This window comes from Advenella sp. RU8 (assembly GCF_048381675.1).
Classification (GTDB): Bacteria; Pseudomonadota; Gammaproteobacteria; order Burkholderiales; family Burkholderiaceae_B; genus Advenella.
In genome coordinates, this window is the sequence record NZ_JBLWIS010000003.1 from 114,219 (window position 1) to 229,561 (window position 115,343).

Annotated in this window: 102 protein-coding genes, 7 tRNA genes and 1 pseudogene (2 of these 110 cut by a window edge); 63 read left to right on the forward strand and 47 right to left on the reverse strand. The window is 48.5% G+C overall.

Annotated features, from left to right (window positions below; genetic code table 11):
- The 3 genes from dnaX to recR form a co-directional block, all read left to right on the forward strand.
- On the forward strand, positions 1-428 hold the final stretch of the coding sequence (gene dnaX / locus ACM5Q9_RS05520; RefSeq protein WP_418143738.1) for a DNA polymerase III subunit gamma/tau. Its footprint begins 1,600 nt before the window's first position; 428 of the gene's 2,028 nt are visible here — the last part of the coding sequence; its start codon lies off the left edge, out of view; it ends in the stop codon at positions 426-428.
- A gap of 77 nt (positions 429-505) precedes the next feature.
- Positions 506-832, forward strand: a complete 327-nt coding sequence (locus tag ACM5Q9_RS05525) for a YbaB/EbfC family nucleoid-associated protein (protein ID WP_418143739.1) — start codon at positions 506-508, stop codon at positions 830-832.
- Positions 832-1,440 (forward strand): recombination mediator RecR, encoded by a 609-nt coding sequence (gene recR, locus ACM5Q9_RS05530; protein ID WP_418143740.1) that lies wholly within the window; start codon positions 832-834, stop codon positions 1,438-1,440. Before ACM5Q9_RS05525 ends, recR begins: the two co-directional genes overlap by 1 nt.
- A 48-nt stretch (positions 1,441-1,488) precedes the next feature.
- Here the strand turns inward: recR and tal are convergent, their stop codons facing one another.
- On the reverse strand, positions 1,489-2,445 hold the full coding sequence (gene tal / locus ACM5Q9_RS05535; RefSeq protein WP_418143741.1) for a transaldolase: 957 nt from the start codon (positions 2,443-2,445) through the stop codon (positions 1,489-1,491).
- Positions 2,446-2,832: 387 nt separating this feature from the next.
- Here tal and ACM5Q9_RS05540 point away from each other — a divergent pair, with 387 nt between their 5' ends.
- From ACM5Q9_RS05540 to bfr, 4 genes are all read left to right on the forward strand, one after another.
- On the forward strand, positions 2,833-3,687 hold the full coding sequence (locus ACM5Q9_RS05540; RefSeq protein WP_418143742.1) for a hypothetical protein: 855 nt from the start codon (positions 2,833-2,835) through the stop codon (positions 3,685-3,687).
- A gap of 115 nt (positions 3,688-3,802) precedes the next feature.
- The gene (gene carA / locus ACM5Q9_RS05545; RefSeq protein WP_418143743.1) at positions 3,803-4,960 is read left to right on the forward strand and encodes a glutamine-hydrolyzing carbamoyl-phosphate synthase small subunit; all 1,158 of its coding nucleotides are present in this window, start codon (positions 3,803-3,805) and stop codon (positions 4,958-4,960) included.
- Between the two features lie 6 nt (positions 4,961-4,966).
- Positions 4,967-8,209: a carbamoyl-phosphate synthase large subunit gene (gene carB / locus ACM5Q9_RS05550; RefSeq protein ID WP_418143744.1), complete on the forward strand. Its 3,243-nt coding sequence runs from the start codon at positions 4,967-4,969 to the stop codon at positions 8,207-8,209.
- A gap of 137 nt (positions 8,210-8,346) precedes the next feature.
- Positions 8,347-8,811, forward strand: coding sequence for a bacterioferritin (gene bfr, locus ACM5Q9_RS05555; RefSeq protein WP_418143745.1), 465 nt, complete (start codon positions 8,347-8,349; stop codon positions 8,809-8,811).
- A 113-nt stretch (positions 8,812-8,924) separates the two neighbouring features.
- On the opposite strand, the gene ACM5Q9_RS05560 is transcribed toward bfr, so the two are convergent.
- The 3 genes from ACM5Q9_RS05560 to ACM5Q9_RS05570 form a co-directional block, all read right to left on the reverse strand.
- Positions 8,925-9,686 carry an SDR family oxidoreductase gene (locus ACM5Q9_RS05560; RefSeq protein WP_418143746.1) on the reverse strand — a complete coding sequence of 254 codons (762 nt, stop codon included), beginning with the start codon at positions 9,684-9,686 and terminating at the stop codon, positions 8,925-8,927.
- 63 nt (positions 9,687-9,749) lie between these two features.
- Positions 9,750-10,166, reverse strand: a complete 417-nt coding sequence (locus ACM5Q9_RS05565; RefSeq protein ID WP_418143747.1) for a YchJ family protein — start codon at positions 10,164-10,166, stop codon at positions 9,750-9,752.
- Between the two features lie 52 nt (positions 10,167-10,218).
- Positions 10,219-10,863, reverse strand: coding sequence for a histidine phosphatase family protein (locus tag ACM5Q9_RS05570; protein WP_418143748.1), 645 nt, complete (start codon positions 10,861-10,863; stop codon positions 10,219-10,221).
- 250 nt (positions 10,864-11,113) lie between these two features.
- Between ACM5Q9_RS05570 and ACM5Q9_RS05575 the strand changes: the two genes are divergently transcribed.
- Complete coding sequence (locus ACM5Q9_RS05575) at positions 11,114-12,433, forward strand: solute carrier family 23 protein (RefSeq protein WP_418143749.1); 1,320 nt, start codon at positions 11,114-11,116, stop codon at positions 12,431-12,433.
- A gap of 230 nt (positions 12,434-12,663) precedes the next feature.
- On the forward strand, positions 12,664-13,140 hold the full coding sequence (gene greA, locus ACM5Q9_RS05580) for a transcription elongation factor GreA (protein WP_418143750.1): 477 nt from the start codon (positions 12,664-12,666) through the stop codon (positions 13,138-13,140).
- A 198-nt stretch (positions 13,141-13,338) separates the two neighbouring features.
- Here the strand turns inward: greA and ACM5Q9_RS05585 are convergent, their stop codons facing one another.
- Positions 13,339-13,914, reverse strand: coding sequence for a YhbY family RNA-binding protein (locus tag ACM5Q9_RS05585; RefSeq protein WP_418143751.1), 576 nt, complete (start codon positions 13,912-13,914; stop codon positions 13,339-13,341).
- Positions 13,915-13,932: 18 nt separating this feature from the next.
- Between ACM5Q9_RS05585 and ACM5Q9_RS05590 the strand changes: the two genes are divergently transcribed.
- From ACM5Q9_RS05590 to ACM5Q9_RS05610, 5 genes are all read left to right on the forward strand, one after another.
- Positions 13,933-14,583: an RlmE family RNA methyltransferase gene (locus ACM5Q9_RS05590; protein WP_418143752.1), complete on the forward strand. Its 651-nt coding sequence runs from the start codon at positions 13,933-13,935 to the stop codon at positions 14,581-14,583.
- 204 nt (positions 14,584-14,787) lie between these two features.
- Positions 14,788-16,689: an ATP-dependent zinc metalloprotease FtsH gene (gene ftsH / locus ACM5Q9_RS05595; protein ID WP_418143753.1), complete on the forward strand. Its 1,902-nt coding sequence runs from the start codon at positions 14,788-14,790 to the stop codon at positions 16,687-16,689.
- A 19-nt stretch (positions 16,690-16,708) separates the two neighbouring features.
- Positions 16,709-17,557 (forward strand): dihydropteroate synthase, encoded by an 849-nt coding sequence (gene folP, locus ACM5Q9_RS05600; protein WP_418143754.1) that lies wholly within the window; start codon positions 16,709-16,711, stop codon positions 17,555-17,557.
- On the forward strand, positions 17,554-18,891 hold the full coding sequence (gene glmM, locus ACM5Q9_RS05605; protein ID WP_418143755.1) for a phosphoglucosamine mutase: 1,338 nt from the start codon (positions 17,554-17,556) through the stop codon (positions 18,889-18,891). Before folP ends, glmM begins: the two co-directional genes overlap by 4 nt.
- Before the next feature lie 137 nt (positions 18,892-19,028).
- Complete coding sequence (locus ACM5Q9_RS05610) at positions 19,029-19,793, forward strand: GNAT family N-acetyltransferase (RefSeq protein ID WP_418143756.1); 765 nt, start codon at positions 19,029-19,031, stop codon at positions 19,791-19,793.
- Positions 19,794-19,847: 54 nt separating this feature from the next.
- Here ACM5Q9_RS05610 and ppx read toward each other — a convergent pair whose 3' ends face one another.
- Positions 19,848-21,347 (reverse strand): exopolyphosphatase, encoded by a 1,500-nt coding sequence (ppx, locus tag ACM5Q9_RS05615; protein WP_418143757.1) that lies wholly within the window; start codon positions 21,345-21,347, stop codon positions 19,848-19,850.
- Positions 21,348-21,601: 254 nt separating this feature from the next.
- On the opposite strand from ppx, the gene ppk1 reads away from it, so the two are divergent.
- The 5 genes from ppk1 to pstB all read left to right on the forward strand — a co-directional run bounded on the left by ppk1 (position 21,602) and on the right by pstB (position 27,834).
- Complete coding sequence (ppk1, locus tag ACM5Q9_RS05620; RefSeq protein ID WP_418143758.1) at positions 21,602-23,686, forward strand: polyphosphate kinase 1; 2,085 nt, start codon at positions 21,602-21,604, stop codon at positions 23,684-23,686.
- Between the two features lie 267 nt (positions 23,687-23,953).
- Positions 23,954-25,000: a phosphate ABC transporter substrate-binding protein PstS gene (gene pstS, locus ACM5Q9_RS05625; RefSeq protein WP_418143759.1), complete on the forward strand. Its 1,047-nt coding sequence runs from the start codon at positions 23,954-23,956 to the stop codon at positions 24,998-25,000.
- A gap of 99 nt (positions 25,001-25,099) precedes the next feature.
- Entirely contained in the window at positions 25,100-26,116 is a 1,017-nt protein-coding gene (pstC, locus tag ACM5Q9_RS05630; RefSeq protein WP_418143760.1) for a phosphate ABC transporter permease subunit PstC, read from the forward strand.
- An 18-nt stretch (positions 26,117-26,134) separates the two neighbouring features.
- On the forward strand, positions 26,135-27,022 hold the full coding sequence (gene pstA, locus ACM5Q9_RS05635; protein WP_418143761.1) for a phosphate ABC transporter permease PstA: 888 nt from the start codon (positions 26,135-26,137) through the stop codon (positions 27,020-27,022).
- Between the two features lie 35 nt (positions 27,023-27,057).
- Positions 27,058-27,834, forward strand: a complete 777-nt coding sequence (gene pstB / locus ACM5Q9_RS05640; protein WP_418143762.1) for a phosphate ABC transporter ATP-binding protein PstB — start codon at positions 27,058-27,060, stop codon at positions 27,832-27,834.
- A gap of 5 nt (positions 27,835-27,839) precedes the next feature.
- Here pstB and cadR read toward each other — a convergent pair whose 3' ends face one another.
- Positions 27,840-28,268 carry a Cd(II)/Pb(II)-responsive transcriptional regulator gene (gene cadR / locus ACM5Q9_RS05645; RefSeq protein ID WP_418143763.1) on the reverse strand — a complete coding sequence of 143 codons (429 nt, stop codon included), beginning with the start codon at positions 28,266-28,268 and terminating at the stop codon, positions 27,840-27,842.
- An 85-nt stretch (positions 28,269-28,353) separates the two neighbouring features.
- On the opposite strand from cadR, the gene ACM5Q9_RS05650 reads away from it, so the two are divergent.
- Positions 28,354-30,618 (forward strand): heavy metal translocating P-type ATPase, encoded by a 2,265-nt coding sequence (locus ACM5Q9_RS05650; protein ID WP_418143764.1) that lies wholly within the window; start codon positions 28,354-28,356, stop codon positions 30,616-30,618.
- Positions 30,619-30,632: 14 nt separating this feature from the next.
- Positions 30,633-32,228, forward strand: a complete 1,596-nt coding sequence (locus ACM5Q9_RS05655) for an AAA family ATPase (RefSeq protein WP_418143765.1) — start codon at positions 30,633-30,635, stop codon at positions 32,226-32,228.
- A 169-nt stretch (positions 32,229-32,397) separates the two neighbouring features.
- Here the strand turns inward: ACM5Q9_RS05655 and ACM5Q9_RS05660 are convergent, their stop codons facing one another.
- From ACM5Q9_RS05660 to ACM5Q9_RS05675, 4 genes are all read right to left on the reverse strand, one after another.
- Positions 32,398-33,339 (reverse strand): tripartite tricarboxylate transporter substrate binding protein BugD, encoded by a 942-nt coding sequence (locus tag ACM5Q9_RS05660; RefSeq protein WP_418143917.1) that lies wholly within the window; start codon positions 33,337-33,339, stop codon positions 32,398-32,400.
- Positions 33,340-33,881: 542 nt separating this feature from the next.
- Positions 33,882-33,958, reverse strand: a tRNA-Pro gene (locus ACM5Q9_RS05665).
- A 198-nt stretch (positions 33,959-34,156) separates the two neighbouring features.
- The gene (locus ACM5Q9_RS05670; protein ID WP_418143766.1) at positions 34,157-34,447 is read right to left on the reverse strand and encodes a hypothetical protein; all 291 of its coding nucleotides are present in this window, start codon (positions 34,445-34,447) and stop codon (positions 34,157-34,159) included.
- Between the two features lie 51 nt (positions 34,448-34,498).
- Positions 34,499-35,011, reverse strand: a complete 513-nt coding sequence (locus ACM5Q9_RS05675; RefSeq protein ID WP_418143767.1) for a lipoprotein — start codon at positions 35,009-35,011, stop codon at positions 34,499-34,501.
- A 320-nt stretch (positions 35,012-35,331) separates the two neighbouring features.
- On the opposite strand from ACM5Q9_RS05675, the gene ACM5Q9_RS05680 reads away from it, so the two are divergent.
- From ACM5Q9_RS05680 to ACM5Q9_RS05720, 9 genes are all read left to right on the forward strand, one after another.
- Positions 35,332-35,419 (forward strand) — tRNA-Leu (locus ACM5Q9_RS05680).
- A 10-nt stretch (positions 35,420-35,429) separates the two neighbouring features.
- Positions 35,430-35,519 (forward strand) — tRNA-Ser (locus ACM5Q9_RS05685).
- A 220-nt stretch (positions 35,520-35,739) separates the two neighbouring features.
- Complete coding sequence (locus ACM5Q9_RS05690) at positions 35,740-37,164, forward strand: aspartate ammonia-lyase (RefSeq protein WP_418143768.1); 1,425 nt, start codon at positions 35,740-35,742, stop codon at positions 37,162-37,164.
- Between the two features lie 184 nt (positions 37,165-37,348).
- Entirely contained in the window at positions 37,349-38,332 is a 984-nt protein-coding gene (locus tag ACM5Q9_RS05695) for an NAD(P)H-quinone oxidoreductase (protein ID WP_418143769.1), read from the forward strand.
- Between the two features lie 77 nt (positions 38,333-38,409).
- On the forward strand, positions 38,410-39,168 hold the full coding sequence (gene tpiA / locus ACM5Q9_RS05700; RefSeq protein WP_418143770.1) for a triose-phosphate isomerase: 759 nt from the start codon (positions 38,410-38,412) through the stop codon (positions 39,166-39,168).
- Positions 39,169-39,189: 21 nt separating this feature from the next.
- On the forward strand, positions 39,190-39,708 hold the full coding sequence (gene secG, locus ACM5Q9_RS05705; protein WP_418143771.1) for a preprotein translocase subunit SecG: 519 nt from the start codon (positions 39,190-39,192) through the stop codon (positions 39,706-39,708).
- A 54-nt stretch (positions 39,709-39,762) separates the two neighbouring features.
- Positions 39,763-39,847, forward strand: a tRNA-Leu gene (locus tag ACM5Q9_RS05710).
- A 273-nt stretch (positions 39,848-40,120) separates the two neighbouring features.
- The gene (gene azu, locus ACM5Q9_RS05715) at positions 40,121-40,573 is read left to right on the forward strand and encodes an azurin (protein ID WP_418143772.1); all 453 of its coding nucleotides are present in this window, start codon (positions 40,121-40,123) and stop codon (positions 40,571-40,573) included.
- 538 nt (positions 40,574-41,111) lie between these two features.
- Positions 41,112-45,344 carry an ESPR-type extended signal peptide-containing protein gene (locus ACM5Q9_RS05720; protein ID WP_418143773.1) on the forward strand — a complete coding sequence of 1,411 codons (4,233 nt, stop codon included), beginning with the start codon at positions 41,112-41,114 and terminating at the stop codon, positions 45,342-45,344.
- Positions 45,345-45,488: 144 nt separating this feature from the next.
- Here the strand turns inward: ACM5Q9_RS05720 and ACM5Q9_RS05725 are convergent, their stop codons facing one another.
- Together ACM5Q9_RS05725 and cls are read right to left on the reverse strand one after the other, a co-directional pair.
- Complete coding sequence (locus ACM5Q9_RS05725) at positions 45,489-46,691, reverse strand: MFS transporter (protein WP_418143774.1); 1,203 nt, start codon at positions 46,689-46,691, stop codon at positions 45,489-45,491.
- A 27-nt stretch (positions 46,692-46,718) separates the two neighbouring features.
- Positions 46,719-48,173, reverse strand: a complete 1,455-nt coding sequence (gene cls, locus ACM5Q9_RS05730; protein WP_418143775.1) for a cardiolipin synthase — start codon at positions 48,171-48,173, stop codon at positions 46,719-46,721.
- A 100-nt stretch (positions 48,174-48,273) separates the two neighbouring features.
- On the opposite strand from cls, the gene ACM5Q9_RS05735 reads away from it, so the two are divergent.
- Positions 48,274-48,349: transfer RNA gene (locus tag ACM5Q9_RS05735), tRNA-His, on the forward strand.
- Between the two features lie 132 nt (positions 48,350-48,481).
- Here the strand turns inward: ACM5Q9_RS05735 and ACM5Q9_RS05740 are convergent.
- The 8 genes from ACM5Q9_RS05740 to ACM5Q9_RS05775 form a co-directional block, all read right to left on the reverse strand.
- Positions 48,482-48,766, reverse strand: a complete 285-nt coding sequence (locus ACM5Q9_RS05740) for a formate dehydrogenase subunit delta (RefSeq protein ID WP_418143776.1) — start codon at positions 48,764-48,766, stop codon at positions 48,482-48,484.
- Entirely contained in the window at positions 48,759-51,629 is a 2,871-nt protein-coding gene (fdhF, locus tag ACM5Q9_RS05745; protein WP_418143777.1) for a formate dehydrogenase subunit alpha, read from the reverse strand. The genes ACM5Q9_RS05740 and fdhF overlap by 8 nt, the downstream gene beginning before the upstream one ends.
- A 31-nt stretch (positions 51,630-51,660) precedes the next feature.
- Positions 51,661-53,211 (reverse strand): formate dehydrogenase beta subunit, encoded by a 1,551-nt coding sequence (locus ACM5Q9_RS05750; protein ID WP_418143778.1) that lies wholly within the window; start codon positions 53,209-53,211, stop codon positions 51,661-51,663.
- Entirely contained in the window at positions 53,199-53,678 is a 480-nt protein-coding gene (locus ACM5Q9_RS05755; protein WP_418143779.1) for an NAD(P)H-dependent oxidoreductase subunit E, read from the reverse strand. The genes ACM5Q9_RS05750 and ACM5Q9_RS05755 overlap by 13 nt, the downstream gene beginning before the upstream one ends.
- A 342-nt stretch (positions 53,679-54,020) precedes the next feature.
- Entirely contained in the window at positions 54,021-56,672 is a 2,652-nt protein-coding gene (gene mutS / locus ACM5Q9_RS05760) for a DNA mismatch repair protein MutS (RefSeq protein ID WP_418143780.1), read from the reverse strand.
- A 6-nt stretch (positions 56,673-56,678) separates the two neighbouring features.
- Positions 56,679-57,614 (reverse strand): AEC family transporter, encoded by a 936-nt coding sequence (locus ACM5Q9_RS05765; RefSeq protein ID WP_418143781.1) that lies wholly within the window; start codon positions 57,612-57,614, stop codon positions 56,679-56,681.
- 16 nt (positions 57,615-57,630) lie between these two features.
- Positions 57,631-59,127: an AMP nucleosidase gene (locus ACM5Q9_RS05770; protein WP_418143782.1), complete on the reverse strand. Its 1,497-nt coding sequence runs from the start codon at positions 59,125-59,127 to the stop codon at positions 57,631-57,633.
- A gap of 90 nt (positions 59,128-59,217) precedes the next feature.
- Positions 59,218-59,982, reverse strand: a complete 765-nt coding sequence (locus ACM5Q9_RS05775; protein ID WP_418143783.1) for an RNA methyltransferase — start codon at positions 59,980-59,982, stop codon at positions 59,218-59,220.
- Between the two features lie 113 nt (positions 59,983-60,095).
- Here ACM5Q9_RS05775 and ACM5Q9_RS05780 point away from each other — a divergent pair, with 113 nt between their 5' ends.
- Both ACM5Q9_RS05780 and ACM5Q9_RS05785 read left to right on the forward strand, forming a co-directional pair.
- Entirely contained in the window at positions 60,096-60,884 is a 789-nt protein-coding gene (locus ACM5Q9_RS05780; RefSeq protein ID WP_418143784.1) for an inositol monophosphatase family protein, read from the forward strand.
- Between the two features lie 17 nt (positions 60,885-60,901).
- Complete coding sequence (locus ACM5Q9_RS05785) at positions 60,902-61,750, forward strand: undecaprenyl-diphosphate phosphatase (protein WP_418143785.1); 849 nt, start codon at positions 60,902-60,904, stop codon at positions 61,748-61,750.
- A gap of 170 nt (positions 61,751-61,920) precedes the next feature.
- Here the strand turns inward: ACM5Q9_RS05785 and ACM5Q9_RS05790 are convergent, their stop codons facing one another.
- From ACM5Q9_RS05790 to ACM5Q9_RS05800, 3 genes are all read right to left on the reverse strand, one after another.
- Positions 61,921-63,132 (reverse strand): CaiB/BaiF CoA transferase family protein, encoded by a 1,212-nt coding sequence (locus ACM5Q9_RS05790; RefSeq protein ID WP_418143786.1) that lies wholly within the window; start codon positions 63,130-63,132, stop codon positions 61,921-61,923.
- On the reverse strand, positions 63,133-63,990 hold the full coding sequence (locus ACM5Q9_RS05795; protein WP_418143787.1) for a MaoC/PaaZ C-terminal domain-containing protein: 858 nt from the start codon (positions 63,988-63,990) through the stop codon (positions 63,133-63,135). It abuts the gene before it with no gap.
- A gap of 88 nt (positions 63,991-64,078) precedes the next feature.
- Positions 64,079-64,993, reverse strand: a complete 915-nt coding sequence (locus ACM5Q9_RS05800) for an SDR family NAD(P)-dependent oxidoreductase (RefSeq protein ID WP_418143788.1) — start codon at positions 64,991-64,993, stop codon at positions 64,079-64,081.
- A gap of 155 nt (positions 64,994-65,148) precedes the next feature.
- Here ACM5Q9_RS05800 and ACM5Q9_RS05805 point away from each other — a divergent pair, with 155 nt between their 5' ends.
- Positions 65,149-66,057 carry a LysR substrate-binding domain-containing protein gene (locus ACM5Q9_RS05805; protein ID WP_418143789.1) on the forward strand — a complete coding sequence of 303 codons (909 nt, stop codon included), beginning with the start codon at positions 65,149-65,151 and terminating at the stop codon, positions 66,055-66,057.
- 102 nt (positions 66,058-66,159) lie between these two features.
- A complete protein-coding gene (locus ACM5Q9_RS05810; RefSeq protein WP_418143790.1) occupies positions 66,160-67,158 on the forward strand; it encodes a Bug family tripartite tricarboxylate transporter substrate binding protein in 999 nt (332 codons plus the stop codon).
- 310 nt (positions 67,159-67,468) lie between these two features.
- Here ACM5Q9_RS05810 and ACM5Q9_RS05815 read toward each other — a convergent pair whose 3' ends face one another.
- The 7 genes from ACM5Q9_RS05815 to ACM5Q9_RS05845 all read right to left on the reverse strand — a co-directional run bounded on the left by ACM5Q9_RS05815 (position 67,469) and on the right by ACM5Q9_RS05845 (position 72,776).
- Positions 67,469-68,446 carry a Bug family tripartite tricarboxylate transporter substrate binding protein gene (locus tag ACM5Q9_RS05815; RefSeq protein ID WP_418143791.1) on the reverse strand — a complete coding sequence of 326 codons (978 nt, stop codon included), beginning with the start codon at positions 68,444-68,446 and terminating at the stop codon, positions 67,469-67,471.
- 76 nt (positions 68,447-68,522) lie between these two features.
- Positions 68,523-68,717, reverse strand: a complete 195-nt coding sequence (locus ACM5Q9_RS05820; RefSeq protein WP_418143792.1) for a hypothetical protein — start codon at positions 68,715-68,717, stop codon at positions 68,523-68,525.
- Between the two features lie 90 nt (positions 68,718-68,807).
- Complete coding sequence (locus ACM5Q9_RS05825) at positions 68,808-69,509, reverse strand: 3-oxoacid CoA-transferase subunit B (RefSeq protein ID WP_418143793.1); 702 nt, start codon at positions 69,507-69,509, stop codon at positions 68,808-68,810.
- Positions 69,502-70,176: a 3-oxoacid CoA-transferase subunit A gene (locus ACM5Q9_RS05830; protein ID WP_418143794.1), complete on the reverse strand. Its 675-nt coding sequence runs from the start codon at positions 70,174-70,176 to the stop codon at positions 69,502-69,504. The genes ACM5Q9_RS05825 and ACM5Q9_RS05830 overlap by 8 nt, the downstream gene beginning before the upstream one ends.
- A gap of 8 nt (positions 70,177-70,184) precedes the next feature.
- The gene (locus tag ACM5Q9_RS05835) at positions 70,185-71,147 is read right to left on the reverse strand and encodes a Bug family tripartite tricarboxylate transporter substrate binding protein (RefSeq protein WP_418143795.1); all 963 of its coding nucleotides are present in this window, start codon (positions 71,145-71,147) and stop codon (positions 70,185-70,187) included.
- A gap of 64 nt (positions 71,148-71,211) precedes the next feature.
- Complete coding sequence (locus ACM5Q9_RS05840; protein ID WP_418143796.1) at positions 71,212-72,384, reverse strand: thiolase; 1,173 nt, start codon at positions 72,382-72,384, stop codon at positions 71,212-71,214.
- 2 nt (positions 72,385-72,386) lie between these two features.
- On the reverse strand, positions 72,387-72,776 hold the full coding sequence (locus tag ACM5Q9_RS05845) for a Zn-ribbon domain-containing OB-fold protein (RefSeq protein WP_418143797.1): 390 nt from the start codon (positions 72,774-72,776) through the stop codon (positions 72,387-72,389).
- A 248-nt stretch (positions 72,777-73,024) separates the two neighbouring features.
- Between ACM5Q9_RS05845 and ACM5Q9_RS05850 the strand changes: the two genes are divergently transcribed.
- The 3 genes from ACM5Q9_RS05850 to paaG are packed head-to-tail and all read left to right on the forward strand — an operon-like array spanning position 73,025 to position 76,172.
- A complete protein-coding gene (locus tag ACM5Q9_RS05850; RefSeq protein ID WP_418143798.1) occupies positions 73,025-74,215 on the forward strand; it encodes an acyl-CoA dehydrogenase family protein in 1,191 nt (396 codons plus the stop codon).
- A 47-nt stretch (positions 74,216-74,262) separates the two neighbouring features.
- Positions 74,263-75,375, forward strand: coding sequence for an acyl-CoA dehydrogenase family protein (locus ACM5Q9_RS05855; RefSeq protein WP_418143799.1), 1,113 nt, complete (start codon positions 74,263-74,265; stop codon positions 75,373-75,375).
- Complete coding sequence (gene paaG / locus ACM5Q9_RS05860) at positions 75,372-76,172, forward strand: 2-(1,2-epoxy-1,2-dihydrophenyl)acetyl-CoA isomerase PaaG (protein ID WP_418143800.1); 801 nt, start codon at positions 75,372-75,374, stop codon at positions 76,170-76,172. Before ACM5Q9_RS05855 ends, paaG begins: the two co-directional genes overlap by 4 nt.
- A 20-nt stretch (positions 76,173-76,192) precedes the next feature.
- Here paaG and ACM5Q9_RS05865 read toward each other — a convergent pair whose 3' ends face one another.
- From ACM5Q9_RS05865 to ACM5Q9_RS05875, 3 genes are all read right to left on the reverse strand, one after another.
- Entirely contained in the window at positions 76,193-77,005 is an 813-nt protein-coding gene (locus ACM5Q9_RS05865; RefSeq protein ID WP_418143801.1) for a UDP-2,3-diacylglucosamine diphosphatase, read from the reverse strand.
- Positions 76,968-77,477: a peptidylprolyl isomerase gene (locus ACM5Q9_RS05870; protein ID WP_418143918.1), complete on the reverse strand. Its 510-nt coding sequence runs from the start codon at positions 77,475-77,477 to the stop codon at positions 76,968-76,970. Before ACM5Q9_RS05870 ends, ACM5Q9_RS05865 begins: the two co-directional genes overlap by 38 nt.
- A 119-nt stretch (positions 77,478-77,596) precedes the next feature.
- Positions 77,597-78,172: a hypothetical protein gene (locus tag ACM5Q9_RS05875; RefSeq protein ID WP_418143802.1), complete on the reverse strand. Its 576-nt coding sequence runs from the start codon at positions 78,170-78,172 to the stop codon at positions 77,597-77,599.
- Positions 78,173-78,424: 252 nt separating this feature from the next.
- Here ACM5Q9_RS05875 and cysS point away from each other — a divergent pair, with 252 nt between their 5' ends.
- From cysS to ACM5Q9_RS05900, 5 genes are all read left to right on the forward strand, one after another.
- Positions 78,425-79,879 (forward strand): cysteine--tRNA ligase, encoded by a 1,455-nt coding sequence (gene cysS / locus ACM5Q9_RS05880; RefSeq protein ID WP_418143803.1) that lies wholly within the window; start codon positions 78,425-78,427, stop codon positions 79,877-79,879.
- Positions 79,880-79,888: 9 nt separating this feature from the next.
- Positions 79,889-80,533, forward strand: coding sequence for a DNA-3-methyladenine glycosylase family protein (locus ACM5Q9_RS05885; protein ID WP_418143804.1), 645 nt, complete (start codon positions 79,889-79,891; stop codon positions 80,531-80,533).
- Positions 80,534-80,571: 38 nt separating this feature from the next.
- A complete protein-coding gene (locus tag ACM5Q9_RS05890) occupies positions 80,572-81,528 on the forward strand; it encodes an acetyl-CoA carboxylase carboxyltransferase subunit alpha (protein WP_418143805.1) in 957 nt (318 codons plus the stop codon).
- A 73-nt stretch (positions 81,529-81,601) separates the two neighbouring features.
- Complete coding sequence (gene tilS / locus ACM5Q9_RS05895; protein ID WP_418143806.1) at positions 81,602-82,570, forward strand: tRNA lysidine(34) synthetase TilS; 969 nt, start codon at positions 81,602-81,604, stop codon at positions 82,568-82,570.
- Positions 82,571-82,616: 46 nt separating this feature from the next.
- Complete coding sequence (locus ACM5Q9_RS05900; RefSeq protein WP_418143807.1) at positions 82,617-83,312, forward strand: metallophosphoesterase; 696 nt, start codon at positions 82,617-82,619, stop codon at positions 83,310-83,312.
- Between the two features lie 70 nt (positions 83,313-83,382).
- On the opposite strand, the gene ACM5Q9_RS05905 is transcribed toward ACM5Q9_RS05900, so the two are convergent.
- Positions 83,383-83,460: transfer RNA gene (locus ACM5Q9_RS05905), tRNA-Arg, on the reverse strand.
- A 14-nt stretch (positions 83,461-83,474) separates the two neighbouring features.
- Positions 83,475-83,552: transfer RNA gene (locus tag ACM5Q9_RS05910), tRNA-Arg, on the reverse strand.
- A 319-nt stretch (positions 83,553-83,871) separates the two neighbouring features.
- Here ACM5Q9_RS05910 and ACM5Q9_RS05915 point away from each other — a divergent pair.
- The 8 genes from ACM5Q9_RS05915 to ACM5Q9_RS05950 all read left to right on the forward strand — a co-directional run bounded on the left by ACM5Q9_RS05915 (position 83,872) and on the right by ACM5Q9_RS05950 (position 92,501).
- Positions 83,872-85,071 (forward strand): MFS transporter, encoded by a 1,200-nt coding sequence (locus tag ACM5Q9_RS05915; protein WP_418143808.1) that lies wholly within the window; start codon positions 83,872-83,874, stop codon positions 85,069-85,071.
- Between the two features lie 48 nt (positions 85,072-85,119).
- Positions 85,120-85,998: a LysR substrate-binding domain-containing protein gene (locus ACM5Q9_RS05920; protein WP_418143809.1), complete on the forward strand. Its 879-nt coding sequence runs from the start codon at positions 85,120-85,122 to the stop codon at positions 85,996-85,998.
- A gap of 273 nt (positions 85,999-86,271) precedes the next feature.
- Positions 86,272-87,495, forward strand: coding sequence for an aromatic ring-hydroxylating oxygenase subunit alpha (locus tag ACM5Q9_RS05925; protein WP_418143810.1), 1,224 nt, complete (start codon positions 86,272-86,274; stop codon positions 87,493-87,495).
- A 17-nt stretch (positions 87,496-87,512) separates the two neighbouring features.
- Positions 87,513-88,478: a PDR/VanB family oxidoreductase gene (locus ACM5Q9_RS05930; protein WP_418143811.1), complete on the forward strand. Its 966-nt coding sequence runs from the start codon at positions 87,513-87,515 to the stop codon at positions 88,476-88,478.
- A 21-nt stretch (positions 88,479-88,499) separates the two neighbouring features.
- The gene (locus ACM5Q9_RS05935; protein ID WP_418143812.1) at positions 88,500-89,372 is read left to right on the forward strand and encodes an NAD-dependent epimerase/dehydratase family protein; all 873 of its coding nucleotides are present in this window, start codon (positions 88,500-88,502) and stop codon (positions 89,370-89,372) included.
- A 40-nt stretch (positions 89,373-89,412) separates the two neighbouring features.
- On the forward strand, positions 89,413-90,027 hold the full coding sequence (locus ACM5Q9_RS05940; RefSeq protein WP_418143813.1) for an NAD-dependent dehydratase: 615 nt from the start codon (positions 89,413-89,415) through the stop codon (positions 90,025-90,027).
- Between the two features lie 10 nt (positions 90,028-90,037).
- Entirely contained in the window at positions 90,038-91,213 is a 1,176-nt protein-coding gene (locus ACM5Q9_RS05945) for a DUF1116 domain-containing protein (RefSeq protein ID WP_418143814.1), read from the forward strand.
- On the forward strand, positions 91,194-92,501 hold the full coding sequence (locus ACM5Q9_RS05950; RefSeq protein ID WP_418143815.1) for an amidase: 1,308 nt from the start codon (positions 91,194-91,196) through the stop codon (positions 92,499-92,501). The genes ACM5Q9_RS05945 and ACM5Q9_RS05950 overlap by 20 nt, the downstream gene beginning before the upstream one ends.
- A 117-nt stretch (positions 92,502-92,618) precedes the next feature.
- Here the strand turns inward: ACM5Q9_RS05950 and ACM5Q9_RS05955 are convergent, their stop codons facing one another.
- Entirely contained in the window at positions 92,619-93,053 is a 435-nt protein-coding gene (locus tag ACM5Q9_RS05955) for a hypothetical protein (RefSeq protein ID WP_418143816.1), read from the reverse strand.
- 311 nt (positions 93,054-93,364) lie between these two features.
- A complete protein-coding gene (locus ACM5Q9_RS05960; RefSeq protein ID WP_418143817.1) occupies positions 93,365-94,744 on the reverse strand; it encodes an MFS transporter in 1,380 nt (459 codons plus the stop codon).
- A gap of 318 nt (positions 94,745-95,062) precedes the next feature.
- On the opposite strand from ACM5Q9_RS05960, the gene ACM5Q9_RS05965 reads away from it, so the two are divergent.
- Both ACM5Q9_RS05965 and gloA read left to right on the forward strand, forming a co-directional pair.
- Positions 95,063-95,995 (forward strand): LysR family transcriptional regulator, encoded by a 933-nt coding sequence (locus ACM5Q9_RS05965; RefSeq protein WP_418143818.1) that lies wholly within the window; start codon positions 95,063-95,065, stop codon positions 95,993-95,995.
- Positions 95,996-96,082: 87 nt separating this feature from the next.
- Positions 96,083-96,487 (forward strand): lactoylglutathione lyase, encoded by a 405-nt coding sequence (gene gloA, locus ACM5Q9_RS05970; RefSeq protein WP_418143819.1) that lies wholly within the window; start codon positions 96,083-96,085, stop codon positions 96,485-96,487.
- Here the strand turns inward: gloA and ACM5Q9_RS05975 are convergent.
- The 3 genes from ACM5Q9_RS05975 to ACM5Q9_RS05985 form a co-directional block, all read right to left on the reverse strand.
- Complete coding sequence (locus ACM5Q9_RS05975; RefSeq protein WP_189384152.1) at positions 96,484-96,681, reverse strand: hypothetical protein; 198 nt, start codon at positions 96,679-96,681, stop codon at positions 96,484-96,486. The two genes, gloA and ACM5Q9_RS05975, sit on opposite strands and share 4 nt — an antisense overlap.
- Before the next feature lie 195 nt (positions 96,682-96,876).
- Positions 96,877-97,695, reverse strand: a complete 819-nt coding sequence (locus tag ACM5Q9_RS05980) for an enoyl-CoA hydratase/isomerase family protein (RefSeq protein ID WP_418143820.1) — start codon at positions 97,693-97,695, stop codon at positions 96,877-96,879.
- 106 nt (positions 97,696-97,801) lie between these two features.
- Entirely contained in the window at positions 97,802-98,809 is a 1,008-nt protein-coding gene (locus ACM5Q9_RS05985) for an AraC family transcriptional regulator (RefSeq protein ID WP_418143821.1), read from the reverse strand.
- Positions 98,810-99,110: 301 nt separating this feature from the next.
- Between ACM5Q9_RS05985 and ACM5Q9_RS05990 the strand changes: the two genes are divergently transcribed.
- The 8 genes from ACM5Q9_RS05990 to ACM5Q9_RS06025 all read left to right on the forward strand — a co-directional run bounded on the left by ACM5Q9_RS05990 (position 99,111) and on the right by ACM5Q9_RS06025 (position 108,168).
- Complete coding sequence (locus ACM5Q9_RS05990) at positions 99,111-99,938, forward strand: ABC transporter ATP-binding protein (RefSeq protein WP_418143822.1); 828 nt, start codon at positions 99,111-99,113, stop codon at positions 99,936-99,938.
- Positions 99,939-99,946: 8 nt separating this feature from the next.
- Positions 99,947-100,831: a branched-chain amino acid ABC transporter permease gene (locus ACM5Q9_RS05995; RefSeq protein ID WP_418143823.1), complete on the forward strand. Its 885-nt coding sequence runs from the start codon at positions 99,947-99,949 to the stop codon at positions 100,829-100,831.
- Positions 100,831-101,871 (forward strand): branched-chain amino acid ABC transporter permease, encoded by a 1,041-nt coding sequence (locus ACM5Q9_RS06000; protein ID WP_418143824.1) that lies wholly within the window; start codon positions 100,831-100,833, stop codon positions 101,869-101,871. The genes ACM5Q9_RS05995 and ACM5Q9_RS06000 overlap by 1 nt, the downstream gene beginning before the upstream one ends.
- A gap of 38 nt (positions 101,872-101,909) precedes the next feature.
- Entirely contained in the window at positions 101,910-103,067 is a 1,158-nt protein-coding gene (locus ACM5Q9_RS06005; RefSeq protein WP_418143919.1) for an ABC transporter substrate-binding protein, read from the forward strand.
- Positions 103,068-103,071: 4 nt separating this feature from the next.
- Positions 103,072-103,884, forward strand: coding sequence for an ABC transporter ATP-binding protein (locus ACM5Q9_RS06010; RefSeq protein ID WP_418143825.1), 813 nt, complete (start codon positions 103,072-103,074; stop codon positions 103,882-103,884).
- A gap of 2 nt (positions 103,885-103,886) precedes the next feature.
- Positions 103,887-105,704, forward strand: coding sequence for an AMP-dependent synthetase/ligase (locus ACM5Q9_RS06015; protein ID WP_418143826.1), 1,818 nt, complete (start codon positions 103,887-103,889; stop codon positions 105,702-105,704).
- Between the two features lie 116 nt (positions 105,705-105,820).
- Entirely contained in the window at positions 105,821-106,951 is a 1,131-nt protein-coding gene (locus ACM5Q9_RS06020; protein WP_418143827.1) for an acyl-CoA dehydrogenase family protein, read from the forward strand.
- Positions 106,952-106,974: 23 nt separating this feature from the next.
- Positions 106,975-108,168: a thiolase family protein gene (locus tag ACM5Q9_RS06025; RefSeq protein ID WP_418143828.1), complete on the forward strand. Its 1,194-nt coding sequence runs from the start codon at positions 106,975-106,977 to the stop codon at positions 108,166-108,168.
- A gap of 317 nt (positions 108,169-108,485) precedes the next feature.
- Here the strand turns inward: ACM5Q9_RS06025 and ACM5Q9_RS06030 are convergent.
- The 5 genes and pseudogenes from ACM5Q9_RS06030 to msuE form a co-directional block, all read right to left on the reverse strand.
- A pseudogene (locus tag ACM5Q9_RS06030) lies at positions 108,486-109,693 on the reverse strand (IS256 family transposase).
- A gap of 93 nt (positions 109,694-109,786) precedes the next feature.
- On the reverse strand, positions 109,787-109,984 hold the full coding sequence (locus ACM5Q9_RS06035; RefSeq protein ID WP_418143829.1) for a hypothetical protein: 198 nt from the start codon (positions 109,982-109,984) through the stop codon (positions 109,787-109,789).
- 143 nt (positions 109,985-110,127) lie between these two features.
- Positions 110,128-111,153: a methionine synthase gene (locus tag ACM5Q9_RS06040; RefSeq protein ID WP_418143830.1), complete on the reverse strand. Its 1,026-nt coding sequence runs from the start codon at positions 111,151-111,153 to the stop codon at positions 110,128-110,130.
- A 157-nt stretch (positions 111,154-111,310) separates the two neighbouring features.
- A complete protein-coding gene (locus ACM5Q9_RS06045) occupies positions 111,311-112,294 on the reverse strand; it encodes a DUF1852 domain-containing protein (RefSeq protein ID WP_418143831.1) in 984 nt (327 codons plus the stop codon).
- Between the two features lie 44 nt (positions 112,295-112,338).
- Entirely contained in the window at positions 112,339-112,920 is a 582-nt protein-coding gene (msuE, locus tag ACM5Q9_RS06050; RefSeq protein WP_418143832.1) for an FMN reductase, read from the reverse strand.
- Between the two features lie 404 nt (positions 112,921-113,324).
- On the opposite strand from msuE, the gene ACM5Q9_RS06055 reads away from it, so the two are divergent.
- Entirely contained in the window at positions 113,325-114,236 is a 912-nt protein-coding gene (locus ACM5Q9_RS06055) for a LysR family transcriptional regulator (RefSeq protein ID WP_418143833.1), read from the forward strand.
- A gap of 105 nt (positions 114,237-114,341) precedes the next feature.
- On the opposite strand, the gene ACM5Q9_RS06060 is transcribed toward ACM5Q9_RS06055, so the two are convergent.
- Positions 114,342-114,989, reverse strand: coding sequence for a TetR/AcrR family transcriptional regulator (locus tag ACM5Q9_RS06060; RefSeq protein ID WP_418143834.1), 648 nt, complete (start codon positions 114,987-114,989; stop codon positions 114,342-114,344).
- A gap of 119 nt (positions 114,990-115,108) precedes the next feature.
- On the opposite strand from ACM5Q9_RS06060, the gene ACM5Q9_RS06065 reads away from it, so the two are divergent.
- Positions 115,109-115,343 carry the 5' end (the start) of an alpha/beta fold hydrolase gene (locus tag ACM5Q9_RS06065; protein ID WP_418143835.1) on the forward strand. The gene runs 578 nt beyond the window's last position, so 235 of the gene's 813 nt are visible here — the first part of the coding sequence; the start codon lies at positions 115,109-115,111; its stop codon lies off the right edge, out of view.

A 115,343-nucleotide genomic window follows, 5' to 3' on the forward strand; every position in this document is an offset into this window, starting at 1 on the left:
TTTCATGGGTGCCCAGCCATCAGGATTCTTTGTCTGGGCATAGCCTGCAGCAAATGACACCGCATGACTGGACGGTTTTGTCGCAAAAACTGCCCTTAAGTGGCGTAGCGGCTGAATTTGCCAAACAAAGCGAATGGCTGGGTGTTGAAGATAATGAAATTCATTTGCGAATCCCGGTTAAAAATACTAACGAGTTGGGTGCTAAAGCAAAACTGAATACAGTGCTTACCGAATATTTCAGGCAAGTGGTAAAAGTCTCTTTCGAATATGCTGAAAATGTCGAGGAAACCGCTTACGCGTCGATTCGTGCCGAGCAGGCTGCCCGTCAGGAAAAGGCAGAGCGGGCAGTGCATGAAAGCGAGTTCATTAATGCCCTGATTGAAGAGTTTGATGCCAAGGTCATTCCTGAAAGTATCAAACCCTGCTGATCACCATGAATTTTACGTATTAATCTACTAAAATACGGGCTAATCCTATTAATCAATGAATCAGGAAATCATCCATTATGATGAAAAATCAATTGGCAGGCTTGATGAAGCAAGCCCAGCAAATGCAAGAAAACATGAAAAAAGCCCAGGAATCTCTGGCTGACATTACGGTTGAGGGTTCTTCTGGTGGTGGCCTGGTCAAGGTAACCATGACTTGCCGCAATGATGTAAAACGTGTGGTTATTGATCCTTCCCTGTTGGAAGATGAGAAAGACATGCTGGAAGATTTGGTGGCTGCCGCTTTTAATGACGCCTTGCGTAAGGCCGAAAACACGGCCCAGGAAAAAATGTCTTCCGTAACGGCTGGCATGCCATTGCCACCGGGAATGAAGTTTCCATTCTGATGCGTGATCATTTGCCCGAGCCGGAGCCGTTATCTGCGCTGGTAGATGCCTTGCGCAGATTACCCGGTGTGGGTGTAAGAAGTGCCCGGCGCATGGCTTATCATTTGTTGCAACATGATCGTAAAGGGGCGCAGCAGCTATCGCTCGCCCTGTTGCATGCAGTCAATCATCTGGGGCATTGCAAACGGTGCCACTCTTTTTCCCAAGATGAAATATGTGAAACCTGTCTTAATCCCAAACGGGACGAGAGCTTGCTTTGCATAGTGGAAACTCCCGCAGACCAGAATATGATAGAGGCCAGTCATGGCTATCGGGGCTTGTATTTTGTCCTGATGGGCAGTTTAAAACCCCTTGAGGGGGTCGGGCCTGATGACCTGGGTTTTGATAAATTGCTGGAGCGCGTTGGCGATGGCAAGGTACAAGAGGTAATTCTGGCTACCAATTTTACGGCCGAGGGTGAAACAACCGCCCATTACCTGGCTGAGATCCTTAAAGGCAGGGGACTGAAAGTATCAAGAATTGCCAGGGGCATCCCTACCGGCAGCGAACTTGAGTACGTAGATGCCGGCACCATTGCCTGGGCATTCATGGAGCGGCGAAGCTCCTGAATTTGTGCCCGGGCAAATCAAGACGCGCTTTAATTCAATAATAATGCCTTAGGCGCGGGCTTGTTCAATAATGCGGTCAAGCTTTATGGAATCGGCCACGAAGGCACGAATGCCTTCTGCCAGTTTTTCGGTGCCCATGGCATCTTCATTTAGCATGAAGCGAAATGAAGGTTCATTGGCTACGATGGGTTCAATGTCCAGCTTGCCTGACTCTTCTGCGTTTAGCACAGGCTGTACCGTTTCGGTGTTTTCAGCCAGGCTTGCCAGTAATTCGGGGCTGATGGTTAGCAGGTCGCAGCCGGCAAGGGCAATAATTTGCCCCTTGTTGCGAAAGCTTGCGCCCATGATTTCAGTTTTGATATCGTATTTCTTGAAATAATTGAAAATACGGGTAACTGATTTGACCCCCGGATCATTGACACCGGCGTTATCTGCTTCTACCCATTCGTTGCCGGCATTTTTTTTGTACCAGTCGTAAATCCGGCCTACAAAGGGTGAAATCAACTGTACTTGGGCATCTGCGCAGGCAATCGCCTGGGCCATTGAGAATAGCAGCGTCATATTGCATTTGATGCCTTCCTTTTGTAGAATCCTTGCTGCATTGATGCCTTCCCAGGTAGAGGCAATCTTGATAAGAATGCGATCACGTGAAATGCCCTCTTTTTCGTAAAGGCCAATAAGGTGCCGGGCACGCTGAATGGTAGCATCGGTATCAAATGAGAGTCGGGCATCCACTTCGGTAGAAACCCGGCCAGGAACGATATCCAGTATTTGTTTGCCAAATTTTACCAGCAGGTGGTCCAGTGTTTGGGATGTGCTCGCGTTGGGATGGTCCTGGATGGTTTGCTCAAGAAGGGGGCGGTATACTTCTTTTTGAATCGCCTTCAGGATAAGTGAAGGGTTGGTTGTGGCATCGGTAGGGCGATGCTCACGCATGCTCTGGAAGTCTCCGGTGTCTGCAACAACAGTAGTGAATTTGCGTAGTTCATCTAATTGATTACTCATATATACTTGTATCCAGAATAGAAATTATAATGGCAAGGGCAGGAGAAATTATTCTTTAGGTTCCTCACAACAATATAGCCTGAATTTGTGTCAGGATTAAAGTTTGATGAATATGATGTCGTATATATGTTTCAGGTTTGACAGGGTAATGGGTTGAATGTAGGCTTTTGCCTCTAAAAACATATTGTTTTGGATATGTGGAAGCCTTGTAATTTTTTTTACGTTTTGGATAATGTATTTTTACAGGAATAGAGATATATAGTGTCTATTTGTGTATAGATTGATATGATCTCGTCGTGTACATTTTATTTTTATTAATAAGGTTGTAAGTGAATGCTACTTAAGGTGGGTGGGCTATTATCTGTATATTTTAGCCTGCTCTTTTCCATGGGATCGGTATACGCGCAATTCGATCGCACCCTGTCAAGGGCAGGCGTCGGGTTGCCGTTTGCGTTTCAGGAAATTGCCCTTAATCCCTGTATCCCCGAATCGGTCATAAAAAGCCGCTTTGGACAAAGTGGTGTTGATTTGTTGCGGGTAGCCCAACAGCAATGGCCTGCCAATATGTGTGAAAACACCCAGGTGGCAAGCATGCTATTCGAGTGGTTTTATATCAGTGCGGCGCTTCAGGCGCAAACCGATCGTCCGGTTCTCATTAGTCGTTTAATCAAGACCCGTAATAATGGCCTGGCCTTATGCCAGACGGTTGCCTGCCTGACCGAGCGTTTGCCAAGAATGATAGAGTGGGCTAAAACCAACCTTGATCGTACAGCGGTATACCGGGAAAGCGATCGCATGCCGGTAAAATCAGAATTGTTGTCTCATCCGCGGATTTCCCTGCGCGAGCTGGTTTTGCCCTTGCCAGGGCAGTTGGAGTGGTGCCGCAGCTCCACCTTTGATTCACTTGATTTTTATACGGTAAATATAAAGGTTTCCGGCAAGGCGCTTGTCATGGTGCAGTGTAAATCCAGTACTCCCCAAAGCCCGGCCTGGATTATAGAAAACGCCGCCAATGCCAAAGTTTGGGTGCCTATCATGTTCAGCCAGTCGCTAAGTGACCTGGATATCATGCCCAACAGTCGCTATACTTATCCTACCCTTTACAGCAAGAAAAATGTGCCTCACGGTATTCGCATCACTTTCTTCGAGTACGGTGAAGACCTCTACCAGCAAAAACTTGAGTTCACAATTAATGTGGATGCTTCGGGTGAGGCACTGGCTTTTGAAGTGCAGGCACCCTGAAAAAAGTAGTAAAAACCAGGGTTTTTTCGCATAAAAATCGTAAAATTCCTAATTAAAAATCAATAAAACGGTATAATAACAAGGTTTACTTATTGATTTTAGAACTTGGGGTTTTATGACGCTGCCGTCACATATTTTCGGGGAAAATACAGAATTCCCTACCGCAATTCTGGCTTTGGCCGATGGAACTGTATTTAAAGGGATCTCCATTGGTGCCAACGGTCATACCGTAGCCGAACTGGTTTTCAACACCTCAATGACTGGTTACCAGGAAATCCTGACCGATCCCAGTTATTCCCAGCAAATTGTCAGCCTCACTTACCCGCACGTTGGCAATACCGGTGTTAATAATGAAGATGTAGAGTCTTCCAAGGTGCATGCCGCCGGTTTGGTTATTCGCAATTGCCCAAGCCGTATTTCAAATTTCCGTGCCACTCAGTCACTGCCAGCCTATCTCAAAGAGAATGGCATTGTAGCTATTTCAGAAATTGATACCCGTAAAGTTACCCGTCTTTTGCGTGAAAAAGGTGCGCAGGGCGCATGTATCCTGGTCGGAGACGATGTAGAAAAGGCCATTGAGCTGGCCCGTAGTTATAAAGGCATGCAAGGGCAAGATCTGGCCAGCCAGGTTAGCCGCCAGCAATCTGAAAACTGGTCGGAAGGCATCTGGGAATTGGGCAAAGGCTATACACAGCCCGATCAATCCGCCTATCACGTGGTTGCATATGATTTTGGTGTTAAATCAAACATCCTGCGTATTTTGGCAGATAAAGGTTGCCGTCTGACAGTCGTGCCAGCAACAACACCAGTGGCCGATGTCCTGGCTCTTGAGCCCGATGGCATTTTCCTGGCTAATGGTCCCGGCGATCCAAGCGCTTGCGGATATGCCGTTGAAGCAATCAAAACCATCCTCGATAAAAAAATTCCGCTGTTTGGCATTTGTCTTGGACATCAAATCTTGGCGCAAGCCATTGGTGCCAAAACCCTGAAAATGAAAACCGGCCATCATGGTGGCAACCATCCGGTCAAAGACGTGCAAACTGGTCACGTATATATTACCGCCCAAAATCACGGCTTTGCGGTCGATGCAGAAACCTTGCCAGCTAATACACGCGTTACCCATATTTCACTGTTCGACGGCACATTGCAGGGCTTCGAGCTTACCGATCGTCCTGCCTTCTGCTTCCAGGGGCACCCTGAAGCCAGCCCCGGCCCTCATGACATTATTGTCCTGTTTGATAAATTCATTAGCCAAATGGCACAGCAAAAGTAGAGTATTATGCCCAAGCGTACCGACATAAAAAGCATTCTTATTATTGGGGCAGGCCCCATCATTATTGGTCAGGCATGTGAGTTTGACTATTCCGGTGCCCAGGCTTGTAAAGCCCTGAAGGCAGAAGGTTACCGTACTATCCTGGTTAACAGTAATCCGGCCACCATCATGACAGACCCAGAAACGGCTGATGTTACTTATATCGAGCCTATCACCTGGCAGTGTGTCGAAAAAATCATTGAAGTTGAAAAGCCTGATGCCCTGTTGCCAACCATGGGTGGTCAAACCGCCCTTAACTGTGCGCTGGACTTGGCCCACAATGGGGTATTGGCAAAGCATAATGTTGAGCTCATTGGCGCTAACGAGCACGCGATTGAAAAGGCGGAAGACCGTCTTAAGTTCAAGCAGGCCATGGAGTCCATTGGTCTTGAGTCTGCCAAGTCTGGCGTGGCTCACAGCATGGAAGAAGCCTGGGAAGTACAGAAAAACATTGCCGCTGAAATTGGTACAGCCGGTTTCCCGGTCGTTATTCGCCCCAGCTTTACATTGGGTGGCAGCGGTGGTGGCATTGCCTATAACCCTGAAGAGTTCGAGACTATTTGCCGTCGCGGCCTTGAAGCCTCTCCTACCAAAGAGTTGTTGATTGAAGAATCACTGCTGGGCTGGAAAGAATTTGAAATGGAAGTGGTTCGCGATAAGGCGGACAATTGCATTATCATTTGTTCTATCGAGAACCTGGATCCAATGGGCGTACATACCGGTGACTCCATCACGGTAGCACCTGCCCAAACCTTGACTGATAAAGAATATCAAATCATGCGTAACGCCTCTATTGCGGTGTTGCGTGAAATTGGCGTGGATACCGGTGGTTCCAACGTGCAGTTTGCAGTCAATCCCGATAACGGCCGCATGATCGTTATTGAAATGAACCCGCGCGTGTCTCGTTCTTCCGCATTGGCTTCCAAGGCAACCGGTTTCCCGATCGCCAAAGTGGCAGCCCGCCTTGCGGTTGGCTATACACTTGATGAGCTGCAAAATGAAATTACAGGCGGTGCAACGCCAGCTTCTTTTGAGCCCACCATTGACTACGTGGTTACCAAGATCCCGCGTTTTGCATTTGAAAAATTCCCTCAGGCTGATTCTCACCTGACTACCCAGATGAAATCCGTTGGTGAAGTCATGGCCATGGGCCGTACCTTCCAGGAGTCTTTCCAGAAAGCCTTGCGCGGCCTGGAAGTGGGTGTAGACGGCTTGAACCAGAAAACCCTTGATCGTGAAAAATTGCAGGTTGAGCTGGCTGAACCCGGCCCAGAGCGTATCTGGTATGTTGGCGATGCCTTTGCCCAGGGTTTCAGCCTTGAAGAAGTGCAGGCACTGACCAAGATTGATCCTTGGTTCCTGCATCAAATCCAGGAAATCGTTGAAATCGAACTGGCTCTTGAGCAAAAAACATTGGCTGACCTGGATGAAAACGCCATGCGCCAGCTGAAGCGCCGTGGCTTCTCAGACCGTCGCCTGGCTTTCTTGCTGGATGTTTCCGAATCTGAAGTACGTAAAGTGCGTCACCAGCTAGGTGTGCGTCCGGTCTATAAACGGGTGGATACCTGCGCTGCCGAATTCGCCACCAAAACCGCGTATATGTACTCTACCTACGAGGACGAGTGCGAGGCTGAACCTACCGACAAGAAGAAAATCATTGTCTTGGGTGGTGGTCCCAACCGTATTGGCCAGGGTATCGAGTTTGATTACTGCTGCGTGCATGCTTCCTTGGCATTGCGTGAAGATGGTTACGAAACCATCATGATCAACTGCAACCCTGAAACCGTTTCTACCGATTACGATACTTCCGATCGACTGTACTTTGAGCCCTTAACGCTTGAAGATGTCCTGGAAATTGTCAATATCGAAAAACCTGAAGGCATGATTGTCCAGTATGGTGGCCAAACCCCATTGAAACTGGCCCGTGCCCTTGAGGCTAATGGCGTGCCTATCATTGGGACCAGCCCCGAATCCATCGACGTGGCAGAAGACCGTGAGCGCTTCCAGAAACTGTTGCAAAAACTGGACCTGCGCCAGCCGCCAAACCGTACTGCCCGTACCGAAGCGGAAGCCATTGCCCATGCAGCAGAAATTGGTTACCCGCTAGTGGTTCGTCCAAGCTATGTGCTGGGTGGCCGCGCTATGGAAATCGTGCATGAACAAAACGACCTCGAGCGCTATATGCGTGAAGCGGTCAAGGTCAGCAATGATTCTCCGGTGCTGCTGGATCGCTTCCTGAACAATGCAACCGAGGTCGATGTTGACTGTCTGGCCGATGGTGAAACCGTGTTTATTGGTGGCGTAATGGAACACATTGAGCAGGCAGGGGTGCACTCTGGTGACTCTGCATGCAGCTTGCCGCCGTATTCGCTGTCCAACGAAGTCATTGAAGAAATCAAGCGCCAAACCGGCTTGATGGCCAAGGCCCTTAATGTCAAAGGTTTGATGAACGTACAGTTTGCCATTCAGAATGGCGATGTGTACGTGCTTGAAGTCAATCCACGTGCATCTCGCACGGTTCCTTATGTGTCCAAGGTTACCGGCCTGCAACTGGCTAAAATCGCGGCTCGTGCAATGGCAGGAAAAACTCTGGCTGAACAGCAAATTGGCAAGGAAATACGTCCTTCTTATTACTCAGTAAAAGAAGCGGTATTCCCGTTTGTTAAATTCCCGGGTGTCGATACCATTCTTGGTCCTGAAATGAAGTCTACCGGTGAAGTCATGGGGGTTGGTGAAACCTTTGGCGAGGCTTTCGTCAAGTCACAGTTGGCCGCCGGGGTTGTGCTGCCAGAAAGTGGTACCGTTTTCATCAGTGTCAAAGACCAGGATAAAGCCAAGGCGGTTGAAATTGCCAAAGGCCTGAATGATCTGGGCTTCAAGCTGGTTGCTACCCGTGGAACGGCTACTGCGCTTGAAGAAGCCGGCTTGCCGGTACAGGCCGTCAATAAGGTTACTGAAGGTCGCCCACATATTGTCGACATGATTAAAAACGGTGAAATTGCAATGGTGATTAATACGGTTGAAGAGCGTCGTAACGCAATTCATGATTCCCGTACGATCCGTACTCAGGCGTTGGCTGCCCGTGTTACGTTCTTCACCACGATTGCCGGTGCCAGTGCCGCAGTGGAAGGTATGCAATACCTGCGTGATTCGCAAGGCATGAAGGTATACTCGCTGCAATCGTTGCATGCTTCCATCAAGGCCGCATAATCTTGCCAAATAACAGGCGAAACTGGTTTCAGTTTATGCCTGTTGTCTGTATTTCAAACAAACTGCCCACTTTAAGTGGGCAGTTTGCTTATTGGTTATAATCAATTTACACCTTCATAAAACAGGAAATTATTATCATGAAAGGACATCACGAAGTAGTTGCTTTTTTAAATCAATTGCTCACTGGTGAGTTGGCTGCCCGCGATCAATATTTCATCCATTCCCGCATGTACGATGAATGGGGCTATACCAAATTGGGGGCACGCATTGGTCACGAGATGGAAGATGAAACCGCTCATGCTGATGACCTGATCCGCCGCATTTTGATGCTGGAAGGTAAGCCAGTAATGGTGCCCGCTAAAATCAATGTGGGTAAAGATGTGCCAGAAATGCTTCAGTTTGACCTGAATACCGAATATGAAGTGCGAGAAAACCTGAAAAAAGGCATGGCGCTGTGCGAACAGCATGGCGATTATGTATCACGTGATTTATTGCTAAAGCAGCTTGATGATACCGAACAAGATCATGCCCATTGGCTTGAGCAGCAACTGCGCCTGATTAAACATCTGGGGCTTGAAAACTACTTGCAGTCTCAACTGTAAGCAGTTTTTGGGCAAGCCTTTGGGTATTTTTGTAAATGTAAAACGTAGTATGTAGATTAAAAAAAAGGACTGAACCGCTCATGCATCCGGATTCAGTCTTTTTTGTTGGTCCCTCAGGTGGGCGAGTTGTTTCTTGGTTTTCTGCCCGACCTGAATGCAAAATAATCATAGAGCGGGTTTGGAACCCATTTAAGCAGTTTTGCCACCACTCCCATTTGCCATGGGATGACTGTATAGCTGTTGCCATTTTCTATGTATTTGATGGCAGCCTTCGCAAAAGCCTCGGGCTGCATCAGGAAGGGCATTTTATAAGGGTTGTGCTGTGTCATAGGGGTATCAATAAAGCCGGGCGCAATGGTCACAACCTTCAGGCGGGTATCGTGCAAGTCAACCCGCAGGCTTTCCAGATAGGTAGTGGTGGCTGCCTTAGACGCTGAATAGGCGCTGGAACCGGGCAGGCCACGTACCCCGGCAACACTGCTGATGCCTACCAGGGTACCGCTATCGCGTGCTTTCATGGCTTTGATAAACGGCTCAAAAGTTGCTACCATGGCCAGCAGGTTAGTGTTAATCACTTTTTGAAACTGGACGAAGTCTTCCTCATATTCGGTAAGCGTGCCGATGCTAATGCCGGCACAGGCAATCACGATATCAACCGTTCCTGCTTCAAGAAAATCACGGGCCGCCCTATGCAGGGCATTCCGGTCTAAAATATCCAGGGCATAAACCTGGTGTTCTCCAGGCAGGCTGGCAGCAAGCTCCTTTAGTGCCTGTTGATTGCGTCCAACCAGTCCCAGGCTGGCTCCTTGTTGGGCATAGGCCGTTGCCAGGGCTTTGCCAAGCCCGCTACTGGCTCCGGTAATAAAAATGCGCATGTAAATCCTTTCGGGATAAAAAGTGATTGGGTTTATGCCTGATTTCAGGGTGTAGCTTGTTGATTACTCAACTACATCGCCATCAAAATAAAACCATTTGCCATCTTCTTTAATGAATCGGCTGTTTTCATGCATTTTAAAGGCTTTGCCGTTTTCTTTGTATTTGGCCGTGAATGAAACCTCTTGATGGTCGGCATCAATTTCATGAAACTCGTGAACGGTCAGGCCAAGCCATTGTGAGGGGGAATCTTGCAGGTCCAGGGTAGAGGGACGCGTAGTTGGATGCCAGGTGTTAAGCAGGTAGTGTTCATTGCTATGCACGTAGGCAGAATAGCGTGAGCGCATCAGGCGCTCGGCATCAGGGGCCAGTTCCCTGCCTGATATATAGGGTTCGCAACATTGGCCAAACGGTGTTTTTGCCTGAATCCCGCCACAGGGGCAGGGCTTGTTTTCAGGGTTTGGGGTTTTCTTTTTGCTCATGTTTGTGCTCCTTCATCCTTTTGCGTTGCCGGTAGGGCGCAGGTTTAATTAATCAGCTTGTCTGTTTAAGCCGTTCTTCAAGATGGCTGTCATCGGCCCATGAGATGACAGACCATTTCTTTTCATGGGAGATTTGCAGCCGGTTAATTGCTGTATTGCGCTGGGTAAACTCACGTGGTGCATTCGGTGCCAGTTGATTGGCTACACGCCACATCATGTCGATGGCGCCACCGTGGGAAATCAGCAGCAGGGTTTCATTCAGGTGCAGCCCAGCCAGTTCGAGCAGGGTGTTTTGGATACGATCGTAGAAAGTTTGCAGGGATTCTGCTTGATGCTCTTCCTGACTCAGTTCCAGTGCCAGGTTTTCTTGGCGGGTGGCATTGTATTCTTTCAGGATAGACCAGTGCTTGCCTTCAAGAATGCCGTAATTACGCTCACGCAAGCCTGGCAAGGTCTTTATGTTCAATTGATTGGCGCGTGCAAAGGGCAAGGCGGTATGGTAGGCCCGTTGCAGGTCGCTGGTGTAAACATGATCGGGCATAACCTGGAAAAAATTGTTGTTCAGGTGTTTGCTCAGGTTTTCCGCCTGTGCAAGACCCGCGTCATTCAGTGGAATATCTTTCCAGCCTTGTAAACGGCGTTCACTATTCCAGTCGGTTTCACCGTGGCGAATAATCCAGATATCGGTATGTGGCATGGTTGGTATTAAGCAATTTGCTTGTTGAATTCAATAATTCCCCATTGTATTACTTTACCCTGGGGTGGTGGGAGGCACCGTTAGCAAGGGTTTTTGTAACTGCCCAAATAAATATCACTATCCGGTTGATTGATGGAATGCCTGATGATGGTTCTTCCTGGTTTTCCTGCTATATTTGCTTGCCACAAAAGCCCTTCCGGACGTACACTTTGGTTCCAGCATTTGTACAAAATAATTTAAAGGGAAAGAAATGTCTGGATCTTATTTTCCAATCTGGCGCAAGGTTGATGAACTGGAGCCTGGCCAGGTCGTCGCACCTGATGAATACCTGCCCGCCGGGCAAACCGTGGCAATGGGTGTGCAACACGTGGTTGCCATGTTTGGTTCAACAGTGCTGGCGCCATTATTAATGGGTTTTGATGCCAACCTGGCTATTTTGATGTCGGGTATAGGTACCCTGTTGTTTTTCCTGTTTGTGGGTGGAAGGGTACCCAGTTATCTGGGATCCAGTTTTGCATTTATTGGTGGTGTAGTAGCAGTTACCGGTTATGCCGGCTCGGGGCCTAATCCAAATATTGGGCTGGCCTTGGGTGCAATTATTGCCTGCGGAGCGGTATATACCTTAATTGGCTTGATTGTTTGGTATGCGAACGCTCGTGGCAATGGGTCGGCGTGGATAGAAAAACTGATGCCGCCTGTGGTTACCGGGGCGATTGTTGCCGTGATTGGCCTGAATCTGGCCCCTATTGCCGCCAAAGGTGCGATGGGAAGTGGCAGTAATTTTGAGGCTGCCATGTCAATCATGACCATTTTATGCGTGGGTATTATTGCCGTCTTTACTTCAGGGACTATTCAGCGCCTGCTGATTTTGGTTGGGCTGATTCTGGCCAGTGTCCTGTATTGGGTATTTGCCAATGTGATGGGGCTCGGGCAACCGATTGATTTTTCTGGCATCCAGAACGCGGCCTGGTTTGGTTTGCCTTCCCTGTCAGCGCCTCAATTCAACCTTTCAGCCATTTCAGTGATTGTACCCGTAGCGGTTATTCTGGTCGCTGAAAACCTGGGTCATATCCGCGCAGTCAGTGCCATGACTGGACAAGACCTCGACAAATACCTCGGACGTGCTTTTGTGGGTGACGGGGTTGCCACGATGCTTTCAGGTTCGGTGGGTGGAACAGGTGTGACGACTTATGCTGAAAACATTGGCGTGATGGCCGTTACCCGCATTTATTCAACCATTGTATTTGTGGTGGCGGCACTGTTTGCCATTTTACTGGGCTTTTCTCCCAAGTTCGGTGCGCTCATTCATAGTATTCCCGCGCCTGTGCTGGGTGGCGTCGCGGTAGTGGTTTTTGGTCTTATTGTTATTGCCGGTGCGCGCATTTGGGTGGTTAACCAGGTTGATTTCAGTGACAATAAAAACCTGATCGTGGCGGCAGTAACCATGATTTTGGGGGCCGGTGACTTCAAGGTTTCTATGGGTGTTTTTGAGCTTAACGGGATTGGTACAGCCACTTTTGGCGCTATTTTGCTTTATGCCTTGTTGAATTGCCGGAAAAGCACTGATTGATATTTGCACGGTTTTATGAATGTTCGTGCTTTTTGGCGACATAAAAAAGTCTTTTAATTAAATGACTTGCAATTTTAATCAAATTTAAGCACAATTGTAATCAGTTCCCCGGTTCAGCGTGAACCGGGGAAAATTTTTTGTCTTTCAAAAAGACGCGTGTTTATTTGTAACGCTCTGTATTTATCTAAAAATAATGCGGGGCGTTTAGTTTTTTATGAGTGTGTGAAATTATGGCAGCTATTCCATTAACGGCGCGTGGTGCAAAGCGCTTAGAAGAAGAATTGCACCGCTTGAAAACCATCGAACGGCCTAATGTCATTGAAGCAATCTCTGAGGCACGCGCCCAGGGTGATTTATCCGAAAATGCCGAGTATGATGCCGCACGTGAGCGTCAGGGATTTATCGAAGGCCGTATTAAAGAACTGGAAGGTACTTTGGCCAATGCTCATATCATTGACCCGGCTGCGTTGGAAGTAGATGATCGTATTGTGTTTGGTGCAACGGTTACGATCGAAGATCTGGACTCCAGTGAAACCGTGACTTATCAGATTGTGGGTGATCTCGAGGCGGATATTCGCCAAAACCTGATTTCCGTTTCCAGCCCGGTTGCCCGTGCGCTGATTGGCAAGTCAGAGGGTGATGTGGTGATGGTTAATGTGCCTGCCGGCGAAAAAGAGTTCGAAATTATCGAGATCGAATACAATTAAACAAACCGTTGTTCCAGGGTTTTGTGCTTGTTATTGCATAAAACTGTATGCCACGCTTTATCAAAAGGCTGGCATTTTTGTTTTTCTGGCATCAAAAAAGCCAGCTTGAAGGCTGGCTAATGTCAATCAAGTTATCCCTTTGCAGGGATAATCCTGTCCAACAGTGGCTGGCAGTTTTTGCCAGCTAAAATATTGGCCTTAACGGGAACCGCGGCGTACTGTACTGCTGCGGCGTCCGGCCCGTAAGGATAGGGCACTGCCTGCCCGGCGTGGAATATTATGGGCCGGGCGACTGGCAGACGCTTTGGCCAAGGGTTTGCGTGCCGGTTTTGGGCTGTCTGAGACCAATGCGTCGTTGCCCTTGATGGCTGTTTTACGGCGCTTGTCTTTAATACTTTTGCCAGCGGCCGCCAGTTTTTTGGGCGTGTAAGGTTCTGAAGGCTTACGATAGCTGGCCTGTTGTGGTTCTGCTTCGTTTTCTTCAAAAGCACGGTTGGCCGAGCCATGACGATATAAAATAAGTGTTTTGCCCAAATGGTGAACATTGGCACAGGAAAGTGTGTCGCAAATTTGATTCAGCATATCAATACGGGCTTGCCGGTCGTCTCCTGCGACGCGGACTTTGATCAGGCCATGAACAGTCAGGCTGATGTCGATTTCTTTCAGAACTGCTTCGGTCAGTCCGTTATCGCCAATCAGGACAACCGGTTTCAGTGGGTGGGCGGCAGAGCGTAAGGCGCTGCGTTCTTTAGATGTTAATTCAAGTGTAGGCATAAGTTAGGAAATACGGCAATGGCCAAAAAGAAATTCTCAAAAGAGTGGATCCATCAGCACATTAATGATCCATATGTGAAAATGGCTCAGCAAAAAGGTTACCGGGCACGTGCTGCATTTAAGCTGATCGAGATCCTGGATTCAGAAAAGCTCATGCGTCGAGGAGATATTATAGTCGACTTGGGCTCTGCTCCGGGAAGTTGGTCGCAAGTTGCACGCGAAAGATTGGTTGGACCAGGCGGGGTACTTGACGGCCGGGTCATTGCACTTGATATTTTACCCATGGAACCGATTGCCGGGGTGGAATTTCTTCAAGGTGATTTTCGTGAAGATGAAGTTTTGAATCGCCTGCATGAACAGGTGGGCAACCAGCAGGTTGATCTGGTTGTTTCTGATATGGCACCCAATCTTTCGGGCGTAAGTTCGGCTGATTCGGCGCGTATCCAGCATGTCTGCGAGCTGGCCATGGATTTTGCCCTTAATCATCTCAAGCCTGATGGGGCATTGGTTGTCAAGGCTTTTCATGGCAGCGGTTTTTCACAAATCGTCGAGATGTTCAAGCAGCATTTCAAAAGGGTGGTTGAACGCAAACCTAAAGCCTCGCGTGATAAATCATCGGAAACTTTTCTGGTTGCCCGTGGTCTGAAAAAACCGCTGGTAAGAGATTGAGCGGGTCTTGCAATTGCGTTGTTTGCCCCAATGTGTTTTGTGTCGGCGTATTTCGATACACTTTAATTCATTCGAAATACACACTAGTTCAATCTTTTTCATTTCTATGATATAGAATGTAATCAGGTTCAATCTTAGTTTTTTTTGTAGTTTTTATGAGTCATAAAAATTGCAGCTCTAAATTTCATGCGGGAGAGCTGATCTTTGAATAATTCCTTTTCCAAATTCGCCATGTGGGCCATTGTTGCCTTGGTGCTGTTTACTGTATTCAAGCAGTATGACGGCCCTGCGCGTACCAATGATGGTGTCAGTTACAGCCAATTCATGGCTGATTCCAAACAGGGCAAGATTTCCAGTGTGGAAATACAGGGTGATACCCTTTACGTGACCCCTAGTGCTGGTCGTCCCTATACGCTAACCTCCCCAGGAGATCTCTGGATGGTTGGGGATCTGGTGCGTGACGGTGTTAAGGTTAGCGCCAAACCACCCGAGCAGCCTTCGTTCCTGTTAAGTGCCATTATTTCATGGTTCCCGATGCTGTTGCTTATTGGCGTCTGGTTCTTTTTCATGCGCCAAATGCAGGGCGGTGGCAAGGGTGGTGCGTTCAGTTTTGGCAAATCCCGTGCCCGCATGCTAGATGAAAGCAGCAATCCCATTACGTTTGCTGACGTGGCTGGTTGCGATGAGGCCAAGGAAGACGTCAAGGAACTGGTTGATTTCCTGCGTGATCCTTCCCGTTTCCAGCGTTTGGGTGGTCGTATCCCTCGTGGTGTGTTAATGGTTGGTCCTCCAGGAACCGGTAAGACTTTGCTGGCTAAGGCCATTGCCGGAGAGGCAAAAGTACCTTTCTTTACCATTTCAGGTTCCGACTTTGTTGAAATGTTCGTGGGTGTGGGTGCTTCCCGCGTCCGTGATATGTTTGAAACTGCCAAAAAACATGCACCGTGCATTATCTTTATCGATGAGATCGATGCGGTAGGCCGTCAGCGTGGTGCTGGTGTTGGTGGAGGTAACGATGAACGCGAACAAACCCTTAACCAGATGCTGGTTGAAATGGACGGCTTCGAATCCGGACAAAGCGTTATTGTGATTGCCGCAACCAACCGTCCTGATGTGCTTGATCCTGCCTTGTTGCGTCCAGGCCGGTTTGACCGTCAGGTAGTGGTTAACCTGCCCGATGTTCGCGGTCGTGAGCAAATCCTTAACGTGCACATGCGCAAAGTGCCTTTGGCCCCCAACGTGGTTGCTTCCATTTTGGCCCGCGGAACACCCGGTTTTTCGGGTGCCGATCTGGCCAACCTGGTTAACGAAGCCGCTTTGTTTGCTGCGCGCCGTAATGGTCGTACTGTAGACATGATCGACTTTGAAAAAGCCAAAGACAAGATCATTATGGGAGCCGAGCGCCGTTCTATTGTCATGCCTGAAGAAGAGCGCATGAACACCGCTTACCATGAGTCCGGTCACGCGATTGTGGCCCGCATGCTGCCCAAAACAGATCCGGTTCACAAGGTAACTATTATTCCTCGTGGCCGTGCTTTGGGTGTAACCATGCAGTTGCCCGAAGGCGATCGCTACAGCATGGACAAGGAACGACTGCTTAATACCATTGCTGTCCTGTTCGGTGGGCGTATTGCCGAAGAGGTTTTCATGAATCAAATGACAACCGGTGCTTCCAACGACTTTGAACGGGCAACTGCCATTGCGCGTGATATCGTTACCCGCTATGGCATGACTGACTCTTTAGGTCCTATGGTTTATGCCGAAAATGAAAATGAGGTATTCCTTGGACGGAGTGTGACAAAAACCACACATATGTCAGAGGCCACCATGCAGAAGGTGGATACTGAAATTCGTTTGATTATCGATGAGCAATATGCTGTGGCACGTAAAATTATCGAAGATAACAGCGATAAAATGCATGTGATGGCTAAAGCTTTGCTGGAATGGGAAACCATTGATGCTGATCAGATCGAAGACATCATTCAGGGTCGTGACCCACGTCCACCCAAAGAGCCTGATGCTCCGCATGATTCTGCTGGCATGCCGCCACCTGCTGGTACGGCTCCCAAAGGTAAAGACAGCGATAGTCCGGCAACTGCCGTGTAATAATAATATTTTTAACTGAATGAATAGTACATTCCTTTGCGGGCGCTTCGAACTTGGGTTCAAGCGCCCTTTGATTATGGGGATTGTGAATATTACGCCTGATTCTTTTTCGGACGGTTCACATCATTTTTCAACCAATGCGGCCATTGATCATGCCTTGACGCTGGTCGAGCAAGGTGCGGATATCCTGGATATTGGTGGCGAATCAACGCGCCCCGGTTCCGAGCCGGTAAGCGTTCAGGAAGAGCTGCGCCGGGTCATACCTGTGATAGAGGGCTTGCGCCACTGTGGCGTGCCTTTATCCATTGATACTTTCAAGCCGGAAGTAATGAAGGCGGCCTTGCAGTCAGGGGTGGATTTAATTAATGATATTTATGCATTAAGACAACCCGGTGCCCTTGAGGTCGTGAATGAATTTCCCAACTGTGGGATTTGCATCATGCATATGCATGGTGAACCTAAAACCATGCAAGTCAACCCTCCTGATTACGGTAACAATATTACTCGTGAAGTGTTCGCATTTTTACAGGAAAGGATGAAAATAATGCTGCAAAGCGGCATCGATCCTCGTAGAATGATGATCGATCCGGGTTTTGGTTTTGGTAAAACAGCAGCACAAAATTTTCAGCTATTACGCGAAATGGCAGCCTTGAAGGAATTGAAGGCGCCCATATTGGTAGGCGTTTCCCGAAAAACAATGATTGGCTCTGTTACCCATAAACCGGTAAATGATCGTTTGTCCGGAAGTATTGCGGCGGCTTTGGCCGGGGTGGCCCGGGGAGCCGCGGTTGTCCGGGTGCATGATGTGGTCCAGACGCGTGACGCACTTGATGTATGGAATGCAGTTGAATTTGGAGTTAATGAATGAGCCGTAAATATTTTGGTACCGATGGTGTTCGTGGTGAAGTAGGTGGGGAGCTGATTAACGCTTCCTTTGCTTTGCGATTGGGATACGCTGCAGGGCGTGTCCTGTCCAAAAATCACCAGGGCGGAGGGCGACCGATCGTCCTGATTGGAAAAGATACCCGTGTTTCCGGTTATATGCTCGAATCCGCCCTTGAAGCAGGTCTTAGTGCCGCAGGTATTGATGTTTATCTGGCCGGACCCATTCCTACACCGGCTGTTGCCTATTTAACACGTGCCTTGCGCTTGACTGCGGGTGTGGTAATTAGTGCTTCACATAATCCTTATGATGATAATGGCATCAAATTCTTTTCGGCTCAGGGCACTAAACTGCCTGATGAGGTAGAAGAAGAAATTGAACGGGCGATTGATGAGCCTGTTGGTTGCGTGCATTCAGAAGAAATTGGCCGGGCAAGGCGGATTGACGATGCAGCAGGTCGTTATATCGAGTTTTGTAAAAGCACTTTCCCCAATGAACTGGACCTGAAAGGCTTGAAAATCGTGGTGGATGGTGCTCATGGTGCCGCCTACAATATTGCCCCGCATGTTTTCCGCGAGTTGGGCGCTGAAGTGATTGCGATTGGTTGTCATCCTGATGGCTTTAATATTAATAAAGATGTGGGTGCCCTGTATCCCGAAAAACTGGCTGCTACGGTTAGCGCCCGTGGTGCGGATTATGGCATTGCCCTTGATGGTGATGCTGACCGTATCCAGATGGTGGATGCCGATGGTCGTATTTATAACGGTGACGAATTGCTTTATGCGATTGTTCTTGAGCGCCTTGCTCAAGGACCCGTCAAGGGAGTTGCCGGTACATTGATGACCAATTACGGTTTTGAAAAACAAATGAAGGCACTGGGTATTCCGTTTGAACGTGCCAAAGTAGGCGACCGTTATGTGCTGGAAGCCATGCAGAAAAACGGTTGGCTATTTGGTGGTGAGGGTTCAGGGCACTTGTTATGTCTTGATCATCATACGACAGGCGATGGTATTATTGCCGGTTTGCAAGTTCTTAAAGGCCTGGTTCGCAGCGGTAAAAAACTGTCCGAGTGGATCGCAGATCTAAAAATGTATCCACAGGTCATGATTAATGTTCCCTTGTCCAAAGAAGTAAAATGGGAAGTGCATCCTGGCCTTCAGTCTGCCCGTGAGGCAGTTCAAAAAGAACTGGGTGCCCGTGGCCGGGTATTGATCAGGGCTTCGGGAACTGAACCCAAGCTGCGCCTGATGGTTGAGGCCGAAACTTACGATTTGGCCAAACGCTGTGTTGATCAGCTTGCTGCGGTTAATCTGTCTTGATTGCGGCATGATTTGCTATAAGAACAAATAAAGTACAATGCTTTTTACAAACATGACATATATCGTGTTTGTGAAAAGTATTTGTCAAATGACATCGGTATGATGTCAGAGTTAATAATTGCGTAGGAAATAATCTAATGCAAGAACTATTGCGTACAGAGGCGGATACGGCAAATCAGGATGAACCTGGATTGATTTTGGGTCTTGCAACAACACCGGATGAGCTTGAGCAATTACAAAGATTGCGCTTTGATGTTTATACAAAAGAAATGAACGCAGTCTTTCCTGAGGCGGTTGATGGCGTAGATATCGATCGTTATGATCAATGGTGTTACCACCTGATGGTTTGTGATGCCAAAACCAGTAAGGTTGTGGGTACTTACCGTATTATGACGCCCGAAAAAGCCATTGAGGCCAAAGGTTATTATTCGGAATCCGAATTTGATATTTCCAGCCTGGATAGTATTCGTCATTTGCTGTGTGAGTGCGGTCGTTCCTGCACCCACGTCGATTATCGTAATGGTTCTGCCATTATGTTGCTGTGGGCAGGATTGTCCAAGTTTTTGCATCAAAGAAATTATCGGTATATGTTAGGTTGCGCAAGTGTCAGCCTGGCGGATGGTGGTGTGCAGGCATCCCAGGTGTGGCGTGCAGCTAAGGCTGAAATGGACAAACATCCTGAATTGCCAAGGGTAACACCGTTAAATCCGTATCCACTTGAAAAGCTTGATGCTGCCGGTGCTGTAAAAATTCCTCCGCTTATCAAGGGATATCTTAAAATTGGGGCACGTATTTGTGGTGAGCCGGCCTGGGATCCCAATTTCAATGCGGCTGATTTTCCTATTATTATTGATATGGAAAGCATGGACCCGCGTTATCGCAAACATTTTGGCATTGATTAATGCCCGGTTTTTAGGTAATGGCCTCTCTTGTTGGTAAGAGAGGCCATTATGCTGTTATGCGGGTACAACCTTGAAGGTAAAATTGGCATCGGCGTGTTTCCATTCAGACGCTTCCAGTTTTAGGCTGTATTGCGTTAATGGATGTTGAGCCAGCCATTTGCTGGAAATAACGACGGATATATTTTTTTCATTTACTTCAAGCCTGAGAATTTCAGGGTTGATTTGCTGGCGGCGACGCAGGAACAGGGCAGCCAGTCTTAGGCATAACAGTGCGAGCCATTGATTTCTTGTCGGCGTATGCGCATTCATTTTCTCAAGCCTGCCTTGGTGGCCCAAACTAAGTAAAGACAGAATGCTTTGGTCGGCTTTGGAAAACCCGGGCATATCGGCGTTGCCCAGTACATAGGCCGTGTGTTTGTGATAGGCATTTTGTGAAATGCTTAAGCCGACTTCGTGCAAGTCAGCGGCCCAGCCCAAGGCTTGGCGCAACTCACCCGCCAAGGGGTCGTCAAGCTTTAATTGGTCAAAAAACTGCAATGAGAGTTGCTTCACGCGAGTAGCTTGTTTGACATCAATATGATAGCGCCGGATGAACTGTTTTACCGATTCATCACGTTTGTCTACTGCAGCCTGGCGGCCAAGCATGTCGTATAGCACACCTACCCGCAGTGCACCTTCGCCTTGAAGCATGCGTTCTATCTTGAGTTCTTTGAAGGCCGACATCATGATGGCCAGCCCAGCGGGCAAGACTTCCATGCGATCAATTTTCAGGCCTTTCAGTTCGGGAGCCTTGGCAGATCCATAGCGAATCAGGACTTTCTTGAGTTTTTGCATCCCATCAAGGGTGATGCCTTTTTCAGAGAAACCGGATTCTTCCAGGGTGGCAACCAGGGCTTTTGCAGTGCCGGATGAGCCATAGGCTTCACTCCAGCCCATTCTCTGGAATTGTTTGGAGATGGCTTCCAGTTCTTTGCGGGCTGCAATCTCGGCATGGGCAAAGCCCTCGGCAGTCACGACACCTTCAGGGAAATAAGCCTTGGTAAAGCTGACGCAACCCATGACAAGCGACTTCATCAGTTTGGCTTCAAGATTTTGGCCAATAATGAATTCGGTAGAGCCGCCACCGATATCAATCACTAGTCGTTTTTCGTTGGAGGGTGGCAGTTCATGGGCAACACCCGAAAAAACCAACCGGGCCTCTTCGTGGCCAGCCACGACTTCAATAGGGTAACCCAATGCCGCTTCGGCGCGCGGCAAAAACGCTTTGATATTGCGTGCAACCCGAAAGGTATTGGTTGCTACAACACGAACACGATCGGGGGGGAAGTTTTCGATCCGGTCACCAAAGCGTTCGAGGACGGCAATGGCCCTTGCAATAGCCTCTTCGCTAAGAATCATGTTTTCATCAAGGCCGGCAGCCAGACGGACCGTTTCTTTAAGCCGGTCTTGCGCATAGATTTGTGAAATTCCTTCACGCTGCACAACTCGCCCGATGGAAAGCCGAAAACTGTTGGAACCCAGGTCAACCGCAGCTAATAAGTTATCTTGATCCATGCTTTGTTGTCTTGAGAATTTAGTTGCGCTATTTTAGTAAAAAAAATGGGGCATTTTGTATAAAAGAATCTATGCTGGAAAATTTAAGTGTTATTGAATTGATGTATGAATGTGAGACGGATTGCGGTGCGCAAATGAGACGATGATGATGTTATAGCTAAAAATAAACTGACAAAAGTGATATTGTCATTAAATGGTAATTTAAAAAGCGTATAAGCAAGCAATAAAAATTTAAACTATTTGCAAGGTAAACAATGATCGAGAAAAATCAAGAAGAAGTATCGGGGCCCAATTTGCTGAACCGTGAGTTGTCTTTGCTCAAGTTCAACGCCCGAGTATTGGGGATGGCTGAAAATGAAAGTACTCCTTTGCTTGAGCGCTTGCGATATATTTGTATTGTCAGTTCCAATCTGGATGAGTTTTTTGAAATTCGGATTGCTAGCCTTAAAGAGCAGGAACGGCGCAATCCGCGTGTAATTGGGGATGATGGCTATACGCCTAGTGAGGCTTTTGATCTGGTGCAGGAGGATGTCCATGAGTTGGTCAAGCGGCAATATGCCTTATTGAACCAAAGTATCTTGCCTGCCTTGCGTGAAAAAGGGGTTTATATATACAAACCTCAAGAATATACGGAAACCATGTTGGCATGGGCGCGTGAGGTGTTCCTGAATGATGTGATGCCTTTATTGACACCCATCGGGCTTGATCCTTCTCATCCGTTTCCCAGGGTTTACAACAAAAGCCTGAACTTTATTGTTTCCCTGTCGGGTATTGATGCTTTTGGGCGTAATTCCTCGATTGCCATTGTCCAGGCACCGCGTGCATTGCCCCGGCTTTTAAACATTCCTGAAGAGGTATGTGGGCAAAAATATGGGCATACCTTGCTTTCCAGCCTGATGCACATGTTTGTTGGAGACCTGTTCCCCGGACTTGAGGTTAAGGGTCTGTATCAGTGGCGGGTTACCCGCAACAGCGATCTTTATGTCGATGAGGATGAGGTAACCGATTTGCGGCAGGCCTTGCAGGGTGAGTTGTCCCAACGTAACTTTGGTGCGGCGGTCCGATTGGAAATTGCGGATGATACCCCGAAGGAACTGGAGGTTTTCCTGCAATCAGAATTTAAACTGACAGCCAAGGATACTTACCGTACAGCGGGTTCGGTCAACCTGACACGTATCATGCCTTTGTGTGATATAGATGCGGGCACGGAATTGGTGTTTCCGGGCTACAGGGCAAAAATTCCCCCACCTTTTGACAAGCTGGAGCAGCATCCCGAGCACATGTTTGCGGTGATTGCCAAAGAAGATCTGCTCTTGCATCATCCTTATCAGTCCTTTGATCCTGTGCTTGACTTTCTGACGGCAGCCGCCATTGATCCGGCTGTGGTTGCCATCAAACAAACCATTTACCGTACCGGTGAAGACTCCGAATTAATGCGTTTGTTGGTCATGGCAGCCAAGTCTGGCAAGGAAGTAACCGTGGTGGTAGAGTTAATGGCCCGCTTTGATGAGCAAACCAACATCAATTGGGCGGCCAAGCTTGAAGAGGTTGGGGCGCATGTGGTGTATGGTGTAGTGGGGCATAAAACCCATGCAAAAATGGCGCTGGTTTTACGCAGGGAAGGCCGGCGCATTGTACGTTATGGCCACTTGGGTACAGGTAACTATCATCCTCGCACCGCACGCTTGTATACCGACTTTGGCATGCTAACTGCCAACCGTGAAATTACCGAGGATATGGACAAGATTTTCTCCTTGTTAACCGGCCTTGGGGCAAGGCGTCCGCTGAAGCTGTTATTGCAGTCTCCTTTTACGCTTCATGGAAAAATGCTTGAGTTCATTAATAATGAAGCTGAAAATGCGCGTCAGGGTAAAAAAGCCCGCATTATGGCCAAAATGAACTCATTAATGGATGTCCAGGTGATTCAGGCCCTTTATGAGGCAAGCCAGGCAGGTGTGGAAATTGACTTGATTGTGCGTGGGGTATGTGCTTTGCGTGCAGGTGTTAAAGGTATGTCGGAAAATATTCGCGTGCGTTCCATTGTCGGGCGTTTCCTTGAGCATTCCCGGGTATTTTATTTTTATGATAATGGCGAGGAGCGGGTTTACCTGTCTTCGGCTGACTGGATGGAACGAAACTTTTTCCGTCGTGTCGAGGTGGCATTCCCGGTTTTAAGTCCTGCATTGAAAAAACGGGTTATTGCGGAATCGTTTACTTATGCGCTTAAAGATAATGAACTGGCCTGGGAGCAACAGCCGGATGGTAACTATCAGCGTATACGCAACCGTCGTCAACCATTTAATCTGCATAATCATTTAATGACATTGTTGGGTAAGTAAATTTTCAAAATACAGTCTTTGGGGATGCAAGGCCGGGACAGAGGTTGACCGGCCTTGAGATTGTTGACATTTGCCTACGTTTTCTCCTGGCGGCACGAATTTAACAACTTTATTTTAATTTCTTGATTAATTAGGGTTTTTGGGTATTGTGAACTAGACAAGTAGCGCGAAAATATTAAATAACTGTCACAATCATGTCATATTTGCGATTTACTATGACGGCATTGGTATAAAAATCCATTTCCACTTTTCTCGAAAGGAAAAACAATGTTGAAGCATGCATTTAAACGCGTTACATTGGCAGTCGCTCTGGGCACTGCTGCTTTTTCAGTACAGGCCGCTAGCACAGTAACTGGTGCAGGCGCTTCTTTCCCATATCCTATTTACGCAAAATGGGCATCTGAGTACGCAGCACAAACCGGTAACAAAATCAATTACCAGTCAATCGGTTCAGGCGGCGGTCAACAGCAAATTATTGCCAAAACGGTTGATTTCGGTGCTTCAGACGATCCAATGAAAGCGGACAAGCTGACAGAAAACAACCTGCTTCAGTTCCCGGCTGTTATTGGTGGTACTGTTCCTGTTGTTAATATCGAGGGTGTCAAGCCAGGTGAACTGAAACTGTCAGGTGCGGTTCTGGCCGACATTTTCCTGGGTAAAATCAAAAAATGGAATGATCCTGCCATCGTTGCACTGAACGCTGACATTAAATTGCCAAGCGCAGATATCGTTGTTGTTCACCGCTCAGACGGCTCTGGTACCACTTTTGGCTGGACTAACTACCTGTCTAAAGTTTCAGCAGAGTGGAAAGAAAAAGTAGGCGAGGGCAAAGCGGTTAAATGGCCTGTGGGTCAAGGCGGTAAAGGTAACGAAGGTGTTGCCGCTTATGTTGGTCAATTGAAAAACTCGGTTGGCTATGTTGAATACGCTTACGCAAAACAAAACAATCTGTCCTGGACACAATTGCAAAACAAGGATGGCAAATTTGTTCAGCCAGAACAGAAAGCATTCGCAGCCGCTGCTGCCAACGCTGACTGGAAAGGTGCTCCAGGTATGGGTGTTGTGTTAACAAACGAACCCGGTGCGGAATCATGGCCTGTTACGGCAGCCACCTTTATTCTGGTGCACAAAGTTGCCGGAAAGCCCGAGCAGACAAAAGCCGTGCTGTCATTCTTTGACTGGGCATTTAAAAACGGTGCAAAAACAGCTGCTGCACTGGATTACGTGCCTCTGCCAGAAGCGGTCACCAGCCAGGTTCGTGATGCATGGGCATCTGAAATCAAAACAACAAGTGGTGAAGCGGTTTGGAAATAAACAACGGGTTGTTCAATTAATTGGCTAACCTTGTCTGAAAAACATGGCGGTTTTTAAAAAACCGCCATGTTTTTTGCAAAATTAAAAGTAGAGTCGAGAATGAGCGCTACAATAACCCCTTCCGTTTCTTCCAATATTAATACTGCTGATTCAGCCATGAAAAAAGATCTTCCACCAAACCCGACAAGTAACAATGCGCTTGCTGACGGTTTGTTCAAAGGTACAGCCAGGTTTTTCGCCTTTTTCGTCTTTATTTTGCTCGCAGCCATCATGGTTTCCCTGGTTTATGGAAGCCGTGAAACCATTGCCGCATATGGCATGTCATTTTTTGCCACTAATGACTGGGACCCTGTCAATGATGTATATGGTGCTGTGGTACCTATTTTAGGTACGGTGATAACCGCGTTCATTGCGCTGGTTATTGCGGTTCCCGTTTCTTTTGGCATTGCCATGTTCCTGACCGAACTGGCCCCGGCCTGGTTGCGCAGGCCATTGGGTGTTGCCGTAGAAATGCTGGCTGCTATTCCCTCCATTATTTATGGTATGTGGGGCTTGTTTGTTTTCGTACCTATTTTCCAAGAGTATATTCAACCCGGCATGATTGCCGTGCTTGGCAATATTCCTGTCATTGGCGGTTTCTTTTCAGGCCCTCCTTTTGGTATTGGCCTGTTTACCGCCGGTCTTATTTTATCCATTATGATCATTCCCTATATTGCCTCGGTCATGCGTGACGTTTTTGAGGTGGTGCCAACCCTACTTAAAGAATCGGCCTATGGCCTGGGTGCTTCTACCTGGGAAGTCATGTGGAAAGTCGTCTTGCCTTATACACGCAGTGGTGTTATTGGTGGCATCATGCTTGGTTTGGGGCGTGCACTGGGTGAAACCATGGCAGTTACTTTCGTCATTGGTAATGCTTTCCGCTTGCCTGACAGTATTTTTGCGCCGGCAAACTCCATTGCTTCTGCTATTGCGAATGAATTCAACGAGGCGGGTGGTTTGCAAAAATCAGCCTTGATCGAACTGGGTCTTATCCTGTTCCTGATTACGACGATTGTTTTGGCACTTTCCCGCTTGTTGCTCGCTCGTGCGGCCAAGGGTGAAGGCAAGAAATCCTAAGCGTACCGGATACAAAAAATGAATACACACACTACATTTACCGCATCAGTGCCCGTAAAGTCGTTGCTGAACAACGAAAATCCGCTGTATAGAAAGCGTAGTAAAGTCAATAAAGTCATGTTGACGCTGTCTTCTATTGCGCTGATTTTCGGTTTGTTCTGGCTTTTCTGGATCATCCTTACCTTGCTGCTTAAGGGGGGGGCATCCCTGTCCTTTGGCCTGTTCACCGAAATCACGCCAGGACCGGGTGATGCGGGCGGTTTGGCCAACGCGATTGTTGGTTCCGTGCTCATGTCGGCAGTGGGTACCATCATTGGTACGCCCATAGGCATCATGGCAGGCACTTATCTGGCCGAATATGGCAGTCGCGGCTGGTTGGCACCGGCCACCCGGTTCCTGAATGATGTCTTGTTGTCGGCTCCTTCCATTATTATCGGTTTGTTCATTTACGCACTGTATGTCGCCAATGTTGGCCACTACTCGGGTTGGGCCGGTGCACTGGCGTTATCCATCCTGGTTATTCCGGTTGTGGTGCGCACCACCGACAACATGCTGATGCTGGTGCCAAACAGCCTGCGTGAGGCCGCTGCTGCATTGGGTTGCCCCAAGTGGCGTATTGTTACCATGATCTGTTATCGCGCTGCGCGTTCAGGCATTATTACCGGTGTTTTGCTGGCAGTGGCCCGCATTATGGGCGAAACAGCTCCTTTGCTGTTTACCGCGCTGTCCAACCAGTTCATGAGCTGGGACATGAATGCGCCAATGTCCAACTTGCCGGTGGTTATTTATCAATACGCGGCTAGTCCCTTTAAAGACTGGAACGAGCTGGCCTGGGCAGGTGCAACCCTGATTACCCTGCTGGTACTGGGCCTGAACATTGTGGCTCGCAGTTTGTTCCGTAAATAAACAGATTATCGATATACAGATTCTAGGAAATTGAAATGGAAAATTTGGTTCCAGTCGATGAGACAAAGATCGAAGTTAAAAACCTGAATTTTTATTATGGTGGTTTTCACGCGATCAAAGATGTAAATATGCGTATTGCCCGCAATAAGGTTACCGCTTTCATTGGTCCTTCAGGATGTGGAAAATCCACCCTGTTGCGTACATTCAACCGCATGTTCGAGTTGTATCCCGGTCAGCGGGCAGAGGGGGAAATCAACCTTGATGGTGAAAACCTGCTCACAACTACCACCGATATTTCACTGATCCGTGCCAAAGTGGGAATGGTTTTCCAAAAGCCTACACCCTTTCCCATGAGTATTTACGACAACATTGCCTTTGGCGTGAAGTTGTTTGAAAAACTCAGCAAGGCTGAAATGGACGAGCGGGTAGAATGGGCGCTGACAAAATCGGCCTTATGGAATGAAGTGAAAGACAAGCTGAATCAAAGTGGAAACGGCCTGTCTGGTGGCCAGCAACAGCGTCTGTGTATTGCACGTGGAGTGGCAATCAAACCGGAAGTCCTGCTGCTGGATGAGCCTTGTTCGGCACTTGATCCTATTTCAACCGTGAAAATCGAAGAACTGATTACCGAGTTGAAAAAAGACTATACCGTTGCTATCGTGACCCACAATATGCAACAGGCCGCCCGTTGTTCCGACTACACCGCCTATATGTATCTTGGCGAGTTGATGGAGTTTGGTGAAACAGAGAAAATCTTTGTTAAGCCACAACGCAAGGAAACCGAAGATTACATTACTGGCCGTTTCGGTTAAGTTGGCTACAAATGTGAATGGCGCGTTGGTGGTTCGCAACTTTCCATTGTGGAAAGTTGTCTGAAAATGCCACAGTTTTCAACTGCCTGCGCCGTTTCGCATTGATTTCTTAAATCAATCAGCTGCTGTTTCAGGTAAACCAGTTCCTGAATTCGTGCATCGACATGTCCCAGATGTTCATCTAATACCTGGTTAAAGCAGGCGCAATTGCTGTTGCTTTCATCTTGTACCATCAAAAGCGTACGAATTTCATCATGCGTCATATCCAGCGAGCGGCAATTGCGGATAAAGCGCAGGCGTTTCACATGCGTATCATCATAATGGCGGTAGTTGCTGGCATTGCGTTCGGGCTTGGGAAGCAAACCTTCTTTCTCGTAATACCTGATGGTTTCCGCTTTGCAGTTTAGCAAGCTGGCTAATTCACCAATTTTCATGAAATGCTCCTAAAGTGCTTGACCTTGTAGTTACTACAGGGTGTTTAATAATTATAAGTGAATCACAGCATAAATGGAGTAAGTCATGTCAGGCTGCTGCCAACAACACAATTCTGGCCACGATCACGTTCATCATGGTCATAAAGAAATGGGAGATCTGTCTCCTCAACAGAAAGTGGGCAATCGGGTGCAAACGCCCATTCGCATCATGCAAATGGATTGTCCTACCGAAGAACGGCTGATACGGGCTCGACTTGAAAACATGGCAGGGGTGATGGCCATGAGTTTTAATTTGATGCAGCGCGAATTGCTGGTGGTGCATCAACCTCATGTCCTGGATGATATTCTGGAAGCGATTAAGTCTTTGGGTTTTGATCCCCAAACCGCAGGAATAGACGTTGATGTTTTAAAAAACAGTCAGCAGGAAGGCAAGCTGTCGTTTGGTTGGAAACTGCCAGTGGCCGCCGTTTTGGCTATTTCTTCGGAGATCATTCATTGGGTTGAGTGGCCATGGGTATTTTCTGCCTTGCTGGCGGTATTGGCGGTAGCGTTATCGGGCTTTGGAACCTATCGCAAGGGCATTATTGCCTTGCGGAATTTACAGTTAAATATCAACGCACTGATGACTATTGCGGTTAGCTGTGCTTTGTTGATTGGTCAATGGCCCGAAGCCGCAATGGTAATGGTGCTGTTTAGCATTGCCGAGTTGCTCGAGGCCAGGTCTCTGGATCGAGCCCGTCATGCGGTAGGCAACTTGCTGCAGATGGTTCCGCAAACCGCCTGGGTTTATCAGGCCGCTAATGGCTGGCAGGAATTACCGGTAGGCCAGGTAAAAACAGGGGATATGGTCCGGGTACGTCCGGGTGAACGGATTCCCCTTGATGGGACGGTTATCAAGGGCTTTTCTACGGTCAATCAGGCGCCTATTACCGGTGAAAGCATGCCGGTAGACAAGCAGCAAGGCGATGAGCTGTATGCCGGTACCATTAACCAAGGTGGTTTGCTGGAATTCAAGGTGGATGCTTTGGCCGAAAACAGTACCCTGGCCCGCATAATTCATGTGGTTGAACAGGCCCAGGCCAGCAAAGCCCCCTTGCAGCGATTCGTCGACCAGTTTGCCAGCTATTACACGCCTGCGGTTTGCCTGCTGGCCTTGCTGGTAGCGGTTTTCATGCCTCTGGTTTGGGGCACTCCCTGGCTGGAAGCCATCTACATGGCACTGGTCTTGCTGGTGATTGCTTGCCCCTGCGCGCTGGTTATTTCAACACCGGTTACGCTGGTTAGTGGCTTAACGGCTGCAGCCCGGCATGGTGTACTGGTTAAGGGGGCGGCTTATTTGGAAAAGGGCCGGAAGCTGGGTTGGCTTGCCCTTGACAAAACCGGTACCATTACACAGGGCAAACCTGTGCAAACCGATATGATGTTGATAAGCAAAAAAGAGCAAATTGACGGGTCTTTGGAAAACAGTCAGGATCAGGATACCGTAAGCCTGCAAGAAACCGGGGTACGAAAAGTGGCGGCCAGCCTGGCAAGTTTGTCTGATCATCCGGTATCCATGGCTGTAGCACAGGCTGCCCGACAAGACGGTTTGCAGTTTCATGAGGTGGAAAATTTCCTGGCCTTGCCTGGCCAAGGTGTTCAGGGAGTCATCGACGGTATTGAATATAGCCTGGAAAGCCCACGCCATGCGCTTGATCAAGGCTTGCTTAATGCGTTGGAGACAAAAGCCATTCAGGGTTATGAAAGCCAGGGTAAAACCGTTGTGGTGTTACGTTGTGCGGATTGGGTGATGGCGGTTTTTGCTGTGGCAGATACCGTTAGGCCGGATAGCCGGCAAGCCATCGGGATGCTGCACCGGCAGGGTGTTAAAACCATCATGTTGTCAGGGGATAATCAACAAACCGTGCAGACCATAGCCAGCGAGGTAGGTATAGATCGTGCGCTTGGACAGCAAATGCCTGAAAACAAGCTGGATGCCATTGCTGCGTTACAGAAATCCGGCATGGTAGGGATGGTTGGAGACGGTATTAACGATGCGCCCGCCTTGGCGCGTGCAGATATTGGTTTCGCCATGGGGGCAATCGGCACCGATACGGCTATTGAAACAGCCGATGTCGCCTTAATGGATGACGATTTGCGAAAAATACCGCGATTTATTGAATTATCCCGTACCACGCATCGGATTCTGGTACAGAATATTGCTTTGGCGCTGGGAATCAAGCTGTTTTTTCTGGTGCTAACCCTGGCAGGTACAGGTACCATGTGGATGGCCGTTTTTGCGGACATGGGGGCCAGCTTGCTGGTGGTCTTAAACGGACTTAGATTGTTGTCTTTTAAGGCAACTTATTGAACGGATGGCTGGACATGACAGATTTACGGCAACGAGATGATTTGCTGGATAAACACGCGTTAATGGTAAAAGGCCTGTCTCAAAGGCTTGAAGCGCAGTCTGGTGCAAAGGCCACGGTTACGCAAACGCATATTTCAACCATTATTCTGGTGGGTGAATATGCCTACAAGCTTAAAAAGCCATTAAAGTTGCCTTTTCTTGATTTTTCCACGTTGGAAAACCGGCATCATTTTTGCCTGAAAGAACTGGCTATAAACCGGCGCACGGCGCCAGAATTATACTTGGACGTGTTGCCGGTAACCGGTACTGTGCAAGCGCCCGATATTAACGGTCAGGAAGTGGTCATAGATTGGCTGGTCAAAATGCGCCGTTTTGATAGCAGTCAGGAGTTTGCCGTATTGGCACGTGCGGGTAAGCTTACTTTTTCACTGGTAGAAATACTGGCCGTGCATTTGGCCCGTTTTCATGCGTCGTTACCGCGTTTGCCTGCTGCCGAGGCAAGTAAAAAAAATACGCTTGATTGGTTACTTGAAAGTTTTGATGAAATCAAGGCACATCCATTTTTTCCAACCCTGCGGGAAGCTGTCGAATGGGGGGGGTTAAGGCAAGACTTGAAGGCCAAATTTGAGAGCCACCTGCCATGGCGAAACCAGCGAATCCAAGAGGGTTTTTTCAGGCCCTGTCATGGTGATTTGCACCTGGGGAATATCGTACTTTGGCAAGACCGGGTCATGGCATTTGATGCGCTAGAGTTTGATGATAGCTTAAGCAATATTGACGTCATGAACGATCTGGCTTTTGCCTATATGGATTTGCATGCCAACCGGCAACCCGAGCTGGCTGCGCGCTTGTTAAATGCGTATTTGGAAGAAAGCGGGGATTATGAAGGACTGCGATTGTTGCATGAGTACGCGGCTTATCGGGCGCTGGTCAGGGCAAAAATCGCTTTAATGCAAGACGATAAAGAAAAATTCAGCCAATACTGGTCATTGGCAAAAGGTTTTGTGTATCCCGCCAATCAGCAGGCCTTGGTATTGGTATATGGATTAAGTGGTTCGGGCAAGTCCACTGTGGCACAAATGTTGTCTGACATGACAGGGGGTATCCGGTTGCGTTCAGATGTTGAGCGAAAACGCTTGTTTAATATAAGCACACAAAATAGCCAGATGGTGAATAAATCAACGCTTTATGCACCAGAAACCAGTCGCCGGGTTTATGGTCGCTTGCTCGAATTGGCAGAAACACTACTGCGTGCCGGCTTTATTGTGGTGGTGGATGCGGTGTTTTTACATCAGGCCGACCGTATTTTTTTCCATCAGCTTGCGAACAAAATGGGTGTCTCATTCAGGCTGCTTGGTTGTGAGGCGCCCGAGATAATGTTGAAAGACCGGATTGTTAAAAGGGCGCAAGCAGGAAAAGACCCATCAGATGCCACGATAGAGGTGCTGAATACACAAACTGACAAGTTTGAGCCATTGCCAAATGAGTGGGGGAAATTTTCATCTTATATAGTGAATGATGGCACTTTAGAAGAGTTGCAGCGGAAAGTGCGGTGGGTGGTAGACTCACTGGCAGAAAAAAACAGGAATAGTGCAGAAATAACTGACTAGCAGAAATTGCTTTGTTTATTGGGTGTGAGAATTGTAGTGTTGATCATTGTTCTTTGCTTTTTGCGATGAGCTTGTTTGAAATGTATTGTCACGTACGGGTTGGTTTTCCGCACGTGACAACTATAGGGCTTATGCTTGAAGGTTGGCCAGGCATAAGCGACCAGCAGGATTATTGTGGTTCAACGCCTGCTTTTTTGAACAGCTCTGCCCATACCGGAATTTGTTGCTCTACCTTGGCTTTCAGGGCGGCCGGGTTGGCATCGTTTTCAAGTACGGTGGCACCCAGTTTATCCATGCGTTCTTTGAATTTAGGATCTTTTAAAGCGGTAGCCAGTGAAGATTCCAGTTTTTGCATAACCGGTTCGGGTGTGCCGGCTGGTGCCCATAGTCCATGCCAAATACCCACTTCAAAGTCTTTGAAGCCTTCTTCCTGCATGGTTGGCAGATCCGGGAGGGTGGGGGAGCGTTTGGCGCTGGTAATCGCAAATGCCTTCACTTTTTTACCCAGGATTTGCTGGGAGGTGTTGGTGGTTTGGTCGCACAGCAAGTCTACCTGTTTGCCCAGCAGGTCATTCATGGCCGGTGCGGCACCTTTATAAGGAATGGTAAGCAGGTCTACATCCAGCGCGGACATTAGCATGGTGCCACATAGATGGCTGGCTGCGCCAACACCGGCATTGGCCAAGGTAACTTCATCTTTATGTGCCTTTATATATTCAACCAGTTCTTTCATGTTATTGGCCGGGAAATCTTCGCGGGCAATAATCGTCATGGGAACGTCAACAACCAGGCCAATAGGTTCAAAGCTTTTGATTGGATCGTAACCCAGTTTTTTATACAGGGAAGGTGCGGTTGAAAAACCAACGTGCATGAGCAAAATATCATAGCCGTCAGGTTTCTGGTGCGCTACATGAGTCGTGCCAATGGTACCACCTGCGCCAGCCTTGTTTTCAACAATAACCGTTTCACCCAGTGGGTCACGCATGGCCTCTGCCAATGAGCGTGCCACGTTATCGGTAGGGCCTCCGGCTGTGAACGGAATCACCATATTGACAGGGCGTTCCGGGTATTTGCTTTCTTCTGCCTGGGCTGCAAAGCCCAGAAAGCCCATGGTAATGCCTGCTGCAAGCATGGTTTTCTTTAAATTCAACATTGTTAATATCCTTAAAGTAAGAAATAAAAAAAATAAAATTTTTGTCTTTTGATTTTTCTTATAAAGGAAAAGCGCATGCCTATTTTATAGTGGCTCAATCTTGTTTGATTCTATTTCTTTAGTAAGTAAATATATACTTTTAAGGAAAATAATGGGTATTTATTGTGTTTAATTTATTGTGATTTGATTTTTGTCACATGATGTTGTGGGGGTCATGCAACTAATAAGGTTGTGCTTCTTATTGTTGTTGCAATATAGGGGCCTGGTTTTCGTGGCGAGGTAATTGATTGATCGGTTTGATATGGCAAACAATAGCGCATTGGCAATGCGGTAAAGGTTGCATTGCAAAAAGCGGAAATGAGAGTTTGGGTTTGCTAATGTTTGTGGGTTAGAAAGTTCCGTAATTATTATGTGAAGCAAAAAATAATGCGGATACAAAAAAGCCGCTTCAGTCTAAATAACTTGAAAGCGGCTAGCTTGTTTATTTCCTTGGGAAATTATGGTCGGGACAGTAGGATTCGAACCTACGACCCTCTGGTCCCAAACCAGATGCGCTACCAGGCTGCGCTATGCCCCGACTTGTTTTCAATGCTGTGTTAAGCACCGAAGAAAGAATTATGACATAGAAATATTGGTTTTTGCAATACAAGAAATAAGATTTTTATGAAAAATGTAAAAAAACAACAAAAAAGGTTTTTGTTGTTTTTTTTACGGAAACTGATGAGTTGGGTTGTTAGCTTGATAGGCTTGTGTTGACTGGTTGAACACCGGGTTATCAGTCTCTGCCGCGGTAGCGGTTGTAATGGGGGTGCCCATGCCTCTTGTTCTGTTTTTTGTAGTGTTTGTAGCCACGCCTTGGGTGATCATCAAAATAATAAACAGTTCGAGGGTGGATATGGCGGGGACGTTCTACATAAACCACTGGTGGTGGCCCGTAATGACGATGTGGCCTTTCCACGACGACACCTGGCACACCTATTCCGATGTCCACGTTAATTTGTGCATTGGCGGCAGAACCTATCATTAAGGCGGCAGCTGTCAAGAAGGGTAGTAATAGTTTTTTCATCTTTACTCCTGTTGGTATTTCAGTATTTGAATTGCGTTCTATGCTTTACCATTAGCGACTGTCATTGGTTCTGCGTTGGGCTTCGCGGCGATAATCATGGCTTCTGTCTCTTGCTGAAGACGGATTTGAATGTGGCCTTTCATCCCTGTTGAAGGAGGGGCGGCGAATGGTATGCTGGTTTTGTTCGATGCGTCGATTGTTTTCAGGGCGTTCAACACGGCGATTGTTTTGAGGGTAGTTTGTGACCTTTTCGCGAGGAGGGCCGATTGGTTTTGCATCGGGGCGTAAGCGATAGGGCTTCCGGTTCGAGTCGTTTTTGTTGCGATTGATGTGTTTTTTGTCATCATCCCAATATCGTTTCTGGTCGGCATGGCTACGGGTTACCCACTGACGGCGGTTATTATCGTAATAACGGTAATTGTTGACGTTGTAATAGGTGTTGGAATAACCATACCCGTTACTGTACCCAGAGCCATAATAATCATCATAATAGCCGTAGCCATCATCAATAACGCACCCGGTAAGGCCAACAGCCAAGACCGCTATCGCAATAATTTTTTTCATGTTGAACCTCATGTAAAGGTTGATGGACTGAAACTTAACTCTACAGCACTATAATCTTATTATCAGGCAATGCCCATTTCCAAGTTGTTTCGCAAACACGCTTAAATGAAAGTATTAATTAAAAACTGGCATATTTGGAACCAATTGAAATAAACCGGTATTTTTCGTTGATATTGCAGTGGTTCTGTAGCGGCTTTTCTGTGGTAAATGTTAATTGTGTTGTAAAAAAGTCATCATTTTGCTGAAAAAGATTTTTTTAATACGGTTGTGTAGACAGAAATTAAATTCCCGTGCTATATTTCTTTCTTCTTAAGTGTGTCGCACTCGTGGTGAAATAGGTAGACACAAGAGACTTAAAATCTCTCGGGCATTGCGCCCGTGCCGGTTCGATTCCGGCCGAGTGCACCAGAGAGAAAAAGGAAGCTTGGCAGAGCGGTTGAATGCACCGGTCTTGAAAACCGGCGAGGGTTTGCGCCCTCCGTGAGTTCGAATCTCACAGCTTCCGCCAATACACAAAACCCCGGATTCAGTAATGGTCCGGGGTTTTTTTATTGCTATTTTATGAGCAGGTATAGAGCTCAAATGTGAGTAAGCAAACAAACACAAAAGGTGCTCGTTAGGGGCACTTTTTGTGTTTGGACGCCCGTATAGTGTCAAATTTGTTAGTATGGGCCATCTTCCGTTTTTTTTATTAACGCGACGAGAGTCGTTTTTTGTGTTTTTTTAATATGTCAACTAATAAGTCCTACCGTATAGAGAAAGACTTGTTGGGAACTAAAGAAGTCCCCAATAATGTTTACTATGGTGTCCAAACGCTGAGAGCAATTGAAAATTTCAAGTTGTCTGGCATTCCTTTATCTCACTATCCTGAGTTTGTTAATGCATTTGCCATGGTTAAGCAGGCAACAGCAGGGGCTAATTGTGAGCTTGGTTACCTTAGTCAGGAAAAATACGAGGCAATCCAAAAAGCCTGTCAACGAATTATTGCTGGCGAGTTTCATGATCAGTTCGTTGTAGACATGATCCAGGGTGGTGCAGGTACTTCCACCAATATGAATGCCAATGAAGTGATTGCCAATGTTGGCCTTGAGTCAATGAATCACGCCAAGGGTGAATATCAGTATCTGGACCCTAATAATGACGTGAACATGTCTCAATCAACCAATGATACCTATCCAACGGCAATCAGGTTGGGTCTGCTGTTCAGTCATGAGGTGTTGTTAACAAGCCTGGATAAACTCACTGCATCCTTTGTGGTTAAGGCAAATGAGTTCGAGGGTATCCTTAAAATGGGCAGGACCCAGCTTCAGGATGCGGTTCCCATGACCCTAGGTCAGGAATTCAAGGCATTCGCTTCAACATTGGCCGATGATCTTTCTTTGTTGCGTTCAGTGTCTTCCGGCCTGTTGACGGCGGTTAACCTGGGTGGTACTGCAATTGGTACGGGCATTAATACCGATCCCCGCTACCAGCAGCTGGCGGTTAAAAAGCTTGCTGAAATCAGTGGTCTGCCTATGAAATCGTCTTCTGATCTGCTGGCGGCTACTTATGATATGGGTGACTTTGTGTTGCTGTCAGGCATGCTTAAGCGTACTGCAGTTAAATTGTCCAAAATCTGTAATGACTTGCGCCTGCTTTCAAGTGGTCCTCGCACAGGTATTAATGAAATCAATCTGCCTGCCCGTCAGCCAGGCAGTTCTATCATGCCCGGAAAAGTTAATCCGGTTATTCCTGAAGCGGTCAATCAAATTGCTTTCGAAATTATCGGTAATGATGTGGCTATTACCATGGCATCAGAGGCAGGGCAGTTGCAGCTGAATGTCATGGAGCCATTGATTGCCTACAAAATGTTTGATTCAATTTGCCTGTTGTCACGTGGCATGGATATGCTCCGTGAACTGTGTATTGATGGTATTACCGCGAATGCGGCTCATTGCAGTGCGTTGGCGGAAAACTCAATTGGCCTGGTTACTGCCTTGAATCCGTTTATTGGCTATGCAAACTCTACACGCATTGCTAAAAAAGCGCTGGAAACCGGACGGGGAGTGCTTGAGCTTGTCAAGGAAGAGAGTCTGCTTGATGAGCAGGTTCTGGCTGATATTTTGCGTCCTGAAAACATGATTGCACCACGTTTGGAAGGCGTTGCCCTCTAAATCTTGATCGGTAAAATCAGGCTATAAACAAAAAGGGGCTATTATTGGCCCCTTTTTTTGTTCAGTTAAACCCTGTCCATTTGGATATCTGTCAAGTCGCGACCTTGCTAAAGACTTGAGTCATTCATACCCTGCTAAAATAAGGCGCTTGATAACCCTGATTTTAGAAAAAAGGAAGAAGACAATGAAAGCAATTGAAATCTCACAGCCGGGTGGGCCGGAAGTATTAACTTTGGTAGAGCGTGAGAAACCGGTGCTAAAAGCCGGTGAGGTTTTAATTAAAGTAACCGCAGCAGGCATTAATCGTCCGGATGTTTTTCAGCGTAAGGGTTCTTACCCGCCGCCGGCCGATGCTTCTGATTTGCCAGGCCTGGAAGTGGCGGGTGTTATTGTAGAAGGTGATGTTTCCGGTACCAATCTAAAGATTGGCGACAGGGTGTGCGCGCTTACCCCTGGTGGTGGCTATGCCGAATACTGTGCTGCACCTGCTGGTAATTGTCTGCCAATTCCAAAGGGCTTGAGTGATGTAGAGGCGGCCGGTTTGCCAGAGACTTACTTTACTGTCTGGACTAACGTGTTTGATCGTGGTGCGCTGGCCAAAGACGAGGCCTTGCTGGTGCACGGCGGTGCAAGTGGTATTGGGACAACCGCCATCCAGTTGGCGCGCGCTTTTGGTAATACCGTTTATGCAACCGTAGGAAGTGATGAACGAGTCAAGGCGGTAGAAGCATTGGGTGCTAATAAGGGCATTAATTATAAAACCCAGGATTTTGTTGAGGAAATCAAAAGCCTTACCAATGGCAAGGGTGTTAATGTCATTTTGGATATGGTTTCCGGTGAATATGTTAACCGTAATATCAATAGCCTGGCTGATGATGGGCGTATTGTCATCATTGCCCAGCTGGGTGGTAGCAAGGCTACGATAGATACCAATCAGCTAATGCGCCGTCGCCTGACGATTACTGGCTCAACACTGCGTCCACGTTCGCCTGCATTCAAGACTGAAATTGCCCGGTCTTTGCACAAGCATGTCTGGCCATTGCTCGAGGCAGGTAAGATCAAGCCGATTATCCATGCCACATTCCCTTTCGAAAAGGTAGTGGATGCGCATACCATGATGGATGCGGGTGAACAGATTGGTAAAATTATTTTGACTTTTGAAAATTAAAGACAAATCGGGTGTATACGGGTTAGAATATTAGGTTAATTAAATTTAACCCGTATATTTACTAGCCGGATTTAACTATGACAACAGCAAAAACGCGTCAGCGACTGGTTATTGGAAACTGGAAAATGAATGGTAGCCTGGCTGCCAACGAGGTGCTTTTGAAAGGCATTCGCGAAGGCGTGGAAAACGCGGGCGCAAGTAATAACTGCGCTATTGCTGTTTGTCCGTCTTTTCCTTATCTGGCTCAGGTATCGCAGGTTTTGGCTGGTAGTGCTGTGTCCTGGGGGGCGCAAGATGTCAGTTTGCAAGCATCTGGTGCGTTCACCGGTGAGGTTTCCGCTGCCATGCTTAATGATTTTAATTGTGCATGGACGCTGGTTGGTCACTCAGAACGCCGTGCCCTGCATGGGGAAACCAGCGAACAGGTGGCTTTAAAGGCACAGGCAGCGCTGGCACATAACATTACGCCAGTAGTTTGTGTGGGCGAAACTTTGCAAGATCGCGAACAGCAAAATACCCTTGGTGTCATTCAGGCACAATTGGCGCCAGTGTTGGCTTTGGGTGAGCAGGCAGTGAATAAAATGGTAATTGCTTATGAGCCTGTTTGGGCCATTGGTACCGGTCTTACCGCTTCGCCAGAGCAGGCACAGGAAGTGCATGCCTATATCCGTGCCCAGTTAAATGCGCTTGGGGCGGGTAACGTACAGATTTTATATGGTGGCAGCGTTAAGGCTGCCAATGCGGCAAGTTTATTTGCCATGGCAGATATCGATGGCGCACTGGTAGGTGGTGCCGCCCTGGTTGCCGAAGAATTTTTGAATATTGCTACTGCTTAATATTTTTGGAGTTTTACTTTTATGCCTTCATATTTATATCCATTGCTAACCGTAGTACAGGTGATTGCTGCGCTTGCCGTCATTGTGCTCGTGTTGCTGCAGCAGGGCAAAGGCGCCGATATGGGCTCTTCCTTTGGTGGTGGTTCCGCCGGTAGTTTATTTGGTGCCACGGGTGCGGCCAACTTTTTCTCGCGTGCTACCAAATGGATAGCCGTTTTGTTTTTTGCGTCCACGGCAGGTCTTGCTTATCTGGGCAACTCGTCACCAGATTCTGTTGGTGGCCAATCAAGTGGAAGTGGCTTGATGGAAGGTTATCAGCCGCAGGATCCTGCTTTGCCAGTGGCTCCTTTGGGTGGTGGCGCTATTCCTCCTGCACCGGTTGCGGGTAATGCTGCTGTGCCTGTTGTCCCTGCGGCTGTTGGTCAGTCAACTCCTGCTGCTCCTGAGGCAGTGCCAGCACCTGCTACACAGGCAACTGTTGTAGAAACACCAACAGAAGTGGCTCCTGTTGCTGATAAATCAACAGAAAATACGCAGTAACAACAAATTTTTCTGGAATGCGTTATAATTTAATGCTTTCCAGAACATAATTTTGCTCATGTGGTGGAATTGGTAGACACGCTATCTTGAGGGGGTAGTGGCGAAAGCTGTGCGAGTTCGAGTCTCGCCATGAGCACCATCGGTTTTAGTTAAAATTGGTTAAAAATTCAGAGCCCTTGCTTTAATTAAGCAAGGGCTTTTCTGTTTTTGCTGGGGTAACCCGGGTAGGCTAAGCAGTATAGTATCAACGCAGGTCTGATGCACAAAAACCTAGGGTATTCCCTTGATTTTTGTCAAAAAATTTTACTATTTTACTCAACTATTAAAAGAAAATAGTGTCTAATATTGCTCATGTGCTTATAACTTATCGTATGATACGAAAGTACAGAAGTTTTTTTCACAGGAGAAATATATGTCTTTCAAAAAATTGGCGCTAGCTGCTGTTCTGTCTGTTGCTGCAACCCCCGTGTTGGCTGCAGAGTGTGCGGTAGATATCGATTCCAACGATGCAATGCAATACAATACAAAAGAAATCTCAATCAGCAAGTCATGCAAAGACTTTACGGTTAACCTGAAGCACGTAGGTAAATTGCCTGCTGCCGCAATGGGCCATAACGTTGTAATTACCAAAACTGCAGACATGCAAGCAGTTGCTACCGAAGGTGTGGCGGCTGGCCTGGCTAAAGACTATGTGAAAGAGGGTGACGAGCGTGTTGTTGCCCATACCAAAATAATTGGTGGTGGTGAATCTGCTACCGTTACTTTCCCTGTTGAAAAACTGGCTGCAGATGGCGATTACAGCTTCTTCTGCTCATTCCCAGGTCACTTTGCCATTATGAAAGGTGCAGTTAAGCTGGTTGATTAATTTGTAATCATGCTATGAGTAAACCTTGCCGGGAAAGCAGGGTTTACTTGGCAAATTCAAAACGCCTGAGTTTCTTCATGAAATTCAGGCATTTTTGTTTGCTCGTTTTTTTTGTTTAGGACGCATGTAAGGTTTGGCTGTAAGTCTTTAAACAGGGTTTGTAAAGTAAATGAGTGGCTGTCCTGCAGAAGTAATAATTAGCCTTGGTTTAATGTGAAATGCTTGAATCTGAATAGGTTTTGCATGGTGGATGACGATTTTTCTGCTTGATAGAAATGACGCTTTGAAAGGGTGAGGTTGTTTATAAAAGACAATATGTGTCTTTTTATTAAGAATTAATTTTTTGCTTTTGAAATAAAATAAATGATAACCTTTTGATTTTAAATTAAAAAATTTTTTCTTGGTGTGAGTGCGTCATTTGTTGGCTTGGTAAATTAATGTAAGCACTGTCTTTTTTTTATATCATAGGATAATAGGGCGGCTATTAATGGCTGAAAGAGTGGTTGCATGTCTATAAATTCAAACTGGGATTTAGGTAATGAACAGAATTCACAAAAGCATTTTTAATGAACAAACGGGAACTTATGTAGCGGTTTCTGAAAATACAAAAAACAAGTGCAAAAAAGGAAATAAAGTACTGGCCGCGACAGCTTTGTCTGCTGCTTTGGGATTGGGGGCGATGGGGTCTGCGCAGGCGCAGTTGGTTGATGCGTGTGCAGGCGTAAGTTTGCCACGAAGTGTGGTTACTGATATTGTGGGGCAGGTGGTTACGCCGATTTATGAGCCGATAGAGGATACAGTAAATGGTATATTAGGTCCAGTTGACGTTATATTGGATGCTTTATTGATAGGTCAACTTCTTCCCGGGCCTCTAACTCTTAATCTGACAGATATTCTGAATTCTGCGGCTGCTGGCGATCCCATAACCCTTGGTGTTTTGAATGCGAATGGTGAAGTTGTTGGACCTACGGATTCATGTGATCTTACCGCCGATTCATTAAACTTAACTGACCCAGCCGGCATAGCCATTGGTGGCAATAAAATTACTGGTTTGGGCTCCGATGCCGCCGGTGCTGCCGCAGTGTCATCAGCGGCAGATTTCACTTCAATTGCATTAGGTAATTTTTCTCAAGCCACCCAATCAAAAGCAATTGCTTTTGGTGAAGCGGCAAAAGCATTTGGAGAGGGGTCTATTGCGGTGGGGGCTGATGCTTTGGCCGCCAATGAAAATGCAACAGCCCTTGGAAATGCCGCACAAGCTACCGGTCAAGATTCCGTTGCCATTGGTGCGGGAGCCCAGGCCAATGCTGCGAATTCGGTAGCGTTGGGTAATGGTTCTGTTGCCACAGCCGCCAATACCGTTTCTGTAGGTTCTGTTGGAAATGAGCGAAAAATTACTAACGTGGCTGACGGTCTAGTCGCTGCTGGCAGTACTGATGCCATTAATGGTGGTCAGTTACACCAATTAGCCATCTCAACAGGTCTGGGTTTGGTTCAGCAAGCTGATAACTTGGCGCCAATTACAGTTGGTAAAGACAGCGCAGGTACAGAGGTGAACTTTGCCAATGTTGCGGCTCAAACCCGCAAACTGACTGGAGTTGCTAACGGCAGTGTAGCCGCTGGCAGTACTGAGGCGATTACCGGTGATCAGTTGTATGCTTCTACCTCCAACCTGGCCACGGTATTGGCCGGTGGTGCAGGCGTGGATGCCAACGGTAACCTGATTGCGCCGAGCTATGTGCTGGATGACGGCACGAATACCGGATCCACGGTTGCCCTGGATACGGTGGGTGGTGCTCTGGCTAACCTGGATGGCCGTGTAGCCACTAATACCGGTGACATCAGCGATATTAAAACCGACATCACGAATATTGAAGGCGATATCACCAATATCACGAACGGCACGCAGGGTATCGTCAAGCAAACCGCGGCTGGTGAAAATATTCTGGTGGGTTCCGAAACGGATGGCGCAGCGGTTGACTTTACGGGCACGGCCGGTGTCCGCAAGCTGACCGGCCTGGCCGATGGCGAGCTCTCTGCCACCAGTACCGATGCGGTAACCGGTAAACAATTGAATCAAACCAACCAGAGCATTGCCACGCTGGCGGACAACGCGGTGACGTATGATGATGCTACCAAGACCGCCATTACTCTGGCGGGCGTGGGTGGGACAACCCTTACCAATGTCAAGGCCGGTACGGTCAGTGCAAGTAGTACCGATGCCATCAATGGTGCCCAGTTGTATGCTTCTACCTCCAACCTGGCCACGGTGTTGGCTGGTGGTGCAGGCGTGGATGCCAACGGTAACCTGATTGCGCCGAGCTATGTGCTGGATGACGGCACGAATACCGGATCCACGGTTGCCCTGGATACGGTGGGTGGTGCTCTGGCTAACCTGGATGGCCGTGTAGCCACTAATACCGGTGACATCAGCGATATTAAAACCGACATCACGAATATTGAAGGCGATATCACCAATATCACGAACGGCACGCAGGGTATCGTCAAGCAAACCGCGGCTGGTGAAAATATTCTGGTGGGTTCCGAAACGGATGGTGCAGCGGTTGACTTTACGGGCACGGCCGGTGTCCGCAAGCTGACCGGCCTGGCCGATGGCGAGCTCTCTGCCACCAGTACCGATGCGGTAACTGGTAAACAATTGAATCAAACCAACCAGAGCATTGCCACGCTGGCGGACAACGCGGTGAAGTATGATGATGCTACCAAGACCGCCATTACTCTGGCGGGCGTGGGTGGGACAACCCTTACCAATGTCAAAGCCGGTGCGGTCAGTGCAAGTAGTACCGATGCCATCAATGGTGCCCAGTTGTATGCTTCTACCTCCAACCTGGCCACGGTATTGGCCGGTGGTGCAGGCGTGGATGCCAACGGTAACCTGATTGCACCGAGCTATGTGCTGGATGACGGCACGAATACCGGAACCACGGTTGCCCTGGATACGGTGGGTGGTGCTCTGGCTAACCTGGATGGCCGTGTGGCCACCAATACGGGTGATATCAGTGATATTCGAACTGATATAACCAACATCACAAACGGCACACTGGGTATCGTTAAGCAAGATACCCTTACGCGAGCCATTAATGTTGGTGGTGAAACAGATGGTACAGAGGTGAACTTTACTGGTACGGCTGGTGTCCGCAAGCTGACCGGTATTGCCAAGGGCAGTGTAGTAGCGGGCAGTACCGATGCGATCACCGGTGATCAGTTGTATGCCAGCAATCAGTCGGTAGCAGATGCTTTGGGTGGTAATTCAGAGGTGGATCCGGTAACGGGGACTGTTAGTGCGCCTGTCTATGAGCTGGATGATGGTACCGACACAGGTACTAAAACGGATGTTACTGGTGTAGAGGGCGCCTTAGATAACCTGGACGGCCGTGTTGCCTCCAATAGAACAGAAATCACTACTATCAAAGGTAATATTTCTACAATCCAGACTGATATCACCAATATCACGAACGGCACGCTGGGTATCGTTAAACAAAATACTACGACACGTGAGATCGCAATTGGTGGTGAAACGGATGGGACTCGCATTAACGTTGCAGGTACAGAAGGCAACCGTACCCTAACCGGTCTTGCTAACGGGAATGTTGCTGCGGGCAGTACCGATGCTGTCAATGGCGCCCAGTTACATAGCACTAATGTTGATTTAGCTACAGCGCTTACGGCCTTAAATGCAGGTGTAGATCCTATTACTGGTGCAGCCACAGCACCGGAGTACGTCTTGTATGATGGTACCAGCTCAGGCGGTACCGAAACATATAATACTGTAGGTGGCGCATTGGGTAATCTGAATGGTCGTGTAGCCAGCAATACAACACGTATTGATACTATTGAAGGTGATATCACAAATATCAAGGGTGATATCACGAATATTCAAGGCGATATTACCAATATCCAAAATGGTACGGCGGGTATTGTTAAGTTTGATGCGGTAGCGGACAAAGTTACTGTAGGTAGCGAAGTTGCTGGTAAGTCTGTTGACTTTACTGGTACTGAAGGTGCTCGCAAACTGACGGGTGTTAAGGATGGTGATGTTTCGGCGACTAGCTCTGATGCCGTGACAGGCAAGCAATTGTATGCGACCAACCAGCAGGTAAAAGCAACAGCCAGTGCTTTGGGTGGCGGTGCAGAGGCTAAGGATGATGGCACATTTGTTAATCCGCTGTATGCACTGCAGGAAATTCAGCCCGATGGTAGTAAAGCAGATGTGAGCTTTACTAATGTAGGTGGTGCCTTAACTAGTTTGAATACGTCAGTTGCCAGTTTGCAAAATCAAATCAATAACAACACCTCAATTGGATTGGTTCGTCAAGATTCAAGCAGCCGTGTTATTTCCGTAGGTGGCAATACCGACGGCACAGAGGTTAATTTTGCCAACAGCAACGGTGAAGCTCGTGTAATTAGTGGCGTTGCCGCAGGTAAAGGCCCAACTGATGCGGTTAACGTTCAACAAGCTCAGGAGATGATCTCTGGTGCTTCAACTGCCTTGCGTGGTGAAATTCGCCGTGCCGAGAGGCGTGCCGATGCGGGTACTGCCGCAGCCACAGCGGTAGCAACGCTTGGCCAGGCTTATCAACCCGGACAAAGTGCCTTCTCTGTCGGTGGTGGCGTTTGGCGTGGTGAAAGTGGTTACGCGATGGGTGTTTCTACTGTGTCCGAGAACGGTAAATGGCTGCTTAAAGGTGCCGTTAACGGTTCAGGTCGTGGTGGTGCTGGTGGTGGTGCCAGCGTTACCTACTTGTGGTAAGTCCCTGATAAGGGCGGGAGTGGTTTAGCCCGCCCTGTCGGGAATGTAAAAGGTTTGCCAGTAAAAGGGTAAACCAATAAAAAGAGCCCGGTATATGCGAAGTATTCAAGCATATGCCGGGCTCTTTTTTGTTTGATTTTAAAATTAAAACGCTTTGCGCGTACCCAGTAATAATAATAGCGCAATACCAAGCGGTATCAGCAAGAATAAAAATCCATAGGCGTAGCTACCCATTGATTCTGAAATCAGGCCAATCAGTGGCGGGCCTATTACCACACCTAAATAGGTCATTGAAAGCGTGACGCCAGTGATGGAGCCGGATTTGCCTTCCGGAGATTTACGCGCCACTTCCGTCAGGTAGACACCGTTCCAGCCAATACCCATGGCACCGTACAATATAAAGAACAGGGCAATGAACAGGGTGCTGGTGTCGGGAGTAATGGAATAGACGGCTAACGAAGCGGTAATCATGCCTAGCGTCAGGAAAACCAGCATGCTCCATGGTGAGAAAAACCGGTCGGCCAGCCAGCCCCAGAAAATCCGGCCCATCACGCTGGATACTTGTGAGAAAGAAAGCAGCATGCCGGAAATAACCAAAGCAAAGCCCAGTTCTTTATTCAGGAAAGTAATGGCATAGGTCATTAAGGTAAGCTGGCAGATGGAAAAGCAAAATGAAGATAAAGCCAGCGTTCGCAAAGAAGGTGTACGGAAAACGGTTTTCAGGGCATTGACGAATTCGGTTTTGAAAGAGGTGGAAATAACCGTGTTTTCAGGCTCCCAGTCTTTGGGGGTGAACAGGGCAATACACACAAATACAATCAGGACCAGCAAAATAACCAGCATGGCCGAATGCCAACTCATGATTTCAAGCAGGGCAGGTATTAACAGCGCGGCTAGTACGCCCCCCAAGGGTACGCCGGTTTGCTTGATGGAGAAAATCAGGTTAAGCCGCTGTTTGGGTGTGTTTTTTATCAGGATTTGTGAGCTGCAGGGGGTAATAGGTCCGTAGCCGGCGCCAATAAAGGCCCCCATTAGCAATAGGGTGGGTAAAGAAGGCTGCAGCAGGAAAAGCAGCATCCCGATGGCGCACGAGGCAATGCACAGAATGCTTAGTCTGATGGGGCCTGTAATGGTAAGCAGCATCCCGGTACAAACGCTCATGGTCATGGCAGTAAGGTAGGCACAGGCAATGTACAGGCCCAGATGGCTGGTGGAAATATTTATTTCGGTGGTAAGTACCGGGATCAAAACAGGCGGAATCAGCAATACCATGGATCCCAGGGACTGGATGGTAAGGGTCAGGACAAGTACCAGCCAGGCTTTCTTGTTTTCAGTAATTGTGCTCATTTTGTTATTAATATTTTGTATTTCAATTTAAAGGTAGGGGGAGGCCAGCCAGATGATTTTGTTTCTTAGCTGTTTGATGAAGCTAATTGATTTTAACGTTTCAAGGGTTACAGGGGTAGCCTTTTCAATTTCCCCGTCAATATGTTTGCCAATGCGTTCGCTGAACGTCCGGTCATACACTTCAATATCTACCTCAAAGTTCAGGCGCAGGCTGCGTGCATCCCAGTTGGAGGAGCCCATCAGGGTCCAGCCATCGTCTACCGTGAACAGTTTGGAATGGTCAAAGGGGCCGTTGCTGCGCCAAACGTGGCAGCCGCTGTCCAAGACCTGGTTGAGCTGGGCCATCATGGCGCAATTGACCAGATACAGATTGTTTTTGCCGGGGATCAGGATATCTACCCTGACGCCGCGGCGTGCGGCCGTATTCAGTGCCCCCAGCAAGACCTGGTCAGGCAGGAAATAAGGGGATTGTATGCGGATGTGCTTTTGTGCAATGGCGCAAGCTGCCTGGATTAGCCGGTGAGTACTGCTAATGTCGCTATCGGGGCCTGATGTAATGCAGCGGGCAGCGATATTCGCTTCAGGCAAGGTTTCCGGTTTGGGTACCCAATTGGCGGGTATAAGTTGTTCATCGGTGGTAAATGACCAATCATGAAAAAACACCAGCAATAGCTGAAACACCAGTGGGCCTTTTATTTCAAAATGGACATCTTTCATGGGGGCGCCCCGGCATATTTCCGAGGTGAAGCTTTCCCTGATATTCATGCCACCGCTAAATGCGGTATGGCCATCGATAATCAGGATTTTTCGGTGGCAACGTAAATTGGAATAGGGCATTTTGAAGGTAAAAAAATGCGTCTCGAAAAGTGAGACATCTATGCCGGTATTCCTGAAGAGGGTAACAATGGATGGCCTGGAGTATTTGGCACCAATGGCATCAATCAACACTTTTACAGTAACCCCTCTTTGCCGGGCACGAATCAGGGCTTGTGCAATGCGTTTGCCAATCACGTCATTGTCAAAAATATAGCTTTGCATGGCAATGGTCTTGGTGGCGTTGTCAATGGCGGCAATCATGGCAGAATAGGCTTCGTCGCCCCCCAGGAGCGGAGTAATGTTATTGTTGCTCCAGATGGGAAAGCGGCTTAGCTTGTTGCCCGCTTTTTTCAGGGATTCGAATTGGGTGCCGGATATGTCGGCTATATTGGTGGTTTCGTCATGTTTGCCATTTACCTGCTCTTGAAGCAAATACTCTTTGTGTTGCAGGCGCCTGCTGCGGTTGATCCGGTTAATGCCGACCAGGAAATACAGGAAGGCACCAAAAAATGGCGATAGAATGACTACACCTACCCAAGCAATGGCCGCACGGACATCACGTTTGGTCATTGCCGCATGAATGGCGGCCAATAAGCCTACAATTAAACCTACCCCAAATAATAGGTGGGTTTTATATTCAAGCAGGAAGGCCCAAAAAGCGGTCATATTTTCAATAATCCAACAAAAAACAACAAAAACGCACTTTATTGTAAGGCGGACTTGCAAAATCTGAAAGGGCTTGCTATAGTTTCATCTTTATGCAGTGGTGACCGTAGCTCAGTTGGTAGAGTCCCGGATTGTGATTCCGGTTGTCGTGGGTTCGAGCCCCATCGGTCACCCCAAAAAATTTCCGCCTTGTGCGGTTTTTTTTTCCTGTTATTTTCCCACGATATTTTTTATGGTTTAGGGGTTCCTTATAAACACCCGTGCCAGCCATCCGGCACCCCTCTTTTAAGGGGTACCGCGACTGATTGTTACTTTTTTTCTGAATTCAAGCAAGTATCCTGGTATGTTTTCAATGCTTTGGCTGCAAAGGGTGACAGTGCGCCATATTTGTCTTTGCCAGTTGAATGTTGCTCAAGATAGTCAAGCAAAGGTGTAAACATTCGGGGTTCCCAAAAAGCAATTAAATGCTTTACCATTTTCTTGTTCGCTTCCTCTGGATTGGGTAGCGTTGCGTAGAATTGGGCAATTTGATTGACCGTTTTCAGCAAGGGCTCCAGCACTGTTGCCGATGCATCTTGTTGCTGCTTATTCATGCGTGTCAGGCTCCGCTGATGCCAACAAATCATGTTGGATTTTGTCTTCAGTAAACCAGTGATCTTGCCATTCCGAGGCAAAACTTTCCACTTTACTAATTTGAACGGCCGTTACCTTGTATTCGGGGCAGCTGGTTGCCCAGTCGGCGTTGTCGGTCGTAATGACATTGGACCCTGAAATAGGGTGGTGGAAGGTTGTATAAACCACACCGGGCTGAACACGTGTTGAAACTTTGGCTTTCATCGCAATTTGGCCAACGCGGCTGGTAACCTGGACGATATCACCATCTTCAATCCCCCGATCCGAGGCATCATGCGGATGGATCTCCAGCAGGTCTTCCTGGTGCCAGGTGGTATTGCTGGTTCGCCTGGTTTGTGCGCCCACATTGTATTGGGTAAGGATGCGGCCCGTGGTAAGAATTAGCGGAAAGCGTTTATTGGTGCGTTCGTCGGTGGGGATATATTTGGTGACTACAAACGTTCCTTTGCCATGCGGGAAGCTGTCGATATGCATGATCGGCGTTCCTTCAGGGTTTTCCGGGTTGCAGGGCCATTGAACGCTGCCGCCGAGTTCCTCGATATGGGCATAGCTCACAGAGGTGAAGGTGGGGGTCAAACGGGCGATTTCATCCATGATTTCGCTTGGGCTGTCATATTGCATGGGGTATCCAAGGGCATTGGACAGGGCCTGGGTTATTTCCCAGTCAGCCATGCCAGACTTGGGACGCATGACTTTCCTGATGCGTGAAATACGTCGTTCGGCATTGGTAAAGGTACCGTCTTTTTCCAGAAAAGAGGCGCCAGGTAAAAAGACATGGGCAAACTTGGCCGTTTCATTCAAGAACAGGTCTTGGACAATCAGGCATTCCAGCGAAGTTAAAGCGGCTTCTACATGTTGTGTATTGGGGTCGGATTGCAGGATGTCTTCTCCCTGGCAATATAATCCCCTGAACGAGCCGCTAATTGCCGCATTGAACATGTTGGGAATGCGCAAGCCAGGGTTTGCATTTAACGTAACCCCCCAGGCCTGTTCAAATTGTTTGCGGGTTGCATCATCGGAGACATGGCGGTAACCGGGGAATTCATGGGGGAATGAACCCATGTCACAAGACCCTTGGACGTTATTCTGGCCACGTAACGGGTTGACGCCAACGCCACTCATGCCAATATTGCCGGTGATCATGGCCAGGTTGGCAATTGCCATGACTGCGGTTGAGCCTTGGCTGTGTTCGGTGACACCCAGGCCATAGTAAATGGCAGCTTTGCCACCCGTGGCAAACAGTCGTGCTGCTTCACGGATGGTTTGGGCGGGAACTCCGGTGGTGGCAGCGGCCGCTTCCGGTGAGTTTTCATCAAGCAGGACAAACGCAAGCCAATCCTTGAAGGTATCCGAATCACAACGCTTGGCGATAAACGCCTGGTTATGAAGGCCTTCTGCAATGATGGTATGGGCAAACGCATTGAGCATGGCCACATTGGTGCCCGGTTTCAGTGGTAAGTGGTAATCGGCCTTGGCATGTGCCGTGGACACCAAGGAAATGGTTCTTGGATCAATAACAATCAGTTTGGCACCTTGGCGCAAACGTTTCTTCAGGCGAGATCCGAACACCGGGTGGGCATCGGTTGGATTGGCGCCGATGACAAGTATCACATCGCTATCTGCAACGGATTCAAACGTTTGGGTGCCGGCTGACTCCCCCAGTGTTTGTTTCAGGCCGAATCCTGTTGGTGAATGGCAAACCCGGGCACAGGTGTCAATATTATTATTGCCCAAAGCCGCTCGCACGGTTTTCTGTACTAAATAGACTTCTTCATTTGAGCAGCGGGATGAAGAAATGGCACCCACCGAGCTTTGGCCATATTTTGCTTGTATGCGTTTTAACTCGCTGGCAGCATGATTGATGGCTTCTTCCCACGACACTTTGCGCCAGGGGTCATGGATTGAAGCGCGGATCATGGGGGTGGTAATTCGGTCGGGGTGGGTTGCATATCCCCAGGCAAAGCGGCCCTTGACACAGGCATGGCCTTCGTTGGCTTTGCCATTTTTCCATGGGGTCATTCGTACGAGCTCTTCGCCTTTCAGCTCTGCCTTCAGGCCACAGCCAACGCCACAATAAGCGCAGGTGGTTATTACGGCGTGATTGGGTTGTCCTTTTGCAATGACGCTATTATCCATTAAGGCACCGGTAGGGCAGGCCGTGACGCAGGCACCGCAAGAGACACAGTCGCTGTCCTTGAAGTTTGTGTTGAGTCCGGCGCTTACCCGGGATTCAAGCCCCCGGCCTTCTATGGTCAAGGCAAAAGTACCTTGTGTTTCCTCACAGGAGCGAACACAGCGATTGCAGACAATGCACAGGTCCGGGTTGAAGGTAAAATACGGGTTTGAATTGTCTATGGTCTTGTTGGCCAGTTTCTTATCGTAGCCATCGAATCGGACCTGCCTGAGTCCAACTTGTCCGGCGGTTTCTTGTAATTCGCAATTCCCATTGGCTGAACAGGTCAGGCAATCCAAAGGATGCTCTGAAATATAAAGCTCCATCACATTGCGTCGCAGGTCTGCCAGGCGCTTGTTTTCTGTTGTCACCACCATTCCTTCTTCTGCATTGGTGGTGCATGAGGCGGGAAAGCCCCTTCGACCTTCTATCTGGACAAGGCACAGCCGGCAGGAGCCGAAGGGTTCCAAAGAATCGGTGGCGCATAGTTTTGGGATATTTAACCCAAGCATGGCTGCAGCCCGCATGATGGAGGTGCCTTCCGGGACACGAATCATGTGCCCGTCTATTTGCAGGCTGATTTCTTTGACATGGTTGGTAATGGCAGGGGTACCAAAATCTGTATCGCGCTTGAGGACGGTTTCTAGCATTTTCCTTGTCTCCGGGATTTTATAATATATTTTAAGATTGTACTTTTTGTTTAATGAAGTCTTGCGGGTATTTGCTTATTGCCGAAAGCACCGGGTATGGGGCCATGCCTCCTAAAGCGCATAAAGAACCGGCAATCATGGTGTCGCATAATTCTTCCAGAAGGACCAGGTTTTCTTCCGCCTGAATGCCATGACGAATTTTGACGACGGTTTCCACGCCACGTTTTGAGCCGATCCGGCAGGGGGTGCATTTTCCACAGGACTCGGTGGCACAGAAAGCCATGGCATACTCAGCCATTTCAGCCATGTCAGCACTTTCACTGAAAGCAACGATGCCGCCATGGCCGACCATGGCACCAATCTTGGCATAGGCTTCATAGTCTAATGGTATGTCCCATTCCTGTTTCGATAAATAGGCACCCAGTGGCCCGCCAACCTGAACGGCTTTCAGGGGCAGGCCATCTTCACTGCCACCACCGTAATCGTAGAGCAACTCTTTTAAACTAATCCCGAAGGCTTTTTCAACCAGACCGCCACATTTGAGATTGCCGGCAAGTTGGAAGGCCAGTGTGCCATGCGATTTTCCGCTGCCGAAGTTTTTATAAAAATCTGCGCCTTGGGCCAGAATGACGGGAACGGTGGCAAGGGACACGACGTTGTTGACAACGGTAGGCATGCCCATAAAACCTTTGATGGCGGGCAAAGGTGGCTTGTACCTGATTACGCCGCGTTTGCCTTCCAGGCTTTCAAGCAGGGAGGTTTCCTCGCCACAGATATAAGCACCAGCCCCTTTTCTGACTTCCAGTTCGAAAGAGTGGCCGGAGCCTAAAATGCTGGACCCCAAATAGCGGTGTTCCGTCGCAATGGTGATGGCCTTTTGCAAGGTGTCAATGGCGATGGGATATTCTGAGCGTACATAAATATAGCCTTTGCTGGCATTGACCGCCAGGCCGGCAATGATCATTCCTTCAATTAAGGCAAAAGGATCACCCTCCATAAGGATCCTGTCCGAGAAAGTGCCTGAATCGCCTTCATCGGCATTGGCAACGATATATTTTTGTGGGCCTTCTGCCTGTCGGACGGTATTCCATTTGATGCCGGTGGGGAAAGCGGCGCCACCACGTCCGCGCAGGCCAGACTGGGTGACTATGTTGATGATGGCTTCATCGTTTAGGGTCAGGGCCTTCAACAAGCCTTGCCAGCCACCATGCTTGGCATAGTCGTGGATGTTTAAGGGATCAATGATGCCCACGCGCTTAAAGGTTAGCCTTTCCTGGTTTTTAAGGTAAGGAATGTCATCGGTAATGCCGTGTGACAGGGGGTGAGCCTGACCTGAGAGCCATCCGGCGTTGAATAAATCCGGCAGGTCTTCAAGAGTGACCGGGCCATAGCCTATTCGGCCCTGCGGGGTTTCAATTTCGATCAGGGGTTCAAGCCATAACAGGCCTCGGCTACCATTACGGATAATTTCAATTTCAGTATTTTGTTCCAAGGCCATTTTTTGAATGGGTGCCACCAGATCATCAGCACCAACGGCGACAGCAGCTGAATCCATGGGGACATAGACTTTTATCCTTTGCATGTGGCGATTCCTTCAATTTTTGCCTTGAGCTTGCTAGGGGTGACACGGGCAAGCGGTTGTTGGTTAATCATGGCGGCAGGACCTTGGGCACATAAGCCAAGGCAATAGACGGGTTCCAGGGTGGCATCGGGCCATTGGGCATGAAGCAGGTCTTTCACTTCTTGCTCAATTTTTTTTGAACCGCGTGCCTGACAGGCTTCAGCCTGGCAAAATTCAATATGAATGGCGTTACAGGCTTGCGTCCTGAAGTGTTTGTAAAAACTGATTACCCCGAAGACCTCTGCACTGGAGCGATTGATCGCCTGTGCAATAGGGGCGATCAAGTCTTCAGGGATATAGCCGATATTGTCTTGAACGGCATGCAAGATGGGCAAGAGGTTTCCCTCTTTGCTTATGTGTTCTTCCAGTATTTTTTCTAGCAGCCGGCTGTGGGTATGCCGGGACTCATGGGTGGTTGCCGGTTGCATGTCTCATCCTTTGTAATGCTTGATATTTTCAAATTCGCATAGGCATTATGCTGTTTATGTTTGTTTTGTTTGCCGCCACGATTTATGTATAGTAAATGTCTGTGCTTATGATAAGCAAGGTTAATGTTGAGCTACAAGTGATAGATTTTTATATATCGTTGAAAATAACTCACTTGTTTTGAACGCTTGTGGCCGTAAAACGGGATTTTTTGTGCGGAATATGAGTATTAGTTGGATGGTTGGCTCTCACGCAGGAGCATGGGAACAAGCAACCCCAAAAAGTTGAATCGGTATCCAACTTTTTGGGGTCAGTTCACTCCTGCGTGGGAACCCGTAGCCTGATTATTGCTGCCCAAAAAGATTACGCAGTTTATACAGGGCATCCAAAGCCTCGCGCGGGCTCATGCTGTCAGGGTCAAGATCATTAATCGCTTCCCGCAGGGATTGCAGTTCAAGCTGGTCATCGCTGGCCTGGTCATTGGCAGGCGCGGTTTCGGTGAATAAATCCAGTTGTGCTGTGCTGCTGGCCTGGTTTTCCAGCCGTTCCAGTTCACGTTTGGCCTGACGGATAACCGCGCCGGGAATGCCGGCACGTTGTGCTACCTGAATACCGTAGCTGCGGCTGGCCGGGCCTTCCTGGACTTCATGCAAAAAGACAATGCCACCAGGGGATTCGGCTGCTGCCAGATGTACGTTGACGGCGGCGTCGTTTTGCTCGGGCAGGCGGGTAATTTCAAAGTAATGGGTGGCGAACAGGGTCAGTGCCTGGTTGTGCGTTAACAGTCGGCAGGCAATAGACCAAGCCAAAGACAGGCCATCATAGGTGGAAGTACCACGCCCGATTTCATCCATCAGCACCAGGCTGTGTTGCGTACTGGCGGCCAGGATGGCGGCCGCTTCGGTCATTTCCATCATGAAGGTGGAACGGCCACCTGCCAGGTCATCGGCGGCGCCAATGCGGGTGAAGATACGGTCTATCATGCCAATGCGCGCAGACTGTGCCGGTACGAAACTGCCCATGCGGGCCAGTAACACAATAAGGGCAATCTGCCGCATGTAAGTGGATTTACCCCCCATGTTGGGACCGGTAATCAGTAGCATGCGCCGGTTTGGGTTCATATAGCAACTATTGGGGGTAAAGCGTTCTATGGTACGTTCAACCACCGGATGGCGACCGCCTTCAATGTCAATAATAGGTGCTTCGCATAATTCCGGGGCCACCCAGTCATTGTTGCGGGCGTGTTGCGCCAGCGACAAATAAACATCAATTTCAGAAACGGCCTGCGCGCATTGCTGCAGTACTGGTACGGCTTGTGCTAGTTCTTCCACCAACTGTTCGTAAAGCCATTTTTCCCGGCTTAATGAGCGGTCTTTGGCAGAAAGTACTTTGTCTTCCCAGGACTTCAGTTCAGGCGTAATGTAACGTTCAGCATTTTTAAGGGTCTGGCGACGACGGTAATCGGCAGGTACCTTGTCAATCTGGCCTTTGGATACTTCAAGAAAGAAACCATGGACCCGGTTGTACTCAACCCGCAGGTTGGCAATGCCGGTACGGGCACGTTCCCTGGCTTCCAGTTCCAGCAAGAAGGCGCCATTGTCGCTAGCCAAGGTGCGCAGTTCATCAAGTTCGGCATCAAAGCCGGGGGCAATAACGCCACCCTCACGGATAAGCGCTGCAGGTTCTGCATCAATGGCCTGGTGCAGGCGGTGGTGTAGGGCAGGGTCTATGGCCAGGGCTGCAAATAGCGTTTCTATCCGCGGTGTGGAGGCAATGTGCTCGTTTAGCAGTAGGTGTAATTCGGGCAGGCAGGCCAGTGCATCGCGCAGGCTGGCCAGTTCGCGGGGGCGAACCGATTGCAAGGCTATGCGTGTGGCAATACGTTCCAGGTCAGGAAAAGATTTGAATAAATGATTGATTTTTTCCAGGACGATGGCCGGGTGCAATGGGCTGTCTGATTTACCCAGCAGGAAAGCCTGAACGCAGGCCTGTCGGGCGACAACCGGTTCATTGGCCCGAAGCGGGTGATGCAGCCAACGGCGCAGCAGGCGACTGCCCATAGGGGTCTCGCAGGCATCCAGCAAAGAGAACAGGGTAGGGCTTTCTTCACCACTAATGGTTTCGGTAATTTCCAGATTTTTGCGGGTAACCGGGTCTAGGACCAGATAGTCGCTGGCCTGGTCGACACTAATGCCCTGCACATGTGAAAGTGACTGGGTTTGGGTTCTTTCGGTGTAGCGCAGCAAGGCACCGGCAGCAGTAACTGCCGAAGGCATATCGTGAATCCCGAAGCTGGCCAGGGAATCAATGCCAAAATGCTGGCATAACAGGGCATTGGCTTCGTTTTGGTCAAAGTGCCAGTCTGCCGTTGTGCTTAAGGTACCTTGCCAGCTGGTTTCCGGTTTAAATGAATCGGCATGGACGATTTCGGCCGGGGCAATGCGGTGGATTTCAGAATCCAGCGAGGCAATATCGCATTCGGCAAGACGGAATTCGCCACTGGCCAGGTTCAGCCAGGCCAAGCCATACTTGGGCTGGCGACCCTTATGAGGCAGATAAATGGCCATCAGGGGGCGGTCGGACTTGGATGGCAGCAGGGTTTCATCAGTCAGGGTGCCGGGCGTGACAATCCGCACGATTTTGCGTTCAACCGGCCCTTTGCTAGTTGCCGGGTCGCCAACCTGTTCACAAATGGCGACTGATTCCCCCATGGCTACCAAACGTGCCAGATACTGCTCCATGGCATGCATTGGCACACCCGCCATGGGAATGGGCTCACCATTAGAGGTGCCGCGCTTGGTCAGGGTCAGGTTTAGCAGGCGTGCCGTTTTAATGGCATCATCGTAGAACATTTCATAAAAATCGCCCATGCGATAAAACAGCAATATTGAACCTGCCTCTTCTTTAAGGGCAAGATATTGTTGCATCATAGGGGTGTGGCCGGCAAAACGGTTACTGGCCGTTTCGGCTTTGGAGGGTTGGGACTTTGTGCTCATATAGGGTTATTGTAGCTGTTGAAACCAGTAGATCAGCAATGAAATGGTCAGGACCGAGAGGATAGTGGACAGGAAAATGCTTTGGGAGACCCGTTTGGCGTCTAGCCTGTAAAGGGTGGCCAGCATGAAGGGGCCAGTACCCGTTGGCAAGGCGGCTAGCAAAATGGCGGCTTGCTGGTAAACCGGAGGCATGTCAAAAACGAAAAAAACCAAAATGGCGGTTAATACAGGCAGCAGTAACAGCTTTAGGGCAAGTACGGTAAGCGTACCGTTTTGCAGGCCTTTGTTGGGGGTTTGTGCCAGGAACAGGCCAATGGTTACCAGGGCGCAGGGGCTGGCCGAGGCACCCAGCAAACGGGTGAATTCGAGCAACGGAGCGGGAAGGCTGAACGGGGTTGCCGCAATCAGTCCGCCAAGCACTGGAGAAACGATGAGTGGATTCTTTGCCAGGGAAAAGGCGGTTTTACGCAAGGTCTCGCCCAGGCGAGGCGAGGTTTGCACGCCAAACTCAATGAAGATAATCGCCAGGGCAAACAGCACGCAGGCGGTAAGAATCATGGAGATCATGGCCGCAGTCAGTCCTTCCGGACCGAAAACCAGGGCGCATAAGGGCAAGCCCATATAACCCGTGTTGCTGTATGAGGCGCTAAGGCTGTTTACGCTGCGATCGGCCAGGAGTGCGTTTTTTTTCTGGCAGACTAAATAGATGACAAACACAAGCAGCATGGCGCCCATTGAGGCAGCAATGAAGCCCGGCTGGTACAGGTCTTCCCATGGCGTGGTGGCCATGGCCTGGAACAGCAGGGCAGGCAGGGCCAGCCACACCACGTAAAGATTTAGGTGCTGGGTGGCGTCATGACTGAGTATTTTCTTTTTTGCAGCCAGGTAACCGATCAGGATCAGGGCAAAAATCGGTATTACCGCATTTAATACAGCTGCCAAGCTGAAAGTTCCTTTGTTATTTGAAAGCGGTTTCGATAAAGCTGCGTAGTTTACGCGATTGCAGGCGTTCGCGTGGCATTTCCCGCAAAATTTCCAATGCCCGCATGCCAATATACAAATGCTGGTTGACCTGTGTACGGTAAAAATCGGTAGCCATGCCTGGCAGCTTCAGTTCACCATGCAGGGGCTTGTCTGATACACACAGCAAGGTGCCGTAAGGTACCCTGAAGCGGAATCCGTTGGCGGCAATCGTGGCCGATTCCATGTCCAGTCCAATCGCACGCGATTGCGACAGGCGCTGGACCGGCTCATCGTGGTCGCGCAGTTCCCAGTTGCGGTTGTCGATGCTGGCGACGGTACCGGTGCGCATGATGCGTTTCAGTTCCCAGCCGTCCAGGCCGGAAACCTGGGCAACGGCTTCTTCCAGGGCAACCTGCACCTCGGCCAATGGCGGAATGGGAACCCATAAAGGCAGGTCGGCATCCAGCACGTGATCGTCACGTACATAACCGTGGGCCAGCACATAATCACCCAGTCGTTGGGTATTGCGCAGGCCTGCACAGTGCCCCAGCATGATCCAGGCAGAGGGACGTAGCACGGCAATATGGTCAGTAATGGTTTTGGCGTTTGAAGGCCCAACCCCCATATTGACCAGTGTAATGCCGTCGCCATCAGGGCGTTTAAGGTGATAGGCGGGCATTTGTGGCAGGCGAATTGGCTGGCCGCCTGCTTCGGGGGCTATTGTGGCGGTAGTTACCAGGTTGCCCGGTTCAACCAGTTCGCTGTAGCCGCTATCGGGGTCACGCACTAGTTCGCGGGCTTTGTTGCAGAAGGCATCTACATAAAATTGGTAGTTGGTGAATAGCACAAAGCCCTGAAAATGTTCGGGGGCGGTTGCCGTATAGTGCTGCAGCCGGTGCAGGGAGTAATCAATGCGCGGTGCGGTGAAGGGGGCCAGTGGTGCCGGTATGTTGGCTTCAACTTTCAGGGTGCCGTTAACAATGGCATCGTCCATGACGGCCAAGTCGGGCACATCAAAATAGTTGCGTAATGTCAGCTTGTTGGTATCGTCATAGACCCCTTCCACATACTGGCCACCGGTAAAAGCAAAATGCAGCGGAATGGGGGTTTTGGATTCACCAATTTCAACGGCAATACCGTGGTTTTTTATCAGCAGGCTGAGTTGTTCCAACAAGTAAGATTGAAACAGCTCGGGTTGCGTAATGGTGGTGGAGTAGATGCCCGGCTCGGTGGCATAACCGTAGGAGAGACGGGAATCAATTTCTTTATGATCGGTTACACGTAGGCGGATGGCTGGATAGAATGCCCTGACGCTATATTCGGGCGGGGTCTCGCTATTGATGAAATGGCGGAAAGCCGTACGGATGAATTGCGTATTGCGTTGATAAATATACACCAGCTGTTCATAGGCCTTTTCGGCATTGTCGAAAGCAGTAAAAGCGATATGCTCGGGTGCGGAGATGGCTTTTGGGGGAAGGTGAGTATGTGTCATTGCCGTAACGGTTGCATTTTGTTATTGGAATTAAGGAATTATCCTGTTCACACAGTATAGCGACATATTATGACAATGACAGTACCCTCATTATTTTTTGCTGGCATGTCTGATGATGTTGGTGCAAACGCCGCGCATCATGTCCACTTCTTCCTGGCTCATGTGAATGCGGGTAAACAGGTAGCGCATCCGGGGCATGAGTTTTTTGGGGTGTGATGGGTTGAGGAAATCAATCGCTACCAGGGCTTGTTCCCAGTGTTTGACGAAGGCTTCAACCTTTTCACTAGGTGCATAAGTTACCGTGTTTTCGGTTTCATTGGCAGGAACGGGTTCCTGATGGTTTTCCATGAGGGCATAACGCAATTCCCATGCCGCCAGCTGCAGGGCCTGGGAGACATTCAATGAACTGTATGCGGGATTGGCCGGAATGTGGCAAATACGGTGGCAACGACTTATATCTTCATTTTCAAGGCCGGTTCTTTCAGTGCCCAGTACAACCGCTACGCGATTGGCAGGGGTACTGGCCAAGTGACGGGCGCTTAGTTCGGCGCTTTTTCGTATGTCCAGTGCCGGTGGGCCCATGTCGCGTGTACGCGCGGTAAGCGCAAATGACAGCGTGACCGGTGCCAGGGCTTCATCAAGGGAGGAAACAATTTGGGCGTTCTGCAGGACATCGGTGGCGCCGCTTGACAGGGCAATCGCTTCGGGGTTGTTTTTGATGTCCGGGTCTTTGGGAGACACTAGCACCAGCTCTTCAAAGCCCATGGTTTTGATAGCCCTGGCGGCAGCGCCGACATTGCCAGGATGGCTGGGTGCCACCATGATGAAACGGGTATGGGCAAAGCTGGAAAGCATGATATTCCTTTAAAAACCATATATTCTAGTGAAAAACGGGTGTTTGGCTAGAACTTGAGGCGGTTGTCCATTAAAATGCCTATTTTACCCAACTCGACTAAAACAGAACAAATATGCATCCAATGCTCACCATTGCCATCAAGGCAGCAAGACGTGCCGGCGCCATCATCAATCGCGGCAGTCTTGATATTGATAAAGTACAGGTCGCCCGCAAAGGCCATAACGATTATGTGACCGAAATTGATCACGCGGCAGAAGAGGCGATTATTGAAGTATTGCGCGATGCTTACCCCGATCACGCCTTTTTGGGGGAAGAGTCCGGTTTTGTGTCTGCACCGGATGGCAATCCAACACCTGAGTATCAATGGATTATCGATCCGCTCGATGGCACCAAGAATTTCATTCACGGCTTGCCTAACTATGCGATCTCCATTGCCTTGGCTCACCGTGGCGTGATTACCCAGGCTGTCGTGTATGACCCTGCACGCAATGAAATGTTTACTTCAACACGCGGTGGCGGTACTTTCCTTAACGATCGCCGGGTCCGTGTTGCCAACCGTACGCGTTTTGCTGATGCCATGCTGGCCGGCCGTTTTCCTTCCGTTACCAGCTCCAACCGCAAAGGGGCCGAGCGTTTTTACCCCTTGATTGATGAAAGCACGGGTTTTCGTCGTTTGGGTGCTACGGTGCTTGAATTGGCCTATGTTGCTTGCGGGCGTCTTGACGGTTTTTGTGGTGTTAACCTGAAACCTTGGGACATTGCTGCAGGCAGTTTGCTGGTTCTTGAGGCCGGCGGCCTGATTGGCGACTTCGAAGGTGAGCAAACCTGGATGAAAACGGGTAATTTGCTGGCAGGCAGTCCCAAAGTATTTACGCAAATGATTGCGGCCTTGCAAGAATAACGGCCAAGAAGACCTGAATGGAACAGTTTGTCTATTTACTGAAGGCGGCCTTTCTGGGGGTTATTGAAGGCCTGACCGAGTTTTTGCCTATTTCAAGCACGGCGCATTTGCTAATTCTTGGCGACTGGATCAACTTTGATTCTGGTGACTTCAAGGTTTATGAAATTGTCATTCAGCTAGGCTCCATTCTGGCAGTGATGTGGATTTTCAGGTATCGCCTGTGGCAGGTTATCAAGGGCACCTTTACGGGCGATCGCACCGAGTTGCTGTTCACACGTAACCTGATCCTTGCGTTTTTGCCAGCGGCAGTTATTGGGCTTATTTTCATTAAGCAGATTAGCCAGTTGTTAGATGGCAAGTTTATTATTTATGCGTTTACGCTGGTGCTGGGTGGCATACTCATGTTGTGGGTTGAGCGTCGTCCCGATATGGCCAAGCATGCTCCGGCAGATTCCGAGGCCCAAAGCACAAAGGTGCAGCGCCTTGAAGACATTACCTGGAAACAGGCCCTGGTGGTGGGGTTTGCCCAGTGCCTAGCCATGATTCCGGGCACTTCCCGTTCGGGTGCAACGATTATTGCCGGCATGATGGCGGGCATTCATCGTCGCACCGCTACCGAGTTTTCTTTCTTTCTGGCCATGCCAACCATGTTGGGGGCAACTGTATTAAGTTTGTATAAATATGGTGGCGAGCTTAGCGACAGCAATATGCTGGCAGTGGTGATTGGCTTTGGTGCGGCTTTTATCAGTGCCTTGTTCCTGGTTCGGGCCCTGCTTAAGTTTATTACCAATTACTCGTATCGGCCGTTTGGCTGGTACCGGATTGTATTGGGTCTGGTGGTAGGGGCTTGGGTGTTGTCAATGTAAGCCCCTGATCCCTTTTTAAAGTATTTCCTGATACAAAACATCCCCCTGGAAACAAGCAGCTTACCGCTTTTCAGGGGGATGTTTTATTTTGCAGCGTTTATTCCTGCCTGTCACTGCCTTTATCAGGTGCCTCGTTCCCACGCTCTACTTGGGAATGCATATAAGGGCGATTATTTGTTCAGGCTGAATTTATCTTCCAGATTGAACTCGCGCAGGATTTCTTCGGAGTGCTGGCCCAATAATGGTGGAGCCATGCGGTACTGAATGGGCGTGGCCGAGTAATTAATGGGGTTGGCTGTGGTTGGCGCCACACCGGCTACCGGATGTTCAACCGTTTTCCAGATTCCCCTTGCTTTCACCTGAGGCATTTCAAAGACCTGGTTGATGGTATTGATGGGGCCACAAGGTACGCCGGCTGCATTGAGCTTGGCCAGCCAGTTATCACGTGTGTCGGTGCGCATGATCTCTTCCAGGATGGCAATAAGATCTTTGCGGTTTTTAAGCCGATTGCTGTTGGTGGTGTAAGCAGGATCTTGAGCCAGCTCGGGTCTGCCAATGGCATTGCAGTAGGACACAAATTGCCTGTCGTTGCCAACGGCAACAATCAGGTGGCCGTCATTAGAGGCAAAAACCTGATAGGGCACAACGTTCTGGTGAGCATTGCCGGCCCGTTTGGGCGCAACACCCGAAGTCATGTAATTCAGGTTCTGGTTGGCCAGCATGGCAATATGGCAGTCTAGCAGGGCAACGTCTATGTGTTGGCCAAGTCCGCTTTTGTTTCGTTCTTGCAGTGCACCCAGAATACCAATCGTGGCATACATGCCAGTCATGAGGTCGGTTACCGCAACCCCCGCTTTTTGCGGGCCACCACCGGGCAAATCGTCGCGCTCGCCGGTAATGCTCATGAGTCCGCCCATGCCCTGGATGATGAAATCGTAGCCAGGGTCTTTGGCCATGGGGCCGGTTTGCCCAAAGCCGGTAATGGAACAGTAGATGAGCTTGGGGTTGATTTCCTTGATACTGTCGTAATCAAGGCCATATTTTTTCAGGCCACCTACCTTGAAGTTTTCAAGCAGTATGTCGCATGATTTTGCCAGCTCACGAACCAGCTTGCTGCCTTCTTCGCTGGCAATATCAATGGCGATAGAGCGCTTGTTACGGTTGGCGCTTAAGTAGTAAGCCGCTTCACTCGTGTCGTTGCCTTGTGCATCTTTAAGGTACGGAGGTCCCCAGGCCCGGGTGTCGTCACCCGTTACGGGGCGTTCAACTTTAATGATATCGGCACCCAGGTCGGCCAGGTTTTGTGAGCACCAGGGACCTGCCAGCACACGCGACAGATCAAGTACCTTGATGCCTTCTAATGGTAATCCACGTTTAGTCATTTATTTAATCTCGGCAAAGCCATTACTTAATACAACAATATTTCGTTCTTTGACTTTTGCCTGAAACTGGATTTCGTTTTCATTGCGTTTCCACATTTCACATACCAGTGTTTCACCCGGATAGACGGGAGAAGAAAAACGGGTATCGAAACGAACCAGACGTGCAGGGTCATAGTCGCAGAAGGTTCTCATGATAGCATGAGCTGCGATTCCATAGGTGCACAGGCCGTGCAAAATGGGTTGCGGATAACCTGCCGCACTGGCCACTGCCGGATCAATGTGCAGCGGATTCGGGTCGGCATTGAGACGGTACAAGATGGCGGCCTGTGGCAGGATGGATAATTCACACACCTGATCTGGCGCTGTATCAGGAACTTTGGGTAGCGCTGGCGGCGGCTCATCACTGATGCCGAAGCCACCGTCCGCACGGCAGAAAGTGGTTTGCTCGATCGTGGCCAGCAGGGTGTCGCTTTCATCATAAAGCTTGCGCTCGGTAATTACCAGGGCGCCTTTGTCTGCGCCTTTGTCAATCACGTGCGAAACCCTGATTTTACCGGTCAGCTTGCCGCTGGCGGGCAGTGGCTGATGAATCGTGGTGCGTTGCTCACCATGTACCAGTTTTACCCAGGTAATGCCGGCTGCCGGATCTTGCATCCAGAATCCGGGGTAACCCAGCACGACTGCCATGGTGGGGAAAGCCTTGATGTTTTTTTCGTAAACGAATTGAAGCTGGTTTTCATCCAGGGGGTCTTGCCCCAGGCCAATACCCAGTGCGTAGAGGATACTGTCTTTAACGGTGTATTCTTGTACAACGTCGGGAAATGTCCAGTTTTTTATAAGGTTATAGTCTAACGGCATTATTGTCTCCTTGTTAATCAACGGTTAATGAACAGCCCGCCACTTAAAAGCAGTGGCAGGGTTTGGTTCATTAATAAACGGTTAGTTATTAAATAGGATCCCAGTTGATGACGTCAGGAGAACGTTCCAGTTTGAAGAAGCTGCCTTTCAATGCAGGTGCGGCTACTTCTGCAATCAGTTCGGGGGTCCAGCCGGTAGACATGTGGACTGAACGGATGGGGCGGGGCTGGCTGAACAGCATGATTTCGTTGGCACGTACACCAAAGATCTGGCCGGTTACTTCAGAAGCGGCGTCACTGCCAAGATAAACGGCCATTGGGGCAATTTTGTTGGCTTCCATTTTTTGCAATTTTGCAACGCGGGCTTTTTCTTCGGGGGTTTCGGCTGGAATAGAGCTGGTCATGCGGCTCCAGGCGAAAGGTGCAATACAGTTTGAACGGACATTGTAGCGGGACATATCCAGGGCAATTGATTTGGATAGGCCAACAATACCCATTTTGGCGGCTGAATAGTTGGATTGGCCAAAGTTGCCGATCAGGCCAGAAGTTGAGGTCATGTGCACGAAAGCGCCGGATTCCTGTTCGCGGAAATAAGGGGCAGCGGCACGGCTGACAAAGAATGAGCCATGCAGGTGAACATCAATCACTTGGCGCCATTCTTCTTCGCTCATTTTGTGGAAGAGGCGGTCACGCAGGTTACCCGCGTTGTTAACAATAATGTCAATTTTGCCAAAGCTGTCAATCGCGGTCTGGATGATGTTGTTGGCGCCTTCATAGCTGGCCACGCTATCCAGGCTGGGTACTGCCTGGCCACCGGCCTTGATGATTTCATCAGCAACGGTTTTGGCTGGGCCATCGCCACCACCTTCGCCGGTAAGGGAAACGCCGATGTCGTTAACGACAACTTTAGCCCCTGCTTTACCAAAAGCCAGGGCAATATCACGGCCAATGCCGCCACCGGCACCGGTTACGACAACTACTTTTCCGTCTACAATTCCACTCATTCTTGCTCTCCAAGGTTTTTTTAAGATATAAATAAGCGTTAAACCATAAAAACATGATGTTTTCTGCGTCTACACACTTGGTTAGAGTATAGTAGGCCATAAAGTGAATTTTATTTATTCATATTTTTTAACTACCCCCTTTCAATTTATTTAAGATGCGCTACGATTTAACAGATTTAAAACTATTTATTAATATTGGCGAGACATCGAATCTGACCCGTGCAGCCGAGAAAACTTTTCTTTCTTTGCCTGCAGCCAGTGCACGTATTAAAAATCTTGAAGAGTCGCTGAAAGTGCGATTGTTAATCCGTCAGGTTACCGGGGTAAAAATGACGCCTGCCGGAGAAATTTTGCTGAAATATGCCAAAGGTGTTTTTCAGCAGCTGGAGTGCCTGCATTCCGACTTGCAGCCTTTTTCAACCGGCGTCAAAGGCAAGCTGCGAATTCTTGCCAACATGACTTCCACCCATTCTTTTCTGTCTGATGCCCTTGCTTCATTTTTGCTTGAAAACCCTGATGTGGATATCGAGCTGGAAGAAAAACTGACCAAAGACATTGTGTCAGCGATTCGTGCAGGTTCTGCCGATCTGGGTTTTGGGTCTGGCAGTATTAATTTGGATGGCCTGGATATTGTTCCCCTGTTCAAAGACGAACTGGTGGTAATTACCGATCTTGAGCATGAGTTGAGGGATGTTGAAGAAATCAGGTTTGAGGATTTGATTGAAAAATACCAGTTTGTCGGGATTCATCCAGAGAGCGTGATCCAGTCCTTCCTGGAAGAAAAAGCGTATAAATTGGGCAAGCGTATTCACCAGCGTGTGTATGTAGGCAGTTTTGAAACGGTTTGCCGTATGGTAGATGCCAAGATTGGCCTGGCCATAGTGCCTATTGAGTGTGCCCGTAATTACAGTAAGCCAGAGCGCCTGCATATGGTGAGGATCAGTAATGAATGGGCTAATCGGGAACGCTTCATCTGCCGTCAGGGCGGACGGGATATTCCTGCCTTTGCTGAAAAATTCATCGAGCATGTGATGAAAATTGCGGGGAATATCAATCGGCAATAGTCGTGGCTTTCAATTTTATGAGGGCTGCCTTTTAAAAAGAAAACGATTAAAAGCCAGAATTAAGGGCATAATTAACGATCAAATATACAGGAGACGTTAGTTATGTCAGGTTTGTTCAAACAACGCAGGGCAGTCCTTAAAACTTTTGCCGCCGTGATGGTATCTGGCGTACCTTTTACTGCTAGCTGGGCCGATGCAGGCAAGTGGCCTGAGCAGGCCGTAAATTTTGTGGTGCCTTTTGCGCCAGGTGGTCCGGTTGATACAGCGGCGCGCATTGTGACTGCACCCTTGAACGATAAATGGAAGCAGCCGATTGTTATTGATAACAAGGCGGGTGCAGGTGGAATTGTGGGAGCCCGGTATTCAGCCAAGGCCAAGCCCGATGGCTACAATTACTTTTTTACAGCCATTCACCATGCCATTTTACCGAGCATGAATGACAATCTGGGCTATGATGCCCAGAAAGATTTCGAACCCGTTGGTGGGGTTGCCCGGTTTCCATTGATTCTGGTGGCGCATCCTTCACTGAATGTGAAAACGGTACAGGAACTGATTGACCTGGCCAAAGAAAAACCCAATACCATTTCATACAGTTCATCCGGAACCGGGGGCGGTACGCATCTGGCCGGGGAGCTGTTTGCCAGTATGGCGGGTGTTCAGTTGCAGCATATTCCTTATAAGGGGAGTGCACCTGCAGTACAGGATTTGGTAGGCGGCCAGGTTCAGCTGATGTTTGCCGATGCCACTTCTGCCTTGCCATTTATTAAAAGCGGCAAGGTGATTCCGCTGGGTGTGGGCAATAAAGAGCGGTCAGCCTTGTCTCCGGAAGTTCCTACCATTGCGGAATCCGGTTTGCCGGGTTATGAGGCATATTCCTGGAGTGGCTTGTTTGCCCCTAAAGGAACGCCGGCGGATGTCATCAAGAAATTGAATGCTGATTTGAATCAAAGCCTGAATACGCCTGAAATCATAGAAAAAATGAATGGCTCAGGCTCAGAGCCCATGCCAACTTCCCCTGAAGAGTTTGGCCAGTTCCTGGATGTGGAAATCAAGAAATGGCGCGATACTATTCAGAAAGCGAATATTAAAGTTCAGGGCTGATTGTTAGGATCAGTAAAGGATTGAGTTCATTTAATAAACTCAATTCCTGTACTGAACAAAAATGATGTTTTATTCAGGAAATAAAACCCAGGTAAAAACTTGGGTTTTACGTTATAAAAACAATAAAGGGGTATTGAAACGCGACAACAGCCGCAGTTCAATACCCCTTTATTTTTGGTTCACCTGTCTTCAGCGTTGGGAAACCCTGAAGTTTTTTTTGCATATATCCAGTAATTCTTGCTGTTTACTTTGTTACTTGTGCCCACGCTCCTGCGTGGGAATACATATATACGTCAGGATTTTACTTTGATTATTGATTTGGCTTGATGCCCGCTTTCTCAATTACCGCTTCCCAAAGTTTGTATTCACGGTCAACTTTGGCTTTCAGGTCGGTGCCATTGCTGAAGGTTCGGGTGTAGCCACCGGTTTCCATGAGTTTGTCGAATTCGGGATTCTGGTCAATGTTCTGCAAAGCAACTTCAAGACGTTTGGTGATATTTTCTGGCAAACCTGCGGGGCCAACCAAGGCATACCAGCCAGTTACGGCGTAGTCTTCAATGCCGGCTTCAATCATGGTCGGTACATCGGGCAAGGCTTTGTTGCGGGTCGCGGATGTAACGGCCAATGGGCGGACTTTATCGCCATTGATATAAGAAATCGCTGTGCCGCTAATGTCGAACATGAAAGAAATCTTGCCGCTGATTACATCAACCATGGCGGGGGCGTTGCCACGATAAGGCACATGCAGCATTTCCGTGCCTGTTTTTTGCTTCATTAACTCAGCAGACAGCTGGTTGGAAGAGCCAATACCGGCAGAGCCGAAAGAAATGGAATTCGGGTTGGCCTTGGCGTATTCAACCAGCTCTTTGACAGACTTGATCGGCAGGTCTTTGTTGGCGACCAGAACGTTGGTGTAGTCAACAATGTTGCCAATATAGGTGAAATCTTTGTCAAGATTGATATTGGCCGATTTCTGGATATGTGGCGTGATGGTAGGGGTAGGGCTGGCAATAAAATACAGGGTATAGCCATCGGGTTTGGAGCGAATGACGTTTTCTGCAGCAATCATGCCACTGGCGCCGGTTTTGTTTTCAATAACGACCGATTGTTTGAGTTCATCGGAAAGGAATTTTGCAAATGAACGGGCGGCGGTATCAACCGGTCCACCTGCCGCATAGCCAACCAGCAGTTTTACGGGGCGATCCGGCCATTCTGCCGCAAAGGCGGACATTGATGAGGACAGGGCGGTAAGGGCGGTTGCTGCCACTAATAGTTTCTTGACTAACATAGGGTCTCCAATAGATGCAATCTTAAAAAAGCTATTAAGAAAGTTTAGACTTAAAGTTGTTAATATGCCGGCATTCTTATTGAACTTTGGCGCCTGATTTTTCAACAGCCACTTTCCATTTCTGGATTTCGCTGCTGATATGTTGTTTAAATTCGTCTGGTGTTGATCCTGTGATTTCGTAGCCGTCAACCGTAAACTCTGGCAAGCCCGATTTGCTAACGGTAGGCACATCGGTTAACACGTTTGAATGGTTCTTTCCAGTTACAGCCATGCCTTTAAGCTTGCTACTTTTTACGTGCAGCATGGGGGTTGAAATACAGTGAAATATCAGGGTGTCTCCTCGTTATATTTTTTAGGCCGTTTAGTTTGTGTAATAAGGCTGCTGGTTTTCATCCAGTCGAATTTTTTTGGGTGCGCTGTCGACCACCAGTTTGCCTTCGGTTTTTGCCTGCAGTTCTTCAAGGCTTAAACCGTCTACTATGGCATGTACATGAAAGGCATTGTTCTTGACTTCCAGCACGGCCAGATCGGTATATACCCAATCAACCACTTTAAGGCCCGTAAGCGGATAGGTACAGGTATCAAGTAATTTTGGCTTGCCGTCCCGGGTAGTGTGGTCCAGCATCACAATCACGTTTTTGGCACCAACCGCCAGGTCCATGGCGCCACCAATGGCTGCGATGGCATCAGGGGCATCGGTAATCCAGTTGGCCAGGTCTCCGTTCACGGCAACCTGAAAACCGCCCAGGATAGAATAGTCCAGGTGGCCGCCACGCATCATGGCAAACGAGTTGGTATGTTCGGTAATAGAAGCACCATCCAGCAAAATAATGGGGGTACGACTGGCATTGATAATGTCGTAATCAATTTCATGATCAATGGCTGTGCGGCCCATGCCTAAAATGCCGTTTTCACTGTGAAGGATGATTTCCCTGTCTTCGGGCAGGTAGTCGGCAACCAGGGTGGGCATGCCAATACCCAGGTTAACGTAAGAGCCATCTGGCAGTGTTTGTGCGACGAGATTGGCAATCTGGGCCCGGTTCAATGGTGTATGACTAGGCATTGCTTGCTCCTGCCAGAACGATGGATTTGACAAAAATGCCCGGTGTCATGACGTGTTCCGGATGGAGTTCACCCAGTTCCACGATTTTATCGACTTGGGCAATGGTGTTTTTGGCGGCTGTACACATGACGGGATTGAAGTTGCGGGCAGCCCAGCGGTAAGTCAGGTTGCCCCAGCGGTCGCCCAAGTGGGCTTTGATAAGGGCAAAATCACCGTGCAGGGGTTGCTCAAGAATATAGCCTATGCCGTCTACAACACGTTGTTCCTTGCCTTCAGCAACCCGTGTGCCGTAGCCGGTGGGGGTAAAGAAGGGGCCCAGGCCTGCACCGGCAGCCCGCAGGCGTTCGGCCAGTGTGCCCTGGGGCATGCATTCAAGTTCTACTTTGCCGGCACGGTAAGCTTCGGCAAATACATCAGATAGCGGTGGGCGTGGATGCGAGCAGATGATTTTGCGAACCTGGCCGTTTTTGATCAGGCCGGCAATGCCGTTTTCACGCGTGCCCGCATTATTGCTAATGATGGTCAGGTCTTTGGTACCCAGTTTTTTCAGGCTTTCCAGTAATTCAAATGGAATGCCGGCATCCCCAAACCCGCCAACGATGACGGATGCACCGTTGGGGATTTGCTCCAGCGCTTCAAGATAGGATGAAACGATTTTGTTGATCATGCTAAGTGTTAGTCCATTTTCAGATTGGCCGCTTTGACGGTATCGGCCCACAAGGCTTGCTGGTCTTCAATGAACTTGGCAAACTCTGCAGGTGTGTTGCCGCCAGGCTGGCCACCCATGGCGGCAAAACGGGCTTTCACATCCTCGCTTTCCAGTGCATTCTTGGCGGCTTTATGCAGTTTGTTAACCACCTCATCGGGGGTACCGGCCGGTGCCAGCAGGCCAAACCAGGCGGTCACCACCATGTTGTCAATACCGGCTTCTTTCATGGTGGGCACGTCGGGCAGTTCGGCAACCCGTTCGTCACTGGTAACCGCCAGTGCCTTGAACTTGCCAGACTTGATGGAAGGCAGTGAGCTGGGCAGGTTGTCAATCATGAAGGTGTATTGATTACCAAGCAGGGCGCTGACGGCAGGGCCGGCCCCTTTATAGGGAATATGCTCGGCTTTCAGGTTGGCGCGTTGCATGAACATTTCTGCCGACATGTGCGGAGACTGGCCTTTGCCAGATGAACCAAACGTTTGGTGCTGCTTGTTCTCAGAAACGTATTTGATCAGCTCGTCAACTGTATTGACAGGTGTTTGCTCATTGACAACCAGTACATTGGGTACTGAAATCACCAGGGAGATGGGGGCGAAATCTTCTTTTTTATAGGGAAGTGAATCGTACAGGCTGTAGTTAATGGCATTGGGGCCAATGTTACCCATGATTAAGGTATAACCATCGGGTTTGGATCGTACCAGTGCCTGGGTACCGATAATGCCTGCAGCACCTGCCTTGTTTTCAACCACAACGCTTTGACCCAGTTCCTTACCCATTTTTTCACTGAGGATACGGGCCGCAATATCCGTGGTGCCGCCAGGAGCGGCGGGCACAATGATGGTGATGTTTTGCTCAGGCCATTCTGCCATGGCTGAAGTGCTGAACAAAATGCCAAGCGAAAGGGCCAGTGCTGATTTTATACGTTTCATGATGTCTCCGGTCTTGATGTTATAGGTATGAAGGCCCATTGCGAAAATGGGCCGGTTGGAAAAATTAAAGTGTTTCAGCGGTACCCAGAACAGCGGTAGACTGGCTTGACAGCGTGCCACCATTACCATGGACAACCGCCAGTTTGGCACCGTCCACCTGGCGTTCGCCGCAGCTGCCACGCAATTGGCGTACGGCTTCGATCAGAATGAAAATGCCGTACATGCCGGGGTGAACGCATGACAGGCCACCACCGTTGGTGTTAACCGGCAAGATGCCACCTGGGGCAATATTGCCATTGCTTACGAACGCACCGCCTTCGCCTTTTTTGCAGAAACCCAGGTCTTCCAGGAACAGGATCGTGTTAATGGTGAAGGCGTCATAGACTTCAACCACATCAATATCAGACGGTTTCACGCCGGCCATTTCAAAGGCGATCTTGCCTGATTGTTGTGCGGCGGTAACGGTCAAATCATGCATGGAGGAAATCTGGCGATTCCAGCAGGCGGTGGAATTGCCCAAGACATACACCGGCTTTTGTTTCATGTTTTTGGCCCGGTCGGCGCGTACCAGCACGAAGGCACCGGCACCGTCGGTCACCAGACAGCAGTCACGAACGGTCAGTGGGTCGGAAACCATTTTTGAAGACAGGACATCTTCAATTGAAAGCGGATCACGCATGGTGGCTTCAGGATTCAGCTGTGCCCATTTGCGTGCGGCTACGGCTACTTCAGCCAGGTTTTCACGGGTGGTGCCGTATTGGTGCATGTGACGTGCGGCAGCCAGGGCGTATGAGCTAAGCGGACTCAACGGGTTGTACGGATTTTCGTAAGGTTGCGGGTCCATTTGCTTGCGCATATTGCCAATCATGCTGCGGCTGAGCGTCGAGGTGCGTTGTGTGCTGCCATAACAAACCAGCACCGCATTGCACTGGCCAGACTCCAGTGCCTGGATGGCAGGCATCAGGTGGGCAACAAAGCTGGAACCACCAATCATGGTACTGTCAATAAAGGTGGGGCGAATGCCCAGGTGTTCGATAACCGGCATCACCCACATGGTAGAGGCAACACTGGCGGTGGCAATGCCATCAATATCCTGCATGGTCAAGCCGGCATCATCAACGGCACGTTTGGCCGCCTGAATCAGGATTTCCATTTCGGTGTAACCGGTAGCCATACCCAGGCCGGCGTGTCCTACACCTACAACAGCGGCAGCGCCCCTTAATTTCTTGTCAATCATTCTTACGCTCCTGCTGGTGTGAAAATTACGATGTTCTGGTCGGCTGACTGGCGAATGCTTGCCTGTACTTTTTGTCCGATTTTGACTGCGTCCGGTTCAATGCCTTCCACGTGCGCCATCATGCGCGGTCCTTCATCAAGGTCAATCAGGGCAACGTTATAGTCACCGCCCGCTTCGGCTTTGCGGCGTACAACGGTGGTTGAGTAAACGGTTCCCTTGCCTGATGGTGCATACCATTCAATTTCATCCGAGCCACAGTGCGGGCAGACCATGCGTGGGAAGAAAATGCTTTTGCTGCAATCGGTGCAGCGTTGAATCAGGAAGTTTCCCTGGGCAAGTTGATCGTGGTAATACTTTTCAGCACCCACGCTTAGTGTTTTATTTTGCGTCATGAAAATTCTCATAAAGTGATAAAAATGTGTCTATATTGGCCTACAGTATTCCTTCATATGGAATTTAAGACAATCTTGATTTTATGAAGCCTGCCTTAAGGCTGATTTAATTATGGTTTCTACTAATACGACGAGATCCGGATATGTGCCGTGGTTCAGGCTGGCTTGAATGGGGGGTTCCAAAAAAGTAAATTGTGAAACCCTGCCATTTGTAGTGTCATAACAAGAATTAAAAAACGGAGGACATCATGGATTTGAATTTAACGCAGGAAGATATTGCATTTCGTGAGGAAGTCAGGCAGTTTGTGGCTACTGCCTTGCCTCAGGACATTAAAGATAAGGTGTTCAAGCACCAACGATTGGATAACAACGATTACATCCGTTGGCATCGTGCATTGGATGACCATGGTTGGGGCGCCCCCAGTTGGCCGGTTGAATTTGGTGGCACGGGCTGGAACGCCTTGCAGAAACTGATTTTTGAAATTGAAAGCTTCAAGGGCGGTGCGCCCCGTTTGCTGCCATTTGGCTTAAGCATGATTGGCCCCGTATTAATGAAATACGCCAGCCCGGAAATGCAGCAGCGCTTTTTGCCCCGAATGCTACGGATTGAAGACTGGTGGTGTCAGGGCTATTCGGAACCGGGTTCGGGCTCAGACCTGGCTTCCCTCAAAACCCGTGCCGAGAAAACCCCTGAAGGGTATGTGGTGAACGGACAAAAAACCTGGACTACGCTTGGCCAATATGCCGACTGGATGTTCTGTCTGGTACGCACCGACCCGGATGCCAAGCCCCAGCGTGGTATTTCCATGTTGCTGATTGATATGCGCCAGCCCGGTGTAACCGTGCGCCCAATTAAAACATTGGATGGTGGGCATGACGTAAACGAGGTTTGGCTGGAAAATGTCAAGGTGCCTTACGAAAACCTGGTGGGCAATGAAAACGAAGGCTGGACTTATGCCAAGTATCTGCTGGGTCACGAACGTACCGGTATTGCCGGCATCGGCCTGTGCTATCGCGAATTGCAGATTCTTAAAAACCTGGCGGCCGAAGTGCAATGGAATGGCAAACCGGCCAACCAGGATGTCCGCATGAAAGACCAGATTTCCCTGATTGAAGCAGATATTCTTTCTTTGGAAATGATGTTGCTGCGCGTGGCGGCAGACAGTACACAGGGCCCTGGCCCACAGGCATCGGTCCTGAAAATCCGTGGTTCGGAAATCCAGCAGGATCTGGCACGCCTTCAGCTTGAGGTGATGGGGCTGAATAGCTGGCCTTACAGCCCATCCTGGCTGGAAGCCGGGGAAGATGTTTTCGGTCCTGGCCATCCGTTTGCGGCAGCCGCATCGGCCAACTATTTCGATATGCGCAAAACCACTATTTACGGTGGTACGACTGAAGTTCAGAAATCCATTATTGCCAAGCAAATTCTGGATGTATAAGCGGTGTTGAACATAGAACAAAGAACTAAGGGATATTGGAGAAAATAATGGATTTTGCATATAGTCAAGAACAGCAAATGCTGGCGGAAAGCCTGAGCCGGGTTGTCAAGGAAGACTGGAGTTTCGAGAAACGGCGCCAACGCCAGCAGCAGAATGAATTGGATGGTAATAGCTGGAATACCCTGGCCGAGCTGGGTGTGTTGGGCCTAAGCGTGCCTGCCGAATATGATGGCTTTGGTGAGTCTGCCGCCTCTTTGCTGGCGATTCACCAGGAGCTGGGCCGTGGCCTGGCTTCCGAGCCGGTGGTGCCCAGTGCGGTTATTTGTGCAAGAATTCTTGCCAACAGCAATAACGAACACCTGAAGCAGCAATACCTGGGTGCGATTGCCAGCGGGGAGGCCATTTTCAGCGTGGCTTACCAGGAAGGGCAACGTAGCGACAATCTGGCTGATATCAGCACGCAGGTTTCCAGGCAAGAGGGCCAATTGGTGCTGTCTGGCCAAAAACAGGCGGTATGGCATGCAGGTGCTGCCCATGTATTTATCGTTAGCGCTTTATTGAACAATGAACCAGCGCTGCTGGTCGTGCCGGCGGATGTAGACGGGATTGTCATTAATGATTATCCAACCATGGATGGCAGCCGTTGCGGTAATGTGGATTTTGACGGTGTCCGTTTGGATGAGACCGCTCTGCTGGCAAGTGGTGAGGCTGCATTGCAGTTGTTGAACCAGGGGCTTGATGACGGGATTGTTGCTTTGTGTGCACATGCCGCTGGCGCGATGGATCACTTGCTGCAAATTACGGTTGATTATCTTAAAACCCGCCAGCAGTTTGGCAAGCCATTGGCACAGTTCCAGGTGTTGCAGCACCGTTTGGCCGATATGTATATCCAGAAAGAAGTGGCCTTGTCCATGGCGTATGTGGCCGCTGCCGGAGCGGGCGAGCCAGATCAGGATAAAAAGCGCCGCATGTTGTCTTCGGCCAAAATCAAGGTGGCCATGGCGGGACGTTTTATTGGCGAAAGTGCTGTTCAGCTGCATGGTGGCATGGGCATGACGCATGAGCTTGAGGTGGGTGATTATTTCAAACGCTTAATATTTATTGATTATTTGTTGGGTGATACCAAGTATCACTTGAAACAGCTGGAGGCATTGGAATGATCACCAAATCATATGAAACCATTTTGTTTGCCTACCGCGACGGTGTGGCTTACATCACGCTAAACCGGCCAGAGCGGTTGAACAGCTTTACCGCACAAATGCATGATGAACTGAAGGATGTGCTTTCCCTGCTTGAATCACGCGTGGATTTGCGGGGGGTTATCCTGACCGGTGCCGGGCGGGGTTTTTGTGCCGGCCAGGACTTGAGTGAGCGTAAACCCTTGCAACCGGGTGAAGTGCGTGATTTGGGTGAAAGCCTTGAAAAAAACTACAAGCCGCTTGTGTTGCGCTTGCGTGCCTTGCCGGTGCCTGTCGTGTGCTTCGTGAATGGGGTGGCGGCCGGTGCCGGGTTTAGCCTGGTATTGGCATGTGACATTATTTATGCGGTCAAATCGGCTAAATTCATTCAGGCGTTTGCCAAAATCGGTTTGATCCCCGATGCCGGATCAACTCACTTTTTACCCCGTCTTATCGGTACACAACGTGCGATGGCAGCCTCTATGCTGGCTCAGCCCATTACCGCCGAACAGGCTCAAGACTGGGGGATGATCTGGAAATGCATTCCTGATGAATCCTTGCAGGAAGAAATCGGGCAAATGCACCAAACCCTCCTGAATGGCGCCACCAAAGCGCTAGCGGCAACCAAGCAGGCTATTTACGCCAGCAGTGAAAAAACACTGGAGCAGCAGCTTGACCTGGAAACCGAGTTGCAGCGTGAAATGGGCACAACCAAAGACTATCGGGAGGGATCTGTGGCTTTCATCGAAAAACGTTCTCCCGTGTTTCAGGGCGCTTAGTTGTTTTTGTTCACTGGCCTTTAGGGGTTAGTGGGCAAGTGAAAGCGGTGTAAACAAACACCGCTTTTTTTTATTTCTATATAGCCGCCGTGGATCGGTCCGTGGTCATATTCCCAGTCGGGCAAGACCCAGCGCTCATAGGCGGTGCCATTCAAAATGCTTGTATGATGGCCCGGTTTATGGGTGTGGCCGTGGATCAGGGTATGAACCTGCGGGTTTTCAAGAAAAGCGTATTCTATGGCAGCAGCAGACACGTCCAGCATGGTGTTGTTTTTGTATGGATGTGCGTTTTTGCTTTTGCGCCGTATATGGCTGGCAATACGATGGCGTAAATGGCGGGGCAGGGCAAGAAAAGTGGCCTGAATTAATGGGTTGTGCACGATTTTTCTGAAACGCTGGTAACCCGGGTCATCAATGCAGTATTCGTCTCCGTGGCTAAGTCGTATAAGGCCTGCCGCAGATTCTATTGTTACCGTGTCGGCCAGAAGCGTGGCATTTAGCCGCTTGGCCAATTTGTGCCGGATCAGGAAATCGCGGTTGCCATGCATTAAATACAAGGGGATTTGGCTTGCCGTTTGCGCAAGTTGGCTGAGGGCTTCCTGCAGCCAGGGTTCTGGTGATTGCAGGGCGATGTCGTCGCCGGCCCAGAAATCAAAAATATCCCCAGCCAGTACCAGTGCATTGGCATGCACCCGGGCACTGTCCAGAAAAGCATAAAATGCCTGTCTGGTTTTGGGGATATGCTCGCCCAGATGAATGTCCGAGGCGAGCCAGATGGTACCGTCTAGCGCAAGCTTATTCAACGATGCTTGCTTTCTGGATAACCACGTCATCGACAGGAACGTCCTGATGGAAGCCACGGTTGCCGGTTTTTACGTTTTCAATTTGGTCAACCACGTCGGTGCCTTCCACTACTTTACCGAAGACGGCATAGCCCCAGCCTTGTGCGGTAGGGGCAGTGTGGTTAAGGAAATCGTTGTCGCGGGAGTTGATGAAAAACTGGGCTGAAGCCGAGTGTGGATCGTTGGTGCGAGCCATGGCGATCGTGTATTTATCGTTTGCAAGACCGTTATTGGCTTCGTTGGTGATGGGTGCGCGGGTTTGTTTTTCTTTCATGCCCGGTGCCATGCCACCGCCCTGGATCATGAAGTTTTTAATAACGCGGTGAAAAATCACGTTGTCATAAAAGCCTTCTTTTACATAGTTCAGAAAGTTTTCTGCTGTAACGGGGGCTTTTTCAGTATTCAGTTCAATAACGATATCGCCGTGGTTGGTTTCCAGTTTGACACGGGGTAATGTGCTCATTGTTAATTCCTTTGTTGATGGTGAAGATTCAGCAGCCAGTGAGGCAGGCACGATGGCAAGCCCACCTAGCAATACTAGTGAACGGGCAAGCATGCTTGCCCTGAAAAATAAATGCATGGTCAGTTTCCGTTGACGATTCGTTTGATGGCCGCGGCTTGTGTGGCGGCACTGGTCACACCGTTTTTCACGGCCTGGTCAAAAGAATGGTTGGCCATAATTAATTGGACCAGCCCCATATTACGATGGGCGATGCCATATTTTGGATTGATGGTAATAGCCATTTTCAGGGATTCATAAGCCTGGTCCAGCAAGCCTGCTTTAAGCTGCAGGGTGGCCATATTGTTCCAGGGTTCGGCAAGCTCTGGGTACTTGCTTGTCATATCCTGGTAAACGGAAATGGCCGCGTCTGTTTTGCCCAGTCCGGTTAAGGCACGTGCCCGCAGGAAACGCAGTTGTACGTCGGTGCCGGGTTGCTCCATGTAGGAAACCGTTGGCTGGATTTTTTCAATTTCGTTCAATGCCTGCTGGAATTTGCCACTGGTAATCAGCTGGTTGATGCGAAGGCTGGCCTGCACCGGGGTTTCGGGAATCGATGTGTCAACCGAGGGTTCCAGCTTTTTCAGGATATCGGCCAGTGCCTGCCAGCCACCGTCGGGTTGGGCAGGAGGCTGTTCTTGTGCGCTTGCGCTATGCATGAATAGTGATATTGCAGCGATACCGGCCCATTTGAAAAAATTTAATCGTTGTCTCACTGATCATCCAAAAAATAATTGATCCATAAATTAATCCAGGTGCAGATAGGCAGCTGGAATTGCTATACTTCTGTTATTGCGTATTTTAGCCTCAGTTGTGATTAGAACGTATTAAACTGTCACTGAACCTGATTAAATTCTTCGATTAACTGCATCCGGTATTTTCTGCCGGATGATTTTCTGTATCTTTTTTCTATGCATATCTATAACTCTTTATCCCGTACGAAAGAGCCGTTCAAGACCGTTGAGCCCAATAAAGTGCGCATGTATGTATGCGGGATGACAGTTTATGACTATTGCCATTTGGGTCATGCCCGGATGTTGGTCAGCTTTGATGTTGTGCAGCGCTGGTTGCGGGAAAAAGGATATGAAGTTACCTATGTTCGTAACATTACCGATATCGACGATAAAATCATCCGCAAAGCGGTAGCTACCAATAAAACCCTGGCCGAGGTCACCGGGTTTTACACTGAAGCCATGCATGCAGATGAAAAGGCCCTGAGTGTCCAGTCCCCCAATCACGAACCCCGTGCCACCTTGCATGTGCCCGGCATGCTGGAAATCATCCAGCAGCTGCAAAACAAGGGCTTGGCTTACCAGTCTGATGACGGTGACGTCAACTTTGCGGTTCGTAAATTCGAAGGCTATGGCAAATTGTCAGGCCGCTCCCTTGACGACATGCGTGCCGGTGAGCGGGTAGCGGTTTCTTCAAGCAAGCAGGATCCCCTTGATTTTGTCTTGTGGAAATCGGCCAAGGAAGATGAGCCCGAAGATTCCAAGTGGGCGTCTCCTTATGGCATGGGGCGTCCGGGCTGGCATATAGAGTGCTCGGCCATGAGCAAAGAATTGTTGGGTTTGCCCCTGGATATTCACGGTGGTGGTCCCGATTTGAAATTTCCTCACCATGAAAATGAAATCGCCCAGACCGAAGGCGCTTACGGTGGCAATTTAGCCAATATCTGGATGCATTGCGGCCCCTTGATGGTCGATAACGACAAAATGTCGAAATCGCTGGGCAATTTCCGGACTATTCGCCAAACAGTGGGTGCCCGTGAGGCCGAGGCAGGAGAGACGGCTGATTACGAATGGAACTTGCGTGAAGCTGAAATGCTGCGTTTTTTCATTGTGCGCAATCATTACCGCAGCCCACAAAATTTCACGCCAGACAACCTGTTTGATGCACAGGCCGCCATCGATCGCATTTATCAAACGCTTTACAATGTTGGCGTGCAGGAAGCGGCAATAGACTGGTCTTCCAGTTATGCCGCCGCTTTCAAGGCAGCCATGGATGATGATTTCAACACGGCAGTGGCTGTATCGGTGCTGTTTGAAATGGCGACCGAGGCCAATCGCCTGAAGTCCAAAGAACTGGCTGGCCAGATCAAGGCCTTAGGCGGCATTCTAGGGTTGCTTTCGCATGATCCTGAAACTTATTTGCGCTCGGTAACGCGTTATACCCGCAAAAACCGGGATGCCGCAGAGTCTGCCGTGCTTGATGAGGACCAGATCAATGCCTTGGTCGAACAGCGTTTGCAAGCCAAAAAAGACAAGGATTTTGCCTTGGCTGACCAGATTCGCAAGACCCTTAAAGAGGCTGGTGTTGAACTGGAAGATAAACCGGGTGGTTTGACGCAGTGGCGCCGGGTCTAGGGGTAAAAAATGACACAAGTAATACCCCCCGAGCAGGCCTGTAAGCCTGATTACTGGGATGAGGCGGTTAGTTATCTAATGAAACGGGACCGCATTCTTCGTAAAATCATCCCCGAGCACGATGGTGTATGGCTGGCCAGCAATAAAACGCCTTTTGTTACGCTGGCACGTGCTATCGTAGGGCAACAGGTGTCTGTAGATACCGCCGAGACTACCTGGAAAAAATTTACGGCCTTATGTGGCAGTCGTCCTACACCGGCCAAGGTTTTGGAATATGATGTCGAGCAGCTTAGGGCTGCCGGTCTGGCAAAAAGAAAATCGGAATACATTTTGGATTTGGCCATGCATTTCAATGAAAAGAAGGTGCATCCGGCAAAATGGTCTAAAATGAGTGATGAAGAAATTGTTGATGAGCTGTGCAGCATTCGCGGCATTGGCCGCTGGACTGCAGAAATGTTTTTAATATTCAACTTGCACAGGCCGGACGTTTTACCTATTGATGACCCAAGACTGTTAAAGGCAATCTCAATGCATTACTTTAGCGGAGAGCCGGTATCCCGCTATGAAGCCAGAGAGGTGGCGCAAACGTGGCAACCCTGGCGAACGGTGGCAACGTGGTATTTATGGCGTAGCCAGGAATCCGTAACCGATTAAGCCCACTTCCAGCCAGATTCATATTAAAATCAAAAACCATGAAATTTACATTTTTAGACTTTGAAAAACCCATTGCCGAACTTGAGCAGAAAATTGAACAGCTGCGACATGTATCTTCTGATTCAGCGGTAGATATTTCAGAAGAAATCGGGCGGCTGCAACAAAAAAGCGAAGCACTGACCACCAATATTTATTCCAAGCTGACTCCTTGGCAAACCGCATTGGTGGCGCGTCATCCACAACGTCCCTATACGTTTGACTATATTCGTGAAATCTTCACCGATTTCCATGAGTTGCATGGTGACCGCATGTTCAAGGATGACCAGGCGATTGTTGGCGGTTTGGCCCGCTTCAATGGCGAGGCTTGCATGGTAATTGGTCACCAGAAAGGACGGGATACCAAAGAGCGCGCCAAACGTAATTTTGGCATGCCACGTCCCGAAGGCTATCGCAAGGCCTTACGCCTGATGCGCTTGGCTGAAAAATTCAATTTGCCGGTCTTTACATTTGTGGATACCCCCGGCGCCTATCCCGGCATTGACGCCGAGGAGCGGGGCCAGTCAGAAGCCATTGGTCATAACCTGTATGCCATGGCCGAGCTGAAAGTGCCGATTATTGCCACTATCATTGGTGAGGGTGGTTCTGGTGGTGCTTTGGCAATTGCCGTGGGTGACGTAGTGCAAATGTTGCAATACTCCACCTATAGCGTGATTTCACCCGAAGGCTGTGCATCGATTTTATGGCGCAGCGCTGACAAGGCACCAATTGCAGCCGAGGCACTGTCAATTACCGCCAACCGTCTGCTGGAATTGGGCTTGATCGACCGTGTCGTGCCCGAGCCGGTGGGTGGGGCACATCGCGATGTGACCGCCATGTCCCGCACCTTGCGTCGTGCCTTAAGCGAGGCATTGCGTCAGGTTGCCAATGTAGATCCCCAGGAACTCATCAATAAGCGCTTGGAGCGTTTGCTGTCATATGGTCGGGTCCAGGAATAAACGGCCAGATCAACAAAAAGCGTCTTTTCTTAAAGACGCTTTTTTATCGTCTCCGCTGCATGATTTTTTTCGCATGGCAAAAAGGCGGCAAATACCGGTGGTGGCGGTGGGAGTCAGCGGCGGGCCGGATTCGGCCATGTTGCTGGTTTATGCTGCCCATATTGCCCCGCAATACCAGGTGAAAGTTCAGGCGGTGCATGTGCATCATGGCTTGCAGGCGATTGCCGATGAATGGGTTTTGCACACGCAAGCGCTGGCAGAAAGGCTGAGTGTGGAATGCAGCATTGAATACGTTAGTGTGGATGCTGCATCAGGCTTGGGTATAGAGGCTTCTGCACGCAACGCACGCTATCAGGCCTATGAGGATTTTGCCGCCAGAACCGGAATCCGGCATTTTTTGCTGGCGCATCATCTTTATGACCAGACCGAAACGGTTTTGCTGCGCCTGTTACGAGGGGCTGGTGTGCAGGGTATGGCGGCCATGGGTTCACATACTCAAAGGGGTGAATTGCATTTTTACCGCCCCTGGCTCGAGGTAAGTCGCCAGAATATTCTGGATGTGTCCAAGTGCTTTGCCCATGAAACCGGCTGGCAGGCTGTCCACGATCCTACCAATCTTGATCCCAAATATACCCGTGCTGCCGTACGGGAAATGCTGGTGCCCGCGCTGGATGAGCGTTGGCAGGGCTGGCGTAAAAACCTGGCCCGTCACAGTCGTTTAATGGCAGAAAATGCCTTGCTATTAAAGGATTTGGCGCAAATGGATTATGCAGGGCTGGATGCAGGCAGTGATAATTGCAGCTTTTCGCTAGGAAAATGGCGCGAGATGCCAGAGCGTCGTCAGGCCAATGTGTTACGTTATTGGCTTGATCTGCAAAATATTGCCATGCCTGCCGAGGCCAGGTTGAGTGAATGGATAAAACAGTTGCGCCAGCTTCACCAAATGGGGTCGGATCGCAATTTGCGCCTGAAGCATGGCAATGCCGAGATACGTGTGGTCAATGGCAGGGTTGTCATGGTGCCTGATGCTACGAAGGATTAAAATGAACCTGGGCTTTTCGTTAATGTAAATACGGTCGTCAAGTTTCATGCAATCCTCTTTATTCAAATCTTTCCCCCTTAATACGCTTGGCCGTGATTTTGCAGTTGGTGATATTCACGGCATGTATTCCCTGCTGGAAAAAAAACTGGCGGCGGTTAATTTCAATCCACAAACAGATCGCCTGTTTTCGGTGGGCGATCTGGTTAACCGTGGCCCCGAATCTTCCCGTGTTATGTCTTTTCTGGAGCAGCCCTGGTTTCATGCCATCAAGGGAAATCATGAAGATATCGTCATGTGCTCGGCATCCGATCCGGATTATATGGATTTGATGTTAAGAATTGGTGGTGCCTGGTTAATTGATAAGCCGCAAAAAGAGCGGGCCAGAATTCGACAGGCTTTTGCCGCCTTGCCTTTGGCCATAGAGGTACAAACCGTGGCAGGAAAAATTGGCCTGGTTCATGCTGAGTGCCCGCTGGATTCCTGGGATGACATGGTTTTTCTGCTTAAGGCGGGCAAGCAGGGTGCGCTGCAACTGGCAGAAAAATTGTGTTGGTCAAGGCGGCGCTTTAAAGACCGCGATGCAACGCCCATACAGGATGTGCGTGCCCTGATCGTCGGGCATAACGTGGTTGAGGGGATGCAGGTCATGGGAAATACCTACTATATTGAAACCGGTGCCTTTATGTCGGACGGGCAGCATGGCATGACCTTGCTGGCATTAAATACTTTGCAGGCAGTTTGAGCGTGATGATTTGAAGGGCGGGGAGAAATAAAAAAAGCCACTTCTTATGAAGTGGCTTTTTTGGAAATACTGGTGCGCCCGGCAGGAATTGAACCCACGACCCCTTGGTTCGTAGCCAAGTACTCTAATCCAACTGAGCTACGGGCGCGTTTTTAAAGATTTTGGTGCGCCCGGCAGGAATTGAACCCACGACCCCTTGGTTCGTAGCCAAGTACTCTAATCCAACTGAGCTACGGGCGCATCTCTAAAGAAATGTATTATGACTAACTTTTAAAGAATAAGCAAGAAAATTATTGGGGTAATAGAAGAAAACGTGGAAAATGATGTTTTTTTGCATTCGCATTGTTTTTTTGTTTTGTTTATACAACAGGTTTAAAAATATGGGCGAATTCAGCTTGGCAGGGAAATTGGGCAAATATTGGTGTATTGAACTGTTTTACCGGGTATTCTTGTAAATGACACGGGTGACACATACAATGACAGGGATTGCAAGGCACACCATATGAGGGTGCCGTATCAAATTTAATTCAATAATTTAATAATAATGCAAACCCTTCCCTTGAAACAAATAAGATTGATGCTGGCTTTCCTGTTAACCGGTTTCATCCTGAGCCAGGCATATCGAACCGTTGGCGGTGTGCTGTCAGTTCCTCTTAAAAATGAATTCCAACTTGATAATGAAACACTAAGCAATATTGTCGGTTCGTTTCACGTTACTTTTGGCAGTTTGCAACTGCTTATTGGTATTTGTGTGGACTGTTTCGGTATCCGCCGAACTATTTTGTATTTTGCGCCATTTACCGTTATTGGGGCGGTGTTGTCGGGGCTGGCGACTTCACCCGCGATGTTGTTGATTGGCCAGATATTGCTGGGTCTGGGGTGTGCACCGGCCTTTCTGGTGTGTATTGTGCTTATTTCAAGAAGTTTTCCGGCCCAGAAATTTGCCTCCATGTATGGCATTGCATTGGGTTTGGGGGGGATTGGACTTGTTTTTACGTCTACCCCCCTGGCCATGATTAGTGAATCGTTTGGTTGGCGTATCTGTTTTTATATTTTGGCGGCAGGCAGCTTCCTGTCGTGGCTGCTGATTTATTTTACCGTTAAGGATATTGACGATTCGATTGATTTTTCATTGAGTCTACGGCAAAAGCTGCTAAATGCCCTGCAGGCCGTTTCCGGCTATAAAGTGCTGTTCAAAATGCGGCAAACCTGGGGTATTCTTTCCTTGCTGTTTGTCTGTTATGCCGCTTTTCTTACCCTGCGTGGACTGTGGCTAGGGCCCTTGCTGGTAGAGCGTTTTGGACAAAGCCTGGTGTTTGCCGGCAACCTGGCGCTGGCGCTTTCAATCCTTTCCCTGTTCAGTCCTTCGCTTTTCGGGCGCCTTGATCCCGGTACGGGAAATCGCTATCGGTTCTTATGCTTTGTGCCGTGGATCATGGTGATAGGTTTTATTGTGCTGGCATTCAGCACCTCGTTGTGGCTTAGTGTGGCCTGTACCATTGTTATTGCGATTGTTAACAGTTGCAGTGTTTGGCAAGTGGCTGATATCCGCGATATTTACCCCAAGGAAATGCAAGGCAGGGCCCTGGCTTTGGGGAATAGCGCATTCTTTTTAGGGGTGTCATTCATGCAGTCCATTTCAGGAAATGCGCATGATATTTTGCCGATCAATGGCATGGATGTATTTGCCTCGGTTTTCCTGGTGTGTGGGTTTGTGCTAACAGCAGGAATTGTCGGTTATATTCTGTTGCGAAGATAAGCGTTAATTTTTTTAAGACAGAAGAAACATCAGGAGACATCGTTGGCCATGCAGGTACCCTTATTAAACGCTTTAAAAACTTTTACCGTATCAGCACAAAGGTTGAACTTTACCAAGGCGGCAGAAGATTTGCTGGTTTCGCCTTCAGCGATCAGCCATCAAATTAAAATCCTTGAAGAGTATTTGGGGTGCAAGCTTTTCTTGCGTAAAAACCGTTCCTTGGAGTTGACTGATAAAGGCCTGTTTTTATTCAACCGTTTGCAACGACCTTTTTATGAAATAAACCAGGCATTAAGCGAGTTACGCATGCCGCATGGTAAAAGCCGTATCAATTTGTCTTTGCGGCCATTTGTCTCAAGTATGTGGTTCACCCGGCAATTGGGTAATTTGTGGTCAAAGCACCCAGATATAGAAATTAATCTGATACATAACTTGCAGGCACCGGATTTTTTTCGGGACAACATTAATTTTGCCATTTTATGGGGCAAGCAGGGTGATTGGCCGCATTTGAATACTTTGCGGATTATTCCCGGTAATCTGACGCCTGTTTGTTCCCCATCGTATTTGCAGGAGCACGGAGTTATTAAATCTGCCGTGGATTTAAACCAGCATATCCTGATTCATGAAGAAAACCATCTGGGTTGGCAGCAATGGCTTTTTAAAGCAACCGGGCAGGAAATGACTGCGGTTAAGGGTTTTCATATTGACGACACGAATGTTCGCATGAATGCGGTGTTAAACGGCCAGGGAGTGATGCTGGGCTGTCCGGTCTTGTTGCGACCCTTAATAGAGAAAAAAGAAATAATCCAATTGTTCGATATTTATTTAGATGAATATGCTTATTTTCTGGCGTATCCCAAAGAGGCTAATTTAAGTCGCCAGGAACAGGATTTTATCGATTGGGTTGCCTCGATTGCGATTACGTAAAAATAGCCATCCATGCTTTTAAGCTTGACCATGCGCCTGCAAGTTTGCAGGCGTTTTTGTTTTGCCAGCGGGTTCTTTCCCGGGGGCTAACGATCAAACTTCCGGCGCAAGACGGTACAGGCTTGGCACAGGGAAAAGTACTTGCCTTTAAAAAAAACTCATCTATCCATCAAATTTGCTCAATTTTCAAGACAAGCTATATGTCGCATGATTGATGTCAGTCAAATAACAAGCCCTTAACGGTGTTTACATAAGTTTAAAGGAGACACATAGATGAATACAGCCGTACGTTCACCCATTGAGATTCAAGAATTTGATCAAAGTTATTTCCAGCATGAGACCGATGAGGTTTATGCCTTGCCACCCGCATGCTTCACCTCTGAAGAATTTTTCCAGTTTGAGCTGAATGCCGTATGGAAAAAGCAGTGGTTCTGTATAGGACGCGCCAGTGATATCCCCAATTCCGGCGACTTTTTTACCTTTGAAGTCGGGGATGATGCTCTGTTTGCCATCCGCACCCGTGAAGGCAAGATTAATGTGCTGTCAAATGTCTGCCGTCATCGTAATATGCTCTTGCTTGAAGGGGCGGGTAATGTTCGACGGATTAGTTGTCCGTTACATGCCTGGGTATATAACATGGAAGGTGAACTGGTATCTGCGCCCGGCCTGACCGATTCAGGTGCTGATTTCGATCCAAAGAGTGTTTGTCTGCCAAAAATCCGCACCGAGATCTGGGAAGGTTTTATTTTTATTAACTATGATGCCTTGGCACCTGACTTGCATACCCGTTTGACTAATCTTGGCCAGCAACTGTCCAATTACCGCATGGCCGAACTGAAATCTTCAGAACCATTGAAAATGGAGACGTTTGACTGGAACTGGAAAATTTTCAATGATGAATGCTATCACTGCAGCTTCCTGCATGCATCTTCCTGGGGCGCCATGTATGAAACTAGCCCGGACCGGGTTGATGAGAGTGTAGCGTTCAATGACCTGCCTAATGGCATTGTTTCCTATAACCTGATTTCCAGCCATAAAGATGCAGCGCCTACGAACACCGGCTCGATTTTGCAACCGCCCATGACCTCCCTGACCGATGAAGAGCGCTCACAACTGTCATATATAACCGTTGCGCCCAATTTGCTGTTGGTTGCCATGCCTGACAAAGTCAAGTATTTCCTCTGGTTGCCAAAAAGTGCCAATCAATCAAGCTATGGTGTCTCATGGATGTATCCGCAGTCTACCCTGGAGCGTGAAGATCACAAGGAAAAATTTGATAAAGAGCATGGTGATCTCTATCCGGTGATGATCGAGGACCTGTTTGCATGGCGTCGTTCACATATGGGCATGAAGTCCAATTTTGCATCTCGTGGCCGGTTGACCAATGAAGAGCTGGTTATCAAGCGGTTGCAAAACTGGCTGATTGATCAGTACCGTGCCGAAGACCGCCGTGTGGAAGAAGAGCACCGTGTATTACCTATCAAAGCGGTTGCTTGAAACCAAGAGGTGACAGAATGCAGCAAATTTTGCAAACACGCGTATTGAAAAAAACCATGTTGTCCGAACGGGTGGTGGGTTTGACCCTTGGTCTGGATAATGGTGCCGCTTTGCCTTCATGGGAACCGGGGGCACATATTGAATTGGAACTGGCCGCATCGCAGACAGAACCCTTGTATCGTCAATATTCGCTTTGTGGCCATCAGGACAATACGCACGAATGGCAAATAGCGGTGTTGAAAGATGAGGCCAGTCGTGGCGGATCGGTTTTCATACATGATGTACTGCAGGAAGGTGATTTATTACCGGTCAGTGTCCCGAAAAATCACTTTCCGTTTGCTGCGAATGAAAAATGTTTTTTCATTGCAGGTGGCATTGGGATCACGCCCATCGTGCCTATGGTGAAGGCCGCAGCTGCGGCTGGCCTTGACTGGCAGCTGTTATATCTGGCAAGAAACCCCAGTGATTTTATTTTTCTTGAGGATTTGCAGCAACTGGACGGTTCACGAATTAAAGCCCACGCCTCTGATCTGGATGGTCAGTTTGACTTGCAGAAAACCTTGCTGGCACTTGATGGGCAGACCACCGTGTATTCATGCGGGCCGCAGGGTTTGCTGAACGCCCTGGAGCAATATCAGCAGGAGCAGGCACAGATTGGCTGGAAATTGGTGCTGGAGCGTTTTGCCGTTGAGGCCGATGCAAGCACCCTGACAGGTAACAGTTTTACCGTGACCTTGCAAAAGTCGGGCAAAAGCATCACGGTTGGCAGTGATGAAACCATTCTGTCCGCCCTCAAGCGAGAAGGAATCAAAGTGAAATGCTCATGCCAGAATGGCACCTGCGGTACTTGTGAAACCGTCGTGCTTGCCGGCCAACCCGAGCACAGGGATTTTGTGCTCTCGGAAGAGGAACGGGAATTGAGCGAAACCATGATGATTTGCGTGTCACGGGCCAGATCGGCAGAGCTGGTGTTGGATTTATAACAATAAACAGGAGCAGGAATAATGAAGAAAGTCGTAGTAACAGGCGGTTCGGGTCGTGTGGGCTCGTATGTGGTGCAGCAGTTGATGAAAACCATGCAAGTGGTGGTGGCAGACTTGAAGCCCAGCCAGCATGCCGTGGAATTTATAGAAACGGATGTGATGGATCTGGAAGCGGTACGGGCCGCAACCAAAGATGCGGATGCGGTCATTCACCTGGCAGCGATTGATTTTGACTGGAAGGCGGCTGAAGAACAATACATTAATGTCAATGTGCGTGGTACCTGGCATGTTTTGCAGGCCTGCCGCGACAATGGCGTTAAAAAAGTGGTGCTGTGCTCAAGCATTTCTGCCTGCGGTTTGTCCGAGATGCGCGCCGACTGGAAGCCGCAATACCTGCCTGTAGACGAAGCCCATGAAAACAAGCCCTATCAGGCTTACAGCGTGAGCAAAATCGTGATGGAGCAGATGGCAAAAAGCTTTAGTGATGCGACCGATATGGAGATTATTTGTTTGCGTCCACTGGCGGTGGTTTTGCCGGAAACCATTGAAGAGTACATCAAGTTTGTTGATGCCAAAGACCGCAACTGGCTGTTCTACTATATTTGGGCGGCGGATCTGGCGCGTGCCTTTGAAGCGGCCGTCAATTTGCAGGGTTTGCGTTACGGTGTGTTTTTCATTAGCGCCGATGATACCTCGCATTCCTTGCCTACGACCGAGTGGTATGAAAATATCATTGGCCGGGTCCCGGAAATTAAAAACCCGCGCTGGTATCAGAATAATCCGCGCGCGTCCATTTTCAGTAGCCATGCAGCCAAGGAAATATTGGGCTGGCAACCCAGCACCGATTTCAATCAATTACGTCAGGCCTATGCGGTGGCAGAAGCCACGGCCTAACAGTTCAAGTTTAATCTATTAAAAAGGAAGGAGATTTATCATGACCGGCATTAAAACAGGTACTTTGGACTGGACTGGCGATAACCCGTTTATTTATTTGAAAACCGATCCTGATCAGGAGTGGTCTTCCTTGTCACTTTACTTCCGTATTGCAAGCTCGGCGCATGGCAGTGGCCAGGCTATTTTGGTCTTGGATAATCCTTATGAAGAAGGCAGTGGTGATGAAACCCGCCTGCTTATTACGAATAATAAACCGCTGGCCGATTATCTGGTGCGTGATTTTGTACGTTACTTTGGCCTGTTCCGCAAGGCGGTGGCACTGGACAAACTGACCATCATAGAAGATGGCGTCTTCCAGACGGTTAACCGTTTTCCTGAAATAGTGGTGGAGTCGGTGGAGTCTGCCCGCTCCGGGGTCAAAGTCGAGATGGAATGGCACCAGATGACACAGCCTGCAATCTGTGTTGATTTGCCGCAGAGCCAGACCCAAACCCAGAAGCATGAAATGATGTGCGTGTTTCATCCGGCACAACGTGCCCGGGTGGTGGTCAATGGGGTGCCTTTGCCGGGCAATACGATTGAGCGCGACTTTAATGGTACGCGTGCGCAATCGGCCAGTCTGGCCAATAGTGAAACCTGGGTTCGTGTGGCATAAGGGGTGAAATATGGTTCAGCATGTTAATCACGGCATGTCACAAACGGTCATGCCATTCTGGACTGGGGTTAAGCAATTAAAACAGGTTTTGCCACAGCAAACGCGTCTGGTTTTACATGCCGGACCTCCTTTTCGTGACGTTTCCGAGTTGCCGCAAGCCATTCTTAATTCAGTCCTGATCGGGATTCAATATGAAGGCTGGGCGCCTGATAAAGCGGCAGCACGGGCACTCCTGGATGAAGGGGGCGTACAGCTGGCGCCTGCACAGGACTATGACGTGGTTGTACCACTGGCCGGTGTTGTGACGCCTTCCATGTATATGATTGAAGTCAGTGATGGCAATCAGCCCGAAAACAAAAAATACTCGGTGCTGAATGAGGGGATGGTTTGGTGTACGCGTTTGGGGATTGATGGCGAAGAAATGGTGCCACACCTGCGCTGGTTGCATCAGGACCTGGGTGCCAGGATGGCGGCTGGTTTTGGGGGCAAGGTTGATCTGGCACCCGTGTTGCAGGCCTCTTTGCTTAATGGTGATGACGGTCATGCCCGTACCATGCATGCATCCCGCTTGCTGGCTGATATTATTGTCTCATGGGGCATTAATGATGAGCCAAGCAAGACCTTTTTGTATGGCGCGATGGCGTGGGCACTGAATTATTGGATGGCCGCCAGTGCCCTGATTTTGTCGACCCAGCAACTGCCTGAAGGCGTTGATCCGATTGTGAAAGCAGGGGGTAATGGCCTGAGGTTTGGTTTGCAGCTGGCCAGCTCGGATAACTGGCAGGTGGTTGACGCACCTGCTATTCAGGGTAATAAAGAGGCAGGTAAAGAGCACGTACAGGCGTTAGGTACGCTGGGTGACAGTGCAGTCGTGGATTTTGTGGGCCTGGGCGGACAATGCCTGGATCTGGCCAGTTCAAGCGCCAAAAACCTGCTGGGCTTTTTGCCGGAAGACTATCTCACGCGCCAAAGCCGTTTCCTGAAAACCCGTTTGCCCTTTCTGGGGGGGCGTGCCGGTATCACTGATTTCAATAGTGTGATTGAAAGCAATACCGGGCCATTGGTGTTGCTGGGCATGATTGATGGTAGGGGTCAGCATGGACGCATTGGTGGTGGGGTTGCCACGGTAGATGCCGCATTATTGCAAGCGTTGAAGGAGTGGCAAGATGAAACGACAATGGTTTAAATTGCCTCTGCATCAATTGTTGCAGGCCTTGAATGCGGGTGAAGCCACCTTGCCGGAAGTGGTGGCGTCTTTTTACGAGCGCATCGCTAAACGTGACCAGCAAGTGGGGGCCTGGCAATACCTGATTGAGCAAGACGATTATCTGGCTGAATATGAAAGCCGCCGTGCATTTTACGATGCTTCACCCTTGAAAGGTTTGCCCTTTGCAGTCAAGGATGTGATTGACACAGCGGATATACCCACCACCATGGGTTCGGTGATTCACCAGGATCGTATTCCCGATATGGACGCTTCATGCGTAACCGCCATGAAAGCGGCCGGTGGCATTTTAATGGGTAAAACGGTCACTACCGAATTTGCCTATTTTCAGGCGGGTAAAACCAATAATCCACACGATCCAGCGCGTACACCGGGTGGCTCTTCCAGTGGTTCGGCCGCAGCAGTGGCTGATTACATGGTGCCGATTGCCTTCGGTACCCAAACGGCTGCTTCGGTTATCAGGCCGGCATCCTATTGTGGTTGCGTGGGATATGTGGGCAGTAAGAATGAGTTTTCCCTGCGTAATATCCAGCCTTTGGCACAGTCCCTGGACTCTCTCGGCATCCTCAGCAATGATGTACTTGATACCATTCTGGTACGTAATATATTACTGCACAAGTCTTTGGAGCCGATGCCTCAGGCCAGTGGCTTGGCTTGTGTTTTTGGCGTGTTTTCCGGTGAGGTGTTGGGCCCCATCGAAGATAAAATGCTTGAAACACTGGCGGGCTGTCAGCAGGCATTGGGCGGGCAGGGCTACCATCATGTCGATTTTCCCTTGCAGGAAACAGTGGCTGAGTTAACTGTCTTGCATGGACAAATCATGGCCTATGAGGTGGCCCGTAATCTGGTGTATGAGCAGCAGTTTGAGACTTTAGGCAGTCATATGCAGGCATTGGTTGCAAGTGGTTTGGCTTTGCCCTATCACGATTATATTGCTGCCCTGGAAAAAACCGATAACTTGAAACAGGCACTGTTGCGCTGGTTTGAGCAGCAGGGCGCCGATTTCATTATGGCGCCTGCGGCATCAGGAGTGGCCCCAGCTAAAGACGAAGGGACGGGTGCGCCATTCATGAGCCGGGCCTGGCAGCTTGCCGGCTTGCCGGTGGTAGCTTTACCTTTGGGTTACTACCAGAAATTGCCGATGGGCTTGCAATTGATTGGTAAGCCTCATCAGGATGACCGACTGCTTATGCAGGCCAGGCAATTGCAGCAGTTGTTTTTAAGAAGCCAGGAAGCCGTTAGTGCGTAATTTTTTTACTGGCTATTTGAAATTTGAACGTCCTGTTTTTACAGGACGTTTTTTTATGGGTCGCAGGGTTACTAAAACGAAACTTGGTGTTTGGCAAGGCCGGCTGCCAAACCAGGGTTACAGGCGAGGCAAGACGTATTTTTCAACCAGCCATTTCAGCCCATACAATGCGGCAATAATAATACACACAATAGATAAGAAATCGGCACTGAAAACATTTTGCTGTTTATGTGGCAGGGCCATGTAAACGTTTTCATTGGCTGGCCTGGCATGCGTCATGGGGGTGGCCGATAGGGGTAAATCAGCCTCTAGAATGACATATTTTCCGTTATTCGCAGCCTGTAGCAATAGACTGTTAACCGGAATGGTTTGCAGATCCTGTTCATCGCTGGTGTTGCAGATGCGTTTGGTGCCTTTGGCCCAGTTGTCATTGCCTTCGGGGCAGACGGCGATGATGCTGTTGCCATTGCTGAAATGAACGTTCACCCACCCTTCAGCGCGTGAAGCGTGATTGCTGCTTACCGTTACGTCAGTCAGGTTTATGGTGGTCATGATGCTTGTCTTTTTTGCAATAAAGCCCATCTTCCTGTTTTTGTCAGGCAGGGAAGGAGGGCAAGCTTGAATTAATAATCAGGCAGGACTCTATTTTATCGAAAATAGCATGAAAAGACGCTTTTGTAATGTTAAGCGTTTGATTTGTTTCTATTGTTTTTAATATGAATCAATTAAATCATTGATTCTTGTTGGCGTTGGGGGGCTGGATGTGGACTTTTTTGCCAAGTGGATTCTGACAATAAAAAAACAGCCCTGAAAAACAGGGCTGATAAAGTTTCAAGAAAATATACGGGGGTTTGTTTATCTAATTAGCTGACATTCACTTTACCCAGGTTGATGGCCGGTTTGGTATCAGGTTCTGGTTCAGTATGGTAGCGACGCAAAGGTTTGTTGGCGGTTTCTGGCATTAATATGGTTACCCAGAAGAAACAGATCGCAGCAACAATGGTGACGTAAAATGCCGGGGCCAGATAACTGCCCGTTTGTGTTGTCAGCCAAATGGCCAGATAAGGGGCAGTACCGCCAAAAATGGCAAAGGTAATGTTGTAGCACATGCTCGAGGCGGTATAGCGCATGTCGGTCGGGAACATTTCTGACAGCAATGTAGCAGCCACTACACTGGCAGCAACCTGGCCAATACCAATAATCAGCATGCCGGCAATAGCGGCTTCCAATGAGGCACCATTATTAACAACCATATAGGCGGGAATGGTAAACAGGGCGTGCCAGATTGCGGCAAACTGCATCATTTTACGACGGCCAATTTTGTCGGAAATGATGCCGGCAATCGGTGTAAGGGCAGTTACAAATAACAGGGCAACCATACTGGCGGTTAATGATTGTGCTGGTGTCAGGCCAATCACGGTACGCAGGAAGGTATTCATGTAGGTTGAAAAAATATAGAACGACAGCGCATAAAGTACGACGAAGCCACCCAGTTTCACAATATTGCGGCCCTCGGCCTTGAATACCTGTCCGGCAGTATAGCTGACTTGACCTTTTTTCTCGGCACGCATTTGCTGGAATTCGGGTGACTCAGATAAATGATCACGAATGAAGAAAGCAACTACGCCCATGGGTACAGCCAGCAGGAAGATGGTACGCCAGCCCCAGTCACCCATGGCTTCAGTACCAATGATCGCTACCAACCCGGCACAGACACCAGCAGCCAAGGCAAAGGCGAAATATGTCGCGGCAGACATCGCCCAGGCATAAGAGTTGCGTTTGTTCATTGGACTGTGTTCAACGGTATAAATAGTTGCGCCGGTATATTCACCACCTGCTGACAGGCCCTGGATGCAGCGAATGATCACCAGCAAAATAGGTGCCCAGATACCAATGCTTTCATAGTTGGGGATAAGGCCAATTGCGGCAGTTGAACCAGACATGAGCAACACGGTTAAAGCCAGAATTTTTTTGCGTCCCAGTTTGTCGCCCAATTTGCCAAAATAAATACCGCCCAGTGGCCGAACAATGAACGATACTAAAAACACCGCAAAAGTGGCTAGCAGGCCAGCCATCTTGTCTTCGGTAGGGAAGAAATTTTGTGCGATGTAAACGGCCATGTAGCCGAACAAGGCAAAGTCAAACCATTCAACGACAGTGCCAGCCGCTGAACCCATCATGACCTTTTTAATATGGCTGGTATCGGTATGTGCCGATGCTGCCGCAGTTGCTTGCTGTTGCATGCTTGTGTCTCCTCAAAATAGCAATTTTTGTGTTCAAAATAAATCCCTGTGGGGAATTTGTTTTTATTGTTTATCTGTAGATGGTTTTACTTATGTAAAATGTATCGATCAAAAAATCGAATAGTGAATACTAAACGATTGGAACAAAAATAGATGTCTCCTTTTTTTTGAGTGTGTATTAATCAATTAAAAAGTTTTTGTTTACATGCCTGATTACGCATAAACAGTAAACTAATACTGTACTAATAGTTTGTCTATTCACTATTGGCACTGTATTATTGATCGAAATGTTATTAATGATAAAAATTGAGACGAGTCATGAGTCCTGTCCGCTTTGACCTACATCACTTACGTGCTTTTAAAATGGTTGCCGAGCAATTGCATTTTAAAAAAGCGGCAGAGCTTCTGCATATAACCCAACCAGGTTTGACGCGCATAATTAAGTCGCTTGAAGAGGCTTTGCAGGTAGAGCTGTTCGAGCGCAGTACCCGCCAAGTCAAGCTGACTGCGGCCGGCTTTCTGTTTTTGCAGGAAACCGAACATGTCTTCATCCATTTGGCGCGGGCTATTGAGCTGGCCCAGAAAGCCAAATTTGGTGATATTGGCCATTTAATCATTGCCTACAATGATTATGCGATTCAGGATGTCTTACCCAATACGCTGGAGCATTTCAGGCGGCAATACCCTAGCATCACAACAGATCTTCTTTACATGCCAACCCAAGAGCAAATCCAGGGCCTGCAACAGGGCAGCCTTGATTTGGGGTTTGGATTTGCATTTTCCGATGACTCCGAAGAGCTGGGCGTGCAGTGGAAACCGATATTTCAGGATGATCCCGTTGTGCTATTGCAGAAAGATCACCCTTTGGCAGAGCGTAAAGTCATTTCGTTGGCAGACCTTGCCAATGAACGTTTTGTGGTGGGTTCTAAAAACCATTGGCAGGTTTGGCGGCGTTATTTTTATTCTCTATGCCGTCATGCCGGATTTCACCCTAATATTGTTCAGGAAGCGAGCACGATTACCGGCATCATGAGTCTGGTGGCGGCCCATATGGGGATTGCCATTTTGTCGCAGTCATTGCGTAAATATGTGCATCGGGATTTGGTGGCTATTGATCTGGCTTTATCGGGACAATATCCGCAATCGTATATTAGTATCATGTGGCAGCAAGCCAATGCCAACCCTTGCGTACCTTTGTTTATTCAAAATATTACGCCAGGTCTTATGACTTACCCATTATCTGCAAATTGAGTTTTTCTCATTAATGATTGATAAAAGGTCATGATTGGAAATTGATTTTTTTGCTACATTGCCTTTTTCAATTACATACTTTTAGTCATGAGCACATCTGAAATTCAATTTGGCCTGGATCATGTCATGTTGCGTGTGTTGGACTTGGAAAAATCGCTGGCGTTTTATCGGGATATTCTTGGGATGAAAGTGCTGCGCCATACCGACTATGAATCGGGCAGATTCACCAATGTTTTTTTAAGTTTTAATGAGAATACCGAGTCCAGTCTTGAGTTGACGTATAACTGGGACCAGCAAGAGCCTTATGAAAAGGGTCAGGCTTTTGGGCACCTGGCATTGATGGTGAATGATATTCATAAGGCCGTGGAAAAACTGGCTGAGTCCGGCGTCAGAATCAAGACCCCGCCTAAACAAATGAATCATGGGCAACGTATTATTGCCTTTGTGTTTGACCCGGATGAGTATTTAATTGAATTGATTGAGCCAATTTAATTCAGTGCTTCCTTGGCCGCTTCTTCTGGCGTCAATCCCTCGTAGAATTGGTCTGTAAACCACTCGGCATTCTCTTCGATGTAGTCCTGCGCCTCGCGCAGGGTTGCGCCTGCTTTTACCAAAAAGCCTTCCACTTCAATGCACCATTCAATGAGTGCCACTTCGTCCGGATCGGGCGTATTTTTCTTACTCATGTTTTTCCTTTGCTTGAGACTACATCATGTTATCGGAGCACCACATCGTCCAGGAACGCTGTTGGATGGTAATTTATAGCATAAAAAAAGCCCTTGAATTTATTTCAAGGGCTTTTTAGTGTCTCTGGCGCAGATGCTGCTCTCCATCATTGCTTCTCATGGATAAGGCTTAAAATCTCATGTCACAGTCAACGATCAGGAAAAAGACGCTTTGCGTTTTTGTGTGAAAGCAAGAATACCTTCTTGTACATCCTCCTCACCCGCACTCTCAACAATGAAGCGACGTTCCTGTGCCAAATGATTTTCTAAGGTTCTTTGGGCAAAAGTGTGATCGAATAAGCGCTTTACCCTTGAGATGGCTTTTGAAGGACCGCTTTGTAGCATCTTGAGCAAAGCATGCGCTTGTGTCATTAATTCAGAGTCTGGGTATATTTCATCAACGACTCCCAGACGTAAGCATATTTGAGCATCCAGGGTTGCGTTTGAGATAAACAATTGTTTGGCTTTATATACACCCACACGATTAGCCAATAACCAGGAACTGCCTGCATCGGGTGATAATCCAATAGCCGTATAGCCACAACGCAATTTCATCGACTCTGCTGCCAGTACAAAATCAGCCAGCAGGGCTAAGCCGATACCCGCACCACCTACCGCGCCATTCAGGGTAGATACAATAGGAATGCCAGAGTCCGTTAGTTTCAAAATCGTATCATTTAAGGGCGTAACGAGCGAATCAACATAGGCTGGCAGATTTGCCCGTTCTTCTATAAATGCACGTATATCACCGCCCACACAAAAATTTTTCCCGGCGCCTGTCAGTAAAATGGCCCTTACCGACGCAGTATTCAAAATTTCATTTACTGCATTAGCAAATAATGTAACCATGTCAAGGTTGAGCGCATTCCCATGATCTGCCCTGTTTAGCGTAATGGTGGCAATACCGGCATCAATACTAAAATGAAGTGCTTTACTATCCGAATGATGATTGTTGTTAAGGTCTAAAGTGCCCATTTTATCTCCAGAAAAGGTTTGGTTTGATCTTGATAATCAGTCGGAAAATACATTTTTTCCAGTGAAGGCGTTTTCAAGTAAGTTGATATATAGTCAGAGACTAAATTTACAAAATGGTCTGTTTGCGATAGGCGCCAGGTGTACTGCCTGTCCACATTTTAAAAGCGCGATTGAAGGCGGCAGGGTCCTCAAAGCCCAGCTCATTACCAATAGTGGCAATCGGTGTATCGGTTTTATTTAATAAATCGATGGCGATATCCCGTCGTAGTTTGTCCTTGGTTTTCTGAAAGGTAGTGCCTTCAGAGGCAAGATGCCTTGCAAGCGTACGGGGCGAAATATGCTGAATCAGGGCGACATCATTGATGGTTACGTTTTCATGTAACCGGTTTTGCAAGTAGTGACGTAGTTGGTGGGTATAGGGTCTGTCATTGGGTGAAAAATAAAACCAGTTAAGCGGTGCGTTACGGATGAATTCATTCAGTTCAGACTGATCTTGACGAATGGGCTCATGCAAATAAACAGGATCCATATACAGTGCCGTTTCATTTTGATTGAATGTTACCGGACCAGGATAGATCTGCTCGTATTCAGCAGCATGACTGGGTTTGCTAAAGGGCAAGGCGATGGATACGAAGGGTATTTTGCGTCCTATGAGCCAGGATGAGACTCCTTGTACAAGCATCAGTAGCAGCTCAAGTGCCCATGTGCGGGTAGGTCCTAAACTATTCTTTTCTTCGAGTTCTATTTTAATGAGACCGTTTGGACACGTCCTGACTTTGTATTCCACATCGTCATTGACCAAGTGAAAAAAATTACGGAATCTGTTAAGCGCCACACCAAGATCTGGAGCGTCCAGCATAATCATGCATAAATATTTAAGCGTTCCATTACGCAGTGGGCGTGAGAAAAGACCTGGTGTCTCATCGTTAAGTTCGATTGCCAAAACACGGTATAGTTGAGCGAATTTGCTCATGGTTATGCGTGTTCCTTCGAGCTCCAAAAGGGCGGGAGATAGTCCTGTTTTGGTAATCCATTTTTCATCATATGTTGAATGCTTTGATGCCCCTGTTAATAAGGCATTAACAAAACGGACTGAAATTGTTTGGGCTTCCATGAATTATCACCTTGATTTATGCAGTTTCTACGTCTTGATATGCAAACATGGTGTAGATAAAGAACAGGATACACGACAAGGCGACTGGATTTATTTTACATACAAAATACTTAGGGTAAACACATAGGGAGGCTGGAAGGTGGCAGCTTTTGCATAGTTTTAGTCTTTTTCTGTCATTTGAAAATATAAATTACTGTCCTAAAATGAATGACATAACTTACTCAGATAAGCAATAAATTCAGACAAAAAAATAAAATAAGGCGGTATTAAAAAACATATAACGGTTACGAGAGGAGACATCGTGAAGCAAACTGTTATTAAGCCGTTGCTAGCGCTTGGCAACATTACGCTCGCTTTTGGCGGCGTAAAAGCATTAACTGATGTGGGTTTTAACGTTGCACCAAATACCATCACGACAGTGATTGGTCCTAATGGTGCCGGTAAAACCTCGTTGTTCAATACTATTTCCGGTTTTTATAAACCACAGGCAGGTGAAATATTCTTTGAAGGTAAGAACATTACCTCGACCCCCGCACCAGAGCGTGCACGTTTAGGTTTGGCACGAAGCTTCCAGAATATTGCCCTGTTTCGCGGCATGACCGTATTGGACAATATCAAGTTGGGACGCCATGCGCATTTACGCACCAATGTTTTAGATTCTTTCCTTTATGTAGGTCGTGCAAGACGTGAAGAATTAGAGCTGCGCCGTGAGGTTGAAGAGCGCATCATCGATTTCCTCGAAATTGATCATATAAGGCATCATCCTGTTTCAGCTTTGTCCTATGGTTTACAAAAACGCGTGGAAATGGCAAGGGCCCTGGCCATCCAGCCCAAGATTCTTATGTTGGATGAGCCCGTTGCGGGTATGAACCGAGAAGAAACTGAAGACATGGCGCGCTTTATTTTAGATGTGCGCCAAGAGTGGGATATTACCGTTTTAATGGTAGAGCACGATATGGGTATGGTTATGGATTTATCCGACCACGTGGTTGTGCTTAATTTCGGTCAGGTTATTGCGGATGGCACACCTGAAGAAGTACAGCAAAACCCGGAAGTCATACGTGCCTATCTCGGATCGGGCGATGTGGCCGATTTGCGTCAGCGTTTGCTCCAACCCATCACACATTAGGTGGAACAATGGATTTTGATTGGCTCTTTTTTGCAGAAATCAGTTTGGGCGGGCTTGGTACTGGGGGCCTTTATGCGCTAACTGCCTTGGCCTTTGTCATTATTTTTAAAAGCACGGGTGTGGTTAACCTGGCGATTGGCGAAATGCTGATGGTTGGCGCTTATTTGGTTTATGGGCTGGCCACAGGTTTCGGTCTGCCAATTTGGTTGGCAATCATCGTTGGCGTCCTTGGCAGTGGCTTGGCGGGTGGGGTTATCGAACGGTTGGCGATTAGACCCATGGTGGGAGAATCACCCATCTCAACGTTTATGATCACGGTGGGTTTGGCCTCTGTGCTTGTGGGTGCCGTTGAGCTGATTTGGACGTCAGATCAACGACGTATGCCACAAATTATGCCCGATGAAGCCATATTTATCGGAGAGGCGTTTGTTTCGTCCAAAGTGTTTTATGGTTTTTTTGTGACCCTCATCCTGATCTCTTTAGGGTTACTTGTGTTTAGGTTTTGGCGTGGTGGTGTGGCGTTACGGGCGACTGCTTTTGACCAAGGGGCAGCTTACTCAATGGGTATTAATGTGCCACGCGTTTTTTCGCTTTCCTGGATTATTGGGGCCATGATTGCGACCGTGGCTGGGGTGATTGTCGGCGCTATTGGCGGCATCTCACCTTCTATGGGCATCTTTGGTTTGTCAGTGCTGGTGGTTGTGATTGCGGGTGGCCTTGATAGTGTGCTTGGGGCGTTAGTCGCTGGTATAGCCATCGGGCTTATAGAGGCGTGGGCAAGTGGTTTTTTAGGAGGTGAGTACAAAGTTGTTGTCACTTTCCTGATACTAATAATTGTACTGATGATCAGACCTTATGGCCTGTTTGGTACCCGTGAGATCGAGAGGTTGTAATGCGTATAGGAACGGCAAAATTTAGTTATAAACATGACGAAGCTTTATTTGACAGTCGTACACAATATGCGTGGTTGTCAGTATTGGCTTGCAGCCTGGTTGCATTTCCCTTCATTGCCAATGAGTATTGGCTATACCTCGCGTGTTTGGTGATGATTAATATCGTTAGTGCCACGGGTCTGAATATCCTTACTGGCTACACAGGCCTGGTCAGTCTGGGTCAGGCGGCGTTTATGGGTATTGGTGCGTATGCGGTTGCCTATATGGATAACCATCTTGGTACACCTGTTATCTTTAATTTATTGATGGCAGGTGGCATCACGATGTTGGGCGGGTTTGTGGTTGGCATTCCATCGTTAAGGGTAAAAGGCCTTTACCTTGCCATTGCGACGATTGCTGCGTCCATGATATTGCATTTTATTTTTGCCAATTGGAGTTCTGTCACGGGGGGGACGGCAGGTCTTACGGTAGCGCCGCCGGTGCTGTTTGGTTTTTCTCTGGACACCTCTTTCCTGTTTTATTGGATGGTGGTGCCCGTTATGGTGATTATGTTATTGGGTGCGGCGAACCTGTTTCGTACACGCATCGGCAGGGCATTTATCGCGATTCGTGATCGTGATATTTCAGCAGAGGTGCTTGGCATACCATTGTTACGTTATAAGCTTTTGTCATTTGGCCTGTCTTCTTTCTATGCGGGTGTGGCAGGTGGCTTATGGGCGTATTTCTTTCGTATCGTGACTCCCGAGAGTTTTCCTTTAAGTATGTCCATCTTCTTTTTAACCGCCATTATTGTGGGAGGTATGGGTTCTATCCTGGGAAGTATTCTGGGGGCTGTTTTTGTGACGATGATACCCGAGGCTCTCAAGCTCATCGTAGGATGGTTGCCGGTCTCGGCAGATGCAACCCTTATTTTATCGCCCGTACGTACGATCGTATTTGGTCTTTTAATTATTGGGTTTTTAATTTTAGAGCCGCTGGGTCTTCAGGAAATCTGGCAGCGGATACGACGTTTTTTTCACTTATGGCCTTTTAAATCATAAACGTTATAACAGCAGGAGACATCATGAAAATTAAAACTATGAAAAACTGGCTTGCAGGTTCTGTTGTTGCCAGCCTGTTAGGAGTGGCTGGTATTGCCCAAGCCAATGATAAAGAAATTGTAATCGGCGGTTCTATACCAATGAGTGGCGTGTTCTCCTTCGCTGGTATAGGTATTCACGCGGGTATACAGGATTACGTAAAAATTATCAATGATTCGGGGGGCATCGAGGGATACAAGCTTAGATATGTGCCAGAGGACAGCGGTTATAAAGTGGATGTCTCTGTAGCGGCATTTAAAAAAATAACCAGCCAGAATAAAGTTGATTTTTATTACGGCGACTCGACGGGTTTCAGTAAAACAATTAACCCTGAATTAAATCGTATGGATTCCATATTAATGTCCGGGGCCTCATTTGCCACTGAACTTAATGACCCGGAAAAATACCCATACCAATTTTTAGCGGGCCCGGACTATACCGAAATGTTTAGTATTTTGCTGCGCTATATCGCCCAGGAAAAACCAGGTGCCAAGGTTGCCTTTGTATATTCAGATACGGAGTTTGGTCGTGACCCGATTGAAGCCAGCCGCAAGGTGGCAGAAGAACTTGGCTTGAAAGTGGCGCTAGAACTGATGACACCTCCCGGTAGTGTCGATGTATCCACGGAAACGGCAAAAATGCGTCGTGCCAAACCAGACTACACCATTTTCCACGGTTATATCCTGGCACCCATTCCAGAGTTTATTGAACAGGCTCGAAAAATGGGTTTGGATACAAAATTCATGGGTACGTTCTGGACCATGGATAATTCTACCGTTATGCAAATGGGCGATGTTGGAGACGGATTTATGGGGGTTATGCCATACCGTTACTACTATGACGAGTCTGCACCTGCGCCCATGTTGGAAAAGATTCGTGAAATGCGCCCTGAGTATCAAAACGTACCCTATATACAAGGCTTTTTATCTGCCATGCTTTATACCGAATCAGCCCGTCGTGTGTTAGCCGAAGGTAAAGAATTAACGGCAGAAAATATGAAAGCGGCACTGAATACCATTAAGGATTTTGATACAGGAGGTCTTATCGGTGTCCCTATCACCATTAGTGGCAACTCTATACCTGTTGGCCGTATTTATCAGGCTGACGCAAGCAAGGGGCAAATGGTACCTGTATCTGACTGGATCGTTTTGGAGTAATGTCATGCGAGCGACAGCTTCCGTACTGGAACTAAACAATATTGAGGTTTTTTACAATAAGAGTGTTCAGGCTCTACGTGGGCTGTCGCTGCGCGTTGAGCAAGGCCAAATCGTGGCTTTGCTGGGATCCAACGGGGCAGGTAAAAGCACTACGCTTAAAGCCATATCGGCGTTGTTGGCGCTGGAAGATGGCGAACTTACCGATGGACGCATTCGCTTTGACGGCAAGCCGGTATCACAAAAGCGACCGCATGAATTAGTCCGTGCCGGCTTGTTTCATGTCATGGAAGGCCGCCGTGTGTTTGAAGACTTGACGGTAGAAGAAAATCTCGTGGCAGCGACTTATGCACTGAATGGTCGTCAAGGGCTGAAACCAGACTTTGAACTGGTGTATGAGTACTTTCCACGGCTTTATGAGCGTCGTCATGGTTTGGCCGGTTATTTGTCTGGTGGCGAACAGCAAATGTTGGCTATTGGACGGGCCTTGATTGCGAAACCGAAGCTTATTTTATTGGATGAACCTTCGCTGGGTTTGGCGCCTTTGCTGGTGGAAAATATCTTTCAAATTATCGCCAGGATTAATGCTGAACAGGGGGTGTCTATGCTGCTTGTAGAGCAGAATGCATCAATTGCCTTAGCCATCTCTCATTATGGTTACATCATGGAAATGGGCAAAATAGTTACCGATGGGTCGGCTGGGTTTTTAGCGAATGATCCGGACGTTCGTGAATTCTATTTAGGTGTTGGTAGTGGGGGTGAGGCCAAAAGCTTCAAGAACATTAAACATTACAAACGCCGTAAACGCTGGTTGTCATAATTATGAGTCATCATTTAATTTCACAATTAACGTTGCCGCAAATGCTGCGTAAGCGCGCGCAACAAGAGCCTGATAAAGTTGCCTTACACCAAAAAGATTACGGTATATGGCAGCCCCTGACGTGGGCTACTTACTATCAACGTGCTGTATGGTTTGGCTTAGGCATGAAGTCACTAGGCCTTTCTGACAACGGCCATGTTGGAATAATTTCTGAAAACCGTTCAGAATGGGTGTTGGCTCAATTAGGCTGTGGCATGGTGGGTGTGGTCACCGTTGGCGTTTATCCAACCAGCCCCGCCCCCGAGGTTGCTTATATCTTGAACCATTCGGACTCTGAAATTGTCGTGTGTGAAGATCAGGAGCAGGCCGACAAAGTTGCTGAGTCTTTGCATGAACTGCCGCAGCTTAAGCATGTCATTATTATCGAGCCTGATGGTTTTCGTAATACTGATGAACGTATTGCCGATATTGCCGTACTGTATAGTGATGTTGAGCAAGCCGGCAAAGCGTATGAAAAGACGCATTCCGGACTTGTTGATGAAGTGTTGACCAAACAAACGATGCAAGACATAGGGCTTATCATTTATACCTCCGGCTCTACGGGTAAGCCCAAGGGGGCGATGATCAGCTACGCCAACATACATGGCGTGACGCCAGGCATCATAGAACGCCTGAAGCTTCAGCCAGACTCAAGCCATTTATCGTATTTGCCTTTGTGTCATGTGGCCGAGCAAATGCTGACTACCTTTGTTCCCATTTATCTGGGATCGGTGGTTTGTTTTGGTGAATCCATACGCACCGTTCAGGAAGACTTGCGTGAACTGGCGCCTACCTTGTTTTTGGGTGTACCACGTATTTGGGAAAAACTCTATTCATCCATCGCGATCAAAATCACTGAAACAGGACGCTTTCGCCGGTGGTTGTTTAATAAAGCCATCGCGGCGTGTGAGCCATTCAGATACAAACCAAAAAGTGCCCGCAGCCTAAAAGAAAATGTGATTTACGGGTTTTGGTACTGGATTATTTTGCGTGCCTTACAAAACTTTATCGGCTTGCGTAATTGCCGGGTGGCCTTGACGGGAGCAGCGCCCGTCCCACCTACCGTCGTCAAGTTTTTTCGTACCATAGGTGTACCCATTGTAGAAGTGTATGGTCTGACAGAGTCCACAGGAATGGTAACAGGGCAACCTCTTGATGATCCCCATCCGGCTTCTGTAGGCATGGTTACCTACGGTACTGAGTACAAGTTGGCCCCGGAGACGGGTGAATTATTGTTGCGTGGGCCGATGGTCTTTGCCGGTTATTATAAAAATGAAGCTGAAACGGCTAAAACCATTGTTGATGGATGGTTGCATACGGGGGACGTTGTTAACGAGCGCAATGGTCAGCTTTATATCGTTGATCGCATGAAGGACATCATGATTACCGCAGGTGGCAAAAACATCACGCCATCAGAAATAGAAAATACGATGAAGGGTAGCCCTTACATCAAAGAGTGTATCGTCATTGCAGACGGTCGCCGGTTTGTTTCTGCATTGATAGAAATTGACTTGGAAACCGTGTCAAAGTGGGCGGAAACACGTCAAATAGCTTTTACGCATTTCCGCTCGCTTACGGAGCTTGATGAGGTAAAAAAACTCATCGAGTCCGAGGTCGCTAAAGGCAACGCCCTTTTGGCACCCGTCGCAAACATTAGACGCTTTCATTTACTGACGAAGGAACTGGACCATGATGATGGTGAGGTAACCGCAACCATGAAAGTAAAGCGTAGTAGCATTCATAAGACTTATGAGACAGAAATAGAGGCCCTGTACGCCTAGTTTTCCAGGCAGTTTACGTCCTTGAATTTTTTATGATTATTAGCAGCCCAAACATGGCTGTATGGGTGTCTGTTGCTTGCGTTTTGTGACATGCGCCAGTATTTAGGAGTAGTAAGATGCAATTTGAATTGACTGAAGAGCAGAAGCAAATACAGGCCTTGGCGCAACAGTTCTCAAAGAAAGAAATACAAGGCATAGCGAGTCAGGCAGATAAGGATGCACAATTTCCCATGCATATTTATCGCAATGCATTTTCCTTGGGGCTGCTAAATTCAGTATTGCCACAACAATATGGCGGTGCCGGTCTTGGTTGCATGGAGTTGGTGCTGATAACAGAGTCGCTTTGCCATGCTTGTTTGGGCATTGGTGCTGCTTTATGTATCAATACCTTGGCCGCAGAACCTATCGTTATGGCAGGAACGCACGAACAAAAAGAAAAATACCTTAAACGTCTCACATCGGGAGCGATGGCAAGTTTCGCACTGACAGAGCCTTCAGCAGGTTCGGATGTTGCCTCCATTAAAACCAAGGCAGAAAAGGTCCCGGGGGGCTATCGCTTAACAGGTAGCAAAATATGGATTTCCAACGCTAATATGGCGGAATTTTTTGTGGTATTTGCCAAAACGGATGCCCAAGCAGGCCATAAGGGCTTATCCGTTTTCATTGTGGAAACGGATAGTGAGGGATTATCTGTGGGTACGCCACTTTCCAAGATGGGACAAAAGGCCGCACCAGCGTGTGAAGTGTTTCTGGATGGGGTATTTGTTCCCGATAGTCAGCTTTTGGGTGAAGAAGGCAGTGGGTTTTCAATCGCCATGAAAGTGTTTGACCGCACCAGGCCAATGGTAGCGGCTTTTGGTGTTGGCTTGATACAGCGTTGTTTTGACGAATCGCTTGCCTATGCCAGCCAGCGTCAGTCGATGGGTAAGTCCTTGATGAGCCATCAGGCCATTGCCCATAAACTGGCCGATATGCGTTTGCGCCTGGAGGCAGCACGTTTGCTGACTTATCAATCAGCATGGCGCCTGGATTGTGGGCTGAATAATACGATAGAGGCGTCGATGGCTAAAGTGAATGCGGCGGACTCGGCGATGTGGGCAGCCACTGAAACCATACAAATATTTGGCGGTATGGGTTATTCAACCGAGTACCCTGCAGAAAAGCTTTTCCGTGATGCGAAGGTACTGCAAATTTATGAAGGCACTTCAGAAATACAACGCAATATCATCGCACGTGAGTTGATTTAATTCATCATATAAAGGTTAAACATATGAATAAGATAGATTCTAATGAAGCGGTGATTCTGGAAGCTGTGCGTACGGTGTTTGGTCGTCGTGGTGGCGCATTAAGAAATACGCGTCCCGATACTTTGCTTGCCACCGCACTTAAAGCACTTGTCAGTCGCTCTGGTGTGCAGACTTCCATGGTAGGTGATGTATTGGCAGGCTGCGTTAGCCAGGCAGGTGAGCAGGGCGGAAATATAGCACGCCAGGCTTTATTGGTTGCCGGTTTTCCTGAAAGCGTGCCTGGTGTTACGATGAACCGTATGTGTGGTTCCAGCCAGTATGCGCTTCATGCCGCGGCTCAGGCTGTCGGTATGCAAGATATGGATTTTGCCATTGCGTGTGGTGTGGAAAGCATGAGTCGGGTTCCGATGTTTCTGGATATGACTTTAGGGCAGCATGACTTTACCGGCTTTGATAATTTGCATCCGGACCTGGTCAAACGTTTTGTTATTCCGCATCAGGTAGAAAGTGCCGAACTTATTGCTGACCATTGGTCCTTAACGCGTTCACAATTGGATGATTACGCGGTCGAAAGTCACGCACGCGCCAAGGCTGCACGTGATGCAGGCTTACACGCCGAAATCATCCCTTTACCAGGTGTTGATAAGGAAGGTAATACCATCACACTGGATCGTGATGAAGGCATCAGGGAGGTGATTGATAGAGCCCGTATGGATGCGATGGCGCCTGTTTTCAGGTCTGCGGAAACGGGTAAAGTGACCGCGGCCAATGCAAGCCAGATGTCTGACGGTGCAGCGGCGGTATTGGTGGGGCGTTATGGTGCCGCCATTGAGCTGGGGTTTAAACCCAAGGCGAAATTTCTGGCACGCGTTGTGCTTGGTTCCGATCCTGTCATGCAATTAACCGGGATTATTCCAGCTACACGTCAGGCACTTGTAAAAGCCGGTTTAACAATTGACGATTTGGACTGGATAGAAGTCAACGAAGCATTTGCCAGTGTGGCACTTGCTTTTGAGCGTGAGTTCAAGCCTGATACAGAGATTCTTAATCCTTGGGGCGGTGCCATCGCACATGGTCATCCTTTAGGTGGGACGGGCGCGGGTTTAATGGCCAAGATGTTATCAGGATTACGTCATGTTGACGGAGAGCTTGGGCTGCAAGTAATGTGTATCGGCCATGGTATGGCAACGGCAACGATAGTACAGCGCCTGGATTAGTTGACGGTTTTGGGATGGTTCTTTTCATCCCTTGCTACAGGTAATAAAAAAAGCCCTTGAATTTATTTCAAGGGCTTTTCAGTATCTTTGGCGGAGATGGAGGGAGTCCAAAAACAATTGCGCCAATATCTTAAAATCAAGCGCTTACATCAAAAATAAATACGCTGTGTAGCAATTTTGTGTGTCAATATACAACGCCTGAATATATCGTAACATATATACAAAAAGAAAGCCCCTAAATAGGGGGATTTTTTACTACCAGGGAAGGAGGGTGGGTAAATTAAGAGGGTGTAAATAATTCTGTGTAACCGTCTGGGTTATACATAATCGCTGATGCGATCCTCAAACTCAATAATAAACCGATTCAGTGCAAGCTTCCAGTTGCGAATTGGCATGGTCCATTTTTTGGACGCATCCATGATGGCAAGGTAAATAACTTTTCTGGCTGAATCGTCGGTCGGGAACAACTTGCGCTTGCTGATGGCCTTACGAATGACGCTGTTCAGGGATTCGATGGCATTGGTGGTGTAAATGGCTTTTCGAATATCCTCCGGATAGCGAAACAGGGTATTCAGGTTCGGCCAGTGGGTACGCCAGCTACGGCTGATCTGTGGATATTTGTCATCCCATTGCTGGGCAAGCAGCTCCAGTTCCCGCAAGGCTTCCTGCTCGGTGGCAGAGTGGTAAATACGCTTGAGTCCAGCAGCAACTGCCTTGTAGTCCTTGTAGGGTACATACTTCATCGCGTTGCGTACCAGATGAACAATGCACAGCTGGATTTGGGTCTGCGGATACGCTGCACTGATCGCATCCGGGAAGCCTTTGAGCCCATCTACGCAGGCAATGAGGATGTCTTTGACGCCACGATTTTGCAATTCCGTGAGCACGCCTAACCAGAACTTGGCGCCCTCTTTCTCAGACAGCCACATGCCCAACAGTTCCTTATGGCCTTCTAAATTGACCCCAGCGCTAGATAAAGGGCTTTGTTGATGACTTGCTTGTCCTGTCGGATCTTGACCACAATGCAGTCCAGATAGACGATCGGGTAAACCGATTCCAGCGGGCGCGATTGCCACTCATCAACCTTGTCGATCACTGCTTCGGTGACTTTGGAGATCAGGGTGGGTGCAATGTCGGCACCGTACATTTCCTTGAAGGTTGCCACGATTTCACGGGTCGTCATGCCTTTGTCGTAAAGGCTCAGGATCTTGTCATCCATTGAGGTAAAACGTGTCTGGCCCTTTTTAACCAGCCTGGGCTCAAAGCTGCCGTCACGGTCCCGAGGCGTGTTCATCTCGAATTGGCCATCTTCTGTCTTGACGGTTTTGGCGGTCTAACCATTGCGGTTGTTGGTGTTGTCTGAAGACTGATGCCGCTCGTAGCCCAGATGCTCATCAAGTTCGGCATTGAGTGCCGCCTCGACCGTAATCTTGGTCAGCATCTGGCTGAATTCATTCAGGTCCTTTTCGGTCTTCAAGCCTTTGGCTGCCTCGCGAGCAAACGCTTCCAGTTTCTTTTTGTCCATGTGATCTATCCTTTACCCGGTATGGGTGTAATGATAGATGGTTTACACAGTTTAATTTACAGGCTCCAAATGAGGGTGAATTGACGCGGCCGCTTAATTTAGTGCTTCTTTGGCTGCTTCTTCAGGTGTTAAACCTTCATAGAACATATCTGTAAACCACTCGGCATGCTCTTCAATATAGTCTTGCGCTTCGCGTAGCGTTGCGCCGGCCTTAACTAAAAAGCCTTCCACTTCAATACACCATTCAATTAATGCCACTTCGTCCGGATCGGGCTCGTTTTTCTTGTTCATGTTTTTCCTTTGCTTGAAACTACGCCATATTTTTTAGGGTGCTACACAATAAAATGCAGCGTTGTATCAAGCATACATCATACATGGTGACTCGACTAGCGTTTACCAGGCACTTTTTTCCCTCATTATATTTCAGGTATATTTCAAGCAGAAGTGAGTCGTTCCTTGGCTAGCCTGGTGCCCTTGGCAAGCGCTTCGAGTTTGCGTAACGCCACCTCGCGCGCCATCGGTGCCAGACCGCAGTTTGTGCACGGGAACAGTCTTTCTTTCGGTACGAACGCTAACGCTTGCCCTATGGTGTCCGCTACCTCTTCGGGTGTTTCGACCACATCACTAGCCACATCGATGACGCCGACTAACACGTCTTTTCCAGCCAGAAGCTTCATCAACTCAGGGGGCACATGGGAATGGATGCATTCCAGGCTGACCTGATCAATACGGCTGCGGGCAAGTGCGGGAAATACGGTCTCATACTGACGCCATTCTTCACCTAAGGTACTTTTCCAGTCGGTATTGGCTTGAATGCCGTAGCCATAACAGATGTGCACGGCTGTTGTGCAGGTTAAGCCCTGTATGGCTCGCTCTAGTGCCTGCACCCCCCACTCAGCTGCCTCTTTCATGTACACATTGAAAGCGGGTTCGTCAAACTGGATGATGTCTACGCCGTCGGCCTGGAGAGCCAGTGCTTCTTGGTTAAGTAATTCAGCAAAAGCCAACGCCAACTTAAATTTATCGCCGTAGAAGCGGTCAGCAACGGTATCAACAATGGTCATGGGGCCGGGAAGCGTAAATTTTAGCTTCTTCTTGGTGTGCGCACGGGCCAATTGTGCTTCGAAGTCGTGTACGCGCCCCTTAAGGCGCAAGGGTGAAATGACTTGCGGCACCATTGCATTGTAGCGATTGTCGCGGATACCCATTTGTACTTTATTTTCGAAATCAATGCCCTCAACCTGTTCGAGGAAACCATGAACAAAATGCTGTCGCGATTGTTCGCCGTCACACACAATGTCCAGGCCGGCATCTTCCTGCGCTTTGATCCAAAGCAAAGTGGCATCTGCCTTGGCCTGGCGAAGCGCATCGCCCTGGACCTTCCATTGGGGCCATAGCTTATTGGTTTCAGCCAGCCACTCTGGTTTAGGCAGGCTGCCGGTAATAGAGGTTTCAAACATTTGAAATTTCCTTTAAAAGAAAGAAGAAAGAGTGCGCTGTTGCGGATGGCTGCGCCAACTGTAACGACTGTAGCCTGCATCAAGAAAGCGGTGCAAACAATACAAATGCATGTTTGCCAGTCAGGGGAATTTGCCCGGACGCACCCTATGTAATGTGTTAGTCCGCGTAGTCGGCTGCCCATTTCTCAAGCAATTGCTTGTGCGGTTTTATGAATTGCTCTTCGGTATATTTACCTTGCTTGACGGCCAGTTGACTGCGTTCTACCCGGTCATAGGAAATTTGCGTTAAGGAATAGTCTTGGTACTTCAAGCTTGGTTGATAAAGTTTTCCGGCCCTAGCGTTTGCGTTATAAATTTCGGGTCGATAAATTTTCTGAAAAGTTTCCATTGTGCTAATGGTGCCGATCAACTCAAGATTTGAATAATCGCTCAGCAGGTCGCCAAAAAAATAGAAAGCCAATGGCGCAACTGCGTTTGGGGGCATAAAAAAGCGAACCTGCATTCCCATTTTTGCAAAGTAATGATCGGTAGAGGACAGTTCACTCTGTTGATACTCAACACCCAGGATGGGATGATGATTGCCAGTTTGCTGATAGGTCTTGCTTGTTGAAACACTGATACAAATAACAGGAGCCTTGTGGAAGCGCTTTTGATAGGCCTCTGAGGAGACAAAGTGCTTGAACAACTTGCCATGCAAGTCGCCAAAGCAATCTGGCATGCTAAATGGTGCTTGATTGGCATTGTGTGCCGGCAGTAAGACACTGAAGTCATAATCGCGTATGTACGATGAAAAACTGTTGCCCACAATGCCATCAATACGTTGGTTTGTCTGTTTGTCGACGATGGTGGTCTTCAGCATCTCGATGAGTGGAAATGCTTCATCATTGCTGTGGGAATTCAGGCTCATTTCAACGGAAATGATCTCGAGTTCAACGGTATAGCGATTTCTTGTGGGATTGTCCCAGTGCGCCAGGTCGTTGAAGCGATTGCTGATCATGCGCAAAGTGTTGCGCAGATTTTGCTGCCTGTTCGCGCCTCTTGCGAGGTTGGCAAAGTTAGTGGTTAAGCGCGTGCTGTCTGAGGGATGATAGTTTTCATCAAAGCAGGTGCTTTTGAGGCTAAAAGTAAAGGTTTGGTTCATTGCAATCTAATGGGCTAATTGATAAGGAATAGACGGATATTTGTTTAGGCGTCAATCAGGTTGCCAACAGGATAAGTGCACGCATGGGTACTTAATTTGATCAAGGGCAAGGCGCGCTGGATGGTGAGTTTCGCTCGCTCTATCAAGCGTCCGTTGTGCAGGCGGTAGTCCAGAAAATCCTTATCTGTCGCGTATATGCCCAACGGTAACGTGCGCGCCTGAAAGAAACTGAACAGTGGCCTTAGCTGGTGATCAATCACCAGTGAATGGCGCTCACTGCCCCCATTTGCGGCTAGCAAAACGGGTATGTCAATCAAGGCATCCTGATGAATAAAGTCAAAAAAGTGTTTAAACAGTCCTGTGTACGCACCACGAAAAACCGGGGTTACCACTACCAGAATGTCAGCTTGCTCAACCTTGGCAAGTGCCTGCTCCACTGTGTCGGGTAGCTGCGAGCGCCAGACCGCACCGGCAAGCTGGGGCGCGAGTTGGGCCAATTCGATCAGGCATTGCTGGCAGGGAATTTCCTTGGCAATCAAACCCGACAAGTATTCGGCGAAGACCGCAGATCGGGAGGGTCGTTGCAAGCCGCCTGAAACTGCTACTACACGCATGGGTCGTGCCATTTTTACTTCCATAAAACTTAATTTATGCAGTACCTGAACCGCGCAATTTGCGGGCTTAGTGCTGCATGATTGTGATGATTGGGTTAGTTGTTCTTCTAAATGAGAGTCAAGAAGGTGCAAACTATTTACAGCCGGGTTTTTAGTGTTTTAACTGCATGTCTTTTTTGCAGTTGGGTGGTTTTATTCGCAAGCTTCACTTGAGGCATCACGTCATCATTGAGGGATTTGAATAGTGAACACGCGCACGCTGAGAAGCCTACCTAAGCCCTTGTGTAATTCGATTTAGTGAATATTGATCATTGCCACGTTAAAATATAAATAAGCTATGGTAAGGAATGGTACCTAGGTTGTTTAATGAAGTAAAATGGTATTATTTCATTAATTGATGAATATAAATCATAATTATGCTTGAACGTATCCACCTCAGTATCATCCATGAAGTTGAAAAACAAGGGTCTTTAACGGCGGCCGCTGGTGTGCTAAACCTGACACAGTCGGCGCTGAGTCACAGCATAAAAAAGCTGGAACAACAATTGGGCACCGATATCTGGTTGCGTGAAGGGCGAAGCCTGCGGTTGACGCAGGCCGGGCAGTACTTGTTGGCAGTGGCGAACAGAGTGCTTCCGCAATTGGATTTGGCCGAAGAGCGCCTGGGTCAATTCGCCCAGGGCAAACGTGGTTCACTGCGTATTGGCATGGAATGCCATCCTTGTTACCGCTGGCTACTTAAAGTGGTTGCTCCCTATTTGGCGGCATGGCCTGATGTGGAGGTAGACGTTAAGCAAAAGTTTCGGTTTGGCGGAATAGGGGCTTTATTCGGCTATGAAATTGATTTATTGGTAACGCCCGACCCGCTGTTCAAGCCAGGACTTAAGTTCGAACCCGTATTTGACTATGAGCAGGTGCTGGTTGTTCAAAAAGGGCATAGCTTGGCTTCTTTGCCCTACCTAAAACCACAGCATTTAATCCATGAAGTGCTTATCAGTTATCCGGTAGAGATTGAGCGCCTGGATATTTACAACCAGTTCCTGTTGCCGGCAGGTGTCACTCCCAAGAGCCATAAAACCATAGAGACCACTGACATCATGATGCAAATGGTGGCTAGTGGACGTGGAGTGGCCGCTCTACCACGTTGGTTAGTCGATGAATATGCGGCCAAGATGAATGTGGTGCCTGTGCGATTAGGCGTGCATGGTATCGCCAAGCAAATTTATCTGGGTGCGCGCGAGACAGATGTTGGCATTGATTACATACGAGCGTTCATAGAACTATCTCGTCAATCAGCCACTGATGTTGCTCATTTAGCCGGGAAATAGAGATGAGTATTGTTTTCTTGTAAAAACTGTTCTCTTAGCTTATACGTCCGGTAAAGCCATCTTTTATTAATGACTTGAAAAGATGGCTTTACCGGATGCTTACCTTTAAATGGCATGGAACAGAGAAAGAAACCATATATCACTAACAATTTTGGCTGCTTGTTCTGGATTGATGACTTTTTCTGTTGCACTAGGTACGGCATACCATACAAAGGCTGATTGTTCTGTCATAGAGACGAGTGCCTCTAATGTGTGTCTGATGGGTTCACCATTTAATTCTGTTTTGTTATGGTCGCGTTTTAGCGCGTTGGAAACGCGCTGAATATGTGATTCGCGCATGTACCACCACATGTCAGTATATTTTTTTTCGACCATGGTTGCTTCTATAAAGGCTTTCATGACGTGTCGATGGTTTAGGTAATGTGTGAGATACCCTAAATTGGATTGCTGGATGGTTTCATATGGGTGAGTTGAAAATCTTTGATCGGTATTTACCCTACTTGCAGCATAGAGTTGCTGATGAATGTTATTGATTATGGCGAGAAAAACATCGTCTTTATTTTCAAAATAGCGATATAGAGCACCGAGCGATAAATTGGATTTTTCGGCCAAATCACTCATACGCATGGCTACATAGCCTGTTTCACCAAAAAGATCGTGCCCTGCAGTTAGAATCCTTGCGACAGTGGCTTTACCTTTTGGTGTGGTAGGCTGGGGAATTTTTAGAGAATGTGGAGAATTTTTATCAATCATAAAAAAAGTGACGTCACTATTGTTTTTTTGGGTGGGCTGACATAGAATATCTGAAAATTAACAGAAAAATACTTACTTTAAGATAATAAATCAATGTTAGCACAAAGGAGGCTAGGCCAATGTTAGCACAAAGCGACATCTCAAATGGCAAGTTACAACATGTCGATGTAGGAGACATTAAGGTTGCGTTTAGCAAAACAGGTGAAGGTCCTGCGGTTGTTATGGTACACGGATTGGCTGAAGATCATAGCAGTTGGAAGCAAGTTATCAGTCTGATTAAGGCCCCTATAAGTATCTATGCGGTTGATTTGCGTGGGCATGGAGAAACGACAGCGGGTGAGGGAAACGGCACAG

Bases quoted from the DNA above. Each gene is read 5' to 3' on its own strand.
- ACM5Q9_RS05960 (WP_418143817.1), bottom strand. From the start codon at position 94,744: ATGCAACAGCAAGCAACTGCGGCAGCATCGGCACATACCGATACCAGC.
- ACM5Q9_RS05980 (WP_418143820.1), bottom strand. From the start codon at position 97,695: ATGGGCACTTTAGACCTTAACAACAATCATCATTCGGATAGTAAAGCA.
- ACM5Q9_RS05950 (WP_418143815.1), top strand. From the start codon at position 91,194: ATGAAACGACAATGGTTTAAATTGCCTCTGCATCAATTGTTGCAGGCC.
- ACM5Q9_RS05780 (WP_418143784.1), top strand. From the start codon at position 60,096: ATGCATCCAATGCTCACCATTGCCATCAAGGCAGCAAGACGTGCCGGC.
- ppx (WP_418143757.1), bottom strand. From the start codon at position 21,347: ATGGATCAAGATAACTTATTAGCTGCGGTTGACCTGGGTTCCAACAGT.
- ACM5Q9_RS05845 (WP_418143797.1), bottom strand. From the start codon at position 72,776: ATGACGCAAAATAAAACACTAAGCGTGGGTGCTGAAAAGTATTACCAC.
- cysS (WP_418143803.1), top strand. From the start codon at position 78,425: ATGCATATCTATAACTCTTTATCCCGTACGAAAGAGCCGTTCAAGACC.
- ACM5Q9_RS06035 (WP_418143829.1), bottom strand. From the start codon at position 109,984: ATGAACAAGAAAAACGAGCCCGATCCGGACGAAGTGGCATTAATTGAA.
- ACM5Q9_RS05985 (WP_418143821.1), bottom strand. From the start codon at position 98,809: ATGGAAGCCCAAACAATTTCAGTCCGTTTTGTTAATGCCTTATTAACA.
- ACM5Q9_RS06000 (WP_418143824.1), top strand. From the start codon at position 100,831: ATGCGTATAGGAACGGCAAAATTTAGTTATAAACATGACGAAGCTTTA.
- ACM5Q9_RS05815 (WP_418143791.1), bottom strand. From the start codon at position 68,446: ATGTTAGTCAAGAAACTATTAGTGGCAGCAACCGCCCTTACCGCCCTG.
- ACM5Q9_RS05920 (WP_418143809.1), top strand. From the start codon at position 85,120: ATGCAGGTACCCTTATTAAACGCTTTAAAAACTTTTACCGTATCAGCA.
- ACM5Q9_RS05655 (WP_418143765.1), top strand. From the start codon at position 30,633: ATGACAGATTTACGGCAACGAGATGATTTGCTGGATAAACACGCGTTA.
- paaG (WP_418143800.1), top strand. From the start codon at position 75,372: ATGATCACCAAATCATATGAAACCATTTTGTTTGCCTACCGCGACGGT.
- ACM5Q9_RS06045 (WP_418143831.1), bottom strand. From the start codon at position 112,294: ATGAACCAAACCTTTACTTTTAGCCTCAAAAGCACCTGCTTTGATGAA.
- ACM5Q9_RS06060 (WP_418143834.1), bottom strand. From the start codon at position 114,989: ATGATTGATAAAAATTCTCCACATTCTCTAAAAATTCCCCAGCCTACC.
- ACM5Q9_RS05525 (WP_418143739.1), top strand. From the start codon at position 506: ATGATGAAAAATCAATTGGCAGGCTTGATGAAGCAAGCCCAGCAAATG.
- ACM5Q9_RS05695 (WP_418143769.1), top strand. From the start codon at position 37,349: ATGAAAGCAATTGAAATCTCACAGCCGGGTGGGCCGGAAGTATTAACT.
- pstB (WP_418143762.1), top strand. From the start codon at position 27,058: ATGGAAAATTTGGTTCCAGTCGATGAGACAAAGATCGAAGTTAAAAAC.
- ACM5Q9_RS06020 (WP_418143827.1), top strand. From the start codon at position 105,821: ATGCAATTTGAATTGACTGAAGAGCAGAAGCAAATACAGGCCTTGGCG.
- ACM5Q9_RS05650 (WP_418143764.1), top strand. From the start codon at position 28,354: ATGTCAGGCTGCTGCCAACAACACAATTCTGGCCACGATCACGTTCAT.
- ACM5Q9_RS05670 (WP_418143766.1), bottom strand. From the start codon at position 34,447: ATGAAAAAACTATTACTACCCTTCTTGACAGCTGCCGCCTTAATGATA.
- fdhF (WP_418143777.1), bottom strand. From the start codon at position 51,629: ATGCTAGAAACCGTCCTCAAGCGCGATACAGATTTTGGTACCCCTGCC.
- ACM5Q9_RS05720 (WP_418143773.1), top strand. From the start codon at position 41,112: ATGAACAGAATTCACAAAAGCATTTTTAATGAACAAACGGGAACTTAT.
- ACM5Q9_RS06005 (WP_418143919.1), top strand. From the start codon at position 101,910: ATGAAAAACTGGCTTGCAGGTTCTGTTGTTGCCAGCCTGTTAGGAGTG.
- ACM5Q9_RS05740 (WP_418143776.1), bottom strand. From the start codon at position 48,766: ATGAATAAGCAGCAACAAGATGCATCGGCAACAGTGCTGGAGCCCTTG.
- ACM5Q9_RS05575 (WP_418143749.1), top strand. From the start codon at position 11,114: ATGTCTGGATCTTATTTTCCAATCTGGCGCAAGGTTGATGAACTGGAG.
- ACM5Q9_RS05785 (WP_418143785.1), top strand. From the start codon at position 60,902: ATGGAACAGTTTGTCTATTTACTGAAGGCGGCCTTTCTGGGGGTTATT.
- ACM5Q9_RS06015 (WP_418143826.1), top strand. From the start codon at position 103,887: ATGAGTCATCATTTAATTTCACAATTAACGTTGCCGCAAATGCTGCGT.
- ACM5Q9_RS05935 (WP_418143812.1), top strand. From the start codon at position 88,500: ATGAAGAAAGTCGTAGTAACAGGCGGTTCGGGTCGTGTGGGCTCGTAT.
- ACM5Q9_RS05830 (WP_418143794.1), bottom strand. From the start codon at position 70,176: ATGATCAACAAAATCGTTTCATCCTATCTTGAAGCGCTGGAGCAAATC.
- ACM5Q9_RS05795 (WP_418143787.1), bottom strand. From the start codon at position 63,990: ATGCCGTTAGACTATAACCTTATAAAAAACTGGACATTTCCCGACGTT.
- ACM5Q9_RS05945 (WP_418143814.1), top strand. From the start codon at position 90,038: ATGGTTCAGCATGTTAATCACGGCATGTCACAAACGGTCATGCCATTC.
- mutS (WP_418143780.1), bottom strand. From the start codon at position 56,672: ATGAGCACAAAGTCCCAACCCTCCAAAGCCGAAACGGCCAGTAACCGT.
- msuE (WP_418143832.1), bottom strand. From the start codon at position 112,920: ATGGCACGACCCATGCGTGTAGTAGCAGTTTCAGGCGGCTTGCAACGA.
- ACM5Q9_RS05930 (WP_418143811.1), top strand. From the start codon at position 87,513: ATGCAGCAAATTTTGCAAACACGCGTATTGAAAAAAACCATGTTGTCC.
- ACM5Q9_RS05875 (WP_418143802.1), bottom strand. From the start codon at position 78,172: ATGCATAGCGCAAGCGCACAAGAACAGCCTCCTGCCCAACCCGACGGT.
- ACM5Q9_RS05975 (WP_189384152.1), bottom strand. From the start codon at position 96,681: ATGAGTAAGAAAAATACGCCCGATCCGGACGAAGTGGCACTCATTGAA.
- azu (WP_418143772.1), top strand. From the start codon at position 40,121: ATGTCTTTCAAAAAATTGGCGCTAGCTGCTGTTCTGTCTGTTGCTGCA.
- carA (WP_418143743.1), top strand. From the start codon at position 3,803: ATGACGCTGCCGTCACATATTTTCGGGGAAAATACAGAATTCCCTACC.
- ACM5Q9_RS05810 (WP_418143790.1), top strand. From the start codon at position 66,160: ATGTCAGGTTTGTTCAAACAACGCAGGGCAGTCCTTAAAACTTTTGCC.
- ACM5Q9_RS05900 (WP_418143807.1), top strand. From the start codon at position 82,617: ATGCAATCCTCTTTATTCAAATCTTTCCCCCTTAATACGCTTGGCCGT.
- ACM5Q9_RS05725 (WP_418143774.1), bottom strand. From the start codon at position 46,691: ATGAGCACAATTACTGAAAACAAGAAAGCCTGGCTGGTACTTGTCCTG.
- recR (WP_418143740.1), top strand. From the start codon at position 832: ATGCGTGATCATTTGCCCGAGCCGGAGCCGTTATCTGCGCTGGTAGAT.
- ACM5Q9_RS06055 (WP_418143833.1), top strand. From the start codon at position 113,325: ATGCTTGAACGTATCCACCTCAGTATCATCCATGAAGTTGAAAAACAA.
- ACM5Q9_RS05995 (WP_418143823.1), top strand. From the start codon at position 99,947: ATGGATTTTGATTGGCTCTTTTTTGCAGAAATCAGTTTGGGCGGGCTT.
- ACM5Q9_RS06010 (WP_418143825.1), top strand. From the start codon at position 103,072: ATGCGAGCGACAGCTTCCGTACTGGAACTAAACAATATTGAGGTTTTT.
- ACM5Q9_RS05610 (WP_418143756.1), top strand. From the start codon at position 19,029: ATGCAAGAACTATTGCGTACAGAGGCGGATACGGCAAATCAGGATGAA.
- ACM5Q9_RS05805 (WP_418143789.1), top strand. From the start codon at position 65,149: ATGCGCTACGATTTAACAGATTTAAAACTATTTATTAATATTGGCGAG.
- ACM5Q9_RS05540 (WP_418143742.1), top strand. From the start codon at position 2,833: ATGGGATCGGTATACGCGCAATTCGATCGCACCCTGTCAAGGGCAGGC.
- ACM5Q9_RS05850 (WP_418143798.1), top strand. From the start codon at position 73,025: ATGGATTTGAATTTAACGCAGGAAGATATTGCATTTCGTGAGGAAGTC.
- ACM5Q9_RS05560 (WP_418143746.1), bottom strand. From the start codon at position 9,686: ATGCGCATTTTTATTACCGGAGCCAGTAGCGGGCTTGGCAAAGCCCTG.
- ACM5Q9_RS05590 (WP_418143752.1), top strand. From the start codon at position 13,933: ATGGCCAAAAAGAAATTCTCAAAAGAGTGGATCCATCAGCACATTAAT.
- ACM5Q9_RS05750 (WP_418143778.1), bottom strand. From the start codon at position 53,211: ATGCAAAGGATAAAAGTCTATGTCCCCATGGATTCAGCTGCTGTCGCC.
- ACM5Q9_RS05825 (WP_418143793.1), bottom strand. From the start codon at position 69,509: ATGCCTAGTCATACACCATTGAACCGGGCCCAGATTGCCAATCTCGTC.
- pstA (WP_418143761.1), top strand. From the start codon at position 26,135: ATGAATACACACACTACATTTACCGCATCAGTGCCCGTAAAGTCGTTG.
- ACM5Q9_RS05840 (WP_418143796.1), bottom strand. From the start codon at position 72,384: ATGATTGACAAGAAATTAAGGGGCGCTGCCGCTGTTGTAGGTGTAGGA.
- ACM5Q9_RS05890 (WP_418143805.1), top strand. From the start codon at position 80,572: ATGAAATTTACATTTTTAGACTTTGAAAAACCCATTGCCGAACTTGAG.
- ACM5Q9_RS05820 (WP_418143792.1), bottom strand. From the start codon at position 68,717: ATGGCTGTAACTGGAAAGAACCATTCAAACGTGTTAACCGATGTGCCT.
- ACM5Q9_RS05940 (WP_418143813.1), top strand. From the start codon at position 89,413: ATGACCGGCATTAAAACAGGTACTTTGGACTGGACTGGCGATAACCCG.
- ACM5Q9_RS05675 (WP_418143767.1), bottom strand. From the start codon at position 35,011: ATGAAAAAAATTATTGCGATAGCGGTCTTGGCTGTTGGCCTTACCGGG.
- ACM5Q9_RS05925 (WP_418143810.1), top strand. From the start codon at position 86,272: ATGAATACAGCCGTACGTTCACCCATTGAGATTCAAGAATTTGATCAA.
- tilS (WP_418143806.1), top strand. From the start codon at position 81,602: ATGGCAAAAAGGCGGCAAATACCGGTGGTGGCGGTGGGAGTCAGCGGC.
- ACM5Q9_RS05885 (WP_418143804.1), top strand. From the start codon at position 79,889: ATGACACAAGTAATACCCCCCGAGCAGGCCTGTAAGCCTGATTACTGG.
- ACM5Q9_RS06025 (WP_418143828.1), top strand. From the start codon at position 106,975: ATGAATAAGATAGATTCTAATGAAGCGGTGATTCTGGAAGCTGTGCGT.
- ACM5Q9_RS05870 (WP_418143918.1), bottom strand. From the start codon at position 77,477: ATGAGCACATTACCCCGTGTCAAACTGGAAACCAACCACGGCGATATC.
- ACM5Q9_RS05690 (WP_418143768.1), top strand. From the start codon at position 35,740: ATGTCAACTAATAAGTCCTACCGTATAGAGAAAGACTTGTTGGGAACT.
- carB (WP_418143744.1), top strand. From the start codon at position 4,967: ATGCCCAAGCGTACCGACATAAAAAGCATTCTTATTATTGGGGCAGGC.
- ACM5Q9_RS05855 (WP_418143799.1), top strand. From the start codon at position 74,263: ATGGATTTTGCATATAGTCAAGAACAGCAAATGCTGGCGGAAAGCCTG.
- glmM (WP_418143755.1), top strand. From the start codon at position 17,554: ATGAGCCGTAAATATTTTGGTACCGATGGTGTTCGTGGTGAAGTAGGT.
- ACM5Q9_RS05770 (WP_418143782.1), bottom strand. From the start codon at position 59,127: ATGACACATACTCACCTTCCCCCAAAAGCCATCTCCGCACCCGAGCAT.
- ACM5Q9_RS05565 (WP_418143747.1), bottom strand. From the start codon at position 10,166: ATGAGCAAAAAGAAAACCCCAAACCCTGAAAACAAGCCCTGCCCCTGT.
- gloA (WP_418143819.1), top strand. From the start codon at position 96,083: ATGAGCACATCTGAAATTCAATTTGGCCTGGATCATGTCATGTTGCGT.
- bfr (WP_418143745.1), top strand. From the start codon at position 8,347: ATGAAAGGACATCACGAAGTAGTTGCTTTTTTAAATCAATTGCTCACT.
- ACM5Q9_RS06040 (WP_418143830.1), bottom strand. From the start codon at position 111,153: ATGTTTGAAACCTCTATTACCGGCAGCCTGCCTAAACCAGAGTGGCTG.
- cls (WP_418143775.1), bottom strand. From the start codon at position 48,173: ATGACCGCTTTTTGGGCCTTCCTGCTTGAATATAAAACCCACCTATTA.
- ppk1 (WP_418143758.1), top strand. From the start codon at position 21,602: ATGATCGAGAAAAATCAAGAAGAAGTATCGGGGCCCAATTTGCTGAAC.
- greA (WP_418143750.1), top strand. From the start codon at position 12,664: ATGGCAGCTATTCCATTAACGGCGCGTGGTGCAAAGCGCTTAGAAGAA.
- ACM5Q9_RS05660 (WP_418143917.1), bottom strand. From the start codon at position 33,339: ATGGGCTTTCTGGGCTTTGCAGCCCAGGCAGAAGAAAGCAAATACCCG.
- ACM5Q9_RS05570 (WP_418143748.1), bottom strand. From the start codon at position 10,863: ATGCCACATACCGATATCTGGATTATTCGCCACGGTGAAACCGACTGG.
- secG (WP_418143771.1), top strand. From the start codon at position 39,190: ATGCCTTCATATTTATATCCATTGCTAACCGTAGTACAGGTGATTGCT.
- ACM5Q9_RS05585 (WP_418143751.1), bottom strand. From the start codon at position 13,914: ATGCCTACACTTGAATTAACATCTAAAGAACGCAGCGCCTTACGCTCT.
- ACM5Q9_RS05790 (WP_418143786.1), bottom strand. From the start codon at position 63,132: ATGACTAAACGTGGATTACCATTAGAAGGCATCAAGGTACTTGATCTG.
- folP (WP_418143754.1), top strand. From the start codon at position 16,709: ATGAATAGTACATTCCTTTGCGGGCGCTTCGAACTTGGGTTCAAGCGC.
- tpiA (WP_418143770.1), top strand. From the start codon at position 38,410: ATGACAACAGCAAAAACGCGTCAGCGACTGGTTATTGGAAACTGGAAA.
- ACM5Q9_RS05965 (WP_418143818.1), top strand. From the start codon at position 95,063: ATGAGTCCTGTCCGCTTTGACCTACATCACTTACGTGCTTTTAAAATG.
- tal (WP_418143741.1), bottom strand. From the start codon at position 2,445: ATGAGTAATCAATTAGATGAACTACGCAAATTCACTACTGTTGTTGCA.
- cadR (WP_418143763.1), bottom strand. From the start codon at position 28,268: ATGAAAATTGGTGAATTAGCCAGCTTGCTAAACTGCAAAGCGGAAACC.
- pstC (WP_418143760.1), top strand. From the start codon at position 25,100: ATGAGCGCTACAATAACCCCTTCCGTTTCTTCCAATATTAATACTGCT.
- ACM5Q9_RS05865 (WP_418143801.1), bottom strand. From the start codon at position 77,005: ATGACGTGGTTATCCAGAAAGCAAGCATCGTTGAATAAGCTTGCGCTA.
- ACM5Q9_RS05755 (WP_418143779.1), bottom strand. From the start codon at position 53,678: ATGCAACCGGCAACCACCCATGAGTCCCGGCATACCCACAGCCGGCTG.
- ACM5Q9_RS05835 (WP_418143795.1), bottom strand. From the start codon at position 71,147: ATGAAACGTATAAAATCAGCACTGGCCCTTTCGCTTGGCATTTTGTTC.
- ACM5Q9_RS05800 (WP_418143788.1), bottom strand. From the start codon at position 64,993: ATGAGTGGAATTGTAGACGGAAAAGTAGTTGTCGTAACCGGTGCCGGT.
- ACM5Q9_RS05775 (WP_418143783.1), bottom strand. From the start codon at position 59,982: ATGCTTTCCAGCTTTGCCCATACCCGTTTCATCATGGTGGCACCCAGC.
- ACM5Q9_RS05955 (WP_418143816.1), bottom strand. From the start codon at position 93,053: ATGACCACCATAAACCTGACTGACGTAACGGTAAGCAGCAATCACGCT.
- pstS (WP_418143759.1), top strand. From the start codon at position 23,954: ATGTTGAAGCATGCATTTAAACGCGTTACATTGGCAGTCGCTCTGGGC.